Consider the following 91,445-nt stretch of genomic DNA (forward strand, 5'->3'; position numbering starts at 1 on the left):
CTGATAATTTAAATTATTCAAAGGGGAGTAATTTTTTGGAAACCAAAATATTGAATGAACAAACAATTATATACTACTTTGAGAATGAAATTTCTCGATCAACATTTAACAAAGTACAATATGTAGTTACATATATAGAAAAACAGCAACTTGCCTCAATTTTAGAGATTGTACCATCTTATCGTTCTATTATGATAACAATCGATACTACGCTTGACGTGCCCAAAAGTATAATTGCACAGTTAAATATTGAAGCGTTAGATTTAAATTCAATAGCAAATGAATTTGCAGAACCACGGATTATTAATATTCCAGTGCTTTATGGTGATGAGTATGGCCCAGACCTAGAAGAAGTTGCACAACATAATGATTTAAATATAGACGAGGTAGTAAGCATACATAGTTCAAATCCATATTTGATTTATCTACTTGGTTTTATGCCAGGCTTTCCATTTTTGGGTGGTCTAAGCGAAAAAATACATACACCTAGGAGAAATGAACCTAGAACAAAAATACCAGCAGGTTCTGTCGGAATTGCCAACAATCAAACTGGTCTTTACCCAAAGCAATCACCAGGAGGTTGGCAAATTATTGGGCAAACGCCAATTGATGTTTTTAATATTAATAGAGAACCAATGTGTCTCTATCAACCGGGTGATTACATAAAATTTTATAGTATTACACAAGAAGAATTTGAAGACTTTAAAGAACAACAACAACATAATACATTTGATTATGAAAGTTTGGTGACGATTGAAAATGGCAATTAAAATTAAACAACCTGGATTATTCACTACAGTACAAGATGAAGGGCGTATCGGCTTTCAAAATTTAGGTTTTTCAATTGCAGGTGCATTAGATCAATGTGCATTAAAAATAGGGCAACAACTTATTGGCAATAAAGGACCTGCTTTAGAATGTACGATTATCGGGCCAACTATCGAATTTAAAGTGAATAATACATTCGTAATAACAGGTGCCCCTTTTAATGCACAACTTAACGGAACGTTCGTGCCACATCAGACTGTTGTGCAAGCCAATAAAGGAGACACTTTAAAATTAAATAATGTTGAAGAAGGCGCTAGATGTTACATACTTTTTGGTAAACCATTAGATATTCCACAAGTAGCTAATAGTTATTCCACACATACGCGAAGCCAAATTGGTGGTTTCAAAGGACGCGCATTAAAATCAGGTGATCACATAAATTTTATTGAAAATGATTACGGTCACAATACATTAGGACATAGGTACAATGGACGATTTGATTTAGATGAGAAAGTAACCATTCATATAGTGGAAGGGCCACAAATTGACGCTTTTTCAGCAACAGTGCAAAGTGAACTTACAGCACATACGTTTACTATTTCTGATAGTTCCGACCGGATGGGTTATCGCTTAAAAGGGCCAACTATTAGCCCTGAACATGCTGCAGACATAATTTCAGAACCTGTTGCATTAGGCAGTATTCAAGTACCTAATGATGGGAACCCAATTATTTTATTAAATGATAAACAAACGGTGGGCGGCTATACAAAAATCGCGAATGTTTGTCAGGCTGATTTAAATGTTTTGGCACAATTGAAACCTGGAAACAAAATACAATTTAAATGGATAACGATTGAAGAAGCTACTAATAAATTAATTGCACAACAAGAAAAATTTGCAAAAACGTTAACAGCCATTACTGAAACACCACAGTTTGAAATTAATGAAATGAGAAATACTTCATCAAAAATAGCAAAATTATTAAAAGGGGAATAACAATGAATTTAGAGCAAATAGAAAAATTAATAACACTCGTTAAGGAAAATGACGTTAAAAAATTTAGATATAAAGATTATAGTAGTGAAATTGATATAGATTTTACTGAACCACAAAGTGGTGGTAATGCAGTTCAACATACAGCCAATGTATCTTCATCTGAGGTTGCAAATAACGCGTCTCAAAACGAAGAAAGCGCTGAATCAAACAATACTAAATCAATAAATGCTTCTATGGTTGGCACATTTTTCCTACAAGATGAAAAAGAATTGACTCATCCAATAATTGAAGTTGGTTCAACTGTTAATAAAGGTGATGTAATTGGTTATATCGAAGCAATGAAAGTTTTAAATGAAGTTGTAAGCGATGTTGAAGGAACGGTAAGTGAAATCGTTGTGGATCATGGTACACAAGTGGAATATAACCAAACATTAATTAAAGTGGACTAAGTGTAAATTAGGGGGAGAAGTTAATGTATCGATGTCTAATCGCTAACAGAGGAGAAATTGCAATACGTATCATTAGGGCATGTCGTGAACTCAATATTGAAACAGTTGCTGTCTATGCTTTAGGAGACGAAAAAAGTTTACACGTGAGCTTAGCTGATCAAGCAGTTTGTATCGGCGAAGCAAACGCTTTAGATAGTTATTTAAACCAAGATAGAATTATAAGTGCCGCAATCAATACTAATGCAACGGCTATCCATCCAGGCTACGGTTTTTTATCAGAAAGCGCATCTTTTGCTCGTAAAGTTGAAGAAAACGACATTTATTTTATTGGACCGACATACCGTACTATGGAAATGATGGGTGATAAAATAACGGCTAGACAAACTGTTCATGGTGCTGACGTACCCATCATACCTGGTTCAACCGGTGCAGTAGAATCTATCGATGAAGTAGAAGAAATTGCAAAAGATACGGGTTACCCATTAGTGTTAAAAGCAGCTAGTGGCGGAGGCGGTAAAGGAATTCGTATCGTAAAAAGTAAAGAAGCACTGAGCAAAGCTTTTAAAGAAGCGAAGAGCGAAGGAGCAAATTACTTTGATGACGATAGAATTTATGTCGAAGCGTTTATTCCAGTAGCAAAGCATGTTGAAGTACAAGTAGTCGGAGATGGTCAGGACAACTTTGTGCATTTGGGCGAAAGAGATTGTTCTGTACAGCGTAAAAATCAAAAGTTAATAGAAGAATCACCATGTTCTGCTTTATCTGAAGAAAGAAGAACACAAATTTGTAACGATGCTGTTAAAGTAGCGCGCGCTTCTAATTATAGAAGTGCTGGTACGATTGAATTTTTAGTTACCGAAGACGCTTATTATTTCATCGAAATGAATGCCAGAATTCAAGTAGAGCATACTGTGACAGAAATGAGAGCCAATAGAGATTTATTACAAGCTCAATTATATTTAATGATGCAAAATCAGTTGCCTTTTACTCAAAATGAAATAACATTCGATGGTCACGTAATCGAAGCGCGTATTAATGCAGAAGACCCAGAAAAAGGATTTCAACCTTCACCTGGTAAAGTAAAAGGACTACATTTACCACATGGATTTAACGTAAGAGTAGATTCATTACTTTATTCAGGTTATGTGGTTTCGCCATATTATGACTCTTTAGTAGCTAAAGTAATTGTTAAAGCACCAAATAGACAATTAGCTATAGATAAACTTAAAGTTACTTTAGATGAAATGGTAATTGATGGTTTTACGACTACAGCCGATTTCTTATATGCTGTATTGAATTACCCACCATATGCACATGGAGACGCAAAAGATGTAGATATTAAATTTTTAGATAGACATAATATTATTAAGGAGGCTTAATCATGAAAGTAGATTTAAATTGTGATTTAGGTGAATCATTTGGTAATTACAAGATAGGTAATGATGAAAATATCATACCAGTAATCACTTCGGCGAATATTGCTTGCGGATTCCATGCAGGCGATGCTCAAGTTATGAATAATACAGTTAAATTAGCACAAGAAAATAATATTGGTATTGGTGCTCATCCAGGACTACCCGATTTACAAGGATTTGGTAGACGCAATATGGATTTATCAACTCAAGAAATTTATGATACCGTAATTTATCAACTTGGTGCAATTTCTGGTTTTTGTGCGATCCATAATGCAAAATTAAATCATGTTAAGCCTCATGGTGCGCTATATCAAATGGGTGCTAGAGATGAAGAAATAGCTCATGCAATTGCACAAGCAGTTCATGATTTTGATACTTCTTTAATATTTGTTGGTTTATCAAACACATTATTAATTTCTAAAGCAAAAGAATTAGGCTTACAAACTGCGTCTGAAGTTTTTGCTGATAGACGATATGAAGCGAATGGCCAATTAGTAAGTAGAAAAGAATCTGATGCTTTAATCACAGATACTGAAGAAGCTATTAGTCAAGTTATTTCAATGGTTAAAGATCAACAAGTAACTGCAAAAAATGGTGAGAAAATTGCAATTCAAGCCGATACTATTTGTGTGCATGGCGATGGAGCACATGCTTTTGAATTTGTATCACAAATAAGAGAAAGATTATCGAAAGAAGGTATCTCTATTTCGACTTTAGGAGGATAAAACAATGGGGAAGAAATTAGCAAAAAAAGATGGGGATTTTCAGTTCACAAAAAATCATAAACGCTTATTGTTAGGTTCAGTATTTTTAATGGCTACTTCAGCGATAGGTCCAGCATTTCTAACACAAACAGCTGTATTTACAGCACAATTTGCAGCAAGTTTTGCTTTTGCAATACTGTTATCAATCATTATTGATATTGGTGCGCAAATTAATATTTGGCGTGTGTTAGTCGTTACTGGTAAAAGAGGTCAAGAAGTAGCAAACGATATCGTTAAAGGACTAGGGACTTTTATTTCGATATTAATAGCCATAGGTGGTCTCGCTTTTAATATTGGTAATATCGCAGGTGCAGGCTTAGGTCTAAATGCAATATTCGGTTTGGACGTTAAATGGGGCGCTGCTATTACGGCAGTACTTTCAATCGCTATATTTATTAGTAAAAGTGGTCAAAAGATTATGGATGTTGTTTCTATGGTCTTGGGTGCTTTAATGATTGTAGTCGTAGCCTTCGTTATGTTTAAAGCACATCCTCCTTATGGAGATGCATTAAAGCATGTTGTAATGCCAGAACATCCAATCGCTTTAGTGTTACCAATTATTACATTAGTGGGCGGAACTGTCGGCGGCTATATCACATTTGCTGGTGCCCACAGAATATTAGATTCAGGTATTAAAGGAAAATCATTTTTACCATTCGTTAATAAAGCTGCTATTGCAGGTATTTTAACAACTGGCGTATTACGTACATTGCTATTCCTTGGCGTTCTAGGCGTTGTAGTTACAGGTGCAACATTAAGTGCTGATAATCCCCCTGCATCAGTGTTCGAACACGTTTTAGGACCTATAGGTAAAAATATCTTTGGTGTAGTGTTATTTGCTGCTGCTATGTCCTCAGTAATTGGATCAGCATACACAAGTTCAACATTCTTAAAAACATTACATAAATCTTTATTTAATAAAGGGAATTTAATGGTAATTGCTTTTATCGTAGTATCTACAATTATATTTTTATTTGTAGGTAAACCAGTTTCATTATTAATTATTGCTGGCGCATTAAACGGATTAATTTTACCAATTACTTTAGGTACTATTTTAATTGCTAGTAAACGTAAGTCTATCGTTGGCGATTACCAACACCCGAACTGGATGTTGTGGTTCGGTATTTTAGCAGTAGTTGTAACTATTGTTACAGGTATTTTCTCACTGCAAAGTTTAGGCACTTTATTCGGTTCATAAGTTGAAAATCCATATAATAGTATGTGTTAACAGGAGTAAAATCATTTAATTAAATGGTTTTACTCCTGTTTTTATGTGTAGTACATTGATGTGCGGATGTGATTGAAAAATCGTACAGTATAAAAAAGTTTGCTAATTAGCAGATATAAATTTATAATTATTTAATTCTATAATCGAGCTATGTGGTTAAATATGATAAAATGGCAAAGGCTATGAAATTACATCGAGGTGAACTATAATGATAGGTATAATAGGAGCAATGGAAGAAGAAGTTGCAATATTAAAAGATAAATTAACTCATTTACAAGAAGTGACGATTGCGCATGTGAAGTTTTATAAAGGAAACTTAAATGACACATCTGTAGTCTTAACTCAAAGTGGTATTGGAAAAGTAAATGTAGCGATGTCTACGACACTATTAATAGAAAATTTTAAACCATCTAAAATAATAAATACTGGCTCAGCTGGTGCTCTAGATGAAGAACTTAAAGTCGGCGATGTCGTCGTCAGTGAGGCATTAGCTTATCATGATGCAGATGCGACTGCATTTGGTTATCAATATGGACAAATACCACAAATGCCTGCAGTTTTTGAAGCCGACAAAACACTATTAACGCAATCAATCGAAGCAATCAAAGCTTCTAATTTGTCTGCTAAAACTGGACTAATTGTAAGTGGCGATAGTTTTATTGGTTCTAATGAGCAACGCACGCAAATAAAACAAAATTTTGCGGATGCATTAGCTGTAGAGATGGAAGCAACGGCAATTGCACAAACTTGTTATCAATTTAATGTACCTTTCGTTGTAACTAGAGCAATTTCTGATTTAGCGAATGGGCAAGCAGAAATGAGTTTTGATGAATTTTTAAAAACTGCTGCGCATTCTTCAAGTGAAATAGTAGAAAAATTAATTAAAACAATTTAAAAAGGTGATTATCAAAAATGGGAATTTTCAAGAAATATTTTATGCCAAATGAGTATGTGCAATCTATATTTCAAATTGATATAGAAAAGCTTGCTGCTTCTGGAGTTAAAGGAATTATAACTGATTTAGATAACACTTTAGTTGGTTGGGACGTTGACGCACCGACAGAAGCAGTTAGAGCTTGGTTTAAAAAAGCTAATGCCTTAGGTATTACAATTACTATTGTGTCTAACAATAACGAACAACGTGTTGGTAGTTTCTCTCAATCACTAGATGTAGATTTTATTTTTAAAGCGCGTAAACCAATGGGTAAAGCATTTATAAAAGCGACGAATCATATGCAATTAAAACCTGAAGAAATCGTAGTGATAGGGGATCAAATGCTTACTGATGTATTCGGCGGCAAAAGAAGAGGGCTATTCACTATAATGGTAGTACCGGTTAAACAAACAGATGGATTTATTACTAAATTCAATCGCATAATTGAACGTAGATTACTTCAACACTTTAGAAAAAAAGGCTATATCACATGGGAGGAATATTGATTGTCAGAGACTGAAGAACTAAAATGTATTGGTTGCGGTGCAACATTGCAATCTGAAGATCCGAATGCGGCAGGTTATGTGCCTGAACATAATTTATTTAGAGAAGACGTTGTTTGTAAAAGATGTTTTAGATTAAAAAATTATAATGAAGTACAAGATGTAGGAATGAATAGCGAAGACTTTTTAGATTTATTAAATGGTCTAGCAGATAAAAAAGGTATTGTTGTCAATGTCGTCGATATTTTTGACTTTGAAGGTTCATTTATTAATGCCTTAAAACGTATCGTTGGTAATAAGAAAGTTATTTTAGCTGCTAATAAGTTAGATTTGTTACCTAAGCAAATTAATAAAAGAAGAGTTAAAGAATGGCTGAAAAAAACGGCAAGAAAATACGGTTTAGAAGCTGAAGAAGTTACACTCATTTCTGCTGATAAAGGTTGGGGTATTGAAGAATTAATGTCAACAATCGAGCAAAAACGTAATCAGCAAGATGTTTATATTGTTGGGACAACTAACGTTGGGAAATCTACGCTTATTAATAAATTAATTGAACAAAGTGTAGGAGAAAAAGATATTGTTACTACTTCTCGCTTTCCTGGAACAACTTTAGATATGATAGATATTCCTTTAGATGAAACAACATTTATGTACGATACACCAGGTATTATACAAGAACATCAAATGACTCATTATGTTACTGAAAAAGAACTTAAAACGATTATGCCTAAAAATGAAATTAAACAACGTGTCTACCAACTTAACGAAGGACAAACTTTATTTTTTGGTGGTTTAGCACGTATTGATTACGTTAGTGGCGGCAAAAGACCTCTTGTTTGTTACTTTTCAAACGATTTAAACATTCATAGAACTAAAACAGAAAATGCGAATGATTTATGGCGCAATCAACTTGGCGCAGTATTAACGCCACCAAAAGATAGTCAAAACTTTGATTTGGCAAATGTCAAAGCCGTTAGATTAGAAACTGGCAAAGAAAAACGTGATGTTATGATTTCGGGTCTAGGTTTTATTACAATAGAGGCAGGAGCAAAAGTTATCGTTAGAGTACCGAAGCATGTAGATGTAGTGCTAAGAAATTCAATTATGTAAGGTGTGTTAAATATGAAATATGCAGTAATAGGTAGCCCCATAGATCATTCATTATCGCCAGTAATGCATAATGCGAATTTTAAAGCACTTGGCTTAGAACACGACTATGAGGCTCTAAATATTGATCCGAATAATTTTGATTCAATAAAAGAAATTATTAAAAACCAAAACCTCTCAGGTTTTAATGTTACAATTCCGCATAAAGAAAATATTATACCTTATCTCGATGAAATAGATGACCAATCAAAAACGGTTGGCGCTGTAAATACAGTGAAAATACACGACAATAAGTGGATTGGTTATAATACGGATGGTATTGGTTATGTTGAAGGGTTAAAAACAATATACCCTGATTTAGCAGAGGCGTATATTTTAATATTAGGTGCAGGTGGAGCAAGTAAAGGCATAACTAATGAATTGATGAAACATGTTAAGCCTAAAATTACAGTAGCCAATCGAACACTTAGTAGATTTGACAATTGGCAAATGAATATTAATAAAATCGGTTTAAACGATGCAGAAAAAGCATTATCTGAATTCGATATCATAATTAATACAACGCCCGTCGGCATGAATAACAATAAAGATTTAGTGATAAATTTGGATAATTTAGCATCTCATACTTTAGTGAGCGATATCGTTTATATTCCATTTAAAACACCCATTTTAAAAGCGGCTGAACAAAAAGGAAATCCAATACAAAATGGCTTAGATATGTTCGTCAACCAAGGCGCAGAAAGTTTTAAAATTTGGACAAATTTAACACCAAATTATGAAGTCATGAAAGACACGGTATTAAACCATTTATAAAGGAGCTATTATATGTTAACGGGTAAACAAAAAAGATTTTTAAGAAGTAAGGCGCATAATGTTGATCCTACTTTCCAAATTGGTAAAGCGGGTATTAACGATAATATGGTCGAGCAATTAGTAGATATTTTAGAAAACAGAGAATTAATTAAAATACACGTATTACAAAATAATTTCGAAGATAAAAATGATTTGGCACAAGAAGTGAGTCAAAAGACGAATAGCGAAATCGTACAAGTTATCGGGTCAATGATTGTTCTTTACAAAGAATCACAAGATAATAAAACAATAAAATTACCATAATGACTAATTCTATTGTTATTTATGGTGGCCAATTTAACCCGATACACACTGCACACTTGCTAGTCGCAAGTGAAGTGTATGACTTATTAACACCAGACAACTTTTATTTTATGCCGAGCCATATGTCACCACTCAAAACACATGAAGATTATCTTGATGCACGTTATAGAGTGAAAATGATTGAGAACGCAATTAAAGAACTTGGATTTGGTGAACTTTGTTTAGATGAAATCGAAAGAGCAGGACAAAGTTATACGTATGATACAATTATTCGTATTGTTAATAAAAATCCAAGTAGTAAAATATACGTCGTTATCGGTACCGACCAGTACGAACAATTAGATAAATGGTACAAAATTGATGAACTAATGCAATATATTACATTTGTCGTTGTGAATAGATATAAGGAGGCACAAGAAGTAAAAGATAACATGATAGCCATTAATATCCCACGCATGGATATTAGTTCTACGATGATTAGAGAACGTGTAAGAAATAAACAATCTATTCAAATTCTTGTCCCTCAAAGTGTTGAACAATATATTAGAGAGGAACGATTGTATGAAAATTGATAATGCTGTTGAATTAGTTAAAGAAAAATTACCAGAAAAACGTTTTATACATTCAATGAATGTGGCAAAGACAGCTGTTAAGCTTGCTGAAATATACGATGGTGATGCACAGAAAGCTGAATTAGCTGGTATTTTACACGATTATAGTAAATATGATGATTTAGGGACTATGTATCAAACCGTTACTCAAAATGGCTTAGACAGTAATTTGTTAAGTTATGGTTCTGAGATATTACATGGTCCTGTAGCCGCCGTTATTATGAATAAAGATTATGGTGTTAACGATGAGGAAGTTTTATTAGCTATCAAAAACCATACAACAGGCCGTGCCCAAATGTCTAAAACTGAAAAATTAATTTTTATTGCTGATTATATTGAACCGGGTCGACAAACCCCTGGCGTTGAAGAAATAAGAGATTTAGCATACAATCAAGGTAGTTTAGATAAAACAATTTATGAAATATCTAAACGCACAGTATTACATTTGATTAGTAGAGATATAAACGTATATGACGCTACAATTGCTTGTTTAAATTATTATAATTATAGTGATGAAAGAATAAAGGATGATTAAATGAATTCAGATCAATTATTAAAATTAGCTATTCAGGCTACAGAAGATAAAAAAGCAGAAGATATTATTTCAATTGACATGAGAGGAATCAGCGATATGACTGATTATTTCGTTGTATGTCACGGAAATAATGACCGTCAAGTTCAAGCTATAGCAAAAGCTGTAAAAGACGCCGCACACGAAGCTGAAATAGAAGTTAAACGTATGGAAGGATATAACGAGGCACGTTGGGTATTAATAGATTTAGCTGACGTCGTTATTCATGTGTTCCATAAAGATGAACGTGATTATTATAATATCGAAAAATTATATCAAGACGCACCAATCGAAACTTATAGACAGGCAGTTTATTAAAGATGTCACAATATGAGGGCTTAAGTTTATTTTATGACCAATTAACTTTTGATCAACCTTATGAGTCTTGGTTGAAAATTGTTGAACACTATGCAACACACCAACATTCTTTATTAGATATTGGATGTGGTACAGGGAACTTAACAACTTTATTGACGCAGTTTGATAATGTCACAGGAATGGACTTAAGTGTAGATATGTTAGCATTAGCTGCAAATAAAGCACATAATATAAATTGGATCGAAGGAGATATGACTGATTTCACATTAAATTCAAAATTTGATGTCATTACTATCTTCTGTGATTCATTAAATTATTTAGCAAATTTAGAAGATGTTAAGGCGACATTCACAAATGTTTATCAACACTTAGAAGATAACGGTGTATTAATGTTTGATGTGCATACGATAAATAAATTCGACACATTATTTAATAACCAAAGTTATATAGACGAAACGGATGAAGTATTTTTAGGTTGGGATGCTATTAGAGGCGAAGAGCCATATAGTGTGTGGCACGATATGTCTTTCTTTATGAAGCAACCCAATGACTTATATCAAAGATTCGACGAAAGCCATTACCAAAGAACATTCACCGAAGATACTTATAAAAAACTATTAAATGACATTGGTTTTACTCAAATTACTACTTTTGTAGATTTCGATATTAATAACCATGATGAAAATGGGAATAGACTATTTTTTATAGTAAATAAATAGAGTAACTACACTTCTTTACACGTGTTTATCTGTAAAGGAGTGATTTTTTATGTCGCATTGGTTAGTACAATTAAGGTCAGCTATTTTAAAGAAACGAAATTTAATTCTTATATCCTTCTTAATCGTTATAGCAATAATGATATTAGCTTTATCAAGCTTTAGTAAGACGAATGTATCACATTATTCTAAAATAGAGATGAAAAATCAGCATGATAATCTAAAAAATCATACATCTACTGTTGCAAAAGCTAACACTAAAATTAAACAGCCTGAAACTATATATGTTGATATTAAGGGGGCAGTTAAATACCCTAACGTTTATCAAATGAAATCATCTGATAGGGTAAAACAACTTTTAGATAAAGCCCAACCAATTGAAGATGCTGAGTTATCTACGGTTAATCTTGCTGAGAAATTATTAGATCAAAAATTAGTGATAATACCTAATAAAAATGATAAAGTAAATGCATTAAATACTAATTTAACTTCTGCCCATCAAGTGTCACATAAAAACGCTAAATCACTAGTAAATATCAATACAGCAACTATAGATGAACTTAAATCAATCAATGGTATCGGAGAGTCTAAAGCTCAAGCCATTATTAACTATAGAGAACAACATGGGCAGTTTGATAATATTGAAAAATTAAAAGAAGTCAAAGGTATTGGTACTAAGACTTTTGAAAAATTAAAAGCAGAATTCACATTATAATGGCATTATATTAAAATTTTGTTATTAGTTATTAAATATAATTGGAGGCTTCAAAATGAATAGAATTAAATGGGACGAATACTTTATGGCTCAAAGTCAACTCTTAGCATTACGCTCAACTTGTGAACGATTATCAGTAGGAGCTACAATTGTCAAAGATAATAGAATTATCGCCGGTGGTTACAATGGTTCCGTTACTGGGGAAGTACACTGCATAGATGAAGGTTGTTTGGTTGAAGATGGGCATTGCATTAGAACTATTCATGCCGAGATGAATGCACTTTTACAATGTGCTAAACAAGGCGTTTCTACTGAAGGTGCAACTATTTATGTGACGCATTTCCCTTGTTTAAACTGTACTAAATCAATTATTCAAGCAGGTATTACAACGATTTACTACGCGGAAGATTATCATAATCATGCTTATGCATTAAAATTATTAGACCAACAAAATATTGAATATAAAAAAATTCCATTTAACCCTGAACACGTGGCTCAATATTTATTAAATAAATAACAGATGTTTTACGTTGCATTAGCTTATTTGGTTGGCTTACTGTGGTTACATAATCAAATTTTAGCTATAACACTTTTTGTAATTTTTATGTTTAGCATGTACAGAAAAAAATGCAGTTTTTTAATGTTAAGTATCGTACTTATCACGCCAATAATCAGCTTTGCATTTTTTGAAAAACATTTTATACAAACATTACAACAACGTACACATATATTACACAATCCAAAGATAAATCAGTATGTAACGTTTGTCGCTATTCATCAACCTTACGAAAACAGCATTATCGGCACTTTACAAATTGATAATGAAAAGTATCGTTTTTTTTACTATAGCAATGAGCCATTGAACATTGACGCTATTAATAATCACGTTTGTCCTATAGATGGTTCATATAAGCCTATTACTTCTTCAGTCTTTCGTCCTTTAATAATCAATATAAAGCATATCAAAAGTAATGAGTGCGAGCCAACACAAAGAACGGTATTAAATGCATTTAATAATCACAAATATCATTTATACAATAAATTTAAAAGTTCAGGTCTTCAACAATATGACAAGATTATAGCCTTATTATTTGGAGATGTTAATCTTTTACCTAAAAAACTACTAGATGATGTTAAAGATATAGGAATCTATCATTTAATGGCAGTGAGTGGCTCTCATATTATGGCGATCGTTGCTATGATTTATTGTATTAGTATTAGATTGGGATTACCTATCCCATTCATTAAAGTAGCTATTTGCGTTATTCTCCCTATTTACGCATGTTATACCGACTTCGCTCCAAGCGCGTTAAGAGCTATCACAATGGTGCTTATAGTCACCTTATTGCCACGCTTTTTATTATATAGAGCTCTTGATGTGCTAGGTAGCACATTTATCATACTCTCTACAATAGCACCACATCTTGTTTATGACATTGGATTTCAATTTTCTTTCCTTATAACACTTTTTATTCTACTATCGGCGCCATTATTCATTCAGCACAATAAAGCAATTTCTCTTGTGCTGTTAAACGTTATAACATTTTTAGGAAGCTTCATGATTAATAGCATGCATTTTAATCAAATTCAATGGATTAGTCTTTTTTCAAACATTCTTTTTATACCATTATATACTTTTATATTTTTTCCTTTAGCAATATTTTACTTATTATATGTTTATGTACCAATATCGTTTCAATCGGTACCATTAATAATTGATAGTATATTTAAATTACATGATAATTTGGTTCGAATTTTTATAATATTTACGAAAATCCGTTGGTTCGTACCTGAATTAAATCATTTGCAAGTTACACTATGTTTACTAATGGTATTTGTTATTTTAAGAATATTTGTATTGAGAAAATTTGTACAGACTGTAGTATTGTTTGTTTTATTTTCGTTAGCTATAACTTATTTACCTAGAGATTATACGGCTCAGTTGACTATGTTTGATGTCGGTCATGGAGATTCATTTTTACTAAAAACTACCAAAAATAAGACTGTTATGATAGATACTGGAGGCAAATATGTAGACAAAAAAAGACAATATAATGGTACATTATCCAAATATAAGATTTTACCTACACTAAAGAAGAAAGGTATTAAAAAAATTGATTATCTCATCATTACACACCCTCATAATGATCATATGGGTGAATTGGAATTTTTATGCCAAGACTTAACATTCACCAATGTAATTATTAATAAGCAATCATTTACACAACAACAACTTGAATATATCAATACATTAGCCACAATTTATGATTTTAAGATGATTGATTTTCTATCACTAAACTCAATCTATCTTGATCAATTTTTTATAGAATTCTTAGATGCTACAATTCCACACTCAGAAGATCAAAATGAGCAGTCTATTATTACTTTAATAAAATATAGAGGCTATAAATTATTATTTATGGGTGATGCAACTATTAACAACGAACAATTATTGTTAGCTAAATATGACCTTTCAAATATTGATATTTTAAAAGTAGGGCACCATGGCAGTAAAACAAGTAGTAGTGAAGCATTTATGCAAGTCACTAATCCACGGATTAGTTTAATATCTAACGGTCAAAATAACAGATTCCATTTACCAGATACGCAAGTGTTAAACAATTTAAAAATAATTAATTCGAAAGTTTATGACACTGCTCAACATGGGCAAGTTACGATAACTTTAAATAAAGAATTAAAAATAAGTACTGAAAAATAATAGAACTTTCTAGAGTGTAGCATTGACAAATGATATAATTAGTAGTGTTTTTAGTCGTGAAAGGATGCTATTTTAATGAGCGAGAATATTATTACTATATATGGTGAAGCACCTGAACTTATTGAGAAAAAAAGTAATGAAATTATAGCTAAATATCTTAATGAACCCAAAGATGACTTCAATTTTATTAAGTTTAATTTATATGAAACTGAAATAGCACCAATAATTGAAGAATCACTAACGATGCCATTATTTTCTGATAAAAAAGTCGTATTAGTACAAAATGCGTATATTTTTACAGGAGAAAAGCCACCTAAAGATATTAATCATAATAGTGATCAATTACTTGAATTTATTAATAAATATGATGGTGAAAGTTTAGTTATTTTTGAAGTTTACCAATCTAAACTGGATGAGCGTAAAAAATTAGTTAAACAGCTTAAGGCCAATACTAAACTTAAAAAAATTGAACAAATGTCTGAAGATGACATAAAACATTGGATTAAACAATCCCTTCATGAAGACTACAAAGATATTAAACAAGATGCATTAAATTTATTTATCGACTTAACAGGCATAAATTTTAATGTAGTCAAACAAGAATTAGGAAAGTTAATATTGTTTTTAGGGGATAGACCGACGATAAATAGACAAGACATCTCTCAAATCGTCAATAGAAGTTTAGAGCAAAACGTGTTCTTGTTAACAGAATACATTCAAAAAAATAAAAAAGAAAAAGCCGTACAACTAGTTAAAGATTTAATAGTTATGAAAGAGGAGCCAATTAAATTATTAGCTTTAATAACGAGCAATTATAGATTATATTATCAAAGTAAGATATTGAGCCAAAAAGGTTACAGTGGTCAGCAAATAGCCAAAACGATAAATGTACATCCATACCGCGTAAAATTAGCACTTAACCATGCACGGCATTATAATATCGATGATTTATTAAACATTATTAATAGTTGTGCCGAGACAGACTACAAATTGAAGTCCTCATATATGGATAAGGAGCTAATACTAGAATTATTCATCTTATCACTTTAATTAAAAAAGGTATAAAAAAAGTTCAAGCGTAGGCTTGAACTTTTCATTATTTAGCAGATGTCATTAATGATGATTTAATACGATCAGCTTTGTTTGAGTGGATTAAGTTGCGTTGCGCAGCTTTATCTACTTTTTTAATTGCAAAGTTTACTAATTCTGATTTGTTATCAGCATTAGTTTCGATTGCTGATTTTGCTCTTTTAACTGCTGTACGCATTTCTGATTTTTGAGTCACGTTTTGTGTTTCAGCAGATTGTGTTGTTTTAACACGTTTTACTGCAGATTTAATGTTTGGCATGAGTGTCACCTCCTAAAAGTGAGCTTAGCTATCAAATTTGATTTGATTACAACAAAAAATATTTTATCAAATCAGTAACCTTTGTGCAATCATTTATTTAATGATAGTGACTTTATTTTTGATTTAAAAATAATAATTGGAAACTCTGACAAATATCTTTATAATGAATATGTTACACATAATATCATTATAAATACAAGTTTTTTAATGAGGTTTGCATTTATAATATAAAAACGTTATTCTGACAAAGATGTCTTACATAATATACGGGTTAGAATTATGAAAGTGAGAATGATAATACATGGATAAACAAGAACGATTCAATAGACGAAAATATATAAGAAACTTTTCTATTATCGCACATATCGACCATGGAAAATCTACATTAGCAGATAGAATTCTTGAAAATACAAAATCTGTAGAAACAAGAGATATGCAAAATCAGTTATTAGATTCAATGGACTTAGAAAGAGAACGCGGTATAACGATTAAATTAAATGCTGTACGTTTAAAATACGACGCTAAAGATGGGGAAACATATACATTTCATTTGATTGACACGCCAGGACATGTCGATTTTACATATGAAGTATCTAGATCACTAGCCGCATGTGAAGGTGCAATACTAGTTGTGGATGCAGCACAAGGTATTGAGGCTCAAACGTTAGCTAATGTTTATTTAGCGCTAGATAATGATTTAGAATTGTTACCAGTCGTGAATAAAATAGACTTACCAGCTGCTGAACCAGAAAGAGTGAAACAAGAGCTCGAAGATGTTATCGGCATCGACCAAGATGATGTCGTACTAGCGAGTGCCAAATCAAATATAGGTATCGAAGAAATACTAGAACAAATTGTAGAAACTGTGCCACCTCCAGAAGGGGATCCTGATGCACCATTAAAAGCACTTATTTTTGATTCTGAATACGATCCTTATCGAGGCGTCATTTCATCAATTAGAGTTGTTGAAGGTGTAGTTAAAGCTGGAGATCGTATCAAAATGATGGCTACAGGTAAAACTTTCGAAGTTACAGAAGTAGGTATTAATACACCTAAACAATTGCCTATCGATGAATTAACAGTTGGCGATGTAGGCTACATTATAGCAAGTATTAAAAATGTAGATGATTCACGTGTTGGGGATACGATTACGCATGAACAACGTCCTGCAGAAAAACCATTACAAGGTTATAAAAAAATGAATCCAATGGTTTATTGTGGTTTATTCCCAATAGACAATAAAGATTATAATGATTTAAGGGAAGCATTAGAAAAGTTACAATTAAATGATGCATCATTAGAATTTGAACCAGAATCTTCACAAGCTTTAGGCTTTGGTTATAGAACTGGCTTCTTAGGTATGTTACACATGGAAATTATTCAAGAGCGTATTGAAAGAGAATTCGGCATTGACTTAATTGCAACTGCACCTTCAGTAATTTACGAATGTGATTTGAAAAATGGTGAAACGGTTTCGGTAGATAACCCAGCGCAAATGCCTGAACGCGATCGTATTGAAAAAATCTTTGAGCCTTATGTTAAAGCTACAATGATGGTGCCAAATGATTATGTTGGTGCTGTTATGGAATTATGTCAACGTAAACGTGGTAATTTCGTAAATATGGACTATTTAGATGATATTCGCGTTAATATAGTTTATGAAATTCCGTTAGCTGAAGTAGTATTCGACTTCTTCGACCAATTAAAATCTAACACTAAAGGTTACGCTTCATTCGATTACGAATTTATCGAAAATCAAGAAAGTGACTTGGTGAAGATGGATATATTACTAAATGGCGAAAAAGTAGACGCTTTAAGTTTTATTGTGCATAAAGATTTTGCATATGAACGAGGCAAAGCTTTAGTAGAAAAACTAAAAACATTAATACCACGACAACAATTTGAAGTACCTGTTCAAGCCGCAATTGGTCAAAAAATTGTTGCACGTACTAATATTAAATCCATGGGTAAAAACGTGTTGTCTAAATGTTATGGTGGCGATATTAGTCGTAAACGCAAATTATTAGAAAAGCAAAAAGCAGGTAAAGCCAAAATGAAAGCAGTAGGAAATGTTGAAATTCCGCAAGACGCTTTCTTAGCAGTACTTAAAATGGATGAAGAATAAAGCGAATAGTTGGCGATTCGAGTTCCTAAAGCAACAGTGAATAATAAAGCAAAGACAGCAAAACGCCTTTGCCCCAACAAACAAAATAGCAGTGGCTGACTGAATTGAAACGGCGCGTTACACGCTTGTTTCAATACGAGTCATCTGTGCGGGGGTGGGACTACGAAATCATTCTGATTTCTGTCATCGATATCTCGTGGTTGTACAGCATAAAGCAAAGACATAGAATGCCTTTGCCCCTATAAAAGAATAGCAGTGGCTGACTGAATTGAAACGACGCGTTATACGCTTGTTTCAATACGAGTCATCTGTGCGGGGGTGGGACTACGAAATCATTCTGATTTCTGTCCCACTCCCTAATTTATGTTAATAATAAGTTTTATGATAGGAGGTGTGCCGCATGAAGGTGAAGAGTGCTTATATTCATATCCCGTTTTGCGTTAAAATTTGTACTTATTGTGATTTTAATAAGTATTTTATTCAAAACCAACCCGTAGATCATTATTTGGATTGTCTGATCAAGGAAATGGAAATGAGTAAAACAAGAAAGTTACAAACTATGTTTGTTGGTGGAGGGACACCTACCGCTTTAGATGTAAATCAGTTAGAAAAGTTATTAATTGCCATCAATAATATATTTACAATAACTGGGGAGTATAGTTTTGAAGCTAATCCAGACGAACTTACACTTGAAAAACTAGAATTATTAAAAAGATATGGTGTGAATCGTTTATCAATGGGCGTGCAAACGTTTAATCCTAAATTATTAGAGGTCTTAGGTAGAAGTCACAAGACTGAGGATATATATTCGGCGGTCGATAATGCAAGAGCTGTAGGTTTTGAATCTATTAGCTTAGATTTAATGTATCAATTACCTCAACAATCATTAGAAGACTTTAAAGAAAGTTTAGATTTAGCACTAGCATTAGATATTGATCATATTTCTAGTTATGGACTTATTTTAGAACCTCAAACTCAATTTTATAATATGTATAGAAAAGGTAAATTGTCTATGCCTAACGAAGATGTGGGTGAGGCAATGTATGAGTACTTAATAACAAGAATGAACAATAGTGAAATGCACCAATATGAATTATCCAATTTTGGTAAAGTTGGTCACGAGTCAGAACATAATAAAGTTTATTGGAAAAATGAAGGTTATTATGGCTTTGGTGCAGGAGCAAGTGGTTATGTAGATGGAGAACGTTATACAAATGTTAATCCAGTAAATCACTATATTAAAAAAATCGAAAATAATAAACGTCCAGTATTACATGCCACTAAGCCAACTAGGGCTGAACAAATGGAAGAGGAAATGTTTTTAGGTTTAAGAATGAATCAAGGTGTTAGTATTACTCGTTTTCACGAGAAGTTTGATATTTCTATAAATGAAATCTTTGGTCAAACACTTTCTAATTTATTAGACCGAGGATTAATTAAACAAAAAAAAGATTATTTTTCATTAACTGAACGTGGCAAAGTCATTGGGAATGAGGTTTTTGAGGCTTTTTTACTTAGTGTGTAAATTTTTAATAATTTTCAATGCTTTAACATTGACTTACTTTGACCAATTTGATAAATTATAATTAGCACTTGAAACAAATGAGTGCTAATGAGGTGAAAACATGATTTCTCACAGACAATTGAGCATTCTAAATGCCATTGTTGAAGATTATGTCGATACTGACCAACCGGTTGGTTCAAAATCTTTGATAGAGCGACATAATTTAAATGTTAGCCCTGCTACTATTAGAAATGAGATGAAACAATTAGAATCTCTAAACTTAATAGAAAAGACACATACGTCTTCAGGAAGATCACCTTCCGAACTAGGGTTTAGATATTATGTAGATCAATTATTAGACCAAACATCTCACCAACAACAAAAAAAGATCCAACGTTTAAGAGAAATATTAATTGAACATCAATATAATATTTCGACTGCTTTAGATGCTTTCGCAAATGAATTGTCTATCGCTTCACAATATACTACGTTGGTTATGCGTCCAAATCATAAACAAGATATTATAAGTAATATTCACTTAGTACGTGCTAATGATTATTTAGTAGTTATGGTTGTTGTATTTACGTCAGGTCATGTCGAACACTTACATTTAGCTACTCAAAGTCGTTTAGACAATGATGAGTTAAACAAAATTTCAAATTTTGTCACCGCTAAATACAATGAGTTGTCCACATATCACTTCGAAAATGATTTGAATTCATTTACACAGTCTGTAAATGAGCGTAAATTTATTCGAGATATGCTAGAGACATTACAATTACATTTTGATAATCAAAGTAATGGCATTTTCATGGGTGGAAAGGTTAAACTAATTGATGCGTTGAATGAAACCAACGTCTCATCAATACAACCTATTTTACAATATATTGAGTCTAATAAAATAAATGACTTACTTAATGAAATGTCAGGTTCGTCTATTAATGTCAAAATAGGACATGAAATCGACGATAGTTTAAGTGATATTTCTATCGTTTCAAGTGATTATCATATTGATGATAGATTAAAAGGAAAGATTGCGGTGATTGGACCTACTGCAATGAACTATCAAAATGTAATACATTTACTAAATAAGATTTGGTAATTAATATTTGTATTGGAGGGCAGGAAATGACTGAGAATAACGAATCAGTAAGCAACAATCAAGAAACAGAAGAAGAGACATCTCAAACGGCTTACCGAGATCATGAAAATGACGGTGCCGATAGTGTTGCTAATGAACAAACACAAGATGCGAACGATAACCTGCAAGACAACGAGACAGAAACAACTGAATCTGAAGAAGCGCAGGTTGATCCTAAAGACGCAGAAATCGAAAAACTTCAACAAGAAGTTCAGCAAAACGAAGAAAAATATTTGCGTTTATATGCAGAATTTGAAAATTATAAACGTCGTATTCAAAAAGAAAATCAAACAATGAAAGCATATCAAGCACAAAGTGTGCTAAATGATATTTTACCTACAATTGATAACATTGAACGTGCATTACAAATCAATGGCGAAGATGAACAATTTGTTTCACTTAAAAAAGGTGTCCAAATGGTTTATGATAGCCTTTTAAAAGCACTTCAAGATAATGGCCTAGAAAAAATTGAAACAGAAGGCCAACAATTTGATCCAAATTTCCATCAAGCAGTGATGCAGGATAACAATGATGAATTTGAATCAGGTCAAATTACGCAAGAATTACAAACAGGATATAAATTAAAAGATCGTGTACTTAGACCTTCAATGGTTAAAGTAAACGAATAAAATTTAATCTTACAATAAACATCTTATATAACTAACAGGAGGAATATTTTTATGAGTAAAGTAATAGGTATTGATTTAGGTACTACAAATTCATGTGTTGCTGTATTAGAAGGTGACGAACCTAAAGTTATTCAAAACCCTGAAGGCGCAAGAACTACTCCATCAGTAGTTGCATTCAAAAACGATGAAACACAAGTTGGTGAAGTTGCTAAAAGACAAGCTATCACTAATGCTAACACTATCCAATCAATCAAACGTCATATGGGTACTGACTATAAAGTTGATATCGAAGGTAAATCTTATACACCACAAGAAATTTCAGCTATGATTTTACAAAACCTTAAGAAAACAGCTGAAGATTATTTAGGTGACACAGTAGATAAAGCTGTTGTAACTGTTCCAGCTTATTTCAATGATGCTGAACGTCAAGCTACTAAAGATGCTGGTAAAATTGCTGGTTTAGAAGTAGAACGTATCATTAACGAACCAACTGCAGCTGCTTTAGCTTATGGTTTAGACAAAACTGAAAGCGACCAAAAAGTATTAGTATTTGACCTTGGTGGCGGTACATTTGACGTATCTATCCTAGAATTAGGCGATGGCGTATTCGAAGTACTTTCAACTTCAGGTGACAACAAACTAGGTGGGGATGACTTTGACCAAGTTATCATTGATTATCTAGTATCTGAATTCAAAAAAGAAAATGGCGTAGACTTAAGCCAAGACAAAATGGCATTACAACGTCTTAAAGATGCTGCTGAAAAAGCTAAAAAAGACTTATCAGGTGTATCTCAAACACAAATTTCTCTACCATTCATTTCAGCTGGAGAAAGTGGCCCATTACACTTAGAAATTAACTTAACTCGTTCTAAATTTGAAGAGTTAGCTGATAGCTTAATTAGAAGAACTACGGAACCAACTCGTCAAGCTATGAAAGACGCTGGATTATCAAGCTCTGACATTGATGAAGTTATTTTAGTAGGTGGTTCTACAAGAATTCCAGCAGTTCAAGAAGCTGTTAAAAAAGAAATCAACAAAGATCCACACAAAGGTGTTAACCCAGACGAAGTTGTAGCTATGGGTGCTGCAATCCAAGGTGGCGTAATCACTGGTGATGTTAAAGACGTAGTATTATTAGACGTAACTCCACTTTCATTAGGTATAGAAATAATGGGTGGACGTATGAATACTTTAATTGAAAGAAACACTACTATCCCAACATCTAAATCACAAGTTTACTCTACAGCTGCAGATAACCAACCTGCCGTTGATATTCACGTATTACAAGGTGAACGTCCAATGGCATCAGATAATAAAACATTGGGTAGATTCCAATTAACAGACATTCCACCAGCTCCACGTGGCGTACCTCAAATCGAAGTAACATTCGATATCGACAAAAATGGTATTGTAAATGTTACTGCAAAAGACTTAGGTACTAACAAAGAGCAAAACATCACTATCCAATCAAGCAATACTTTATCTGATGATGAAATCGATCGTATGGTTAAAGATGCTGAAGAAAACGCTGAAGCAGACGAAAAACGTCGTGAAGAAAGTGATCTTAGAAACGAAGCTGACAGCTTAGTATTCCAAGTTGAAAAAACAATCACTGACTTAGGCGAAAATGTTTCTGAAGAAGATAAATCAAATGCTGAAGAGAAAAAAGAAGCATTAAAATCAGCACTTGAAGGTTCAGACCTTGACGATATCAAAGCTAAAAAAGAAGAATTAGAAAAAGTGGTTCAAGACTTATCAGCTAAAGTATATCAACAAGCTCAAGAACAAGCGCAAGCTCAACAAGGCGAACAAGGTCAAGCACAAGACGATAACGTTGAAGATGCTGATTTTAAAGAAGTTAACGATGACGACGAAAAACAAAAATAATTTGAACTATGCAGCTTAAGTCGTAGTTAATTAAATAAGAAATCCAATTGCTTAGCCAAAATAAGTCAAAGTCAATTGCACATTGGCTTTGACTTTTCTTTTTAATTAGTTACATTCAAATAATAACTAGAAGGAGAGATAAACTGTGGCCAAACGAGATTACTATGAGGTCTTGGGTGTAAGCAAAGACGCATCAAAAGACGAAATTAAAAAAGCTTACCGTAAACTTTCTAAAAAATATCATCCTGATATTAATAATGAAGAAGGTGCAGACGAAAAGTTCAAAGAGATTTCAGAAGCTTATGAAGTGTTAGGCGATGAAAATAAAAGAGCTAACTATGATCAATTCGGTCATAGTGGACCACAAGGTGGCTTTGGTGGTCAAGGATTCGGCGGTCAAGACTTTAGCGGTTTCGGCGGTGGCGGATTTGAAGACATCTTTAGTTCATTCTTTGGTGGCGGCCGTCAACGTGACCCTAATGCACCTAGAAAAGGCGACGATTTACAATATACTATGACAGTTACTTTTGACGAAGCTGTATTTGGTACTGAAAAAGAAATTTCTATCAGAAAAGATGTTACTTGTCATACATGTGACGGTGAAGGTGCTAAACCTGGTTCTAAGAAAAAGACTTGTCATTATTGTAATGGTGCTGGTCATGTGTCAGTTGAACAAAATACTATTTTAGGCAGAGTCAGAACTGAAAAAGTTTGTCCAGTCTGTGAGGGTTCAGGTCAAGAATTTGAAGAACCTTGTGAAACATGTCACGGTAAAGGTACAGAAAATAAAACTGTTAAAATTAAAGTTACTGTACCAGAAGGTGTAGATAATGAACAACAAATTAGATTAGCTGGTGAAGGTACACCAGGTGAAAATGGTGGCCCTCACGGCGATTTATATGTTGTATTCAGAGTTAAGCCTTCAGAAAAATTCGAAAGAATGGGCGATGACATTTATTACAGCTTAGATATTACATTCCCACAAGCCGCTTTAGGTGATGAAATTAAAGTACCTACACTAAAAAGTAGTGTAATGTTAACGGTACCTGCTGGCACACAAACTGGTAAACAGTTCCGCTTAAAAGATAAAGGTATTAAAAACGTACACGGCTATGGCTACGGAGATTTATTCGTCAACGTCAATGTAGTAACGCCTACTAAGATCAATGATCGACAAAGAGAACTTTTAAGAGAATTTGCCGATATTAATGGCGAAGAATTATCTGAACAACCATCAAATTTTAGAGATAAGGCTAAACGTTTCTTTAAAGGAGAATAATTTATTATGCAGTGGACCGAAGTTTCCATAACAGTTAATCACGACGTAGCTTCTTTAGCTAGTAACATATTAGAAGATTATGGCTCTAACGGAGTCGTTATTGAAGATTCAGATGATTTAAAATACGATTTTGAAGATAGATTTGGAGAAATTTATAATTTAAGTAATGATGCATACCCTGATGCAGGCGTTAGAATAAAAGCGTATTTTAATGAGATTAAATTTACCAATGAATTAAAAACCAACATCATCGATTCAATAAAATCTCTTAAATCATTAAATCGTGATATTTTTGATTATCAAGAAAATATCATACAAGAGCAAGATTGGGAAAATGAGTGGAAAAATTATTTTCATCCATTTCGAGCGTCTGAACGATTTACTATTGTCCCAAGTTGGGAAGATTATCAAAAAACAGATGCAGATGAATTATGTATTGAACTAGATCCTGGTATGGCATTTGGTACTGGTGATCATCCAACTACTAATATGTGTTTAAAAGCTATTGAAAAATACGTCGATGTTAACGATAGAGTTATTGATGTTGGAACTGGTTCAGGCATATTGAGTATTGCTGCACATTTGCTAGGTGTAAAACGTATCAAAGCTTTAGACCTCGATGAAATGGCAGTTAAGGTCGCGGTTGATAATTTTAAAAAGAACAACTGTGAAGATTCAATCGAAGCTGTACCTGGAAACTTACTGACTGAGGAAACTGAAAAATTTGATGTCGTCATAGCAAATATTTTAGCTCATATTATTGATGAAATGATTGATGATGCTTATAATACTTTAAATGAAAATGGTTATTTTATTACTTCTGGTATAATAGAAGAAAAGCACGAAGAAATAATCGATCATATGAAGCGTACAGGTTTTAAAATCATTTCAGTAAACCACGATAGCAGTTGGGTCTGTATTGTGGGACAGAAAGAGAGCGAATAATTTTGCAAAGATATTTTTTAAACCAAAACGCTGATCTTAATCAGCGTTTTTCTATTACACAAAGCGATGATATTCATCATATTTCTAAAGTTATGCGACATCAAACTGGCGACGAAATTATAGTTACTTTCAATGAACAAGTAGCTTATCAATGTGAAATTATAAACATTGATAATGAAAGTATAGAAATTAATACTGTTCAACAATTAGATATTAATACCGAATTACCACAAGCTGTTACGATCTGTAGTGGCCTTATAAAAGCTGATAAATATGAGTGGTTATTACAAAAAGCAACTGAGCTAGGTGCACACCATTTTATCGCCACAACGATGGATAGATCTGTCGTTAAGTTAAATGCTTCAAAAGTAGAAAAAAAATTAGACAGATGGCAAAAAATTACTAAAGAAGCAGCTGAACAAAGTTATAGGTTAATCATACCTAACGTTGAATATGTGTCGAATTTACAAGTTTTATGTGATAATATAGATAAATATGATTATGTACTTGTAGCATATGAAGATGTAGCAAAGAATGGTGAAATCAATAATTTTAAAACTTTATTACAACGATTTGAACCTAATGCAAGCGTGTTAGTAATTTTCGGACCAGAGGGTGGATTCTCCGAGAATGAAATTAAGTTGTTAGATAAAGTAGGTGAACAAATTGGTTTAGGACCAAGAATTTTACGGGCAGAAACTGCACCATTATATGTGTTAAGTGCGATAAGTTATCAAAAAGAATTATTGGGGTGATATTTATGTCCACAGTTGCATTTCATACTTTAGGTTGCAAAGTAAATCACTATGAGACAGAAGCAATTTGGCAATTATTTAAAGAAGCTGATTATGATAGAGTAGATTTTGAAACAAATGCTGACGTGTTTGTTATTAATACATGTACAGTGACAAATACTGGAGATAAGAAGAGTAGACAAGTTATTCGTCGTGCAATTAGACAAAATCCAGACGCAGTCGTATGTGTAACAGGTTGTTATGCACAAACTTCACCGGCAGAAATAATGGAAATACCTGGTGTAGATATTGTAGTAGGTACACAAGATCGTACAAAATTAATTGGCTACATAGAACAATATAAACAAGAACGACAACCGATTAACGGTGTGGGTAATATTATGAAAAATCGTACTTATGAAGAATTAGAAGTACCTTATTTTACAGACCGCACGCGTGCCTCATTAAAGATACAAGAAGGTTGTAATAACTTCTGTACTTTTTGTATTATTCCGTGGGCGAGAGGATTAATGCGATCACGTGACCCAGAAAAAGTTGTAGAACAAGCAACACAACTCGTTGATTCAGGATATAAAGAAATCGTCTTAACTGGTATTCATACTGGTGGATATGGTCAAGACTTGAAAAATTACAATTTGGCTCAATTGTTACGTGATTTAGAAACAATTGATGGATTAGAACGTATACGTATATCATCTATCGAAGCAAGTCAGTTAACAGACGAAGTTATCGATGTTATTGCAACATCAAACAAAGTAGTGAGACATTTACATATACCATTACAATCCGGTTCTGATTCAGTATTAAAAAGAATGAGACGTAAATATTCTATGGCTCATTTTTCAGAGAGATTAACTAGATTACACGCTGCTTTACCAGGTTTAGCTGTAACTAGTGATGTTATAGTTGGCTTCCCTGGTGAAACTGATGAAGAATTCCAAGAAACATATGATTTTATTGTTGATCATCATTTCTCAGAATTACACGTTTTCCCATATTCTCCTAGAATAGGCACACCAGCGGCTAGAATGGATGACCAAATAGATGAAAACATTAAAAATGATCGTGTACATCGTCTAATTAATTTAAGCGATCAATTGGCTAAAACATATGCTTCTAACTTTGAAGATGATGTTTTAGAGGTGATTCCAGAAGAAGTAGGTAGTGAAGAAGGTACTTTAGTTGGCTATGCAGACAACTACATGAAAGTTCAATTTAAAGCTGACGAGTCGCTAATTGGCCAACTCGTAAAAGTTAAAATTACTAAAGCTGATTACCCTATCAATAATGGGGAATTACTTCGTGTGATTGCTCATGCTACAAATAAGTCAGAACATAAACTTTTAGTATAAATTTGTAAATTTTACTAATTGACCGTTAAAGTTAGATATATTATACTAATTTATACATAGTTAAACTATGTATTAAAAGTAAAAGTTTCGTTGATATTTGGAGGGAGGGAAATACAGATGTCTAAAACAGTAGTCCGTAAAAACGAATCACTTGAAGATGCGTTGCGTCGATTCAAACGTTCTGTTTCTAAAAGCGGTACAATTCAAGAAGTGCGTAAACGCGAATTTTACGAAAAACCAAGTGTTAAACGTAAAAAGAAATCAGAAGCTGCACGTAAACGTAAATTCAAATAATTAATAGTTTCGTTGACTCCCTCAACAATATTAATTATATATAGCAACCACAGTTGATATATTCGGCTGTGGTTTTTTTATGTTATTCTATTGTTTATTTGAGCAACAATCATAGCAATTATAGTAGTTGAATTCCCCATAACTGTATTAATGACCGCCTGTTTATTGTATAATTAATATGAGAGCGGGGTGAAATCGTGAACTTATTATCTAATATACATACGTTGAGTTTTATGACCTCAATCCAGAGCCATAGTTGGTTAAATAACTTGGCTAATTTTATCGTAAGTCCAGTAATAGCTTTAATATTAACTTGTGTTATATTTTTAGGTCTTCTATATCAATTATATTCTAAAAGGATTAATATTATTGGTATTATCGCTACGTTAGCAATGCTAATTTTCTTTTTAGGCTTCTTAATTAAAGGTGATGTCAATTTAATTACTGTGATTCTATTTAGTATCGGTGTGCTATTCGTAATTATCGAACTATTTATTGTAGGTGCAGTGATTGGCATCATTGGTTTGACATTAATAATATTTAGTATTATTACATTGGGCGATAATTTAGTTTTTATGATAGGTAATGTTGTAATAGCATTAATTTTAGCAATCGTCGAGTGGGTGATATTAGTGAAAATTTTCAAACGTAACATACCATTTTTAGATAAAGTCGTACTGAAAGATTCTACTAATGCTGAATCTGGTTACACGTCTCATGATGACCGCTCTTATTTGGTTGGTGAAACAGCAGTAACAATGACTGATTTACGACCAGCTGGTATTATCTCAATCAATAATGAACGTATCGATGCAGTTTCAGACGGCTCATTTATTTTACGCAATAAAAGCGTGAAAATTCTTGAAGTTGAAGGTACACGAGTTGTTGTGAGAGAAATTTAAAATTTAAAGGAGAAATCATATGCTAATTAGTATAGGTATTATCGTAGTAATAGTAATTATTGCATTATTAATATTGTTTTCATTTGTACCTGTCGGTTTATGGATTTCAGCCATAGCTGCCGGTGTTAAAGTAGGAATTGGTACGCTTGTAGGTATGAGATTAAGAAGAGTATCGCCAAGAAAAGTTATCGCACCATTAATCAAAGCACATAAAGCTGGTTTAAATTTAACTACGAATCAATTAGAGTCACACTATCTTGCAGGTGGTAATGTTGATAGAGTAGTTGATGCTAATATCGCAGCACAAAGAGCAGATATTAATTTACCATTTGAACGTGGTGCTGCTATAGACTTAGCAGGTCGTGATGTACTAGAAGCCGTTCAAATGTCTGTAAATCCCAAAGTTATCGAAACACCATTTATTGCTGGTGTTGCTATGAATGGTATCGAAGTTAAAGCAAAAGCTCGAATTACTGTACGTGCTAATATCGCTAGATTAGTAGGTGGTGCTGGTGAAGAAACTATCATCGCTCGTGTCGGTGAAGGTATCGTTTCAACGATTGGTTCAAGTCAACATCATACTGAAGTATTAGAAAATCCTGACAATATTTCAAAAACTGTACTAAGTAAAGGTTTAGACTCAGGTACTGCATTCGAAATACTATCAATCGATATTGCTGACGTTGATATTAGTAAAAACATTGGTGCTGATTTACAAACTGAACAAGCACTTGCCGACAAAAATATTGCACAAGCTAAAGCCGAAGAACGTAGAGCAATGGCAGTAGCGCAAGAACAAGAAATGAAAGCTAAAGTTCAAGAAATGCGTTCTAAAGTTGTTGAAGCTGAAGCAGAAGTTCCACTTGCAATGGCCGAGGCATTACGTTCAGGTAACATCGGCGTTGGTGATTACTACAATCTAAAAAATATTGAAGCAGATACAGGAATGCGTAACGCAATTAATAAACGTACGAACAACAATGAAGACGAATCACCAGAAGAATAAGGGGTGATTAAATGAGTATCGGTATTATCATTTTTGCTATATCTGTAATAGTTACTATTATAGGTGCAATTAAAGATAATAGTCATAAAGAAAGACAGCGTCAACAAACACCAAAAAAACAACAAGAAACAGAACAACCTCGTGGTAAAAGTTTTCTCGAAAAACTTGAAGAAACTTTTAATGAATTAGAAGGACAGATGGAGGGCAAACCTCCTAGTCAAACAACACGAGAACGACAAACATCAGAAGTCGAACCACAACCAGTGACTGAATCACGTGCTGAAAAGATGGAAACACCAACAGCTCATTCACAGTCAACTGAAGATAGTGCTGCAGATAAAGAAAAAGTTCGACAACGAAAACAAGATGAAGAACTGCAAAAAGAACTTGAAGCTAGTGTTTTTAATGATCTAGAAAATGTACGTAATGAAATTGATCGTGAAAAAGAAAAGCAATTACAATTAATGGAAAAACGTGCACGTGCAATCATCAATGATAAATACTTATCTGAAAGAACAAAACGTTTTCGTTTAAAACAACTTATCAATGCCAATGCCATGCATGTCAATGGCTCTTCTGGTAATTTACGTTTTGATGACGATGAAGTCGTTAACGGTATTATTTGGTCAGAAATTTTAAGTAAACCTAAACGCGTTTAACATTAAAACACTCTATCAAAGTGAATATACTTGATAGAGTGTTTTTCTATGTTACAGTATAAAATGCTAAGTATATCTAATCCTTATAATGCACTTTAAAATAACTTATTAAGGTTACATGTTATAATATAAAGGTATTTAATATATAGACAACTTTTGAAGTGTCATCCTTAGTACTTATAGACAATTTATGTTTATTATTTTAAAATTTAAAGGACTTAATTACTAAATAAAAGAAATTTATTTGCAAAGGAGCGCCTATATGCCTGGAATTATTTATATTGACGATATCAATGAAGCACAAGCTCTCATCGGAAATAACGATGAACATTTGGAAGCTATTGAAGAAGGGTTCGATGTCGTCGTACATGCTCGCGGTCAAGAAATTGCTGTTAAAGGAAATGTATTGGAGCATGTAGAACAAGCTGAATCAGTATTAATTAATTTATTGAAAGTGATTCAACAAGGCATTAATATATCTCTCAAAGATGTTGAGTCAGCTATAAAAATGGCTCATAATAACACAATTGATCAATTAATAGATTTATATGAAGATGAAATCACTAAAGACGCATTTGGTAAGTCTATTCGAGCAAAAACGATGGGACAAAGACTTTACGTTAACGCGATGAATAGAAATGATTTAGTTTTTGGTATCGGACCAGCAGGAACTGGTAAAACATTTTTAGCGGTAGTTTATGCAGCAAAACAATTACGTAAAGGAAATGTTAAACGCATCGTTTTAACAAGACCTGCCGTTGAAGCTGGTGAATCTCTTGGCTTCTTACCAGGTGACTTAAAAGAAAAGGTAGATCCATATTTAAGACCATTATATGACGGATTGAATACAGTTTTAGGGCGAGAGCAATCTGCACGCTTTATTGAACGTGGCATTATTGAAATTGCACCTTTAGCATATATGCGTGGTAGAACTTTAGACGATGCTTTTGTCATTTTAGACGAAGCACAAAATACCACTCATGCACAAATGAAAATGTTTTTAACTAGATTAGGTTTTGGTTCAAAAATGGTCGTTACCGGGGATCCAACACAAGTTGATTTACCTCCAGGTGTTAAAACAGGCCTAAAAGAAGCGACTAAAAAATTAAATGACGTAAAAGGTATCAGTATATTAAAACTTGATGCTAGCGACGTTGTACGCCATCCATTAGTCAATAAAATTATAGACAAGTATGAAGGAGATGAATAACCATTGTTTACTATAGATTTTAGTGATCACACTTCAGAAGTTAATGATGCATGGTTTACGCAAATTGATGAGCTATTAACTTTTGCTAAAGAACAAGAAAATATTAATGATGAAGCTGAATTATCAGTGACATTTGTAGATAAAAATGAAATTCAAGATATTAATAAAATGTATCGTGATAAAGACAAAGTAACCGACGTTATTTCATTTGCATTTGAAGAAGAGGATACCGAAATTGTTGGTCCAGATATTCCTAGAGTACTGGGTGACATTATTATTTGTACCGATGTGGCTAAAGAACAAGCCGAACAATATGGACACTCATTTGAAAGAGAACTTGGCTTTTTAGCATTACATGGCTTTTTACATTTATTGGGATATGACCATATCGAACAAGATGATGAAAAAATCATGTTTGGTAGACAAGATGAAATCTTAAATGCTTATGGTTTAACAAGAGATAAGTGATATTATGGGCAGATTTAAACATGCATTTGCAGGTTTGTTAACCCTGTTAAAAAAGGACCATAATTTTTTCATTCATATAATTTGTGCATTGCTAGTCATTGTCTTAAGTTTTATCTTACGACTTTCAGCTATAGAATGGATAGTAATTATTATTGCTATTGCCATAGTATTAATAAGCGAAGCTATAAATACTGCAATAGAATTTGTCGTAGACTTAGTGACAGATTCTTATGCGACATACGCCAAATATGCAAAAGATATTGCTGCTTTTGCCGTGTTAATCGCTTCAATTGTAGCGCTTCTGCTTGGTTTAATAATTTTCATCCCTCATATTATAAATTTAATACAGTAATTGCATAATTTGTATTATACTTAAAGTAAATAGTGCAATATTTTGAGGGGGATGCTATTTTATGACATATAATAATGATTATTTTAATGAAGTAAGAAAAGCACAACAACAGGCATACGTTCCATATAGTAAGTTTAAAGTAGGTGCTTACTTACGAACAAAAGACGGCAATGTATTTTATGGCGCAAATGTAGAAAATGCAGCTTATCCAATGGCTATTTGTGCAGAACGTTCTAGTTTAGTAGCCGCTATTTCAAATGGCTATAAACCAGGAGATTTTGAATCAATTACAATAACTGTAGATGCCTCAGAACCATCATCTCCATGTGGTGCATGCAGACAAGTATTAAAAGAGTTATGCGATGATGACATGCCAGTCTATATGACTAATCACAACGGAGACATGATTGAATCTACTGTAGATAAATTATTACCACTTGGTTTTTCAGGAAAGGATTTAAATAATTAATGAAACATAAATCAGGATTTGTATCAATTATAGGTAGACCTAATGTAGGTAAATCTACATTCGTAAATAGAGTTATTGGACACAAAATTGCAATTATGTCTGATAAAGCACAAACAACGCGTAACAAAATTCAAGGCGTTATGACTGAGGAAGATGCACAAATTATCTTTTTAGATACGCCAGGTATTCACAAACCAAAACACAAATTAGGCGATTACATGATGCGTGTCGCTAAAAATACATTATCAGAAATTGATGCCATCATGTTTATGGTTAATGTAGATGAAGGTATTGGACGTGGCGATGAATTTATAATGGAAATGTTAAAAACTGTAAAGACACCCGTCTTTTTAGTGTTAAATAAAATCGATTTAGTACATCCAGATAAATTGATGCCAATAATCGAAAAGTATCAAACATATATGGATTTCACAGAAATAGTACCTATGTCTGCATTAGAAGGACATAATGTCGATCACTTTTTAAGTGTTCTAAAATCATATTTACCTGAAGGACCAAAATACTATCCTGACGATCAAATCTCTGACCACCCCGAGCAATTTGTAGTCGGTGAGCTTATTAGAGAAAAAATCTTACATCTTACTAGTGAAGAAATACCCCACGCGATTGGTGTTAATGTTGACCGTATGGTTAAAGAGGATGAAGATAGAGTACGAATTGAAGCTACGATATTCGTTGAACGCGACTCACAAAAGGGTATTGTTATCGGTAAAGGTGGTAAAAAACTTAAAGAAGTTGGAAAACGTGCACGTCAAGATATTGAACGATTACTCGGCTCAAAAGTATATTTAGAACTATGGGTTAAAGTTCAAAAAGATTGGCGTAATAAAGTGAATTTCATTCGTCAAATGGGTTATGTAGAAGACCAAGATTAATATAAGGATTGTGAGTTAACTTGTTAATCAAGCAAAAGGGAATAGTTATTAAATCAGTAGATTATGGCGAATCCGATAAAATCATTACAATCTTAAATGAACATGGTGCTAAAGTGCCATTGATGGCTCGAAGAGTTAAAAAAAGTAAAAGTGGACTCCAAGCTCATACACAATTATTTGTGTATGGGTTGTTTGTTTATTCAAAATGGAAAGGCATGGGGACAATTAGTTCTATAGATGTCATAGAACAAAATTACAATCTAAGATTAGATATTTATGAAAGTAGTTTTGCAAGTCTATGTACAGAAGTAATTGATCGTGCAATAGAACCGGAGCATGTCTCTAAAACGAATTATGAGCTGTTGCACTTCGTTTTATCCAAAATTAACGAAGGAGTATCTGCACAACTTATGTCTGTAATCGTTTTATTAAAAAATATGACTAACTTTGGTTTTAATGCTGTTTTCGATAGATGTGTTGTCACGGATAGTAAAGATCAATCTAAGCTCGCTGCATACAGTTTCAAGTTTGATGGGGCGATTTCAACGTTTGTTTTAGATAGAGACCCACATGCACTTAAAATATCTAATAAAACATTATATCTCTTAACTATATTACAACAAATGCCAATTGCTAAAATGAATTCTTTAAATATCAATGATGCTATAGTAGATGAAATGTCCGAATTACTTATTATGTTATATCGAGAATACGCCGGTATGTTTTTCAAAAGTCAAAAATTAATTAATCAATTGCATCGACTTGATGATCAACGTGAATAAGAAGGGAGCGGGACAAAAATCTTATTTATATTAGAAGATTTTGTAGTCCCGCCCCGTCAAGTATGTCTAGAGTTGAAAGCAGCTTGATACAAGTATATTTTCAATTTAGCCATCTACGATCCACATAAAATAAGGGGCTGAAGACGATATCGTCTTCAGGCCCTTATTTATTTACAATACTTCGTATTGTTGGCTCGCTTTCTTAGGGAACAGTTTCAGCCTGTACTTCAGCTTGTCTTGTTCCCTCAAGAGTCTCGCCAAAATACTTTGTATTTATATGTAATTTTGTATTGAAATAAATTTAAAAACTAAGGCACGCATTATAGTCATGCGTGTTGAATATTAGTTGTTTGAGTAGACAGAAACATAAATACTAAATAAAAAAATAGCCAATCAACACATTAGGTTAACGCGTGATTGGCTATTCATTATGATACAAAAGCTAATCTTAATGATTAAAATTTAACTTTTTCAGCTAAGAATGATTCTAATTCTTCAATTGGCATACGAACTTGTTCCATTGTATCTCTATCTCTTACAGTTACTCTTTGATCTTCTAACGAATCAAAATCGAAAGTAATACAATATGGTGTGCCAATTTCGTCTTGACGACGGTAACGTTTACCAATTGATTGTGATTCATCGAAATCAATTGAGAATTTAGTACTTAATTGTTCGAAGATTTTAATTGCTTCACTAGATAATTTTTTACTTAAAGGTAATACCGCTGCTTTGTATGGTGCTAGGGCAGGGTGGAAATGTAGTACTGTTCTAGCATCTTTACTTCCTTCAACACCTTCTTCATCGTATGCATCACATAAGAATGCTAATGTAACACGGTCAGCACCTAAAGATGGTTCTATACAATAAGGAATGTATTTTTCGTTTGTTTCTTGATCATGGTAAGTAAAGTCTTCACCAGAATGTTCACTATGTTTTTTCAAGTCGAAATCAGTACGGCTCGCAATACCCCATAGTTCACCCCAACCGAATGGGAAACGGTATTCAATATCTGTTGTAGCATTTGAATAATGAGATAATTCGTCTTCATCATGATCTCTAAGACGTGTGTTTGTTTCACTTAAACCTAAATCTTTTAACCACTCGCTAGCAAAAGTTTTCCAATAGTTTTGCCATTCAATTTCTTCACCAGGTTTGCAGAAAAATTCTAACTCCATTTGTTCAAATTCACGTGTACGGAAAATGAAGTTACCTGGTGTAATTTCGTTACGGAATGATTTACCAATTTGGCCAATACCAAATGGTAATTTTTTACGCATCGTACGTTGTACATTTTTGTAGTTAACGAAAATACCTTGCGCAGTTTCTGGTCGTAAAAATAATTCATTTGTTGAATCTTCAGTAACACCTTGGAAAGTTTTAAACATTAAGTTAAATTGACGGATATCAGTCCAATTAGCTGTTCCACTTACTGGACATACAATACCTTCTTCATCGATAATACGTTTCATTTCATCAAAGCTTAAACCATCAGCAACAAAATTTTCGTCGCCTTTTTCATTTAACATGTAATCTTCAATGATTTTATCGGCACGATATCTAATTTTACTATCTTTGTTATCAATCATTGGGTCATTAAAGTTACCTAAATGTCCTGATGCTTCCCATGTTTTAGGATTCATTAAGATAGCTGCGTCGATTCCGACGTTGTATGGTGATTGCGTAATAAATTTTTGCCACCATGCTTTTTTAACGTTATTTTTTAATTCTACACCAAGTGGGCCATAGTCCCATGTGTTTGATAGTCCTCCATAAATTTCACTACCTGGAAATACAAAGCCTCTATGCTTTGCTAATTGAACTACAGTATCCATATCTTTTGCCATTTACAATTGCACTCCTTTTTAACATAAAAACGCCCCAAGACAACGAAAAATAAACATACTTCATCATTGCCTTGGGACGAGTTATACTTTAATCACATTAAATGTGCTTAATATTAAAATTTTTAACCCGCGGTTCCACCCAAATTAGTGTAGTCACTCGCTTTTAATTTGATTCATAAATTTTTATTTATATGTGCCATTAAATAGTCGTTAAGCTCTCACTATCCTTAACTCGCTTACAATGTATATTTTAATCTATAGATACGCTATTAGCAAGTAATTATATGTATTTGTAGCATGAGATAAATCAATGTATAATTAATGTGTATGAATAAAGGGGTGAATCACAATAGAACTGAGTAAAAGACAACAACAAATAGTTGAGATTGTTAAAAACAATGGCCCAATTACGGGCGAACATATTGCAGAACGTTTAGAATTAACTCGAGCTACACTAAGACCTGATTTAGCTATACTGACAATGTCAGGCATATTAGAAGCAAGACCACGTGTGGGTTATTATTATCCTGGAAAACCAAAAAATAAATTAATATCTGAGCAATTGAAAAAATATGTCGTCAAAGATTACTCATCACATCCAGTTGTTGTTAAAAGTGAAATGACTGTTTATGACGCAATTTGTACAATATTTCTTGAAGATGTAAGTACTTTATTTGTTATTAATGAACATGGTGATTTTATCGGTGTATGTTCTAGAAAAGATTTATTAAGAGCGTCTATGATAGGTGAAGACATACATACTATGCCAGTCAATATCATTATGACACGTATGCCAAATTTAAATTATGTATTAGAAAACGAACGCGTAATATACGCCGCAAATTTAATGATTGAGAAAGAAATAGATTCATTACCTATTGTCAGTAAAAAAGACAATGGCTACTTTGAAGTAAAAGGTAGAATTTCTAAAACGACGATCACTAAAATTTTTGTGTCATTATTTAACGAATAGGTGGTATTTAACATGGAAAAAATTAATTTAATTGTTGCTTCTGACTCTGTAGGTGAAACAGCCGAATTAGTAGCAAGAGCCTGTATATCGCAATTCAACCCAAATCAATGCGAACATGAAATTATACGTTATCCATATATAGAAGCATTAGAAAATGTCGATGAAGTGATACAAGTAGCATTAGATACGCAAGCAATCGTAATCTATACACTTGTTAAACCTGAAATAAGAAAATATATGGAAGCTAAAGTAAGTGAATTAAATATCCAGTCTGTCGATATTATGGGTCCACTAATGAATATATTATTAGATAGAATTGACGAACAACCTTATTTCGAACCTGGTTTAGTTCATAGGTTAGACGAAGCATATTTCAAAAAAATTGATGCAATAGAATTTGCAGTTAAATATGATGATGGTAAAGATCCTAAAGGATTAGCCACTGCTGATATAGTGCTTTTAGGAATTTCTAGAACTTCTAAAACACCACTTTCTCAATATTTAGCGCATAAAAGTTATAAGGTGATGAATATTCCAATTGTTCCTGAAGTTACGCCTCCAGACAATCTATTTGAAACAGATCCTTCTAAATGTATTGCACTAAAGATAAGTGAAGAAAAGTTAAATAAAATTCGTAAAGAACGCTTACGCCAATTGGGATTAGGTGATAGCGCTAGATATGCAACTGAACAACGCATTAAAGAAGAACTGGATTATTTCCATGATTTAATTGATAGAATTGGATGTCCAGTTATCGATGTTTCAGACAAAGCCATAGAAGAAACTGCAAATGATATAATCAGCATCATTGAGCAAAATAATTTCAAAAAGGACGAATAACATTTATAATTATGTAATTAATGTTTAATAAGGTGATAAACTTTGCGAATCGAACAATCTGTTATTGATGAGATTAAAAATAAGACTGACATTTTAGACTTAGTCAGTGAATATGTGAAATTAGAAAAAAGAGGGCGCAATTACATTGGTTTGTGTCCTTTTCATGATGAAAAAACGCCTTCATTTACTGTTTCTGAAGATAAACAAATTTGTCATTGTTTTGGTTGTAAAAAAGGTGGCAACGTTTTTCAATTCACTCAAGAAATTAAAGATATTTCTTTTACAGAAGCCGTACGAGAATTAGGTGCACGTGTTAACATTACCGTTGATACACAACAGGATCATCAATATCAACACAACGGACATCAATTAGCGTCAGATGATTTAAAAATGATAGAAATGCATGAATTAATGCAACAATATTATCATTACGCCCTTAAAAAATCAGTTGAGGGTGAAGCGGCATTAGCCTATTTAAAAGATAGAGGATTTACAGATGAACTTATCGATGCACGTAAAATAGGCTATGCACCTAATAAAGCTCACTTTTGTCATGATTTTTTAGAGAAAAAAGGATATGATATTCAACTTGCTTATGAAGCGGGCTTACTTTCTAGAAATGAAGAAAATTTTAGTTATTATGATCGGTTTAGAGACCGCATCATGTTTCCGCTAAACAATGCTCAAGGTAGAACTGTAGGTTACTCAGGACGAACTTATACAAACCAAGAACCTAAGTATTTAAATTCTCCGGAAACACCTATCTTCCAAAAGAGAAGGTTGTTATATAACGTAGATTTGGCACGTAAAGCAATTCGTAAAAACGATGAAGCTATTTTATTAGAAGGTTTTATGGATGTAATTAAGGCTGATCATGCTGGTCTTAAACAAGTGATTGCTAGTATGGGGACTCAAATTTCTCAAGATCATATAACTTTTTTAAAAAAGCTTACAAACAATATAACTTTAATGTTTGATGGTGACTTTGCCGGGAGTGAGGCCACATTAAAAACGGGTAACAATTTACTTAAACAAGGCTTCAATGTTTTTGTTATTCAATTACCTAAAGATATGGACCCTGATGAATATATTGGCAAACATGGAGAAGCTGCATTCAATCATTATGTTGAACATGAAAAAAAAGCTTTTATTCTTTACAAAGTAAATATGCATCAAAAAGAAATAGAAAATAATGACTTGGCTTACGAAAAATATTTAAAAGAAATTACGAACGACATCTCTTATATGTCTTCTACTATTTTAAGAAAAAAAGTTATCCAAGATGTATCTGAAGTGTTTAAAGTCAATTTAGATAGTCTAAATAATGAAATAGATAGTCAACAATCTTATCATCAAGCCCCGTCTTATCAAGCACCATCAGTACCGCAATTTGCTAATTTGTCTAAAGAACAAATTGCTGAGCGTGCTTTACTCAAACATTTTATGAATGATAAAGATACTTTTTTAAATTATCATCAGTTAATTGAGCCTGAAGACTTTACAAATGACTATTTTAAGCGTATATTTATTACTTTACGCGAGTTTTACGCAGAGAATGATTCGTTTAGTATAAGTGACGTATTACAGTACATCGAAATTTCGGAAATTAAAGAAGCATTTATATCATTAGATAACTTTATGATAAATGAAGAACCGTATGAAAACGAAATTGATGACTATATTAATACTATAACAAAATACAGAATCTCTGAAACGATAGAGTCACTTAACAACAAGTTAGCAGAGGCTATTAGATTAGGGGATCAAGCATTACAAAAACAATATTTAGAACGAATAGTAAACTTCAATAAAAATAGAATGAATTAAATGCAATAGTTAAACTTCACTGCATATTTGACTATTACGGGATTAGCAATGTTTAATATGTGTCTTATTTGGAAATGAGTAGTAGTAATAAGCATTCGTAATAATTATTACTGCTAGTTGATATTATATTCGGGAGGCCTTTTCATGTCTGACAATAAAGTTAAAGTAAAAAAACAAACCATCGACCCATCTCTAACTTTAGAAGATGTTAAAAAACAATTGATCGAAAAAGGTAAAAAAGAAGGTCATCTTAGTCATGAAGAAATCGCAGAAAAACTGCAAAACTTTGAAATGGATCCAGACCACATGGATGACTTCTTTGATCAACTAAATGATAACGATATTAGTTTAGTAAATGAAAAAGATAGTTCAGATACTGATGATAAAATTAATCCAAATGATTTAAGTGCGCCTCCAGGTGTTAAAATTAACGACCCAGTGCGTATGTACTTAAAAGAAATTGGCCGCGTTAATTTATTAAGTGCACAAGAAGAAATTGAGTTGGCTAAAAAAATTGAAGAAGGCGATGAAATTGCTAAATCAAGATTAGCAGAAGCTAACTTACGTCTTGTTGTTAGTATCGCTAAACGATATGTAGGCCGTGGTATGTTATTCTTGGATTTAATACAAGAAGGTAACATGGGACTTATCAAAGCAGTAGAAAAATTCGACTTTAGTAAAGGGTTCAAGTTTTCAACGTATGCTACATGGTGGATCCGACAAGCAATTACTCGTGCTATCGCTGACCAAGCTAGAACTATACGTATACCTGTTCATATGGTTGAAACGATTAATAAACTTATACGTGTACAAAGACAATTACTACAAGATTTAGGTAGAGATCCGGCTCCAGAAGAAATTGGTGAAGAAATGGATTTACCACCTGAAAAAGTACGCGAAATCTTAAAAATTGCACAAGAACCTGTTTCATTAGAAACACCAATTGGTGAAGAAGACGATAGTCATTTAGGCGATTTCATAGAAGACCAAGAAGCACAAAGTCCATCTGACCATGCTGCTTATGAACTATTAAAAGAGCAATTAGAAGACGTACTTGATACATTGACAGACCGTGAAGAGAATGTCTTAAGATTACGTTTTGGTCTTGATGATGGTAGAACTCGTACACTTGAAGAAGTAGGAAAAGTCTTTGGCGTTACTAGAGAACGTATCAGACAAATCGAGGCTAAAGCATTAAGAAAATTGAGACATCCAAGCAGAAGTAAACGTCTTAAAGACTTTATGGATTAATTATTGGGCTCTTTTGTACAACTACGTGCAAAAGAGCCTTTTTTACATTTATTAGAGGAGTAACATAATGATCACTATTAATAAACGATTACAAAAAGTGAGTGAATTTATCAAAGGCGATTATCTGGCTGATATTGGATCAGATCACGCTTACTTACCTATTTATGCCATAACAAATAATATCGTTAGCACAGCAATTGCGGGGGAAGTAATAAAAGGCCCGTACGAAGCGTCGATTCAAAATGTCCAACAGTACCAACTAGATGACGCAATAAGTGTTAAGCTAGGCGACGGTTTGTCTGTATTAGATGATAATAATAAAGTAGATTCTATTACAATATGTGGCATGGGCGGACCTTTAATCACGAAAATATTGACTGAAGGGAAAAACAAATTAGCTAACCATCCGAGACTGATTTTACAAAGTAACATTCAATCATATCCAATTAGGTTATGGCTGGAACAATCAGGATATACTATTACGAATGAAGAAATAATGGAAGAAAAGCAACATATATATGAAATAATCGTCGCAGATAAATTAGAAAATGATATGATACTTACTGAGCAAGAACGTAAATTCGGACCATTACTTTTACTACAAAAAAATGACTGCTTCGTAAAAAAATGGACGCATGAATTACAAGCTCTAAAAGCAATAGCACAGCAATTAGATGCATCGACACACCGTGATAGATTAGCAGAAGTAGACACAGAAATTAAATTAATTAGCGAGGTGCTTAATTATGAAAATTAATACACTTTTAACTATTATTAATAAACATGTGCCACTAAACACTGCCGAGGAATGGGATAACGTTGGCTTATTAATCGGCAATAAGGAAAATGACGTAACGGGTATATTAACAGCTTTAGATTGTACCGAAGAAGTAGTAAATGAGGCGATAGCGGAAGACCGCAATACAATTATTTGTCATCACCCGCTTATTTTTAAAGGTGTGAACAATATCGTAGAAAACGATGGTTATGGTGCAATTATACACAAATTAATTAAAAATAGTATTAACTTAATCGCTTTACATACTAATTTGGACGCCTATAAATACGGTGTAAATAAAATGCTTGCCGATAAAATTGGATTAACGAATCTTTCATTTTTAAACGAAGAAACTTATGAATATTACAAAGTACACGTTTTCGTGCCCGAAGAAAATAAAGAAGCATTAAAAAACAAACTGAGTGAGCACGGTTTAGCTTCTGAAGGGAACTATGAACATTGTTTCTTTGAAAGTACTGGAATAGGTAATTTTAAACCTGTCGGCAATGCTAATCCGCATATTGGTAACATTGATGAAATAGAAGCAGTTCAAGAAGCAAAAGTAGAATTTATGATTGAACCTCATCAAAAAGCTTTAGCCCAACGATTAATTGAACAATATCATCCATATGAAACACCAGTATATGATTTTATAACGATGACAAAAGTTGCGTCACATGGTTTGGGTGTTATTGGTAATTTGAATACGCCTGTCAATGCAAAACAATTTGGACAATTAGTAAAATCTAATTTATCTATTCCAAGCGTTCGTTTTTCTGGAAATATAAATACCATTGTAAAACGTGTAGCCATCATCGGTGGTTCAGGTATTGGTTTTGAATATCAGGCGCAAGCTTGCGGTGCAGATATTTTTATTACAGGAGACGTAAAACATCATGATGCACTAGATGCAAAAATTAATGGCGCCAACATTTTAGACATTGATCATTACAGCGAATATGTTATGAAAGAGGGATTATTATTTTTATTACATACTTGGCTTAGCAATGATGATATTAAATTTACTATTAAAGCATCAACGATCAATACAAATCCATTTGAATACCTTTAATAAACGAACTACTAATAAACTTATTCAAATTTAATAGCAGTTGCTTTATAATGAATAAGATGAACTTTAAGGAGGGCCAAAACGTGGCTAACCATCCATTTGAAAATTTTAATTTAGAATCAGAACTTATAACAGCAGTAAAAGATTTAAACTTTAACAAACCAACAGAGATTCAAAGTCGAGTTATACCTAAAATTATTAAAGGTACAAGTATAATCGGACAATCTCAAACAGGTACAGGTAAGTCGCATGCTTTCTTATTACCATTAATGCAACGAATTGACGGTTCAATTAACGAACCACAAGCAATAATCGTGGCACCTACACGTGAATTAGCACAACAATTATTCGATGCAGCAAGTCATCTTGCTAAATTTAAACAAGATATATCTGTAAAATTATTTATTGGCGGAACAGATATTGAAAAAGATCGTCAACGTGCGAAAAACCAACCACACTTAGTAATCGGTACACCGACGAGAATTAATGATTTAGCAAAAAACGGTGAATTACATGTACATCTCGCATCTTATTTAGTCATTGATGAAGCTGATTTAATGATTGATTTAGGTCTTATTGAAGATGTAGATTTAATTGCAGCACGCTTAGAAGACCATGCTAGTATTGCTGTTTTTAGTGCAACAATACCAAAATCATTACATCCATTTTTAAATAAATACTTAGAAAATCCAGAGTTTATTGAGATAGAAAAACCATCTCAAAATAAAGACAATATCGAATTTTATTTAATACCGACTAAGAGTGAAGATAAAGTCGACAAGATTTTAAAATTAATGAACGTTATTAATCCATATTTAGGCATTATCTTTTGTAATAGCCGTGACAGTGCAAATGAGTTAGCAAAACAAATAACTGAAGCAGGCGTCAAAGTGGGTATGATTCATGGTGGTTTAACGCCACGTGAAAGAAAGCAACAAATGAAACGTATTAGAAATCTTGAATTTCAATATGTGATTGCCAGTGACTTAGCTTCAAGAGGTATTGACATCCCAGGTGTCAGTCATGTTATTAACTTCGATGTGCCTAATGATATTGATTTCTTTACTCATAGAGTCGGACGTACAGGGCGTGGACAATACCACGGTGTAGCAATCACGTTATATAGTCCGGATGAAGAAGAAAATGTTGGTCTAATTGAAGAACGTGGATACAAATTTAATGATGTTGATATTAAAGATGATGAACTTAAACCTATTAAGGCTCATAACAAGCGTAAAGTGAGAAAGAAACAAGATGACCACTTAACGAATCAAATTAAAAATAAGGTTAAGCGTAATAATAAGAAGAAGGTAAAACCTGGATACAAAAAGAAATTCAAACAAGAAGTTGAAAACTTAAAACGTCAAGAGCGCAAACAATATAGTAAACGTCAAAATAGACTAGCTCGCAAAAATAAAAAAGGATAGGTGATGATCATGTTATTAGGCTCTCATGTTTCAATGAGTGGTAAAAAAATGCTAGAAGGTTCTGCAGAAGAAGCGCATAAATTTGGTGAATCAACATTTATGATTTATACTGGTGCACCTCAGAATACGCGTAGAAAACCAATTGAAGATTTAAATATTACCAAAGGTCATGAAACTATGGAAAAATATGGCCTATCCAATATAGTCGTGCATGCACCGTACATTATTAATATTGCTAATACTGAAAAGCCACATGTGTTTAATCTCGGCGTAGAATTTTTACAAAATGAAATTACACGTACTGAAGCTATCGGTGCTAAAGATATCGTATTACATCCAGGCTCACACGTAGGTGCTGGTGCTGATGTTGGTATTAAAAAAATCATTGAAGGTTTAAATGAAGTATTAACGCAAGACAACGACGTACGTATCGCATTAGAAACAATGGCTGGTAAAGGATCAGAAATCGGACGTAGCTTTGAAGAATTAGCTCAAATTATAGATGGTGTTCACCATAATGAACGCTTATCCGTATGTTTCGATACTTGTCATACTAATGATGCGGGTTATAACGTCAAAGAAGATTTTGATGGCGTTATCAATGAATTTGATAAAATTATTGGTATCGATAGAATTAAAGTCTTACACGTAAACGATAGTAAAAATCCAATTGGGGCACATAAAGATCGCCATGAAAATATCGGCTTCGGTCACATTGGTTTCGATGCGTTAAACTATGTAATTCATCATGACTCATTTAAAGATATTCCAAAAATATTAGAAACACCATATGTGGGTGAAGATAAAAAAAGCAAAAAGCCTCCATACAAATATGAAATTGAAATGATTAAAAACCAAAAGTTCGATCCAGATTTAAAAGATAAAATATTACAGCAATAATAGAAATCAAACTAAAGGTAGTCGTACTCAAAGTAATTGGGCAGTAGTTAATTACAATATGTGCGACTATCTTTTTGTTAAGTCGTAAACATTACTATTTACATAATGGTTTTCACATTGTATAGTATAAGTCGAGGTGAAAACATGACTACGCCAGTATTCGAATTGAAAAATTTAAATTATGCTTTTGATAACAAAAAAGTGCTCGATAATATTAATATTAAAATTAAACGAGGTGAATTTTTAGCAGTCGTAGGCCCAAATGGTGCTGGGAAATCGACATTGTTAAAATTGATTTTAGGGCTATTACCAATGCAAAGTGGCAAAATTTTTGTCGATGGCAAAGATTATAAAGGTAAACAATCTATGTTAAAAATTAGTTATGTATCACAGAAGGCACTTGCTTTTAAATCTGGATTCCCTGCTAGTGTAAAAGAAGTCGTGCTTAGTGGTCTAACTAAACGCAAAAAATTAATGCGTTGGTTCAATAGAAATGATGAACAAAAAGTACATGCAGTTTTGAAACGTTTAAACATTGAACATTTAAGTAACGCTAACATTGCCGAATTATCTGGTGGACAGCAACAAAGGATCCTAATTGCTAGAGCCTTAATCAGCGATCCAACCGTTTTAATTTTAGATGAACCCACAAATGGTATAGATGCAAAACATGTTAATGATTTTTACAATACCTTAAACCAACTGAAAGAAGAAGGCGTAACAATCATATTAGTAACACATGATATTGGTGTAGTAGCAGATACTGCAACCGAAGTGGCATGTCTGAATAAACACTTACATTTCCATGGTTCTACCGAAGAATTTAAATCCCTAGATGAAGTACAAATCTCTAAAATCTATGGTCATCCAATTAAATTCGTAGATCATCAACATGATAGGGAGTGTTGTACAAATGATTGACGCGTTACTGAATTTTGACTTTATGAGATATTCTCTATTAAGTGGTTTACTTGTTGGTTTTATTGCGCCACTTATAGGTGCATTTATTGTAGTACGGAGATTATCATTGATCGCAGATGCATTAAGCCATGTGACGCTTGGAGGCATATCATTTGGCATGTTTTTAATCACTGTTTTACCTACATTAACTTTTATTAATCCTATGTGGTGCGGTATTTTATTTGCGATTATAGGCGCCATATTAATTGAAAAGCTGAGAACTTCTTATAGTAATTATCAAGAAATAGCTATACCTATTATTATGAGTGCTGGTATAGCGTTAAGCGCTATATTTATCTCATTAGCTGATGGTTTTAATCAAGAAATTGTAGGATTATTATTCGGCTCTATTAGTGCCGTTTCATTAAGTGATTTATTAACTATTGTTGTAATTGTAGTAATTGTTTTAATGTTCGTATTAGCCTTTTATAAAGAGTTATTCATATTGTCTTTTGATGAAGAATACAGTAAAGTTATTGGGATTCCAAAATGGATACAATTTTTATTTATCGCTATCGTAGCTATGGTTATTTCAGCTTCAATGCGCGTAGTAGGTATACTATTAGTTAGTGCGTTAATTACGCTTCCTGTGGCCATTTCAATGAGAATTACAAAAGGATTCAAACAACTTATAGCATTGAGTATAATTATCGGTGAAGTAGCTGTCATTGTTGGACTAACTTTAGCCTTTTATATTAATATATCGCCAGGTGGTGTTATCGTTGTACTATTAGTGCTAATGTTAGCTTGTACGATGATATATCAAAAATTAAATCTTCGACAAAAAAAAGGAGTTGAAGAAGATGAAAACTGAAGAAGCAATTCAAATTCTTAAACAAGATGGTCATAAATATACAGATAAACGTCGTGACATGCTTAATATTTTTGTAGAAGAAGATAAATATATTAATGCAAAACATATACAACAACAGATGGATACAAATTATCCAGGTATATCATTCGATACAATATATAGAAACTTACATTTATTTAAAGAATTAAATATTATTGAAGGTACTGAACTAGACGGTGAAATGAAATTTAGAATTGCCTGTACAGATCATCACCATCATCATTTTATTTGTGAACGCTGCGGTGATACTAAAGTGATTGAATTTTGTCCTATGGATGCAATTCAAAAAAGTTTGCCCAATGTTGCAATTAATACACATAAATTAGAAGTTTATGGTATTTGTGAAAAGTGCCTATAGGCACTAAGTTCTTACACTATAGCAAAAGCGTCTGGGATATAATATTATCACCAGACACTTTTTATTTAACTTGTTATTTTATTAACACTTAATATGAACATTCTATAAAGCGAATATTAATTACGAAGCAATGTAATTATGGACTAAATGTATGAAAATGCTCTTTCATTTTATTTTAAATATAGTCCATTAGTCTGAATTACTATTAAACGAACATTTTATAAAGGATATATGTTTAAAAATTGCGAATTTGAGATATACTAGAAGAGTAACAAAGATGACAACTTATTAATTACATGTCTGATTAAAATGATAAGCATTTTAATTGTTGTCATATATAATAATTGTTATGCTTTACTTAACATTAATTAGGAGGATGATTATTTATGGCTTTTGAATTACCAAATTTACCTTATGAGTTTGATGCGTTAGAACCACACATCGATAAAGAAACTATGGAAATTCACCACGATAAACACCATAACACTTATGTAACAAAATTAAACGCAGCAGTTGAAGGAACTGATTTAGAATCTAAGTCAATCGAAGAAATTATCGCAAACTTAGACAGTGTTCCTGAAAACATTCAAACAGCTGTTCGTAATAATGGTGGGGGACATATTAACCACTCATTATTCTGGGAATTATTAACTCCTAACTCTGAAGAAAAAGGTACTGTAGTAGACAAAATTAAAGAACAATGGGGTTCTTTAGATGCATTTAAAGAAGAATTTGCTGATAAAGCTGCAGGCCGTTTCGGTTCAGGTTGGGCATGGTTAGTAGTAAATAACGGTAACTTAGAAATCGTTACTACACCTAACCAAGACAATCCATTAACTGAAGGTAAAACACCTATCTTAGGTTTAGATGTTTGGGAACACGCTTATTATCTTAAATATCAAAATAAACGTCCAGATTACATTAGTGCTTTCTGGAACGTAGTTAACTGGGAAAAAGTTGACGAATTATACAATGCAGCTAAATAATTCTATTTAGTTTATGGCAGCCTTTAACGAGGCTGTCATTTTTTTTATTAAAATTATAGAAAAATAAGGTGATTTAATATATCATTTGAAGAGAGAACTATTGAATAGAGGTAGGTTGATTTGTTAAAACGTTTAAAAGAAAAATCAAATGATGAAAAAATTAGAAATACAATGAATAAAAGAGTTAGCTTTGTTTTTGGGCTAATTGTTTTTATCTTTGCTATTGTCGTACTCCGATTAGGTTATCTACAGATTGCCCAAGGTTCTCATTATAAGCAGCAAATTAAAAATAGCGAAAACATAACTGTAAATGAGTCAGTACCACGGGGTAGAATTCTTGATAGAAATGGTAAAGTTATCGTAGACAACGCGTCAAAAATGTCTATTACATATACACGTGGTAAAAAAACATCACAATATGAAGTATTATCCACGGCACGAAAGTTATCTAAATTGATTCATATGAAGACGGATCAAATTACTGATAGAGATAAACAAGATTATTGGATACAACAACATCCAAATAAATCTAAAGCTATGATGAAACATGAGCAAAGTCTATTAGATGATGGCAGTATTACTCAAGAACAATATGATGATACTTTACATAAGAAGATAACAGCCAAACAATTAAATAGTTTAACGGATAAAGATTTACAAGTCCTTGCAATTTATCGTGAAATGATGTCCGGTTCTACTCTAAATCCGCAAATCATTAAAAATGACGATGTTACGAAGAAAGAGTATGCTGCTGTTTCACAAAAATTAACGCAACTACCAGGCGTGAATACAAGTATGGATTGGGATAGAAAATATCCTTATGGTGACACTTTAAGAGGCGTTTTAGGTGATGTTTCAACTTCTAAAGAAGGTATTCCTAAAGAATTAACAGATAAATATTTAGCAAAGGGATACTCACGCAATGATCGTGTTGGAAAATCATATTTAGAATATCAATACGAAGATATTTTAAAAGGTAAGAAAAAAGAAATGAAATATACGACAGATAAATCTGGAGATATTATTAATTCTAAAGTTGTAAACCCTGGTTCTCGTGGTGATGACTTAGTTCTCAGTATTGACATTGATTTACAACGTAAAACAGAAAAATATCTCAAAGAACAAATTAGCAAGTTACGAAGCGAAGGCGCTAAAAATATGGATAACGCATTGATGGTTGTCCAAAATCCTAATAATGGTGATATTTTAGCTATGGTTGGTAAACAAATCCATAAAGATGGTAGTATGACTGATTATGATATTGGTACTTTTACTTCCCAATATGCTGTAGGTTCATCCGTAAAAGGTGGAACTTTATTAGCAGGTTACCAAAATAATGCGATAAAAGTAGGCGAAAAAATGGTCGACGAGCCATTGAAATTTGCCGGTGGTCTACAGAAACATTCATATTTCAACCAAAAGGGTAGAGTTACAATTAATGACAAACAAGCGTTGATGCATTCATCAAACGTTTATATGTTTAAAACCGCTCTAAAAATTGCAGGTCATCCGTACATGCCTAATATGAATTTACCATCAGATATAACTGTGGCCGGTCAAAAATTACGTAAAGGACTTAACCAAGTAGGTCTTGGCGTTAAAACAGGCATCGATTTACCAAATGAAACAAGTGGTCAAATTGAACCATTAAATAATAATCCGGGTAATTATTTAGACTTGGCAATCGGTCAGTATGATACTTACACACCAATGCAATTGTCACAATACGTATCTACAATTGCCAATAATGGTTATAGAATACAACCTCATATCGGACTAGAAATTAGAAATGCAACAAATCAGGATACACTTGGTCCCGTTAAACAAAAAGTTAAAGGTAACGTCTTGAATAAAGTAAATAACACAAACGCACAAATCAATGAAGTTCAGCAAGGTTTCAAAATGGCCTTCAATGAAGTACCAGGAACAGGTTATGAAAGTTTCCATAACACAGACGTGCCATCAGCTGGTAAAACAGGTACAGCTGAAGTGTTCCAAGATGGTAAACCTAGAGTTAACTCAACTTATATTGGATATGCACCTATAAACAATCCTAAATTAGCATTTTCAATTGTTTACACTAACCAGCCAGTACCAGAACCTTGGTTAAATGGCGGTGATGTAGGTAGAGATGTTATTAATAACTATTTTAAAAATAAAGAGAAATAATATTAAAATATGAGCAATCAAGATATAAAAGAGCGATATAAAGCATTTTAATAAAAATAAATACTTTTCAATTTTTCAAGTAAGTGGTATGATTAATAGGTCGTATTTTGAAAAGGTAAGGAGGAATTAGCATGCGCGTAAACGTAACATTAGCTTGCACAGAATGTGGAGAAAGAAACTACATTACAACTAAAAATAAACGTACTAATCCTGAACGAATCGAAATGAAAAAACACTGTGCTCGTGATAACAAACACACTATGCACCGTGAAACAAAATAGTTCGTCTAAAAACTAGGTTCTTTTGAACCTAGTTTTTTATTTTAGCTAGAATAAGTATCAGTTGAATGACATTATAATTGAGAAACGTTATAATATTGTCAGTATTGTTACGAAAAGGGTGAGCATTTGACTAAAGTTGCAATGAGAAAACAGATGCTAAATAAAATGAAGTCATTTTCTAGCACGAGTAAACAAGCCGCAGATAGTTCCTTAGCCTATCAATTATTTAATACAGAGGTTTATTACAAAGCACAGACTGTTGGTATAGTATTATCGATGCCACACGAAGTGGATACATACAATATAATTAAACATATGTTCGAAGATAACAAACAGGTTTTTGTTCCGGAAACAAATTACAAACTTCGTTCTATGATTTTTAAAGAAATCACCGATTTTGTTGACATTGAATTAGATAGCAAAGGAATTAATCATGTGGTTGCCGATAATGAAACTACAGAGAACCTAGATTTATTAATCGTCCCTGGTGTGGTATTTAATCATCATGGATATCGTATAGGCTATGGTGGCGGATATTTCGACAAGTTTTTAGCAAAACATAAACAAGATACAATAAGCTTGATTTATGATTTTCAAATTGAAGCATTCGAAACTGAAGACCATGATCAACCAGTAGATACATTAATTATCGCTACAACTTAATAATGGAGGCACAAATGGTTACAGAAAAGCATTTTTGGAAATGCAGTTATTTTTGGATAAAATACTTTGATTTTGAGTTAGCTCATCACGATGAAAATAATCAAGAAGTGTGGCTGGCACATAAAAAGAAACACGAGCTTGTTATTTTTAATTACAACATTAAATCTGCTCAAGAAATTCGGTTTACTAAAGATAAAATAAAAGAACACCAACAAGAGGTCTCTGAATTTTTAACTTTTGAGCCAAAAAAAGTGATGCTTTATTTTATTACTGAACACAACTTTACAGATGAACATTTAAATGAGTCAGGTAAAACGACTTACACCATCAAAATAATGAGAAACGAGCAATCCCTTGAACGGATTATGCCAAACTTATTTGTTAGAACTCTATATAAACAAGAAAATAAAAAGCACACATTATCATATTTTAAGAAACGTGTTTTAAATACAAACCCTATTGAAAAGCATATGTTAAAATTTGCGCCAATTACATATGCCTTAATTATCATTAATGTCATTATTTGGTTATCGATGATATTGTTTTTTAATCATTTTACACAATTAAGTTTATTAGACGCAGGTGGATTGGTTCATTTTAATGTTATTCATGGTGAATGGTATCGTTTAGTTACTTCTATATTTTTACATTACAACTTTGAACATATTTTAATGAATATGCTAAGCCTATTTATTTTTGGTAAAATAGTAGAATCTATAGTGGGTCATTGGCGTATGCTTGTAATATATTTGTTTGCAGGGATATTTGCTAACTTTGCATCATTATCATTTAATATTACGACGGTGTCAGCCGGTGCCAGTGGCGCAATATTTGGATTGATAGGCGCGTTGTTTGCGTTTATGTTTATTAACAAGAACTTTAATAAAAAATTAATTGGTCAATTACTCATTGTATTAGTTATATTAATCGTAATTTCATTATTTATGAGTAATATTAACGTTTATGCCCATATCGGCGGCTTAATCGGTGGTTTCTTAATTTGTTTATTAGGTCATTATTCCGTTAATGATAAAAATAAATTTTGGATTGTAGTAGTTATTTTGTTAATTCTTTTCGTAGCTGCCCAAATTCGTATTTTCACTATTAAAGAAGATAATATATACAATACAATTATTTCTAACGAAATGACTCAAGGTAATTACAAAGAAGCTCAAAGTATGGTCAAACATACCATCAAAAAGAATTATGCAGATGACGAAACATATTACTTAAACGGCTTAATTACAACGACGTTAAATTCTAGAGCGGAAGGTATGGCTGACTGGGAGCGAGGTTTAAGATATTATCCTAATTCAGGTATTTTAAATTATGAGCTTGCTATAGCAAATCGTGCACTGGATGATAAAAGCAAAGCACGTAAATATGCTAAAAAAGCACTAAAAGCCGATCCCCATAACCATGATTATTTAAATTTAACAAAAGAGTTGAAAGATTAAATGAGACAAAATCTTAATAACTTTTATGATGTTTTGCAATTGTTAAAACAATTCGGTTTTATTATTTATTTTAAAGACAAAGATGATATGTATGAAATGATTGAACAAGAAATTTCTCAATTATTCCACTATGAATTAATATCAAAAGATGATTATATTAAATGTAAATTAATTATAAAGCAGAGAAGGATGAATAGATAAATGAAGAAAATCATATTAGCTGCAGACGTAGGCGGTACAACTTGTAAATTAGGTTTATTTGATGAAAATTTAGAAAGATTAGAAAAATGGTCAATTGAAACTGATACTACTGATTCAACAGGATATACCTTATTAAAAGGCGTTTATGATTCATTTGAAGAAAAAGTAACAGAATTCGGCTATAATTTCGACGATGTTATTGGTATAGGTATTGGCGTACCAGGTCCCGTAGAATTTGAATCTGGAATAGTAAATGGTGCTGTCAATCTATATTGGAAAGGTAATGTGAATGTTAGAGAAATATTCCAACAATTTGTTTCTTGCCCTGTTTACGTAGATAATGATGCAAATGTTGCTGCATTAGGAGAAAAACATAAAGGTGCCGGTAAAGGTGCAGATGATGTTGTAGCTATTACTTTGGGAACTGGATTAGGCGGCGGTATAATTTCAAACGGTGAGATTGTACATGGACACAATGGCTCTGGAGCTGAGATAGGCCATTTCAGAATCGACCATGATCAACGCTTTAAATGTAATTGTGGCAAGTCTGGTTGTGTCGAAACAGTCGCTTCGGCCACGGGCGTCGTTAATTTAGTTAATTTCTACTATCCTAAATTAACTTTCAAATCATCTATATTAGAATTAATTAAATCTAATAAAGTCACAGCAAAAGCTGTTTTTAATGATGCTAAAGCAGGCGATCAGTTCTGTATTTTCATCACAGAAAGAGTCGCTAATTATATCGCTTACTTATGCAGTATTATTAGTGTGACAAGCAACCCTAAATACATTGTTTTAGGCGGAGGCATGTCGACAGCAGGATTAATTTTAATAGAAAATATAAAAACTGAATACTATAATTTAACATTTTCACCCGCACAACAAGGCACTGAAATTGTACAAGCAGAATTAGGAAATGATGCCGGTATTACAGGTGCTGCAGGATTAATTTATACGTACGTCTTAGAGAAGGAAGGTATTAAATAATGGCAATTGTTGATGTTGTTGTAATTCCAGTAGGTACTGAGGGACCAAGCGTAAGTAAATATATTGCGGAAATTCAAACTAAATTAAAAGAATATAAACAGGCTGGTAAAATAGACTACCAACTTACACCGATGAATACTTTAATAGAAGGCGACTTAGCTGACTTATTAGAAGTCGTACAAGTTATTCACGAACTACCTTTTGATAAAGGATTAGATAGAGTGTGTACAAATATTAGAATTGATGACAGACGTGATAAATCAAGAAAGATGAATGATAAATTAGCGTCCGTGGAAAAACATATAAATTCTAATGGTGATAATAATGAGAATATCTAGTTTAACTTTAGGTCCAGTTGAAACTAATTGTTATTTTATTGAGAATGAAGACGGTATAATAATTGTCGATCCAGCAGGCGAAAGTGGACAAATTGTTAAAAAAGTAAATCAACTTAATAAACCCGTCAAAGCAGTATTACTAACGCATGCTCACTTTGACCACATTGCCGCATTAGATGATATAATTGAGAAATATCAAATATCGGTTTATATGAGCCCCATTGAATTTGATTTTTTAGTTAATACCGAAAAAAATGGTTCAGCTAAATTTAAGCAATTTGGCTTATCAGAAGTCTTAAGCGACGCTAAGCCACAATCATTAGAAGAGGGTAAAATCAATATAGCAGGTTTTGAATTTGAAGTGTTACATACGCCAGGACATTCACCTGGTAGCTTAACATTTGTATTCAATGACTTTGCTGTAGTAGGTGATACCTTATTCAACCAAGGGATTGGCCGTACTGATTTGTATAAAGGAGACTATGAAACATTAGTTGACTCAATACAAGATAAATTATTTCAGTTAGAAGGCGATTTACCTTTATTCCCTGGTCATGGCCCATATACTACCGTTGACGATGAACAATTTAATCCATTTTTACATGGCTAGAAGTAATTTAGTCACCTCTTACGTTTATTAAAGTAGGAGGTGACTTTTTTTGAAACTATTGTTCAATGAAATACTTAATAAAGCTATTAGCCAAAATAGTTCTGACATTCATTTTATTCCTACTGATAGTAAAGTTTTAATTAAATTACGAGTGCAAGATGATTTAATTCAATATCAAGCTATAACTAAAAACTTATATTTAAAACTTTTAACTTTTATGAAATATCAAGCAAATTTAGATGTATCGACAAGTCATAAAGCGCAAAGTGGTAGATATATATACAAACATAAAGAGCTATATTATCTACGAATTTCTACTTTACCTCTATCTCTTGGTTTAGAAAGTTGTGTTATTCGGCTAGTGCCACACTACTTTAATGCACAGCAGCGACCGTTAAATTTACCGTATTTATATGATTTTATGAATAAAAAGCAAGGGTTATTGTTATTTACTGGACCAACAGGTTCTGGCAAAAGCACAAGTATGTATAATATGTCGATGTATGCCAAAGAGCAACTTAATTTAAATGTTATTACAATAGAGGACCCTGTTGAACGTATTATTAATGGCATAACTCAAGTTTCAGTAAATGAGAAAGCTGGTATTAATTATCAAAATTCGTTTAAAGCTATATTACGATGCGATCCTGATGTGATACTAATAGGAGAAATTAGAAACCATTTAATCGCAAAAGAAGTCTTACATGCAAGTTTAAGTGGGCATTTAGTTTTAACGACTATGCATGCGAATAATTGCAAAGGTGCGTTATTAAGATTGCTAGAAATGGGTGTCACGAAACAAGAGTTAGCACAATCAGTACTCTGTATTACAAATCAAAGACTTATTACTGCTAATGATAAACAGAGATTCTTAATAGCTGAACATATGAATAATAATGATATTAACTATTTCTTTGAGCATAACTATAAGTTACCCGCAAATTTTCAAAGCTTGCCAAAGGAATTAAAATCTTTGTCAGAAGAGGGGGTAATTTGTGAAGATACTTACCAAAAGTATATTTAAACCATACCACAAAAAAATTATATCAGCTCAAGAACAAATAGAATTTATAAGTAGATTAAATGATTTAATAAATCATGGCTTTACTATTTCCGAAGCGTTTAGATTTTTAGTCAAACAGACTACTTTTCGCAAAGATATTATAAAGGAGAAGATTTTAATAACTATAAATACAGGCGCAAGCTGTCATCAAATATTAAAAGCGTTAAACTTTCCTCAATCAGTTGTTATGTTTATTTACTTTGCAGAACTTTTTGGAGACTTATCTAGTTGTTTAATTCATGTGCAGACTTATTTAGAACGCAATTATCAAGCGAAAAAAATGCTCCTTAAAACAATTCAATACCCTATCGTATTAATTACAATTTTTATTATTATGCTCATTTCAATAAACTATACGATTATCCCTCAATTTAATGACCTGTTCAAAACGATGGAGGTCAAACTTTCTCCGCTACAACAATTTATGAGCCTCTTCATTACAATTTTACCTGTTATATTTATCTATATAATTTTATTACTTATTATTTTAACTGCTATTTGTTGGATAATATATCACCGACTAACAATACCTCAACAAATTAAGTTTATGCAATTTATGCCAATTATTAAACACTATTTTAGTCTATTCAAGACATACAGATTGGCTTCGGAATTATCATTATTTTATCGGCATGGTGTTAGCCTACAAAATATTGTTAAGTTATATAACAGGCAAGAAGATGACCTTTATTTAAAATATCTAGCCGAACAAATTGCTCAGGGCACTCAACAAGGCGATACGTTAGGGGCAATTTTATCAAATATTTCCTGTTATCAAACAGATTTAATCTCTTTTATTGCACAGGGTGAACAAAGCGGAAAATTAGGGTTAGAACTACAATTTTACAGTACGATCATCAGAACTAAAATCGAACAAAGAATGAAACGACAAATCAAAATCATACAACCCGTAACTTTCGTTGTATTAGCTTTATTAATCATTGCGCTTTATTTAGTAATCATGCTACCAATGTTCGAATTAATCCAAACTATTAAATAACAGGAGGATAGAAATGAACAAAATAAAAAAATTTAAAGCATTTACTTTAATAGAAATGCTTTTAGTATTACTTATAATTAGTCTACTTTTAGTATTAATAATTCCAAATATTTCAAAACAATCTAAACATATTCAATCTACAGGATGTAAAGCACAGTTAAAACTTATAGATAGTCAAATACAAGCTTATACATTGAAATTTGGACAACCTCCAAACACTATAGAAAATTTAGTGAGCGAGGGTTTTATAAAGGATGAACAAAAATCATGTAAAAATGGTCAAACAATAACAATAAACAATGGTGAGGCTGTTGCAAGCTAAACCAGCATTTTCTTATTTAGAATTAATTATTGTTATGCTTATTTTGTCTACGATGCTCTATTTACAATTTAATAACAATATCCATTCTTCATCTTTTTATTCGACGGATAATCAAATTAAACAGTTAATTACAGAAATACAGTATTTAAAATCTAAAGCAATTAAGGAGGAGCAATCAATTGTTTTAATATTTAGACCCCACAGTAATTCAATAAAAATTATCGATGCACAGCAAAACCGATATCAGCCATTATTAATAAGAAATGGCAATATTCACCCCTATACCAATCTTAAATATATTACCTTTGATAAAGATGGTCATAATCATCAATTTGGCTCGCTTTACATTAAATTAAATAATGTAATATATAAAATTATATTTCATATTGAAAAGGGAAGAATACGATATGAAAAATTATAATGCTTCAGTTCTATTAGATGCTTTGTTTTCGTTTTTAATGCTTAGTACCTTATGTATTACATTACTACCATTTTTGAATATTTCTAATAATAAATTGCATGATCAACATAGTGATTTAGAATTAAAGAGAGTTTTATATAATCAACTTATTAAGACGACAAAATTACCTGAGTATACTAGCTTTAATCAATATGTAATAACAAAACGAGATAAAAAAATTTGCATTCAAAAGGAGGCGACTAATAAAAAAGTATGTTATCAACAAAAAAGTTAAAGCATTTACAATGATTGAAATGATTTTAGCCATGTTAATTATGTTAACACTCGTTCAATTAATACCATTATTATTAAAGACAATACTCATTTTCAATACTACTATAACAAGCATTGCCGATATTGAATTAGAATTTTTCATGAGAGACATGATTAAAGATTATAAAGAAACAAAAAAGGTCACAATAGTAAACACTAACAATATCAAATTTCAGAAAGATGATACGACTTACTTTTACAAATTCAAGAATAATAAGGTTATTAAAGAAGTTAATAATAGTGGTAACATCACTATGCTTTATAATGTGTTGACTTTTAACGTGACCGAATTAAACAACAATAATTTCTTAATAGATATTAAACTTCAAGACAAAGGTGAAACAATTGAGAAAACATTATATCTTTAAAAGTAATGGCTATTTCTATCCTTTTGTGATGAGCTTTTTTATGCTATATTTATTTTTAATATCATTTTATATAATTAATTATAGTCTAAAATTGAGGACACTATCGAATATAAACGATTATTACGATAATCAAATACAAAAACAACTAGTAGAGGAAGAGTAATTTCATGGATAGCAACATAACACCAATTGTTTTAATAGGCTTTATGGGTACAGGTAAAACAACGCTGGGTAAATACATGGCTAAATCTAACTGTCTATCTTTTGTAGATTTAGATCATTATATCGTTCAACAAGAACAGCAGACGATACCCGAAATATTTGATTCGATAGGTGAACAAGGTTTTCGCCAATTAGAAGCTAAATATTTGAAAGATTGTTTAGTTCAATACGATATCATTTCTACTGGTGGAGGCATTATCGAAGGAGACGAATCTCATCAATTATTAAAAAATGTTAGTAACGTGATTTGGTTAGATTGTGATATTAATATTTTATACGAACGAATTAAAAATGATCAAAATCGTCCCAATGCGAATAATAAAACACTTTCCTCACTAAAAGACTTGTATTTAACTAGAGTTTCAAGATATAATGAAATCGCATTCACCAAAGTCATCAGTGATATGGCTTTAAATGAATTACAAACAATTATTATAGAACGTTTAACATGCGATTGATCAGTGTTGGAGAGAATGACAAAATTTGATGTCATCGCCGAAGGTGCAAGTTCAACGAAACTCTCAGGCAAAAGGATAACACTGTGACGCATTCCTGGATGTAGAAACAGGGTAGCTTTAATTAGCTATCCTGTTTTTTTAATATTAATTAGGAGGTAGCATAATGACAAATGACCTAAAAAAAACCCCGCTATATCAAACTTTTGTTGATAGTGATGCGAAAATTGTAGAGTTTGGTGGATGGGCTATGCCCGTGCAATTTTCAAGTATTAAAGACGAGCACATTGCAGTAAGAACTTCTGTGGGTATCTTTGATGTCAGTCACATGGGAGAAATACTAATCAAAGGTGCAGAAAGTGCTCAATTTATACAATATATTCTTTCTAATGATACTGACCAAATAACTACTGATAAAGCACAATACACTGCTTTATGTAATGAAAATGGTGGTATTATTGATGATTTAATCACTTATAAACTTGCTCAAGATACATATTTATTAGTGGTTAATGCTGCTAATACTGATAAAGATTTTGAGTGGATTAAATCTCATGCTAATGACTTTGATGTTGAAGTAGAGAATGTATCAAATCAATATGGACAACTAGCTGTACAAGGTCCTGAAGCTAGAAAACTAATACAACAAGATGTAGATTTTGATATTTCATCAATGCAACCATTTGATGTTGCTCATAACGTTTCTTATTTAGGTAAAACTATTATGCTTTCTCAATCAGGATACACTGGCGAAGATGGCTTTGAACTTTATTGTGAAGCTGGTGATTGTGTTGATTTGTGGAATCACTTTATCGCACATGATGTTACACCATGTGGCTTAGGCGCAAGAGATACATTGCGATTAGAAGCAGGTTTACCTTTATATGGACAAGATTTGAACGAAACAATCACACCGTATGAAGGTGGCATAGCATTTGCAGCAAAACCGCTGATTGAAGCTGATTTTATTGGAAAATCTGTTCTAAAAGAGCAAAAAGAAAATGGCTCTAAACGAAGAACTATTGGTATCGAAATGATAGATAAAGGTATTCCTCGAACTGGATATGAAGTTTTAGATATTGATGGTAATCAAATTGGAGAAGTTACTTCTGGAACACAATCACCACAGAGTGGTAAATCTATTGGGATGGCAATAATTAACAGAGATGAATTTGAATTAGACAGAGAAATATTAGTGCAAGTTCGTAAACGTCAAGTTAAAGCTAAAATTGTCAAAAAAAATCAAATTTCTAAATAACTAAAAAGGGGTGTCCGCAGTGAGTCATCGTTATATTCCATTAACTGAACAAGATAAACAAGAAATGTTAGATGTCATAGGTGCAAAGTCTATAGATGAACTTTTTGGAGATGTACCTAAAGACATATTATTAAATAGAGAATTGAAAATTGATGATGGGGAGTCAGAAACTTCTTTATTTAAAAAGCTAAATGCTATTGCTAAAAAGAATGTTACTAAAGAAACACATACTTCTTTTTTAGGTGCCGGTGTCTATGATCATTACGCACCTGCAGTAGTGGATGCAATGATTTCTAGATCAGAATTTTACACAGCGTATACACCGTATCAACCAGAGATATCGCAAGGGGAATTACAAGCAATTTTCGAATTCCAAACTTTAATTTGTGAATTAACTGGTATGGATATTGCTAACTCTTCTATGTATGATGGTATGACGAGTTTTGCAGAAGCTTGTATATTAGCATTTAGTCAAACCAAAAAGAATAAAATCGTAGTTTCTAAAGGGTTACATTATCAAGCACTTCAAGTATTAAAAACATATATCCAAACACGTGCCGAATTTGAGTTAGTGGAAGTTGATTTAGATGGCACAATAACTGATTTAGCTAAATTAGAAGAAGCAATAGATGATAATACTGCTGCAGTTGCAGTTCAGTATCCGAACTTTTACGGCTCTATCGAAGATTTAGAAAAGATACAATCCTTTATTAATGATAAAAAAGCACTATTCATCGTATACACAAATCCAATTTCTCTCGGTTTATTAACGCCACCTGGTGATTTTAACGCTGACATTGTAGTTGGCGACACTCAACCATTTGGTATACCAGCTCAATTTGGCGGTCCACATTGTGGCTTTTTTGCAACTACTAAGAAATTAATGCGTAAAACTCCTGGTCGTTTAGTAGGTCAAACTGAAGATGAAGAAGGTAATCGCGGATTTGTATTAACGTTACAAGCGCGTGAACAACATATTAGACGTGATAAAGCGACTTCAAACATCTGTTCAAACCAAGCACTCAATGCATTGGCATCTTCCATCTGTATGTCAGCTTTAGGAAAACAAGGTTTACAAGATATTGCAGTTAGTAACTTTGAAAATGCTAATTATGCCAAAGATCAATTTAAGAAAAAAGGCTTTGAAGTGTTAGACGGAACTTCATTTAATGAATTTGTCGTTAAATTTGATCAACCTATTGCTGAAATTAATGCCAAATTAGTTGATGAAGGTTTTATTGGTGGCTTTGATTTAAAAGAAGTTGATGCAAAATTTGCCCAACATATGTTGGTAGCAGTAACTGAATTAAGAACTAAAGCCGAAATAGATACATTTGTTGAGAAAGCAGGTGAAATCAATGGTAGTAAGTAAATCCACTCCATTAATTTTTGAACGTTCTAAAAAAGATCGCTATGCATATACATTACCTAAAAGAGAAATAGAAAGTAACGCTGTCGAACAATTACTTGATGACAAATTTATTCGTAAAAATAAAGCTGAATTTCCTGAAGTATCTGAGTTGGATTTAGTTCGTCATTATACTGAATTATCCAATAAAAATTTCGGTGTAGATTCTGGTTTTTATCCACTTGGTTCTTGTACGATGAAATACAACCCAAAAATCAATGAAAAAGTTGCACGTATTTCTGGAATTGCCGAAGCACATCCATTACAAGAGGAATCACAAGTGCAAGGTTCATTAGAAATAATCTATAACTTACAAGAAGAATTAAAAGAAATTACTGGTATGGATGAAGTAACGTTGCAACCAGCTGCTGGGGCGCATGGTGAATGGACTGCGTTAATGATTTTCAAAGCATATCACTTAAAAAATAATGAAGGTCATAGAGACGAAGTTATTGTTCCTGATTCAGCACATGGTACGAACCCTGCATCTGCAGCATTTGCTGGTTTCAAAGCTGTAACAGTTAAATCTAATGAACGTGGAGAAGTCGATGTAGAAGACTTAAAACGTGTTGTAAATGAAAATACTGCTGCAATCATGTTAACCAATCCAAATACGTTAGGTATTTTTGAACAAAACATAATAGAAATTAGAAATATTGTACATGAAGCAGGTGGCTTATTGTATTATGATGGTGCCAATTTAAATGCTATTATGGACAAAGTGAGACCTGGCGATATGGGCTTTGACGCTGTACATTTAAACTTACACAAAACATTTACAGGACCACATGGTGGTGGAGGCCCAGGTTCAGGACCTATAGGGGTTAAAAAAGAATTAGCTAGCTTTTTACCTAAGCCAATGGTCGTAAAAGAAAATAATACGTTTAAATATGATAATGATATTAAAGACTCTATCGGAAGAGTTAAACCATTCTATGGTAACTTTGGAATTTATTTAAGAGCTTATACTTATATTAGAACAATGGGTAATATTGGTTTAAAAGAAGTTTCAGAAGCAGCCGTACTCAATGCTAACTATATTAAAGCACGACTTAGTAAACACTTTGCAATTCCTTATGAACAATATTGTAAACATGAATTTGTATTAAGTGGTTCTAAACAAAAAGAACATGGCGTACGTACGTTAGATATGGCTAAAAGATTACTAGACTTTGGTGTGCACCCACCAACAATTTACTTCCCTTTGAATGTCGATGAAGGCATGATGATTGAACCAACAGAAACAGAATCTAAAGAAACATTAGATTATTTTTGTGACACAATGATACAAATTGCAGAAGAAGTTGAAAATAATCCCGATATTGTGTTGGAAGCACCACATACTACAATTATAGATCGTCTTGATGAAACTAAAGCTGCACGGCAACCAGTACTTAAATTCGACCGTCTAAAAGAAGAAAAATAATGACAACTAATAATGACGGCTTCTATTAATTTACAATAGAAGCCGTCATTTACTATGATTTGAAGTATTTATACGTGCAGAGCGTAATCATTCTTCATGTATAAAGTTAAAAACGATAAAATAAAAAAAGACTGAGTTATTGTGATATAACCCAATCTCAAATAAAGTATCTTCAAACTGTAACTCATCTTTTTAAATTAACCATATAAGTGGTTTATTTTTTTGATTTAATTTTGCCTGTCCATTTTTTATAGCCACCTTTTAACATATAGATGTCAGTGTAGCCATTCTTTTTCAAGATTCGTGCGGCACGATAACTTGCTATTCCATTTGCATCACAAAGGTAAATAGGTTGGTCTTTTCTTAAACCTTGAAATCTTTGTTTAAACATTGTAATAGGTATGTTGCGAGCTCCAACAATGTGCCCATATTCGTAATCAACTTTTTCCCTTACATCAATAACTTGAGCTTTTCTTAAACCATCATGAAATTCATTTTGATTTAATTCTGTAACTGCTCTTTTATTGATTAATTGGTTGATTAACATATAAGCAATGATAATAATAATTAATGCTAAAGCTATAAACCAAAAGTTACTCATCTTGCATCCTCCCTATTTTCTCGATAATATATATTATAAGACTGTTAGAACGATTTATCAAAAGATATTTTTTAAAAATTTTAAAGTTTTGTAACCGATATCATTAAACCGTTCCTATACTTTTTAAATATGATTGGAGTTTTTATAGTGACTGAAACATGGCATTTTATAAATACTGGTAGTAACGACCCATATTACAACATGGCAATGGACGAAGCTTTGTTGAATTTTGTTTCAAGGGGCGAAATTGATCCAGTTATTAGATTTTACACTTGGAATCCAGCCACATTATCTGTAGGTTATTTCCAAAGGTTAACAAAAGAAATAGACGTCGACAAGGTTAATGAGAAAGGTTATGGCCTAATTCGACGTCAAACAGGCGGTAGAGGAGTATTGCACGACAAAGAACTTACTTATAGTGTGATAGTACCTGAATCACATCCTAAGATGCCATCGACTGTTACAGAAGCATATAGAGTAATTTCAGAAGGGCTCTTAGAAGGATTCAAACAGTTAGGTTTCGATGCTTATTTTGCAATTCCACGGTCTAAAGCAGAACGTGAAAAATTGAAACAACCAAGAAGCGCTGTGTGTTTTGATGCACCTAGCTGGTATGAACTCGTTGTTGAAGGGCGCAAAATTGCTGGCAGTGCACAAGTCAGACAAAAAGGCGTTATTTTACAGCATGGTTCATTATTGCAAGATGTTGATATTAATGATTTATTTGATATGTTCATCTTTAAAAATGACAGATTAAAAGAGAAAATGAAACAAGCATTTGTAGATAAAGCAGTAGCAATCAATGATATCGCGACTAAACAAATCACTATTCCAGAAATGGAAGAAGCATTCGAAGCTGGCTTTAAAAAAGGATTAAACATAGCATTCAAACCTTTAACATTAACGTCTGAACAACAAAAAGAAGTTGAAGAACTGATTGAAAAATATAAATCTGATGAGTGGAATTACCGCAAATAGCAATATAAAAGAAAGAACTTTACAAAATCGCTGTAAAGTTCTTTCTTTTAAAATATAATGTTTTTAACGTTTCCTATGATGCTTTTTAGCTTTACGTACTGCCTTTTTATATTTTCTTTGATCTTCAGTTAAGAAGAAGAAATAATATATACCATAAATGATTGCAGCGATTATAGCGAAGCTGACGAGCATTTTCACAAAATCAAAAACAAAATCATCCAAATTCATAAATAGTCCAAATGCTGCAATCGCAATAACTATATAAAATAATACTCGTTTCATTTAATTCCTCCCAAATTACTTCAAAGGCTAATTACTATTTATATTAACATTTGAAAGGGCATGTTGTCCTTTTTGAATCTTTTTCTTATCCTTTGCAGCATAACCATCTTTAATCGTTTCTAATGCACTTGTCAGCTTTTTATCTAAATTTTTAATACTTTTATCGGTAGATTTGTCAGATGAAGACATTTCTCCCTTATCTATGTTTGTTGAATAATTAGAATACGCTTTATCTGCATCATTTGTAACATTTTCAATTTTGCTTTGAACTTTTTTGTCGCCTTTATTTTTAGTAACATCATCTTCAATATTTTTATAATTTCTAATCACTTCAGCAATATCATCATAATAATTTGAAGATGCTTTCAAATAAGAAGCTTTGTTTTTATTACTTTTAGCTTTTTTAACATTATCTTTATCTTTTTTTAAAGAACTAATTTTTTCGTTTTGAGATGATATTTGTTGATTCAAATTCTGAATTTCAGATTTCAACTTATGATTATCATCATGTAATTTACTTGATTTTTTTTCTAATGGGGCTAAATTTTGACTGCCACAACCTGCTAATAACGATGTAGCCGCTATGATTGAAATGATTTTCTTTTTCATTATTATCTCCTAGTTCAAAAACTATAATTATTGTATGTATTTATGCTATCATTTTAATGTATAAAGAAAAAATGTACAAATTTATCGAATAGGGGGATGCAAGATGAGTAGATTAAATCAATTAAATACATATATTGAAGAAAAACATTTAGATGGTGTCGTAGTACTATCAGACTTTAACAGACGTTATTTATCAGGTTTTACTGGTACAAGTGGCGCTTTAGTTATTACCAAAGACCATCAATACTTAATTACTGACTTTAGATATATTGAACAGGCAACATCACAAGCAACTGAATTTAAGATCATCGAACAGACTGGTGGTTTAATCGATAAAGTCAAAGAACAACTTAAATATTTAGGACTAGAAAACGTTGGTTTTGAAGGAAATTTAGTAAGCTATGATACTTATTTACAATTAAGTAAATCGAGCGTTAGTCTAATAAGCATAAGTGGTGCTATTGAAAAAATTAGAGAAGTTAAAGATGATAATGAGATAGCAATCATTCAAAAAGCAGCCGAAATTGTAGACGAAACATATGAATATGTATTATCTATTGCTAAAAGTGGTATGACTGAACAACAGTTAAAAGCCAAATTAGAAAGTAAAATGCTAGAGCTTGGTGCAGAAGGCACTTCATTTGATACGATCGTAGCGTCTGGTTATCGCGGCGCATTACCACACGGTGTTGCTAGTGAAAAAGTCATCGAGCAAGGTGAATTAATTACGCTAGACTTTGGTGCATATTACAAAGGATATGCTTCAGATATTACGCGTACTTTTGCTATTGGTGAACCAGACGAAAAAATGAAAAAAATTTATCAAATCGTGTTAACTGCTAACCAAAAAGGTATAGAAGCTGCAAAAGCTGGTATAAGCGGCAAAGAGTTAGATGCCGTTGCTAGAGATTACATCACTGAGCAAGGATACGGTGAAGCTTTTGGACATTCATTAGGTCATGGTATTGGATTGGATGTTCATGAAGGACCAGCACTATCTAAAAAATCTGACAGCTTATTACAACAAAATAATTGTGTTACAATTGAACCTGGCATTTATGTTGATGGTTTAGGTGGAGTTAGAATCGAAGATGACATTTTAATAACAGAAAATGGTTGTGAACTCTTTACTAAATGCACAAAAGACCTTATTATTTTATAGAAGAGCGTAAAGTTGAGGAGGAAACTGAATGATTTCGGTTAATGATTTTAAAACAGGTTTAACAATATCAGTAGATAACGGTATATGGAAAGTTATTGATTTCCAACACGTCAAACCAGGTAAAGGTTCTGCGTTCGTACGTTCAAAGCTACGTAACTTAAGAACTGGAGCTATCCAAGAAAAAACATTCCGTGCAGGCGAAAAAGTAGAACAAGCTATGATCGAAAACCGTCGCATGCAATATTTATATGCTGATGGTGATATGCACGTATTTATGGACAATGAAACTTTCGAACAAACTGAATTAGCAGCAGACTATTTAGCAGACGAATTAAAATATTTAAAAGCTAACATGGAAGTTCAAATTCAAAGTTATGAAGGCGAAACTATTGGTATTGAGTTACCTAAAACTGTTGAGTTACAAGTAACTGAAACTGAACCAGGTATCAAAGGTGATACAGCAACAGGTGCCACTAAATCTGCAACCGTTGAAACTGGTTATACTTTAAACGTGCCTTTATTTGTTAATGAAGGGGACGTACTTGTAATTAACACAAGTGATGGTAGTTACATTTCAAGAGGATAAAAACTACTTAAAATAATATTAAAACCTTTCCAATCGAAATTAGAAGGTTGGAAAGGTTTTATTTTGTAAAAAATACGGAGATGCTTCATTTTAAAGTGGTAAAATTACTTTAAAATATTGTTCTGTACTTATATATACTTGAATTGAGATTTTCACTCGAGTAAAATAAACAAAGTAGATGAAAACATTCTGAAGGAGTTATTTTTATGAATTTTAAAGAGATAAAGGAATTAATAGAAATTTTAGATCAATCGAGTCTAACTGAAATTAACATTGAAGATAAAGGCAATGTTGTCAACTTAAAAAAAGAAAAAGATACTGAAATAATCACTCCACAAATATCACAGCAACCAATGCAACAAGTAGCTCCTCAACAAGAAATTGCTACTGCACCTGCTGCTTCAAATAATGCCGACAATACAGCTAATAGCGCTGTGGAGACAAGTGGAAAAACAATTAACGCACCGATGGTTGGGACTTTTTATAAATCACCATCACCAGAAGAAAGCGCCTATGTACAAGTCGGAGATTCTGTTTCAAATGATACAACTGTATGTATCTTAGAAGCTATGAAATTATTTAATGAAATACAAGCCGAAGTTACCGGGGAAATTGTTGAAATATTAGTAGAAGACGGTCAAATGGTAGAGTATGGCCAACCGTTATTTAAGGTGAAATAATGAAGAAAATATTAATAGCGAACCGTGGAGAGATTGCTGTTCGCATCATCCGCGCATGCCATGAATTGGGATTACAAACAGTTGCTATTTATTCTGAAGGGGATAAAGATGCATTACATACTCAAATTGCTGACGAAGCATACTGTGTTGGTCCTACCCAATCTAAAGATTCATATTTAAACATACCAAACATTCTTTCTATTGCAACTTCAACTGGTTGTGATGGCGTACATCCCGGATACGGTTTTTTAGCTGAAAACGGAGATTTTGCAGAGTTATGTGAAGCTTGCCAATTACAATTTATTGGACCAAGTTATGAATCAATTCAAAAAATGGGTATTAAAGATATTGCTAAAGAAGAAATGAAAAAAGCTAATGTACCAGTAGTACCTGGTAGTGAAGGACTTATTAAGTCTATTGACGATGCTAAAAAAGTTGCTTCTGATATCGGCTATCCAGTAATTATTAAAGCAACTGCCGGTGGTGGCGGTAAAGGTATTCGTGTAGCTCGTAATGAAAAAGAATTAGAAAACGGCTATAAAATGACCCAACAAGAAGCAGAAACGGCTTTCGGCAATGGTGGATTATATTTAGAAAAATTCATCGAAAACTTTAGACATATAGAGATTCAAATCATTGGCGATAAATATGGTAACGTTATTCATTTAGGTGAAAGAGACTGTACGATTCAACGTCGTATGCAAAAATTAGTCGAAGAAGCACCTTCACCAATTCTTTCAAATGAAAAACGTGAAGAAATGGGTAACGCAGCCGTTAGAGCAGCCAAAGCCGTTAACTATGAGAATGCCGGTACGATAGAGTTTATATTTGACTTAGATTCAAATAATTTCTACTTTATGGAAATGAACACGCGTATTCAAGTGGAGCACCCAGTAACCGAAATGGTAACTGGTATTGATCTAGTTAAGTTACAATTAAAAGTAGCAATGGGTGAAGCAATTCCATTTACTCAAGCAGACGTTACGATTAATGGTCACGCTATGGAGTTTAGAATAAACGCTGAAAATCCATACAAAAACTTTATGCCATCACCTGGTAAGATTACACAATATTTAACTCCTGGTGGTTTTGGTGTACGTATTGAGTCAGCTTGTTATACAAATTATACAATTCCACCGTATTATGACTCTATGGTAGCGAAACTCATTGTCCATCAACCTACTAGAGAAGAAACGATAATGAGTGCTATCCGTGCATTAGAAGAATTTGTCGTCTTAGGTATCGATACAACAATTCCTTTCCATATTCGCTTATTAAACAATGAGATATTCAGAAGTGGCGAATTTAATACTAAGTTTTTAGAAGAGCATAATATCATGGATACAGATGAATCTAACTAGGAGGTCTGTATATGGTTAAAATTTCAGAACAAGCTCAAACCAATTTAGGTGAAATAGAAATATCAACAGAAGTAATTGCTAGAACAGTGAGCATTGCAACTTCTCAAATTGATGGATTACATGGTCACTTTAAAGAGCTGAAAAGCGCTGATTTTGATACAATTACTCAAAGACAGTTAAATAAAGGCTTAAGAATTTCAATTGAAAATAATGCCGTTTATATCGATATTTATTGTGCCTTTGAAAATGGAGTGAATATTGCTGAAACTGCAAAAAACATTCAACAATCCGTTTATAACGCCTTAAAATCATTAACTTCTATTGAGCCAGAACAAATAAACATACACATTTCACATATTGCTACTGAGCAAGTGAACAATAATAAATAATAGTTAACAGTTAAAAATATAAGTCTGCTAGAAAGTGATATAGTCTGTACTTCAGTCTATATGCTTTCTAGAATTCTTTCTTAGTATTAACTTAGACATTAACTTGATTTAAGGAGCATAACATGAATAGAAAAGAATCAAGAATGCAAGCCTTCCAAACACTATTTCAAATTGAAATAAAAGATAATTCATTATCAATTGAAGAAGCAATAAATTTTATTAAAGATGATAACGAAGCGTTAGACTTTGAATTTATTCATTGGTTAGTTACTGGTGTAAAAGATCATGAACCAGTATTAGATGATAAAATCCAACCACATCTAAAAGAATGGACGATTAATAGATTATTAAAAACTGATCGTATCATTTTAAGAATGGCGACATTCGAACTATTAAATAGCTCGACACCACAAAAAGTTGTAATTAATGAAGCAGTTGAACTTGCAAAACAATTTAGCGACGACGATCATTATAAGTTTATTAATGGTGTTTTAAGCAATATTGAATAAAAGAGTGATAAAATATGGCCGATTATTTAAGTGTTTCTGCATTAACTAAATATATAAAATATAAATTTGATCAAGACCCACACCTTCAGTCTGTTCTTATAAAGGGCGAATTGTCTAATTTTAAAAAACATTCAAGCGGTCATATGTACTTTAACGTTAAAGATAAAAACAGTGTAATTAATGCTATGATGTTTAAAGGTGCTGCAAACAACTTAGATTTCGAACCTAAAGAAGGTGACGAAGTTCTTATTGAAGCACGAGTATCTGTTTATGAGAGAAGAGGCAATTATCAAATATATGTCAATAAGATGCAAATTGATGGTATAGGAAATCTTTACCAAAAATTGGAAGCACTTAAGAAAAAACTAACTCAAGCCGGTTACTTTAATCAAGAACATAAAAAGGCGATACCTAAATTCCCTAAAAAAATAGCTGTTTTAACTGCAGGCACTGGTGCAGCAATAAGAGATATTCATTCAACTATCAACAGTCGATATCCACTAGTCGAACAAGTACAAATTAATACGTTAGTCCAAGGTGAACAATCTAAACAAGATATTATAGAGAAATTACAATACGCAGACACGTTAGATGTAGATACTATAATTATTGGACGTGGTGGTGGCTCCATAGAGGATTTATGGAACTTTAATGAAGAAGAAGTAATTAAAGCAATATTCAATTGTGAAACACCTGTAATTTCAGCCGTTGGGCACGAAACCGATTTTACATTGAGTGATTTTGTTGCAGATGTTAGAGCAGCAACGCCGACACAAGCTGCGGTAATTGCTACACCTGATCAACAAGAATTGTATCAACAAATTGCACAGGTCAAATTATTTTTAACACGTAATATTAATCAGTATATTCAACAACAGCGTAAGCAATTAGAGCATACAGCATCATACTACAAATTTAAAACACCATCATTACTTTATGATCAACAAATTCAAAAAAGAGATGACCTTGAGAAACAACTAAATGCTTCCATTACAATGTTGGTTAATCGTTCACAACAACGTTTACAATTACTAGATAGTAAATTTAATTTAAAAAAATTCCAATTAGATATTAAAAGATATCAAAAAGTTGCTTCACAGAAACAACAAGAGCTCGTTAAAGTGTTAAAAAATAGTATTAGTTTAAGACAGCAAAATCTTGCTAATAAATTAGAAAATTTAAATACTTTAAGTCCAACAAATACGATGTTAAGAGGATATACTATAGTTAATAAAGAACAACAGGTAATTACAAGTACTAAAGATTTATCGGAAAATGATAACATTGTTTTAACGATGAAAGATGGTACTGTTGATGCAAAAGTACAGAAAGTTAGGTGCGAAGATGACGAATAAAAAGCAAAGTTTTGAAGAAATGATGGAAGAACTTGAATCAATCGTTCAAAAGTTAGATAACGAAAATGTTTCTTTAGAAGAATCTTTAGATTTATATCAACGTGGAATGAAATTGTCGGCATCATGTGAAGAAACATTAAAAAATGCTGAAAATAAAGTGAATGAGTTAATTAAAGAAGAAGATGGCATAGACGAGGAACAAAATAATGAATAAATGGATGAATAAATATATTTCTGAAATCGATGCTGCAATAACTCGCGCTATAACTTCATCAAATTTAGAAACTAACATAGAAGAGAGTATGACCTATTCTCTAACTGCCGGTGGTAAACGAATAAGACCTGTCTTACTATTATTAACTTTAGATATGCTAACAAATGATTACAAAAAAGGACTTGCACCAGCACTAGGTGTTGAAATGATTCATACATATTCATTAATACATGATGATTTACCTGCAATGGATAATGATGATTACCGTAGAGGGAAATTAACAAATCATAAAGTATATGGTGAATGGAAAGCAATTTTAGCTGGAGATGCGCTATTGACTAAAGCATTTGAAGTAGTTTCTCACGACGAATCATTATCTGATAGTGTTAAAATTAAGTTAATCAAACGTTTATCATCTGCAAGTGGTCATTTCGGTATGGTAGGTGGTCAAACATTAGATATGCAAAGTGAAAATACAACAATAGACGTCACAACATTAGAACAAATTCACCGTGCTAAAACAGGAGCACTTATTTCGTTCGCTGTAATGGGTGCAGTAGATATTGCACAGCCAGATAAAGCAGTTGCTCGCGCCTTAAGCGATTATAGTGACCATATTGGATTGATGTTCCAAATTAAAGATGATTTGTTAGACGTATATGGTGATGAACAAAAGTTAGGTAAATCATTAGGTAGTGATATTGAAAATGATAAAAGTACTTATGTTTCATTATTAGGTTTAGAAGGTGCCGAGCAAAAATTACAATACCATACGGATGCTGCATATAGTTGTTTAGCACAATTACCTGATCAATATGATACTTCATCTCTTAAATATATTATTGAATTATTTATTAATAGAGAATCATAATATTTTAGGTTGAGATTATAGGCGCTTATACAAGAAATGTTATCTTCTCTATATTTCTTGTGCACAATGTTTTTTATTAGATTTATGCGTACCATTAAAATCTAATAGTCGTCATTATGCCTATGTAATCTTAACCTTTTTGTATGACTTTGCATTCAAAGAACCTATTTTATACATGCAATATTCATGTACGTTGCATATTACACATTGATACAACATTATTTTACATAGTCAAAAAGTGCATTAATCATGCTCTAGCACAATTAACTGCAAAATTTTATAAGATGGTAACTATTAATGACTTTAGTAGTAGATAAATCATGCTTATGGTAAAATTAATGTATAAATATTCGTAATTAGAGGTGTTTGTTATGGCAAAAAAATCAGTAAGGCATATAAAAATAAGAGAAATAATCTCAAATGAAAAAATAGAAACGCAAGATGAGTTAGTAAAACGTCTAAATGACTATGAACTAAATGTTACGCAAGCAACTGTCTCTCGTGATATTAAAGAACTACAGTTAATTAAAGTTCCTACACCGACAGGTCAATATGTTTATAGTCTTCCTAACGATAGAAAATATCATCCTTTAGAAAAATTAGGGCGTTATTTAATGGACTCCTTTGTAAATATAGATGGTACAGAAAACTTACTTGTCCTTAAAACTTTACCTGGTAATGCACAATCTATCGGAGCAATTTTAGATCAAATAGCGTGGGAAGAAGTTTTAGGTACTATATGTGGCGATGACACTTGTTTAATTATATGCCGTGATGTGGATGCAAGCGAAAATATCAAAACTAGAATCTTTAACTTATTATAGTTTTAGGAAGTGATACAACTATGTTACAGACCTTATCAATTAAGCAGTTTGCAATAATTGACGAACTTGAAATACATTTTAGTGAGGGCTTGACTGTACTTAGTGGCGAAACTGGCGCAGGTAAATCAATCATAATTGATGCGATAGGCCAACTCATTGGAATAAGAGCATCTTCAGATTTTGTAAGACATGGTGAGAAAAAAGCAATTATTGAAGGTATATTTGATATCGATAATAGTGAAGAAGCAATTACAATTCTTGAAGACTTATCAATTGATACCACAGAAGACTTTCTCATTGTTAAACGTGAAATATTTAGCACTGGAAAGAGTATGTGCCGTATTAACAACCAAATAGTGACACTGCAAGATTTAAGAAAAGTGATGCAAGAATTGTTAGACATTCATGGCCAACACGAAACGCAAACACTTCTAAAACAAAAATATCATTTACAATTATTGGATAATTATGCTGAAGGTCGCTATGAAAGTTTATTATCTGACTACACGCAAACATATCAAGCATATAAAACTAAGAAAAAAGAATTACAAGATTTAGAAAATGCTGATCAAGCATTGCTACAACGTTTAGATTTGCTTAAATTCCAAAATGATGAACTTAAAGAAGCGAATTTAGATGAAAGTGAATCTGACCAACTTGAGCAAGATATTAAAAGAATTCAAAATTCAGAGAACCTAAGTCTTGCATTAAATAATGCACATATTACACTAACGGATGAACATGCTATAACTGATAGACTGTATGACTTAAGTAATCAATTAAGTGCTATAGACGAAATCTTACCGGGCAAATACACTGAATTAAAAGAAAATGTCGATCAATTTTATTACACGTTAGATGACGCTAAGCACCAGTTATATGATGAATTAACTAATACGGAATTTGATGAACAATATTTAAATGAATTAGAATCTAGAATGAATTTATTAAACAATTTAAAACGTAAATATGGCAAAGATATTCCTGAACTTATTAAATATCAAGAAAAAATAGAACATGAGATTAATAAAATCGAAAATTATGAAGAAAGTACTTCACAATTACGTAAAGATATTGACGCTTTGTACAATGAGGTCATTACTATAGGTGAAAAACTTTCCACTGAAAGACGCAAAGAAGCACAAACTTTACGTGACCATATTGTAGAAGAAATTCAAAATTTACAAATGAAAGATGCAAACTTGGAAATTTCTTTCAAACCGTTAGATGAACCTAATAGTGAAGGTATAGAGTTTGTTGAATTTCTTATTAGTCCTAATAAAGGCGAACCACTTAAAAGCTTAAACAAAATTGCTTCTGGTGGTGAACTTTCAAGAATTATGTTAGCTTTGAAAACTATTTTTGTTAAATCAAGAGGACAAACAGCAATTTTATTTGATGAAGTAGATTCAGGTGTGTCAGGTCAAGCAGCACAAAAAATGGCTGAGAAAATGAAAGATATTGCTCAACATATACAAGTTATCTGTATTTCTCATTTACCACAAGTTGCTTCTATGAGTAACCATCATCTATTAATTAGTAAAGCATCAAATGATGACCGGACAACGACAAAAGTAAAAGAGCTTTTAGCCGATGAACGAATTGATGAAATCGCACGAATGATATCAGGTGCTAGCGTTACAGAAATCACAAGACAAAATGCCAAAGAAATGTTAGACCAAAATAGTAATTAATTAGTGTATCTTATTGTCCTTATAAAACGTAAATTATTTAAGTTTATCTCGTTTACGTTTTATAAGGAATATTATGAAATCAAATTAGTACCTAGTACTAATTTTTCACTAAATATTACATCTCACATACTATAATAAAACTTAAAAGCTTAGTAAATTAACTTAAAATGTATATTTCCCGCTCACCTTAATAATATATTTAAATGTTATTATTTTTATATAATGAGCGTATAAGTTAAACTATAGTAGGTAAGAAAAAGAAATAATAAAACTTTTTAAATTAGTTAAGTAACCGTTGTTGGTTAGTTTATGTTGTAAATATTAAAATTTATAAGATGAATATCATTGAATTTATAAATGATATCTTACCAACAACGTTAAGTTAGGAGCACAAAAATGTCAGAAGAAAAATATGATTTAGTGATTTTAGGAGGCGGAACGGCGGGCTATGTCTCAGCTATTCGCGCATCACAACTCGGTAAAAAAGTTGCCTTAGTCGAAAATAATTTACTAGGGGGTACTTGTTTACATAAAGGATGTATTCCTACTAAAGCACTGCTAAAATCTGCAGAAGTGATGGATACAGTTAAACGTTCAAGTGAATTTGGGGTAGATGTTGATAATTTCAAACTTAATTTTAAAAATATTCAACAACGTAAAAACGATATCGTTAATCAAATGCATAATGGTGTAAATCACTTAATGAATCATAATCAAATCGTCGTATTTAACGGCACTGGACGAATATTAGGACCATCTATATTTTCACCTCAAAGTGGGACGATATCGGTCGAGTATGAGGATGGAGAGTCAGATTTAATTCCAAATTCAAATGTACTCATTTGCACAGGTTCTGAACCTATCTCATTACCATTTTTACCATTTGATCACAGTACAATCTTATCTAGTAGTGACATTTTAGCATTAGAACAACTTCCTAATACTTTAGCTATTATCGGCGGTGGCGTAATTGGGTTAGAATTTGCGTCACTAATGAATGACTTCGGTGTAGAAGTGAACGTTATAGAAGCAGGCGAACGTATTTTGCCTACTGAAAGTAAATCTATAGCCAATGCTTTAAAATCCGAATTAACAAATAAAGGCGTTAAATTTTATGAAAACACACAATTAACAGACGAAAACGTTACATTTGATAATGAGTCAGTGACATTCAATATAAAAGATACTCAACTCACAGTGGATAAAGTACTCGTTTCTATAGGACGAAAACCTAGAACTGATGATATTGGATTAAATAACACTAAAATAAAAACAACTGATAAAGGCCATATTCTTGTTAATGAATACCAACAAACTGATGATAAGCACATTTACGCGGCTGGGGATTGTATAGGGAAATTACAGTTAGCACACGTTGGTTCAAAAGAAGGGATGATTGCCGTTGAACATATGTCTGATCGACAGCCATTACCATTAGACTATAATAAAATGCCACGTTGTGTTTATACGCAACCTGAAGTTGCTTCTATAGGCTTAAACATTGATGAGGCAAAACAACAAGGATACAAAGCTAGAGCTTTCAAAGTGCCATTTAAAGCAATTGGTAAAGCTGTAATTGAAGATACAAATAACCAAAATGGTTTTTGTGAAATCGTGATTGATCAAAATGAAGACATTGTTTTGGGACTTAATATGATTGGACCGCATGTTACAGAATTGATTAATGAAGTATCGTTATTACAATTTATGGATGGTTCTACACTTGAACTTGGTTTAACTACCCATGCACATCCGTCGTTGTCAGAAGTATTAATGGAACTAGGTCTTAAAGTAGAAAATAGAGCAATTCACGTATAAAGGAGGAAATTTCATGTTTGATTATAAATCAGTGGGTCTTAATGAAGACGACTTAAAAGTAATGTTTAAGTGGATGGATTTGGGACGTAAGCTTGATGAACGTTTATGGTTATTAAATAGAGCAGGTAAAATTCCATTTGTTATTAGCTGTCAGGGACAAGAAGCAGCTCAAATTGGTATGGCATTTGCTATGCGAGAGGGCGATATTTCGGCTCCTTATTATAGAGATTTAGCTTTAGTGACATATTTAGGTATGACACCTTTAGACACTATGCTATCTGCATTTGGTAAAAGAGACGACATAAATTCTGGCGGTAAACAAATGCCTGCTCACTTTAGTAATAAAAAGTTAGGTATTTTATCTCAAAGTTCACCAGTGGGAACTCAGGTGCTACAAGGTGTTGGTGCAGCATTATCTTTAAAAATGGATAAAAAGCAAAATATTGCAATGTGTACATTAGGTGAAGGGACTTCCAACCAAGGTGATTTTCATGAAGGTTTAAACTTTGCAGGAGTCCATAAATTACCTTTTATTTGTGTGATTGAAAACAATAAATACGCAATCTCTGTGCCAGATAATTTACAGTATGGTGCTGAAAAACTATCAGATAGAGCTATTGGTTATGGTATACACGGCGAACACGTAGACGGTAATGATCCAATTGCTATGTATAAAGTAATGAAAGAAGCACGTGATAGGGCGTTAAATGGTTATGGTTCTACACTAATTGAAGCAATGTGTACACGTATGACTGCACATTCATCAGATGATGACGATAGTGGTTACCGTCCACAAGAAGAACGTGAAGGACTAAAATCAGAAGATTGTAACGTTAAATTCAAATCATTTTTATTATCTGAAAATATAATTGATGATGAATGGTTAGCCCAAATCGAACAAGAACATAAAGAAATCGTTAATCAAGCGACTAAAGAGGCAGAAAAAGCACCTTATCCATCACCAGAAGAAACTTATAACTATGTTTACGAAGAAGGGAGCTTTTTAAATGGTTAAGTTAACTTATTTAGATGCAATTCACAACGCTTTAGATCAATCTATGGAAAAAGATAATGATGTTTTTATTCTTGGTGAAGACGTAGGTAAAAAAGGCGGCGTTTTTGGCGTGACATTAGGTTTACAACAAAAATACGGCATCGAACGTGTTATTGACACACCATTAGCTGAGTCAAATATCGTTGGTACAGCTGTCGGTGCTGCCATGTTAGGAAAAAGACCTATAGCAGAAATTCAATTTGCTGAATATATTTTGCCTGCAACTAACCAAATCATGAGTGAAGCTGCCAAAGTTAGATATAGATCAAACAACGATTGGGATTGTCCAATTACCATTAGAGCTCCGTTTGGTGGTGGCATACATGGCGCTTTATATCATTCACAAAGTGTAGAAAGCATTTTTGCTTCAACACCTGGATTAACGATAGTTATTCCATCTTCACCTTATGATGCTAAAGGCTTATTATTGGCTTCAATTGAGTCTAATGATCCTGTATTATATTTTGAACATAAAAAGGCTTATCGTTTATTAAAAGAAGAAGTTCCTGAATCATATTACACCGTGCCTATAGGGAAAGCAGATGTTAAACGTAAAGGCGAAGATATTACAGTATTTTCATATGGTTTGTGTGTTAATTACTGTATTCAAGCAGCCGACATGTTAGCCGAAGATGGCATAAACGTTGAAGTAGTAGATTTAAGAACGGTTTATCCACTTGATAAAGCAACAATTATTGATCGTGCTAAACAAACAGGTAAAGTCCTATTAGTGACTGAAGACAATTTAGAAGGAAGTGTAATGTCTGAAGTTGCTGCTATTATTGCAGAAAATTGCCTGTTCGATTTAGATGCTCCAATTATGCGTCTTGCAGGTCCAGACGTACCATCAATGCCGTTTGCACCAACAATGGAAGATGAGTTTATGATTAATCCTGACAAGATTCAAACAAAAATGCGTGAGCTTGCAGAATTTTAAGGAGGCACCAACAATGGAAATAAAAATGCCTAAATTAGGTGAAAGTGTCCATGAGGGAACAATAGAACAATGGCTAGTATCTGTCGGTGATACAGTTGAAGAATATGACCCAATTTGTGAAGTTATAACAGATAAAGTAACTGCTGAAGTCCCTTCTTCTTATACAGGCACAATTAAAGAAATCACTGTTAACGAAGGTGAAACAGCATCTGTTGGTGAAGTCATTTGTCATATGGATGTTGAAGGCGAATCTAGTGATAGCACTAGTGAAGCAGTCAGCAACAATGAACAACCAGAAAATAATACGAAACAAGTTACCGACAATAGCCCAGACCATAAACAAGATGAAAACGCGCCTAAAAACAATGGTCGTTATTCACCAGTAGTTTTTAAATTAGCATCTGAAAATGAAATCAACTTATCACAAGTTGTGGGTACGGGCTTTGAAGGCCGTGTTACGAAAAAAGATATTGAAAAAGCAATTAAAGAAGGTACAGCAAAAGAATCTTCTCATTATGTTAATGCAAAAACCCCACCAGTTAACACACCAACAACTATAGGCACTCAAGAACCTGGTTCATCTATACCGGTCAATGGTGTTAGAAAACAAATCGCACAAAATATGGTAAATAGTGTGAATGAAATACCGCATGCGTGGATGATGATCGAAGCAGATGCTACAAATCTAGTTAAAACACGAAATCATCATAAGGATAACTTTAAAAATAAAGAAGGCTATAACCTAACATTCTTCGCTTTCTTTGTGAAAGCAGTGGCAGAATCACTCAAAGCTTATCCTTTACTTAATAGTAGTTGGCAAAATGACGAAATAGTAATTCATAAAGATGTAAATATCTCAATCGCCGTCGCTGATGAAGATAAACTTTACGTTCCAGTAATTAAAAATGCCGATGAAAAATCTATCAAAGGTATCGCACGTGAAATTAATGACTTAGCACAAAAAGCACGATATAAAAAATTACGTTCCGAAGATATGCAAGGCGGTACATTTACAGTTAACAATACAGGTACGTTTGGCTCTGTTTCATCAATGGGTATTATCAACCATCCTCAAGGCGCTATTTTACAAATAGAATCTATTGTCAAAAAACCAGTCGTGATTGATGATATGATTGCTATCCGTAACATGGTTAATTTATGTTTATCAATCGACCACCGTATTTTAGATGGCTTACAAGCTGGAAGATTTATGAATTATGTAAAAACGCGCATCGAACAATATGCAATAGAAACTACAAGTATTTTTTAAAACGTTATAAAATGTTGTATATTTTTATAAAATCTAACTAACTTTTTAACATAAATTATGGCATTGGGTAGCAAATTTAAAGAGAGGTTATAAAATCTTTTAAACAATTAGATTTTAACCTCTTTTTTTGATCAAACCAACATGTTGAAGTATAAGTAATAAATTAGTAGAATGAAGATACCAATTTAGAAATGAAAGGTGACCTTAATATGGATTTGAATTTTGATTTATATATGAATGATGTTGTTGATCAAGCCAGAAATGAAATGATAGAAGCTGGATATGAACAACTAACTAGTGCTGAAGAGGTTGATGAGGTATTACAACAAGCTGGAACTACTTTAGTAATGGTTAACTCAGTATGTGGTTGTGCAGGCGGTATGGCTAGACCAGCTGCAGCACACAGCTTACATTATGATAAATTACCAGATAGACTTGTAACTGTTTTTGCAGGACAAGATAAAGAAGCTACTCAAAGAGCTAGAGAATATTTCGAAGGTTATGCACCATCAAGTCCATCATTTGCACTAATGAAAGATGGCAAAATAACTCAAATGATCGAACGTCATCAAATTGAAGGACATGACGTTATGGATGTCATTACTCAATTACAAAATTTATTCGAAGAATATTGTAAAGAACGATAGAGAGGCATACCAACATGTTGAGTTTAAATCCATACCGAATAGGATTTAGAACGATTAAAACAGCAATTGGCATGGCACTAGGTATAATTATCGCTAAACTATTAGATCTTGATAATTTTGCTTCTAGTGCCATTTTGGTAGTCCTTTGTATTAAACATACTAAAGTACATTCATTACAAGCTATTGTCTCACGTTTTGTAAGTTGTACATTAATTTTAATCTTAGGGTCTATTATCTTTAGTTTATTGGGGCAACATGCTATCGTCCTAGGCATAATCGTTTTATTTTTTATACCTTTAACCGTGGTCTTTAAAGTACAAGAAGGCATAGTAACGAGTTGTGTTATTTTACTTCATGTCTTTAATGCACCAACAATTAATTTCCATTTGTTTATTAATGAAATTGAATTACTTATTGTTGGATTAGGTATTGCATTTCTAATGAATTTAATCATGCCAAGTCTCGACAAAAATTTAAAAGCATATAAGCAAAATATAGAAGATAGTTTCACTAAAATATTTATTTGTTTTAGCGAAAAATGCGATGATTTGCAACACCCACTCGACATCCACTTTTCGGAAGTTCAATTAACGATTGAAAAGGCAAAATCTTTAGCATTTAGAGATGTTAAAAACCATTTCGGTCGTAATGAAAATTCATACTATCATTATTTTGACATGCGTGAACAACAATTAGATTTAATTCATAGAATAGAAATCATGTTGGGAAACGTTGAATTCAAAGATGAGTTACTGACAAAACTTGCTCAATTATTTAAAGAAGTTGCTGAAAATGTTAATAGTAATGATTATACAGCACTTAGATTGCATTCATTATATGAAATCAGACTACAACTTGATAATTTAGAGTTACCAGATACTTACGCATCACTCAAAACACGCGCTAGCCTTATACAGTTATTAAATGAATTAGAAAGTTATTTACAACTTAAATCCGACTTTGGGTCATTAAAAACATACAGCGAAGCTACTTCTTAAATTAGGAACTAAACGTCTTAACTGATGTTTAGTTCTTTTTAATCAAAAAAACTATCGTTGAGTTGATACACTTAGCGATAGTTTTTAAATTATTTCTATTAAATTTACTTTGTTATGTTTCTAACAATTTATCATTATCACAATTTAAAGATAAAAGTTTAGTAAGACGTTATACATTAAATAATTGTTTATAGTACGAATATAAATATTGACGTAGTTTTAACCCATAATTGGTGCAAGACTTGATAAAATCAATGCAATAACCACGGCAACTAACATGACAATAATAATTGTTTTTAACACTTTGTTACTCAATTGTTATTCCTCCATTTGATATATTATTAATCAAACTACAGTATCAATTAACGATATTACATATTTTATTATAATTCTAATAAGAATAAAAGCAATCCACTAAGTTTGTTTTCACCTAGAAAGTTAGCTACACTTTGTATAATGAAACTAAAGAAAAAATTTTAAAAATTTAATTTAAGAAATATACTATATTTTTATGGGAGTGTCACGATGGTAAATAACGATAGATTATTAGCAACATTTATAGAATTAGTACAAATTGATTCCGAAACAGGGAACGAAGAAAAAATACAGCCAATCTTAAAAAGAAAATTTGAACAATTCAATCTTCATGTAGAAGAAGATGACGCTGGTAAATATGATTATTTAGGTGCTAATAATTTAATTTGTACCTTACCAAGTTCAGAAGGTTATGAAAATAGTGATAAAATTTATTTCACTAGTCATATGGATACAGTAGCACCAGGCATAGGCATCAAACCAAATGTAGCAGACGATGGCTATATTTATTCAGACGGTACTACAGTACTAGGCGCCGATGATAAAGCGGGGTTAGCCGCTATATTAGAAACAATACAAGTTATTAATGAGCAAAATTTACCTCACGGACAAGTGCAATTTGTCATTACTGTTGGTGAAGAATCAGGTTTAGAAGGGGCAAAGGTTTTAAACGCATCTTTATTAGATGCAGATTACGGTTATGCTGTAGACGCAAGTTCACCAGTAGGAACAACAGTCATTGGTGCACCTACGCAAATGAAATTATCTGCAACAATTTATGGCAAAAAAGCACATGCAAGTACACCTGACATGGGTGTTAGTGCCATAAATATTGCGGCTAAAGCAATCAGCGAAATGTCATTAGGACGTATTGATGATGAAACTACTGCAAATATTGGTCGTTTTGAAGGTGGTTCAGCGACGAATGTTGTAGCTGATGAAGTAACGTTACAAGCAGAAGCACGTTCACATTCTGAAGATAAAATTAACCAACAAGTTGCACATATGAAACAAGTTTTTGAAAGCAAGGCAGAATCATTTGGTTGTACAGCTTCTGTCACAATTAAAGAAAGTTATAAGGGCTTTAAAGTTAATGCAGAGTCAAAAGTTGCAAAAATTGCAGCTCTTAGTGCGAGTCAACTAAACTTAGACCCGCAAACCAAAGTTGGTGGCGGTGGATCCGATGCTAGTATTATTAATACTTATGGCATTCCTTCTGTGATATTAGGTGTAGGTTATGAAAATATTCATAGTAAAAATGAAAGAATGGAAATCAAGTCTCTACAACTTTTAACACAGCAATTATTAAAGATAGTCGAATTAACCCATTCACATAGTAAAACTGTTTAAGTGATGTAGTAGACGCTTTGTGATACAATTAGTTTGTAAACTTAAATTAAGAGAGGTTAGTAATATGACACAACAAATTGGTGTAGTAGGTTTAGCAGTAATGGGTAAAAACCTTGCTTGGAATATTGAATCACGTGGTTATAGTGTTTCTGTATTCAACCGTTCTTCTGAAAAAACAGATGAAATGGTTAAAGAATCTGAAGGTAAAGATATTCACCCAACATACTCAATTGAAGAGTTTGTAAATTCATTAGAAAAACCCCGTAAAATCTTATTAATGGTTAAAGCTGGACCAGCTACTGACGCTACAATCGATAGCTTATTACCATTGTTAGACAATGATGATATTTTAATTGATGGTGGTAATACAAATTACGAAAACACTATCAGAAGAAATAAAGCACTTGCAGAAAGTGGCGTTAACTTTATCGGTATGGGTGTTTCAGGCGGAGAAATTGGTGCATTAACTGGACCATCATTAATGCCAGGCGGACAAAAAGAAGCATTCGATAAAGTAAGCGATATTTTAGAAGCTATTTCGGCAAAAGCTGACGACGGTGCACCATGTGTTGCTTATATCGGACCAAATGGCGCTGGACATTACGTTAAAATGGTACACAATGGTATCGAATATGCTGACATGCAATTAATTGCAGAAAGTTATGCAATGATGAAAGACTTATTAGGTATGTCACACGAAGCAATTTCTCAAACATTTAAAGACTGGAATGCTGGCGAACTTTCTAGTTACTTAATCGAAATCACTGGTGATATCTTCACTAAATTAGATGAAGGTAGTGATGAAGCACTAGTTGAAAAAATCTTAGATACAGCTGGACAAAAAGGTACAGGTAAATGGACTTCAATTAATGCCTTAGAATTAGGTATTCCATTAACTATTATTACAGAATCTGTATTCGCTAGATTTATTTCTTCAATTAAAGAGGAACGTGCTAACGCTTCAAAACAACTAAACGGACCAAGCGCAAACTTCCAAGGTGATAAAGAAGAATTCTTAGAAAAAATACGTAAAGCTTTATATATGAGTAAAATTTGTTCATATGCACAAGGATTTACTCAAATGAAAAAAGCAAGTGAAGATAACGACTGGAACTTAAAATTAGGCGACTTAGCTATGATTTGGAGAGAAGGTTGTATTATCCGTGCTCAATTCTTACAAAAAATTAAAGATGCTTTTGATAACGATGCAAACTTACAAAACTTGTTATTAGATCCTTATTTCAAAGACATCGTTACAAATTATCAAGATGCATTACGTGATGTAGTAGCCACTGGTGTACAAAATGGTGTTCCAACACCAGGATTCTCTGCAAGTGTTAACTATTATGATAGTTACCGCTCAGAAAATCTACCAGCTAACTTAATTCAAGCGCAACGTGATTACTTCGGTGCTCATACTTATGAACGTAAAGACCGTGAAGGTGTATTCCATACACAATGGGTAGAAGAATAACAATTAATTAATAAAGTACAAGAGTCTGGGACATTCTATTGCCTTCAGGCTCTATTTTTATATGGGCAGTAGATGACTGAATTAAAAGTGCGCTTGTATCAAGCCGCGTTCAACTCTAGTCACATTTGCCGGGGCGGGACTACAACATCTTCTTATAATAATAAGATTTTTTGTGCAGATCCTTTGTTTTTTATTCATCCCAAAGCAAGCGTTTACATTGTTGTTTTAGAAAAGGTAAAATCTAGAGTATAATTAATTTATAGTTCAAAAAATCTTTGAAGGAGAATGATTATGCAAAGTAAACAATGGTGGAAAGAAGCTGTGGCTTACCAAGTTTACCCTCGTAGCTTTAATGATGCTAACAATGATGGTATTGGGGACTTACGTGGTGTAATTAATAAATTAGATTATTTACAAAATTTAGGTATAGATATTATTTGGTTAAGTCCAATGTATAAATCTCCTAACGACGATAATGGTTATGATATTAGCGATTATCAAAATATTATGGATGAGTTTGGTACGATGGAGGATTTTGATGAGTTATTAACGTCCATTCATACAAGAGGAATGAAATTAATTTTAGATTTAGTAGTTAATCATACTTCTGATGAACATCCTTGGTTTATAGAATCTCGCTCTAGTAAAGATAGTGCAAAACGCGATTGGTATATATGGAAAGATCCTAAGCCTGATGGTAGTGAACCGACAAATTGGGAAAGTATTTTTAACGGTTCTACATGGGAATATGATAGTCAGACAGACCAATATTATTTCCATTTATTTAGTAAAAAACAACCTGACTTAAATTGGGAAAATCCAAAAGTTAGAGCAGCTATTATTTCAATGATGAATTGGTGGTTTGATAAAGGAATTGATGGTTTTAGAGTCGATGCCATTACCCATATAAAAAAATCTTTCGAATATGGTGATTTAGCAACAGACAATAATGAACAATATGTACCAGCTTTTGATGTAGCAATGAATCAACCAGGTATACATAATTGGTTACAAGAAATTAAAGAGAACAGTTTGTCGAAATACGACATTATGACTGTCGGTGAAGCCAATGGTGTGACACCAGATGATGCAGATTTATGGGTAGGAGAACAAAACGGTAAATTTAACATGATTTTCCAATTCGAACATTTAGGCTTATGGAATACTGGTGATGTAAAATTTGATGTTTTATCGTATAAACAAGTATTAAATCGTTGGCAACAACGACTAGCAAATAATGGCTGGAATGCTTTATTTATAGAAAACCATGATCAACCACGCAGCGTATCCACATGGGGAGACGATCAACAATATTGGTATGAATCTGCTACGAGTCATGCTATCGTGTATTTTTTACAACAAGGTACGCCTTTTATTTACCAGGGCCAAGAAATAGGTATGACCAATTATCCATTTGAACGTGTTGAAACTTTTAATGATGTTGCAGTTGTAAACGAGTATAATATCGTTAAAGCACAGGGTGGCGATGTTAATGCCTTATTAAACAAACACAAAATGGAAAATAGAGATAATTCCCGCACACCTATGCAGTGGAACGACGAACCGTTTGCTGGCTTTTCTACTGTAGAACCTTGGTTCCCAGTAAATCCGAATTACAAAAAAATTAATGTTGCACAACAACAAGAAGATAAATATTCAATTTTAACTTTTTATAAAGGTTTAATTAAATTAAAAAAGTCTGATGATTTATATACTTATGGTAATTTCGAATTAGTCGATACTGATAATCCAAAAGTATTTGCATACACTCGAACTCTAAATAATAAGCAAGCTTTAATTGCAGGTAATTTGTCAAATGAAACTTCTACACTTAATCTAGACATCTCATTTGATGATTCAAAAATTAAATTACACAATTATAGTGCAGCGATTGATTTTAATAATTTAAAACCATATGAAGCATTTGTAATTCAATTAACTTAAATGAAATAGATGTCAACAAACCGTTATCACTCAGGATAACGGTTTTTAGCATTTAATAATGTTATTACTTTACAAAAATCCATGAACAACTATACTAATAATTAGCGACAACTTAGAAAATAAATAATTTTAACAGTAATATAATATATAGTATAAAACATTGAATGGAAATGAAAGTAGGGCATGTTAATGAAAAAATTTGTCGTAGCTATACTTATTGGAATGAATATATGCCTTGCAATTGTGTTGAGTATTGTAATAGAAAAGCGTTTACCATTAACAAACTTTACCTCACATAACAATACACGACATTTTGTGGCATCAAATGGTTTATCCGGCCGTTATCATATATATCCAGCATTACATGCTAAAGGCATTCTATTATGGCTTCATGGCGATGGTGCATTTGAATTCAAACATCCAAATTCGAAAAGATATTTAGGCGGAGAGTTAGGTATAAAAGAAATTGCACGACAACGCAATTTAACTCTTATCGTTCCTAAGACACCATCAAAAGATGAGACATGGTGGACAAATGGAGCAACAAATAGTATATATTTAACAGAACTAATCAACTCTATGCCGAATCATCAACATTTATGGATATGTGGATTCTCAGGTGGAGCAGAAGTAACGACGTATTGGTTATTAGAAAAATTACCAACTATGAACGTCACTTCAGGTGGAGCAATTATTTTTAGTGGTGGTGGTTCACCTAAAAATAAAGGTGTAGCGCGTAGTTTACCTAAAGACAAACATATAAAACAACCTTATCCTCTTACTTGGCTTGTAGGCGAATACGACGATGGTACAACGAGCAGCGACAATTTCAACGCGCTAAAACTTAGTAAAGAGGGCTATGAATTTTATCATCAACAGGGGTGGGATGCTAAACGTTATATTATCCCTAAGTTTCATCATGTTTTAACAAAAAATAATCGTGGCATATACGGTCAGTTATTGCTAAATCATTTAAATTAATGCATATAAATAGCGAGCATGTAAGCTTATGTTAAGTTTACGTGCTCGCTTTAATTATTTTATAAATCATTATAGTCGTCCTGATTAACTGGTAACCATAATTGAACTTTAGTGAAACTATCATCAAAAGAAATATCAAAAGGATAGACTTCTACGTATAAACTATCTCTTTCATATGGTAATGTCATTTGAAGGCTTGTTTCAATATAATACCATGCTTCATTTGTAATATAATCAATCTCACCTTGTAAATTAAATTTAGCATATTGTCTTTCAGGCAAATAACGGCTTTCTAAATGTTCTGGATAGCGATCACTAGGAACACCAACAAAAATTTCTACGCCATATTCTAATGGACAACTAATAACGAAAAGTTCATGAGGGCTTACATTATTATAACGTTCTAATTCCTTTATCTTGCCAGCGATCAATAAATCTTCCAACATATCAGGTATTTTAAAAGGATTATCAATATTTGAAGCATTGATAAATTCTGCATATCCAACTAGGTTTATACCATTAATTGTTTCTAATCTATATGAATAAGGTGATTTTTCGGTAGTAGTAATTTTTAAATATTGTCTATTTTTAATATTTAACTGTTCTTTTTTAGCATTCGCCTGTAACGGTGAAATACCGTGGTACTTACTAAATTCATTCGCGAAATCATTCGCGGTAGGATAATGATATTTTTTAGCAATATCTACCATTCTATTAGAACTTGAAATCAGTTCTTGTGCCGCTAAAGTCATTTTACGTGCGAGTGCATATTCAGAAGGTGACTGTCCGACAATCATTTTAAAACTCTGATCTAAATGATACGGTGAAAGATCAACGTAATCACTAAGTTGTTGCATATTAAATTGCTCTAGCAAATGATCTTCGATATAAACAATTGCTTGTTGTATTTGCTTGATAACGTCCAAAACTTCCACTCCTATAAATCTAACAATGTAAACATAAGAAATATAAACAACAAATGCTATATGTTTCACTCTATTTAATATTATTATAGATGTTTTCTTAATAGTTTACACCATTTCTTCACATCTGACATCTAAAGTGCTACTAACTCTTCAAGGGTTACACTTATTTATGATTTAAGTTATATAATAACACAAGTGAAAGACAAGAAAAAAGCGACAGTAACAGTGTATTTTAACACTATTACTGTCACATTAACAAAGACTACCAATTAATGAATATCTTCCCACCAATGGAAGCCATCTCTACTTAATAGTAAGTCACTTTCTAATGGACCATTTGTACCCGCTTCATAGTTAGGGAACTCTGGTTCTGTTTTATCCCAGTATTCTTGAATTGCATCAACAAATTTCCAAGTTGATTTTAATTCTTCCCAGTGAGTAAAGTTTGTTGCATCACCATTTAGACAATCAAATAATAAGTTTTCATACGCATCGACAGTGTTCATTTTATCTTGAGCACTCATAGCATAAGATAATTGAACTGGTTCAGTTTCAATACCTTGAACATTCTTTTTAGCATTTAGATGTAGTGAAACACCTTCATTAGGTTGAATGTTGATTACTAGTAAATTAGAGTCTAGTTTTTTATCTGTTTCATAATATAAGTTCATTGGTACTTCTTTAAACTCAACTACAACTTGAATTGTTTTACTCTTCATACGTTTACCAGTTCTAATATAGAATGGCACGCCAGCCCATCTAAAGTTATCGATAGTTAACTTACCTGAAACAAAAGTAGGGGTTTTAGAATCTTCAGCAACACGATCTTCGTCGCGATACTTTTTAACTTCTTGGCCTCCAATGACACCTTGATCATATTGACCTCTAACAAAGTTTTGGCTAACTTCATCTGCTTCTAATTTTCTTAAAGATTTTAATGCTTTTACTTTTTCGGCACGAATATCCTCACTGTGTAAGCTAATGGGTGCCTCCATAGCTAATAATGCTACCATTTGTAACATATGGTTTTGAACCATATCTTTTAATGCACCACTTGATTCGTAATAACCACCTCTATCCTCAACACCGAGAATTTCAGAAGAAGTAATTTGAATGTTTGAAATGTATTTATTATTCCATAATGGTTCGAACATTGCATTAGCAAAACGTAGTACTTCGATATTTTGTACCATATCTTTACCTAAATAATGATCGATACGATAGATTTCTTCTTCTTTAAATGAACGACGTAATTGTTCATTTAATTGCTCTGCTGATTTTAAGTCAGAGCCGAATGGTTTTTCAATTACTAAACGTTTAAAGCCATCAGTATCAGTTAAACCAGATGATTTTAAATAATCGGAAATTTCACCAAAGAATTTTGGCGCCATAGCTAGGTAGAATAATCTATTACCTTCAAGTTTAAATTCTTTATCTAAACGATTACTAAATTCTAATAAAGATTCATAACTCGCTTCATCACTAACATCATGTCTATGGTAAAATACGTGTTCCATAAATTTATCTAAATGTTTCGTATTTTTTACATGTTCTTGAATTGACGACTTCACTTGACTACGGAAATCATCGTTTGAAATGTCTCTTCTACCAATTCCAATAATTGCAATTTGTTCATTTAAATTTTCTTGT

97 protein-coding genes and 1 riboswitch are annotated in these 91,445 nt (G+C 32.5%); of the genes, 89 read left to right on the top strand and 8 right to left on the bottom strand.

From position 1 onward, the window contains the following. Positions 1–35 precede the first annotated feature (35 nt). The 19 genes from pxpB (at position 36) to holA (ending at position 15,980) form a co-directional block, all read left to right on the top strand. Positions 36–770, top strand: coding sequence for a 5-oxoprolinase subunit PxpB (gene pxpB, locus RPL90_RS05790; protein WP_313546641.1), 735 nt, complete (start codon positions 36–38; stop codon positions 768–770). Then, positions 760–1,764: a 5-oxoprolinase subunit C family protein gene (locus RPL90_RS05795; RefSeq protein WP_313546644.1), complete on the top strand. Its 1,005-nt coding sequence runs from the start codon at positions 760–762 to the stop codon at positions 1,762–1,764. The genes pxpB and RPL90_RS05795 overlap by 11 nt, the downstream gene beginning before the upstream one ends. Positions 1,765–1,766: 2 nt before the next feature. Next, positions 1,767–2,213 carry an acetyl-CoA carboxylase biotin carboxyl carrier protein gene (locus tag RPL90_RS05800; protein ID WP_313546647.1) on the top strand — a complete coding sequence of 149 codons (447 nt, stop codon included), beginning with the start codon at positions 1,767–1,769 and terminating at the stop codon, positions 2,211–2,213. Between the two features lie 23 nt (positions 2,214–2,236). Beyond that, positions 2,237–3,592 carry an acetyl-CoA carboxylase biotin carboxylase subunit gene (locus tag RPL90_RS05805; RefSeq protein ID WP_313546650.1) on the top strand — a complete coding sequence of 452 codons (1,356 nt, stop codon included), beginning with the start codon at positions 2,237–2,239 and terminating at the stop codon, positions 3,590–3,592. 2 nt (positions 3,593–3,594) lie between these two features. Then, positions 3,595–4,353 carry a 5-oxoprolinase subunit PxpA gene (gene pxpA / locus RPL90_RS05810; RefSeq protein WP_313546653.1) on the top strand — a complete coding sequence of 253 codons (759 nt, stop codon included), beginning with the start codon at positions 3,595–3,597 and terminating at the stop codon, positions 4,351–4,353. 4 nt (positions 4,354–4,357) lie between these two features. Next, positions 4,358–5,590 (top strand): NRAMP family divalent metal transporter, encoded by a 1,233-nt coding sequence (locus RPL90_RS05815; protein WP_313546656.1) that lies wholly within the window; start codon positions 4,358–4,360, stop codon positions 5,588–5,590. Positions 5,591–5,828: 238 nt separating this feature from the next. Next, positions 5,829–6,515, top strand: a complete 687-nt coding sequence (locus RPL90_RS05820; protein ID WP_313546659.1) for a 5'-methylthioadenosine/adenosylhomocysteine nucleosidase — start codon at positions 5,829–5,831, stop codon at positions 6,513–6,515. 17 nt (positions 6,516–6,532) lie between these two features. Next, positions 6,533–7,060 (top strand): YqeG family HAD IIIA-type phosphatase, encoded by a 528-nt coding sequence (locus RPL90_RS05825; protein ID WP_313546662.1) that lies wholly within the window; start codon positions 6,533–6,535, stop codon positions 7,058–7,060. Then, positions 7,061–8,167 carry a ribosome biogenesis GTPase YqeH gene (gene yqeH / locus RPL90_RS05830; protein ID WP_313546665.1) on the top strand — a complete coding sequence of 369 codons (1,107 nt, stop codon included), beginning with the start codon at positions 7,061–7,063 and terminating at the stop codon, positions 8,165–8,167. Between the two features lie 12 nt (positions 8,168–8,179). Next, a complete protein-coding gene (gene aroE, locus RPL90_RS05835) occupies positions 8,180–8,977 on the top strand; it encodes a shikimate dehydrogenase (protein WP_313546668.1) in 798 nt (265 codons plus the stop codon). A gap of 12 nt (positions 8,978–8,989) precedes the next feature. Next, positions 8,990–9,280: a ribosome assembly RNA-binding protein YhbY gene (gene yhbY / locus RPL90_RS05840; RefSeq protein WP_313546671.1), complete on the top strand. Its 291-nt coding sequence runs from the start codon at positions 8,990–8,992 to the stop codon at positions 9,278–9,280. Continuing rightward, entirely contained in the window at positions 9,280–9,852 is a 573-nt protein-coding gene (locus RPL90_RS05845; protein WP_313546674.1) for a nicotinate-nucleotide adenylyltransferase, read from the top strand. Before yhbY ends, RPL90_RS05845 begins: the two co-directional genes overlap by 1 nt. Beyond that, the gene (gene yqeK, locus RPL90_RS05850; RefSeq protein ID WP_313546677.1) at positions 9,842–10,426 is read left to right on the top strand and encodes a bis(5'-nucleosyl)-tetraphosphatase (symmetrical) YqeK; all 585 of its coding nucleotides are present in this window, start codon (positions 9,842–9,844) and stop codon (positions 10,424–10,426) included. The genes RPL90_RS05845 and yqeK overlap by 11 nt, the downstream gene beginning before the upstream one ends. After that, positions 10,427–10,780 (top strand): ribosome silencing factor, encoded by a 354-nt coding sequence (rsfS, locus tag RPL90_RS05855; RefSeq protein WP_061854545.1) that lies wholly within the window; start codon positions 10,427–10,429, stop codon positions 10,778–10,780. Between the two features lie 2 nt (positions 10,781–10,782). Continuing rightward, a complete protein-coding gene (locus tag RPL90_RS05860) occupies positions 10,783–11,499 on the top strand; it encodes a class I SAM-dependent DNA methyltransferase (protein ID WP_313546683.1) in 717 nt (238 codons plus the stop codon). 49 nt (positions 11,500–11,548) lie between these two features. Then, positions 11,549–12,211: a helix-hairpin-helix domain-containing protein gene (locus RPL90_RS05865; RefSeq protein ID WP_313546686.1), complete on the top strand. Its 663-nt coding sequence runs from the start codon at positions 11,549–11,551 to the stop codon at positions 12,209–12,211. Positions 12,212–12,266: 55 nt separating this feature from the next. Next, on the top strand, positions 12,267–12,728 hold the full coding sequence (locus RPL90_RS05870) for a ComE operon protein 2 (protein ID WP_313546689.1): 462 nt from the start codon (positions 12,267–12,269) through the stop codon (positions 12,726–12,728). A gap of 123 nt (positions 12,729–12,851) precedes the next feature. Continuing rightward, positions 12,852–14,930 (top strand): DNA internalization-related competence protein ComEC/Rec2, encoded by a 2,079-nt coding sequence (locus RPL90_RS05875; RefSeq protein WP_313546691.1) that lies wholly within the window; start codon positions 12,852–12,854, stop codon positions 14,928–14,930. A 75-nt stretch (positions 14,931–15,005) separates the two neighbouring features. After that, positions 15,006–15,980: a DNA polymerase III subunit delta gene (gene holA / locus RPL90_RS05880; protein ID WP_313546693.1), complete on the top strand. Its 975-nt coding sequence runs from the start codon at positions 15,006–15,008 to the stop codon at positions 15,978–15,980. 46 nt (positions 15,981–16,026) lie between these two features. Here holA and rpsT read toward each other — a convergent pair whose 3' ends face one another. Then, on the bottom strand, positions 16,027–16,278 hold the full coding sequence (gene rpsT, locus RPL90_RS05885; RefSeq protein WP_313546695.1) for a 30S ribosomal protein S20: 252 nt from the start codon (positions 16,276–16,278) through the stop codon (positions 16,027–16,029). 301 nt (positions 16,279–16,579) lie between these two features. Between rpsT and lepA the strand changes: the two genes are divergently transcribed. The 19 genes from lepA (at position 16,580) to recO (ending at position 34,933) form a co-directional block, all read left to right on the top strand. After that, positions 16,580–18,403: a translation elongation factor 4 gene (gene lepA / locus RPL90_RS05890; RefSeq protein ID WP_313546698.1), complete on the top strand. Its 1,824-nt coding sequence runs from the start codon at positions 16,580–16,582 to the stop codon at positions 18,401–18,403. A 400-nt stretch (positions 18,404–18,803) separates the two neighbouring features. After that, positions 18,804–19,928: a radical SAM family heme chaperone HemW gene (gene hemW / locus RPL90_RS05895; RefSeq protein ID WP_313546701.1), complete on the top strand. Its 1,125-nt coding sequence runs from the start codon at positions 18,804–18,806 to the stop codon at positions 19,926–19,928. Between the two features lie 100 nt (positions 19,929–20,028). After that, positions 20,029–21,009, top strand: a complete 981-nt coding sequence (hrcA, locus tag RPL90_RS05900; RefSeq protein WP_313546704.1) for a heat-inducible transcriptional repressor HrcA — start codon at positions 20,029–20,031, stop codon at positions 21,007–21,009. A gap of 26 nt (positions 21,010–21,035) precedes the next feature. Beyond that, positions 21,036–21,677, top strand: a complete 642-nt coding sequence (grpE, locus tag RPL90_RS05905) for a nucleotide exchange factor GrpE (protein WP_313546707.1) — start codon at positions 21,036–21,038, stop codon at positions 21,675–21,677. 51 nt (positions 21,678–21,728) lie between these two features. Next, positions 21,729–23,564, top strand: a complete 1,836-nt coding sequence (gene dnaK / locus RPL90_RS05910; protein WP_313546710.1) for a molecular chaperone DnaK — start codon at positions 21,729–21,731, stop codon at positions 23,562–23,564. Positions 23,565–23,709: 145 nt separating this feature from the next. Next, positions 23,710–24,843, top strand: coding sequence for a molecular chaperone DnaJ (gene dnaJ / locus RPL90_RS05915; protein ID WP_313546712.1), 1,134 nt, complete (start codon positions 23,710–23,712; stop codon positions 24,841–24,843). 6 nt (positions 24,844–24,849) lie between these two features. Next, on the top strand, positions 24,850–25,788 hold the full coding sequence (gene prmA / locus RPL90_RS05920) for a 50S ribosomal protein L11 methyltransferase (RefSeq protein ID WP_313546714.1): 939 nt from the start codon (positions 24,850–24,852) through the stop codon (positions 25,786–25,788). Positions 25,789–25,790: 2 nt separating this feature from the next. Next, the gene (locus tag RPL90_RS05925; protein ID WP_313546717.1) at positions 25,791–26,543 is read left to right on the top strand and encodes a 16S rRNA (uracil(1498)-N(3))-methyltransferase; all 753 of its coding nucleotides are present in this window, start codon (positions 25,791–25,793) and stop codon (positions 26,541–26,543) included. Positions 26,544–26,548: 5 nt separating this feature from the next. Beyond that, positions 26,549–27,895, top strand: a complete 1,347-nt coding sequence (gene mtaB, locus RPL90_RS05930; RefSeq protein ID WP_313546720.1) for a tRNA (N(6)-L-threonylcarbamoyladenosine(37)-C(2))-methylthiotransferase MtaB — start codon at positions 26,549–26,551, stop codon at positions 27,893–27,895. Positions 27,896–28,012: 117 nt separating this feature from the next. Continuing rightward, the gene (rpsU, locus tag RPL90_RS05935) at positions 28,013–28,189 is read left to right on the top strand and encodes a 30S ribosomal protein S21 (protein WP_000048060.1); all 177 of its coding nucleotides are present in this window, start codon (positions 28,013–28,015) and stop codon (positions 28,187–28,189) included. A gap of 233 nt (positions 28,190–28,422) precedes the next feature. Further along, positions 28,423–29,091, top strand: a complete 669-nt coding sequence (locus RPL90_RS05940) for an NfeD family protein (RefSeq protein ID WP_313546898.1) — start codon at positions 28,423–28,425, stop codon at positions 29,089–29,091. A gap of 19 nt (positions 29,092–29,110) precedes the next feature. Further along, entirely contained in the window at positions 29,111–30,097 is a 987-nt protein-coding gene (gene floA / locus RPL90_RS05945) for a flotillin-like protein FloA (protein ID WP_048793565.1), read from the top strand. Between the two features lie 11 nt (positions 30,098–30,108). Further along, positions 30,109–30,756, top strand: a complete 648-nt coding sequence (locus RPL90_RS05950; protein ID WP_313546733.1) for a hypothetical protein — start codon at positions 30,109–30,111, stop codon at positions 30,754–30,756. 262 nt (positions 30,757–31,018) lie between these two features. Further along, a complete protein-coding gene (locus tag RPL90_RS05955) occupies positions 31,019–31,966 on the top strand; it encodes a PhoH family protein (RefSeq protein WP_313546736.1) in 948 nt (315 codons plus the stop codon). Positions 31,967–31,969: 3 nt separating this feature from the next. Next, positions 31,970–32,434, top strand: a complete 465-nt coding sequence (ybeY, locus tag RPL90_RS05960; protein WP_313546739.1) for an rRNA maturation RNase YbeY — start codon at positions 31,970–31,972, stop codon at positions 32,432–32,434. Positions 32,435–32,438: 4 nt separating this feature from the next. Further along, a complete protein-coding gene (locus RPL90_RS05965; RefSeq protein WP_313546742.1) occupies positions 32,439–32,786 on the top strand; it encodes a diacylglycerol kinase family protein in 348 nt (115 codons plus the stop codon). Between the two features lie 61 nt (positions 32,787–32,847). Beyond that, positions 32,848–33,255, top strand: a complete 408-nt coding sequence (cdd, locus tag RPL90_RS05970) for a cytidine deaminase (RefSeq protein WP_313546745.1) — start codon at positions 32,848–32,850, stop codon at positions 33,253–33,255. Next, a complete protein-coding gene (gene era / locus RPL90_RS05975) occupies positions 33,255–34,151 on the top strand; it encodes a GTPase Era (protein ID WP_313546748.1) in 897 nt (298 codons plus the stop codon). The genes cdd and era overlap by 1 nt, the downstream gene beginning before the upstream one ends. A gap of 20 nt (positions 34,152–34,171) precedes the next feature. Continuing rightward, a complete protein-coding gene (recO, locus tag RPL90_RS05980) occupies positions 34,172–34,933 on the top strand; it encodes a DNA repair protein RecO (RefSeq protein WP_313546751.1) in 762 nt (253 codons plus the stop codon). A gap of 455 nt (positions 34,934–35,388) precedes the next feature. Here the strand turns inward: recO and RPL90_RS05985 are convergent, their stop codons facing one another. After that, a complete protein-coding gene (locus RPL90_RS05985) occupies positions 35,389–36,780 on the bottom strand; it encodes a glycine--tRNA ligase (RefSeq protein WP_313546754.1) in 1,392 nt (463 codons plus the stop codon). A 349-nt stretch (positions 36,781–37,129) separates the two neighbouring features. Here RPL90_RS05985 and RPL90_RS05990 point away from each other — a divergent pair, with 349 nt between their 5' ends. The 29 genes from RPL90_RS05990 (at position 37,130) to gcvPB (ending at position 63,966) form a co-directional block, all read left to right on the top strand. Beyond that, positions 37,130–37,753, top strand: coding sequence for a helix-turn-helix transcriptional regulator (locus tag RPL90_RS05990; RefSeq protein ID WP_313546901.1), 624 nt, complete (start codon positions 37,130–37,132; stop codon positions 37,751–37,753). 12 nt (positions 37,754–37,765) lie between these two features. Further along, positions 37,766–38,593: a pyruvate, water dikinase regulatory protein gene (locus tag RPL90_RS05995; protein WP_313546757.1), complete on the top strand. Its 828-nt coding sequence runs from the start codon at positions 37,766–37,768 to the stop codon at positions 38,591–38,593. Between the two features lie 42 nt (positions 38,594–38,635). Continuing rightward, complete coding sequence (gene dnaG / locus RPL90_RS06000) at positions 38,636–40,420, top strand: DNA primase (RefSeq protein WP_313546760.1); 1,785 nt, start codon at positions 38,636–38,638, stop codon at positions 40,418–40,420. Positions 40,421–40,564: 144 nt separating this feature from the next. Next, entirely contained in the window at positions 40,565–41,671 is a 1,107-nt protein-coding gene (gene rpoD / locus RPL90_RS06005) for an RNA polymerase sigma factor RpoD (protein ID WP_048793577.1), read from the top strand. A gap of 67 nt (positions 41,672–41,738) precedes the next feature. Continuing rightward, positions 41,739–42,428, top strand: coding sequence for a tRNA (adenine(22)-N(1))-methyltransferase (locus RPL90_RS06010; protein WP_313546764.1), 690 nt, complete (start codon positions 41,739–41,741; stop codon positions 42,426–42,428). Beyond that, positions 42,418–43,521 (top strand): Nif3-like dinuclear metal center hexameric protein, encoded by a 1,104-nt coding sequence (locus tag RPL90_RS06015; protein WP_313546767.1) that lies wholly within the window; start codon positions 42,418–42,420, stop codon positions 43,519–43,521. Before RPL90_RS06010 ends, RPL90_RS06015 begins: the two co-directional genes overlap by 11 nt. A gap of 83 nt (positions 43,522–43,604) precedes the next feature. Beyond that, positions 43,605–44,948 (top strand): DEAD/DEAH box helicase, encoded by a 1,344-nt coding sequence (locus RPL90_RS06020; protein WP_313546770.1) that lies wholly within the window; start codon positions 43,605–43,607, stop codon positions 44,946–44,948. Between the two features lie 9 nt (positions 44,949–44,957). Next, positions 44,958–45,848, top strand: a complete 891-nt coding sequence (locus tag RPL90_RS06025) for a deoxyribonuclease IV (RefSeq protein WP_313546903.1) — start codon at positions 44,958–44,960, stop codon at positions 45,846–45,848. 144 nt (positions 45,849–45,992) lie between these two features. Beyond that, the gene (locus RPL90_RS06030) at positions 45,993–46,769 is read left to right on the top strand and encodes a metal ABC transporter ATP-binding protein (RefSeq protein ID WP_313546772.1); all 777 of its coding nucleotides are present in this window, start codon (positions 45,993–45,995) and stop codon (positions 46,767–46,769) included. Beyond that, complete coding sequence (locus tag RPL90_RS06035) at positions 46,762–47,622, top strand: metal ABC transporter permease (RefSeq protein WP_313546775.1); 861 nt, start codon at positions 46,762–46,764, stop codon at positions 47,620–47,622. The genes RPL90_RS06030 and RPL90_RS06035 overlap by 8 nt, the downstream gene beginning before the upstream one ends. After that, positions 47,612–48,019 (top strand): Fur family transcriptional regulator, encoded by a 408-nt coding sequence (locus RPL90_RS06040; RefSeq protein WP_313546778.1) that lies wholly within the window; start codon positions 47,612–47,614, stop codon positions 48,017–48,019. The genes RPL90_RS06035 and RPL90_RS06040 overlap by 11 nt, the downstream gene beginning before the upstream one ends. A gap of 386 nt (positions 48,020–48,405) precedes the next feature. Next, positions 48,406–49,005 (top strand): superoxide dismutase, encoded by a 600-nt coding sequence (locus RPL90_RS06045; RefSeq protein ID WP_313546781.1) that lies wholly within the window; start codon positions 48,406–48,408, stop codon positions 49,003–49,005. Positions 49,006–49,125: 120 nt separating this feature from the next. Beyond that, positions 49,126–51,174 (top strand): peptidoglycan D,D-transpeptidase FtsI family protein, encoded by a 2,049-nt coding sequence (locus RPL90_RS06050; protein ID WP_313546784.1) that lies wholly within the window; start codon positions 49,126–49,128, stop codon positions 51,172–51,174. 131 nt (positions 51,175–51,305) lie between these two features. Then, positions 51,306–51,455 carry a 50S ribosomal protein L33 gene (gene rpmG / locus RPL90_RS06055; protein WP_002483181.1) on the top strand — a complete coding sequence of 50 codons (150 nt, stop codon included), beginning with the start codon at positions 51,306–51,308 and terminating at the stop codon, positions 51,453–51,455. 126 nt (positions 51,456–51,581) lie between these two features. Continuing rightward, a complete protein-coding gene (locus RPL90_RS06060) occupies positions 51,582–52,118 on the top strand; it encodes a 5-formyltetrahydrofolate cyclo-ligase (RefSeq protein WP_313546786.1) in 537 nt (178 codons plus the stop codon). 14 nt (positions 52,119–52,132) lie between these two features. Next, positions 52,133–53,575: a rhomboid family intramembrane serine protease gene (locus RPL90_RS06065; RefSeq protein ID WP_313546789.1), complete on the top strand. Its 1,443-nt coding sequence runs from the start codon at positions 52,133–52,135 to the stop codon at positions 53,573–53,575. Continuing rightward, positions 53,576–53,776 carry a YqgQ family protein gene (locus tag RPL90_RS06070; RefSeq protein WP_313546792.1) on the top strand — a complete coding sequence of 67 codons (201 nt, stop codon included), beginning with the start codon at positions 53,576–53,578 and terminating at the stop codon, positions 53,774–53,776. After that, positions 53,777–54,763 (top strand): ROK family glucokinase, encoded by a 987-nt coding sequence (locus RPL90_RS06075; protein ID WP_313546796.1) that lies wholly within the window; start codon positions 53,777–53,779, stop codon positions 54,761–54,763. Next, positions 54,763–55,101, top strand: coding sequence for an MTH1187 family thiamine-binding protein (locus RPL90_RS06080; protein WP_313546799.1), 339 nt, complete (start codon positions 54,763–54,765; stop codon positions 55,099–55,101). The genes RPL90_RS06075 and RPL90_RS06080 overlap by 1 nt, the downstream gene beginning before the upstream one ends. Continuing rightward, complete coding sequence (locus RPL90_RS06085) at positions 55,088–55,711, top strand: MBL fold metallo-hydrolase (RefSeq protein ID WP_313546802.1); 624 nt, start codon at positions 55,088–55,090, stop codon at positions 55,709–55,711. The genes RPL90_RS06080 and RPL90_RS06085 overlap by 14 nt, the downstream gene beginning before the upstream one ends. 49 nt (positions 55,712–55,760) lie before the next feature. Beyond that, positions 55,761–56,735, top strand: a complete 975-nt coding sequence (gene comGA / locus RPL90_RS06090; protein WP_313546805.1) for a competence type IV pilus ATPase ComGA — start codon at positions 55,761–55,763, stop codon at positions 56,733–56,735. Beyond that, positions 56,707–57,774 carry a competence type IV pilus assembly protein ComGB gene (gene comGB, locus RPL90_RS06095; protein ID WP_313546808.1) on the top strand — a complete coding sequence of 356 codons (1,068 nt, stop codon included), beginning with the start codon at positions 56,707–56,709 and terminating at the stop codon, positions 57,772–57,774. The genes comGA and comGB overlap by 29 nt, the downstream gene beginning before the upstream one ends. 13 nt (positions 57,775–57,787) lie before the next feature. Further along, positions 57,788–58,096: a competence type IV pilus major pilin ComGC gene (gene comGC / locus RPL90_RS06100; protein ID WP_313546810.1), complete on the top strand. Its 309-nt coding sequence runs from the start codon at positions 57,788–57,790 to the stop codon at positions 58,094–58,096. Further along, the gene (comGD, locus tag RPL90_RS06105) at positions 58,077–58,517 is read left to right on the top strand and encodes a competence type IV pilus minor pilin ComGD (RefSeq protein WP_313546905.1); all 441 of its coding nucleotides are present in this window, start codon (positions 58,077–58,079) and stop codon (positions 58,515–58,517) included. The genes comGC and comGD overlap by 20 nt, the downstream gene beginning before the upstream one ends. 284 nt (positions 58,518–58,801) lie before the next feature. Further along, positions 58,802–59,197 (top strand): competence type IV pilus minor pilin ComGF, encoded by a 396-nt coding sequence (locus tag RPL90_RS06110; protein WP_313546812.1) that lies wholly within the window; start codon positions 58,802–58,804, stop codon positions 59,195–59,197. Between the two features lie 167 nt (positions 59,198–59,364). After that, positions 59,365–59,877, top strand: coding sequence for a shikimate kinase (locus RPL90_RS06115; protein WP_313546814.1), 513 nt, complete (start codon positions 59,365–59,367; stop codon positions 59,875–59,877). Further along, positions 59,874–59,966: riboswitch (glycine riboswitch) on the top strand. It overlaps the preceding gene by 4 nt. A 74-nt stretch (positions 59,967–60,040) precedes the next feature. Further along, a complete protein-coding gene (gcvT, locus tag RPL90_RS06120; protein ID WP_313546817.1) occupies positions 60,041–61,132 on the top strand; it encodes a glycine cleavage system aminomethyltransferase GcvT in 1,092 nt (363 codons plus the stop codon). A gap of 19 nt (positions 61,133–61,151) precedes the next feature. Beyond that, positions 61,152–62,504 carry an aminomethyl-transferring glycine dehydrogenase subunit GcvPA gene (gene gcvPA / locus RPL90_RS06125; RefSeq protein WP_313546820.1) on the top strand — a complete coding sequence of 451 codons (1,353 nt, stop codon included), beginning with the start codon at positions 61,152–61,154 and terminating at the stop codon, positions 62,502–62,504. Next, positions 62,491–63,966 carry an aminomethyl-transferring glycine dehydrogenase subunit GcvPB gene (gcvPB, locus tag RPL90_RS06130; protein WP_313546822.1) on the top strand — a complete coding sequence of 492 codons (1,476 nt, stop codon included), beginning with the start codon at positions 62,491–62,493 and terminating at the stop codon, positions 63,964–63,966. Before gcvPA ends, gcvPB begins: the two co-directional genes overlap by 14 nt. 214 nt (positions 63,967–64,180) lie before the next feature. On the opposite strand, the gene RPL90_RS06135 is transcribed toward gcvPB, so the two are convergent. Further along, entirely contained in the window at positions 64,181–64,567 is a 387-nt protein-coding gene (locus RPL90_RS06135; RefSeq protein ID WP_313546825.1) for a rhodanese-like domain-containing protein, read from the bottom strand. A 147-nt stretch (positions 64,568–64,714) separates the two neighbouring features. Between RPL90_RS06135 and RPL90_RS06140 the strand changes: the two genes are divergently transcribed. After that, positions 64,715–65,545, top strand: coding sequence for a lipoate--protein ligase family protein (locus RPL90_RS06140; RefSeq protein ID WP_313546828.1), 831 nt, complete (start codon positions 64,715–64,717; stop codon positions 65,543–65,545). Between the two features lie 63 nt (positions 65,546–65,608). Here RPL90_RS06140 and RPL90_RS06145 read toward each other — a convergent pair whose 3' ends face one another. Then, complete coding sequence (locus RPL90_RS06145; protein WP_313546830.1) at positions 65,609–65,827, bottom strand: SA1362 family protein; 219 nt, start codon at positions 65,825–65,827, stop codon at positions 65,609–65,611. Between the two features lie 27 nt (positions 65,828–65,854). Continuing rightward, a complete protein-coding gene (locus RPL90_RS06150) occupies positions 65,855–66,436 on the bottom strand; it encodes a hypothetical protein (RefSeq protein WP_313546833.1) in 582 nt (193 codons plus the stop codon). Positions 66,437–66,539: 103 nt separating this feature from the next. Here RPL90_RS06150 and RPL90_RS06155 point away from each other — a divergent pair, with 103 nt between their 5' ends. The 17 genes from RPL90_RS06155 to RPL90_RS06235 all read left to right on the top strand — a co-directional run bounded on the left by RPL90_RS06155 (position 66,540) and on the right by RPL90_RS06235 (position 82,805). Further along, the gene (locus RPL90_RS06155; protein ID WP_313546836.1) at positions 66,540–67,598 is read left to right on the top strand and encodes a M24 family metallopeptidase; all 1,059 of its coding nucleotides are present in this window, start codon (positions 66,540–66,542) and stop codon (positions 67,596–67,598) included. A 28-nt stretch (positions 67,599–67,626) separates the two neighbouring features. Continuing rightward, positions 67,627–68,184 (top strand): elongation factor P, encoded by a 558-nt coding sequence (gene efp / locus RPL90_RS06160; protein ID WP_061854601.1) that lies wholly within the window; start codon positions 67,627–67,629, stop codon positions 68,182–68,184. A 206-nt stretch (positions 68,185–68,390) separates the two neighbouring features. Next, positions 68,391–68,864 (top strand): acetyl-CoA carboxylase biotin carboxyl carrier protein, encoded by a 474-nt coding sequence (gene accB / locus RPL90_RS06165; RefSeq protein WP_313546842.1) that lies wholly within the window; start codon positions 68,391–68,393, stop codon positions 68,862–68,864. After that, complete coding sequence (accC, locus tag RPL90_RS06170) at positions 68,864–70,225, top strand: acetyl-CoA carboxylase biotin carboxylase subunit (protein ID WP_313546845.1); 1,362 nt, start codon at positions 68,864–68,866, stop codon at positions 70,223–70,225. The genes accB and accC overlap by 1 nt, the downstream gene beginning before the upstream one ends. 11 nt (positions 70,226–70,236) lie before the next feature. After that, a complete protein-coding gene (locus RPL90_RS06175) occupies positions 70,237–70,614 on the top strand; it encodes an Asp23/Gls24 family envelope stress response protein (protein ID WP_313546847.1) in 378 nt (125 codons plus the stop codon). A gap of 122 nt (positions 70,615–70,736) precedes the next feature. Next, positions 70,737–71,123: a transcription antitermination factor NusB gene (gene nusB / locus RPL90_RS06180; protein WP_313546850.1), complete on the top strand. Its 387-nt coding sequence runs from the start codon at positions 70,737–70,739 to the stop codon at positions 71,121–71,123. Positions 71,124–71,137: 14 nt separating this feature from the next. Further along, positions 71,138–72,478, top strand: coding sequence for an exodeoxyribonuclease VII large subunit (gene xseA / locus RPL90_RS06185; RefSeq protein ID WP_313546852.1), 1,341 nt, complete (start codon positions 71,138–71,140; stop codon positions 72,476–72,478). Continuing rightward, positions 72,468–72,692 carry an exodeoxyribonuclease VII small subunit gene (locus RPL90_RS06190; RefSeq protein ID WP_313546907.1) on the top strand — a complete coding sequence of 75 codons (225 nt, stop codon included), beginning with the start codon at positions 72,468–72,470 and terminating at the stop codon, positions 72,690–72,692. The genes xseA and RPL90_RS06190 overlap by 11 nt, the downstream gene beginning before the upstream one ends. Beyond that, entirely contained in the window at positions 72,685–73,563 is an 879-nt protein-coding gene (locus tag RPL90_RS06195; protein WP_313546855.1) for a polyprenyl synthetase family protein, read from the top strand. Before RPL90_RS06190 ends, RPL90_RS06195 begins: the two co-directional genes overlap by 8 nt. A 371-nt stretch (positions 73,564–73,934) precedes the next feature. Next, a complete protein-coding gene (ahrC, locus tag RPL90_RS06200) occupies positions 73,935–74,387 on the top strand; it encodes a transcriptional regulator AhrC/ArgR (protein ID WP_313546858.1) in 453 nt (150 codons plus the stop codon). 20 nt (positions 74,388–74,407) lie between these two features. Then, a complete protein-coding gene (gene recN / locus RPL90_RS06205) occupies positions 74,408–76,081 on the top strand; it encodes a DNA repair protein RecN (RefSeq protein ID WP_313546861.1) in 1,674 nt (557 codons plus the stop codon). A gap of 396 nt (positions 76,082–76,477) precedes the next feature. Further along, positions 76,478–77,899, top strand: coding sequence for a dihydrolipoyl dehydrogenase (gene lpdA / locus RPL90_RS06210; RefSeq protein WP_313546864.1), 1,422 nt, complete (start codon positions 76,478–76,480; stop codon positions 77,897–77,899). A gap of 13 nt (positions 77,900–77,912) precedes the next feature. Beyond that, positions 77,913–78,914: a thiamine pyrophosphate-dependent dehydrogenase E1 component subunit alpha gene (locus RPL90_RS06215; RefSeq protein WP_313546867.1), complete on the top strand. Its 1,002-nt coding sequence runs from the start codon at positions 77,913–77,915 to the stop codon at positions 78,912–78,914. Next, entirely contained in the window at positions 78,907–79,890 is a 984-nt protein-coding gene (locus RPL90_RS06220) for an alpha-ketoacid dehydrogenase subunit beta (protein WP_313546869.1), read from the top strand. Before RPL90_RS06215 ends, RPL90_RS06220 begins: the two co-directional genes overlap by 8 nt. A 13-nt stretch (positions 79,891–79,903) precedes the next feature. After that, positions 79,904–81,160: a dihydrolipoamide acetyltransferase family protein gene (locus RPL90_RS06225; protein ID WP_313546871.1), complete on the top strand. Its 1,257-nt coding sequence runs from the start codon at positions 79,904–79,906 to the stop codon at positions 81,158–81,160. 209 nt (positions 81,161–81,369) lie between these two features. Then, a complete protein-coding gene (gene brxB / locus RPL90_RS06230; protein WP_313546874.1) occupies positions 81,370–81,807 on the top strand; it encodes a bacilliredoxin BrxB in 438 nt (145 codons plus the stop codon). 14 nt (positions 81,808–81,821) lie between these two features. Continuing rightward, the gene (locus tag RPL90_RS06235; RefSeq protein ID WP_313546876.1) at positions 81,822–82,805 is read left to right on the top strand and encodes an aromatic acid exporter family protein; all 984 of its coding nucleotides are present in this window, start codon (positions 81,822–81,824) and stop codon (positions 82,803–82,805) included. Between the two features lie 219 nt (positions 82,806–83,024). Here the strand turns inward: RPL90_RS06235 and prli42 are convergent, their stop codons facing one another. Beyond that, a complete protein-coding gene (gene prli42 / locus RPL90_RS06240) occupies positions 83,025–83,120 on the bottom strand; it encodes a stressosome-associated protein Prli42 (RefSeq protein WP_157881583.1) in 96 nt (31 codons plus the stop codon). A gap of 210 nt (positions 83,121–83,330) precedes the next feature. Here prli42 and RPL90_RS06245 point away from each other — a divergent pair, with 210 nt between their 5' ends. From RPL90_RS06245 to RPL90_RS06260, 4 genes are all read left to right on the top strand, one after another. Next, a complete protein-coding gene (locus tag RPL90_RS06245; protein WP_313546881.1) occupies positions 83,331–84,470 on the top strand; it encodes a M20/M25/M40 family metallo-hydrolase in 1,140 nt (379 codons plus the stop codon). Positions 84,471–84,534: 64 nt separating this feature from the next. After that, positions 84,535–85,944: an NADP-dependent phosphogluconate dehydrogenase gene (gene gndA, locus RPL90_RS06250; protein ID WP_313546883.1), complete on the top strand. Its 1,410-nt coding sequence runs from the start codon at positions 84,535–84,537 to the stop codon at positions 85,942–85,944. A 291-nt stretch (positions 85,945–86,235) separates the two neighbouring features. Beyond that, positions 86,236–87,888: a glycoside hydrolase family 13 protein gene (locus RPL90_RS06255; RefSeq protein ID WP_313546886.1), complete on the top strand. Its 1,653-nt coding sequence runs from the start codon at positions 86,236–86,238 to the stop codon at positions 87,886–87,888. 189 nt (positions 87,889–88,077) lie between these two features. Then, on the top strand, positions 88,078–88,869 hold the full coding sequence (locus RPL90_RS06260; RefSeq protein WP_313546889.1) for a hypothetical protein: 792 nt from the start codon (positions 88,078–88,080) through the stop codon (positions 88,867–88,869). 59 nt (positions 88,870–88,928) lie between these two features. Here RPL90_RS06260 and RPL90_RS06265 read toward each other — a convergent pair whose 3' ends face one another. Beyond that, positions 88,929–89,795, bottom strand: coding sequence for an AraC family transcriptional regulator (locus tag RPL90_RS06265; RefSeq protein ID WP_313546892.1), 867 nt, complete (start codon positions 89,793–89,795; stop codon positions 88,929–88,931). Positions 89,796–90,064: 269 nt separating this feature from the next. Next, positions 90,065–91,445, bottom strand: a 1,381-nt coding sequence (gene zwf / locus RPL90_RS06270; protein ID WP_313546895.1) for a glucose-6-phosphate dehydrogenase, incomplete at its 5' end; no start/stop codon positions are given.

This window comes from Staphylococcus kloosii (assembly GCF_032139365.1).
Lineage (GTDB): Bacteria > Bacillota > Bacilli > Staphylococcales > Staphylococcaceae > Staphylococcus > Staphylococcus kloosii_A.

Coding starts and splice junctions, on each gene's coding strand:
- RPL90_RS05795 (WP_313546644.1), top strand. CDS start 760: ATGGCAATTAAAATTAAACAACCTGGATTATTCACTACAGTACAAGAT.
- RPL90_RS05800 (WP_313546647.1), top strand. CDS start 1,767: ATGAATTTAGAGCAAATAGAAAAATTAATAACACTCGTTAAGGAAAAT.
- RPL90_RS05805 (WP_313546650.1), top strand. CDS start 2,237: ATGTATCGATGTCTAATCGCTAACAGAGGAGAAATTGCAATACGTATC.
- pxpA (WP_313546653.1), top strand. CDS start 3,595: ATGAAAGTAGATTTAAATTGTGATTTAGGTGAATCATTTGGTAATTAC.
- RPL90_RS05815 (WP_313546656.1), top strand. CDS start 4,358: ATGGGGAAGAAATTAGCAAAAAAAGATGGGGATTTTCAGTTCACAAAA.
- RPL90_RS05820 (WP_313546659.1), top strand. CDS start 5,829: ATGATAGGTATAATAGGAGCAATGGAAGAAGAAGTTGCAATATTAAAA.
- RPL90_RS05825 (WP_313546662.1), top strand. CDS start 6,533: ATGGGAATTTTCAAGAAATATTTTATGCCAAATGAGTATGTGCAATCT.
- aroE (WP_313546668.1), top strand. CDS start 8,180: ATGAAATATGCAGTAATAGGTAGCCCCATAGATCATTCATTATCGCCA.
- yhbY (WP_313546671.1), top strand. CDS start 8,990: ATGTTAACGGGTAAACAAAAAAGATTTTTAAGAAGTAAGGCGCATAAT.
- RPL90_RS05845 (WP_313546674.1), top strand. CDS start 9,280: ATGACTAATTCTATTGTTATTTATGGTGGCCAATTTAACCCGATACAC.
- yqeK (WP_313546677.1), top strand. CDS start 9,842: ATGAAAATTGATAATGCTGTTGAATTAGTTAAAGAAAAATTACCAGAA.
- rsfS (WP_061854545.1), top strand. CDS start 10,427: ATGAATTCAGATCAATTATTAAAATTAGCTATTCAGGCTACAGAAGAT.
- RPL90_RS05860 (WP_313546683.1), top strand. CDS start 10,783: ATGTCACAATATGAGGGCTTAAGTTTATTTTATGACCAATTAACTTTT.
- RPL90_RS05865 (WP_313546686.1), top strand. CDS start 11,549: ATGTCGCATTGGTTAGTACAATTAAGGTCAGCTATTTTAAAGAAACGA.
- RPL90_RS05870 (WP_313546689.1), top strand. CDS start 12,267: ATGAATAGAATTAAATGGGACGAATACTTTATGGCTCAAAGTCAACTC.
- RPL90_RS05875 (WP_313546691.1), top strand. CDS start 12,852: ATGTTAAGTATCGTACTTATCACGCCAATAATCAGCTTTGCATTTTTT.
- holA (WP_313546693.1), top strand. CDS start 15,006: ATGAGCGAGAATATTATTACTATATATGGTGAAGCACCTGAACTTATT.
- rpsT (WP_313546695.1), bottom strand. CDS start 16,278: ATGCCAAACATTAAATCTGCAGTAAAACGTGTTAAAACAACACAATCT.
- lepA (WP_313546698.1), top strand. CDS start 16,580: ATGGATAAACAAGAACGATTCAATAGACGAAAATATATAAGAAACTTT.
- hemW (WP_313546701.1), top strand. CDS start 18,804: ATGAAGGTGAAGAGTGCTTATATTCATATCCCGTTTTGCGTTAAAATT.
- hrcA (WP_313546704.1), top strand. CDS start 20,029: ATGATTTCTCACAGACAATTGAGCATTCTAAATGCCATTGTTGAAGAT.
- grpE (WP_313546707.1), top strand. CDS start 21,036: ATGACTGAGAATAACGAATCAGTAAGCAACAATCAAGAAACAGAAGAA.
- dnaK (WP_313546710.1), top strand. CDS start 21,729: ATGAGTAAAGTAATAGGTATTGATTTAGGTACTACAAATTCATGTGTT.
- prmA (WP_313546714.1), top strand. CDS start 24,850: ATGCAGTGGACCGAAGTTTCCATAACAGTTAATCACGACGTAGCTTCT.
- mtaB (WP_313546720.1), top strand. CDS start 26,549: ATGTCCACAGTTGCATTTCATACTTTAGGTTGCAAAGTAAATCACTAT.
- rpsU (WP_000048060.1), top strand. CDS start 28,013: ATGTCTAAAACAGTAGTCCGTAAAAACGAATCACTTGAAGATGCGTTG.
- RPL90_RS05940 (WP_313546898.1), top strand. CDS start 28,423: ATGACCTCAATCCAGAGCCATAGTTGGTTAAATAACTTGGCTAATTTT.
- floA (WP_048793565.1), top strand. CDS start 29,111: ATGCTAATTAGTATAGGTATTATCGTAGTAATAGTAATTATTGCATTA.
- RPL90_RS05950 (WP_313546733.1), top strand. CDS start 30,109: ATGAGTATCGGTATTATCATTTTTGCTATATCTGTAATAGTTACTATT.
- RPL90_RS05955 (WP_313546736.1), top strand. CDS start 31,019: ATGCCTGGAATTATTTATATTGACGATATCAATGAAGCACAAGCTCTC.
- RPL90_RS05965 (WP_313546742.1), top strand. CDS start 32,439: ATGGGCAGATTTAAACATGCATTTGCAGGTTTGTTAACCCTGTTAAAA.
- cdd (WP_313546745.1), top strand. CDS start 32,848: ATGACATATAATAATGATTATTTTAATGAAGTAAGAAAAGCACAACAA.
- era (WP_313546748.1), top strand. CDS start 33,255: ATGAAACATAAATCAGGATTTGTATCAATTATAGGTAGACCTAATGTA.
- RPL90_RS05985 (WP_313546754.1), bottom strand. CDS start 36,780: ATGGCAAAAGATATGGATACTGTAGTTCAATTAGCAAAGCATAGAGGC.
- RPL90_RS05995 (WP_313546757.1), top strand. CDS start 37,766: ATGGAAAAAATTAATTTAATTGTTGCTTCTGACTCTGTAGGTGAAACA.
- rpoD (WP_048793577.1), top strand. CDS start 40,565: ATGTCTGACAATAAAGTTAAAGTAAAAAAACAAACCATCGACCCATCT.
- RPL90_RS06010 (WP_313546764.1), top strand. CDS start 41,739: ATGATCACTATTAATAAACGATTACAAAAAGTGAGTGAATTTATCAAA.
- RPL90_RS06015 (WP_313546767.1), top strand. CDS start 42,418: ATGAAAATTAATACACTTTTAACTATTATTAATAAACATGTGCCACTA.
- RPL90_RS06025 (WP_313546903.1), top strand. CDS start 44,958: ATGTTATTAGGCTCTCATGTTTCAATGAGTGGTAAAAAAATGCTAGAA.
- RPL90_RS06030 (WP_313546772.1), top strand. CDS start 45,993: ATGACTACGCCAGTATTCGAATTGAAAAATTTAAATTATGCTTTTGAT.
- RPL90_RS06035 (WP_313546775.1), top strand. CDS start 46,762: ATGATTGACGCGTTACTGAATTTTGACTTTATGAGATATTCTCTATTA.
- RPL90_RS06040 (WP_313546778.1), top strand. CDS start 47,612: ATGAAAACTGAAGAAGCAATTCAAATTCTTAAACAAGATGGTCATAAA.
- RPL90_RS06045 (WP_313546781.1), top strand. CDS start 48,406: ATGGCTTTTGAATTACCAAATTTACCTTATGAGTTTGATGCGTTAGAA.
- rpmG (WP_002483181.1), top strand. CDS start 51,306: ATGCGCGTAAACGTAACATTAGCTTGCACAGAATGTGGAGAAAGAAAC.
- RPL90_RS06065 (WP_313546789.1), top strand. CDS start 52,133: ATGGTTACAGAAAAGCATTTTTGGAAATGCAGTTATTTTTGGATAAAA.
- RPL90_RS06070 (WP_313546792.1), top strand. CDS start 53,576: ATGAGACAAAATCTTAATAACTTTTATGATGTTTTGCAATTGTTAAAA.
- RPL90_RS06075 (WP_313546796.1), top strand. CDS start 53,777: ATGAAGAAAATCATATTAGCTGCAGACGTAGGCGGTACAACTTGTAAA.
- RPL90_RS06080 (WP_313546799.1), top strand. CDS start 54,763: ATGGCAATTGTTGATGTTGTTGTAATTCCAGTAGGTACTGAGGGACCA.
- RPL90_RS06085 (WP_313546802.1), top strand. CDS start 55,088: ATGAGAATATCTAGTTTAACTTTAGGTCCAGTTGAAACTAATTGTTAT.
- comGC (WP_313546810.1), top strand. CDS start 57,788: ATGAACAAAATAAAAAAATTTAAAGCATTTACTTTAATAGAAATGCTT.
- RPL90_RS06110 (WP_313546812.1), top strand. CDS start 58,802: ATGATTGAAATGATTTTAGCCATGTTAATTATGTTAACACTCGTTCAA.
- RPL90_RS06115 (WP_313546814.1), top strand. CDS start 59,365: ATGGATAGCAACATAACACCAATTGTTTTAATAGGCTTTATGGGTACA.
- gcvT (WP_313546817.1), top strand. CDS start 60,041: ATGACAAATGACCTAAAAAAAACCCCGCTATATCAAACTTTTGTTGAT.
- gcvPB (WP_313546822.1), top strand. CDS start 62,491: ATGGTAGTAAGTAAATCCACTCCATTAATTTTTGAACGTTCTAAAAAA.
- RPL90_RS06135 (WP_313546825.1), bottom strand. CDS start 64,567: ATGAGTAACTTTTGGTTTATAGCTTTAGCATTAATTATTATTATCATT.
- RPL90_RS06145 (WP_313546830.1), bottom strand. CDS start 65,827: ATGAAACGAGTATTATTTTATATAGTTATTGCGATTGCAGCATTTGGA.
- RPL90_RS06150 (WP_313546833.1), bottom strand. CDS start 66,436: ATGAAAAAGAAAATCATTTCAATCATAGCGGCTACATCGTTATTAGCA.
- RPL90_RS06155 (WP_313546836.1), top strand. CDS start 66,540: ATGAGTAGATTAAATCAATTAAATACATATATTGAAGAAAAACATTTA.
- efp (WP_061854601.1), top strand. CDS start 67,627: ATGATTTCGGTTAATGATTTTAAAACAGGTTTAACAATATCAGTAGAT.
- accB (WP_313546842.1), top strand. CDS start 68,391: ATGAATTTTAAAGAGATAAAGGAATTAATAGAAATTTTAGATCAATCG.
- accC (WP_313546845.1), top strand. CDS start 68,864: ATGAAGAAAATATTAATAGCGAACCGTGGAGAGATTGCTGTTCGCATC.
- RPL90_RS06175 (WP_313546847.1), top strand. CDS start 70,237: ATGGTTAAAATTTCAGAACAAGCTCAAACCAATTTAGGTGAAATAGAA.
- nusB (WP_313546850.1), top strand. CDS start 70,737: ATGAATAGAAAAGAATCAAGAATGCAAGCCTTCCAAACACTATTTCAA.
- xseA (WP_313546852.1), top strand. CDS start 71,138: ATGGCCGATTATTTAAGTGTTTCTGCATTAACTAAATATATAAAATAT.
- RPL90_RS06190 (WP_313546907.1), top strand. CDS start 72,468: ATGACGAATAAAAAGCAAAGTTTTGAAGAAATGATGGAAGAACTTGAA.
- RPL90_RS06195 (WP_313546855.1), top strand. CDS start 72,685: ATGAATAAATGGATGAATAAATATATTTCTGAAATCGATGCTGCAATA.
- ahrC (WP_313546858.1), top strand. CDS start 73,935: ATGGCAAAAAAATCAGTAAGGCATATAAAAATAAGAGAAATAATCTCA.
- recN (WP_313546861.1), top strand. CDS start 74,408: ATGTTACAGACCTTATCAATTAAGCAGTTTGCAATAATTGACGAACTT.
- lpdA (WP_313546864.1), top strand. CDS start 76,478: ATGTCAGAAGAAAAATATGATTTAGTGATTTTAGGAGGCGGAACGGCG.
- RPL90_RS06215 (WP_313546867.1), top strand. CDS start 77,913: ATGTTTGATTATAAATCAGTGGGTCTTAATGAAGACGACTTAAAAGTA.
- RPL90_RS06220 (WP_313546869.1), top strand. CDS start 78,907: ATGGTTAAGTTAACTTATTTAGATGCAATTCACAACGCTTTAGATCAA.
- RPL90_RS06225 (WP_313546871.1), top strand. CDS start 79,904: ATGGAAATAAAAATGCCTAAATTAGGTGAAAGTGTCCATGAGGGAACA.
- brxB (WP_313546874.1), top strand. CDS start 81,370: ATGGATTTGAATTTTGATTTATATATGAATGATGTTGTTGATCAAGCC.
- RPL90_RS06235 (WP_313546876.1), top strand. CDS start 81,822: ATGTTGAGTTTAAATCCATACCGAATAGGATTTAGAACGATTAAAACA.
- RPL90_RS06245 (WP_313546881.1), top strand. CDS start 83,331: ATGGTAAATAACGATAGATTATTAGCAACATTTATAGAATTAGTACAA.
- gndA (WP_313546883.1), top strand. CDS start 84,535: ATGACACAACAAATTGGTGTAGTAGGTTTAGCAGTAATGGGTAAAAAC.
- RPL90_RS06255 (WP_313546886.1), top strand. CDS start 86,236: ATGCAAAGTAAACAATGGTGGAAAGAAGCTGTGGCTTACCAAGTTTAC.
- RPL90_RS06260 (WP_313546889.1), top strand. CDS start 88,078: ATGAAAAAATTTGTCGTAGCTATACTTATTGGAATGAATATATGCCTT.